79 protein-coding genes, 1 tRNA gene and 1 pseudogene are annotated in these 89282 nt (G+C 62.8%); 38 read left to right on the top strand and 43 right to left on the bottom strand.

Going from position 1 to position 89282, the window contains the following annotated elements; genetic code table 11:
- The first annotated feature begins 554 nt into the window (after positions 1–554).
- Both JKG68_RS14965 and JKG68_RS14960 read left to right on the top strand, forming a co-directional pair.
- On the top strand, positions 555–6113 hold the full coding sequence (locus JKG68_RS14965; RefSeq protein WP_202060884.1) for a hypothetical protein: 5559 nt from the start codon (positions 555–557) through the stop codon (positions 6111–6113).
- Between the two features lie 77 nt (positions 6114–6190).
- Positions 6191–9751 (top strand): hypothetical protein, encoded by a 3561-nt coding sequence (locus JKG68_RS14960; protein ID WP_202060882.1) that lies wholly within the window; start codon positions 6191–6193, stop codon positions 9749–9751.
- A 345-nt stretch (positions 9752–10096) separates the two neighbouring features.
- Here JKG68_RS14960 and JKG68_RS14955 read toward each other — a convergent pair whose 3' ends face one another.
- The 8 genes from JKG68_RS14955 to JKG68_RS14920 form a co-directional block, all read right to left on the bottom strand.
- Positions 10097–11746, bottom strand: a complete 1650-nt coding sequence (locus JKG68_RS14955; RefSeq protein ID WP_202060880.1) for a calcium-binding protein — start codon at positions 11744–11746, stop codon at positions 10097–10099.
- 207 nt (positions 11747–11953) lie between these two features.
- Entirely contained in the window at positions 11954–13210 is a 1257-nt protein-coding gene (locus JKG68_RS14950; RefSeq protein WP_202060878.1) for a molybdopterin molybdotransferase MoeA, read from the bottom strand.
- Positions 13207–13683: a cyclic pyranopterin monophosphate synthase MoaC gene (gene moaC, locus JKG68_RS14945; RefSeq protein ID WP_202060876.1), complete on the bottom strand. Its 477-nt coding sequence runs from the start codon at positions 13681–13683 to the stop codon at positions 13207–13209. Before moaC ends, JKG68_RS14950 begins: the two co-directional genes overlap by 4 nt.
- Entirely contained in the window at positions 13680–14480 is an 801-nt protein-coding gene (gene trpC / locus JKG68_RS14940) for an indole-3-glycerol phosphate synthase TrpC (RefSeq protein ID WP_202060874.1), read from the bottom strand. The genes moaC and trpC overlap by 4 nt, the downstream gene beginning before the upstream one ends.
- Positions 14481–14492: 12 nt before the next feature.
- Positions 14493–15506 (bottom strand): anthranilate phosphoribosyltransferase, encoded by a 1014-nt coding sequence (gene trpD / locus JKG68_RS14935; RefSeq protein ID WP_202060873.1) that lies wholly within the window; start codon positions 15504–15506, stop codon positions 14493–14495.
- Positions 15507–15512: 6 nt separating this feature from the next.
- A complete protein-coding gene (locus JKG68_RS14930) occupies positions 15513–16142 on the bottom strand; it encodes an anthranilate synthase component II (RefSeq protein ID WP_202060871.1) in 630 nt (209 codons plus the stop codon).
- Positions 16143–16206: 64 nt separating this feature from the next.
- Positions 16207–17727: an anthranilate synthase component I gene (gene trpE, locus JKG68_RS14925; RefSeq protein WP_202060869.1), complete on the bottom strand. Its 1521-nt coding sequence runs from the start codon at positions 17725–17727 to the stop codon at positions 16207–16209.
- A 3-nt stretch (positions 17728–17730) separates the two neighbouring features.
- Positions 17731–19626 (bottom strand): peptidylprolyl isomerase, encoded by a 1896-nt coding sequence (locus JKG68_RS14920; RefSeq protein WP_202060867.1) that lies wholly within the window; start codon positions 19624–19626, stop codon positions 17731–17733.
- A 135-nt stretch (positions 19627–19761) separates the two neighbouring features.
- Between JKG68_RS14920 and tpiA the strand changes: the two genes are divergently transcribed.
- The 7 genes and pseudogenes from tpiA to JKG68_RS14885 all read left to right on the top strand — a co-directional run bounded on the left by tpiA (position 19762) and on the right by JKG68_RS14885 (position 26398).
- Positions 19762–20529, top strand: coding sequence for a triose-phosphate isomerase (gene tpiA / locus JKG68_RS14915; RefSeq protein WP_202060865.1), 768 nt, complete (start codon positions 19762–19764; stop codon positions 20527–20529).
- Between the two features lie 125 nt (positions 20530–20654).
- Positions 20655–21071, top strand: coding sequence for a preprotein translocase subunit SecG (gene secG, locus JKG68_RS14910; RefSeq protein WP_202060863.1), 417 nt, complete (start codon positions 20655–20657; stop codon positions 21069–21071).
- 104 nt (positions 21072–21175) lie between these two features.
- Positions 21176–22807: a CTP synthase gene (gene pyrG / locus JKG68_RS14905; RefSeq protein ID WP_202060861.1), complete on the top strand. Its 1632-nt coding sequence runs from the start codon at positions 21176–21178 to the stop codon at positions 22805–22807.
- Positions 22808–22864: 57 nt separating this feature from the next.
- Positions 22865–23731: a VOC family protein gene (locus JKG68_RS14900; protein ID WP_246515444.1), complete on the top strand. Its 867-nt coding sequence runs from the start codon at positions 22865–22867 to the stop codon at positions 23729–23731.
- Positions 23732–23788: 57 nt separating this feature from the next.
- A pseudogene (locus tag JKG68_RS14895) lies at positions 23789–24190 on the top strand (DUF350 domain-containing protein).
- A gap of 89 nt (positions 24191–24279) precedes the next feature.
- Positions 24280–25122, top strand: a complete 843-nt coding sequence (gene kdsA, locus JKG68_RS14890; protein WP_202060859.1) for a 3-deoxy-8-phosphooctulonate synthase — start codon at positions 24280–24282, stop codon at positions 25120–25122.
- Positions 25123–25228: 106 nt separating this feature from the next.
- Positions 25229–26398: an MFS transporter gene (locus tag JKG68_RS14885; protein WP_202060857.1), complete on the top strand. Its 1170-nt coding sequence runs from the start codon at positions 25229–25231 to the stop codon at positions 26396–26398.
- Here JKG68_RS14885 and queF read toward each other — a convergent pair.
- Complete coding sequence (gene queF, locus JKG68_RS14880) at positions 26383–26832, bottom strand: preQ(1) synthase (protein ID WP_202060855.1); 450 nt, start codon at positions 26830–26832, stop codon at positions 26383–26385. The two genes, JKG68_RS14885 and queF, sit on opposite strands and share 16 nt — an antisense overlap.
- Positions 26833–26978: 146 nt before the next feature.
- On the opposite strand from queF, the gene eno reads away from it, so the two are divergent.
- The 14 genes from eno to JKG68_RS14810 all read left to right on the top strand — a co-directional run bounded on the left by eno (position 26979) and on the right by JKG68_RS14810 (position 40495).
- Entirely contained in the window at positions 26979–28262 is a 1284-nt protein-coding gene (gene eno / locus JKG68_RS14875) for a phosphopyruvate hydratase (RefSeq protein ID WP_202060853.1), read from the top strand.
- A gap of 194 nt (positions 28263–28456) precedes the next feature.
- Complete coding sequence (locus tag JKG68_RS14870) at positions 28457–28771, top strand: FtsB family cell division protein (protein ID WP_202060894.1); 315 nt, start codon at positions 28457–28459, stop codon at positions 28769–28771.
- Positions 28772–28944: 173 nt separating this feature from the next.
- Positions 28945–30006, top strand: a complete 1062-nt coding sequence (gene pdhA, locus JKG68_RS14865; protein WP_202060851.1) for a pyruvate dehydrogenase (acetyl-transferring) E1 component subunit alpha — start codon at positions 28945–28947, stop codon at positions 30004–30006.
- A gap of 60 nt (positions 30007–30066) precedes the next feature.
- Positions 30067–31536 carry a pyruvate dehydrogenase complex E1 component subunit beta gene (locus tag JKG68_RS14860; RefSeq protein WP_202060849.1) on the top strand — a complete coding sequence of 490 codons (1470 nt, stop codon included), beginning with the start codon at positions 30067–30069 and terminating at the stop codon, positions 31534–31536.
- Positions 31537–31540: 4 nt separating this feature from the next.
- On the top strand, positions 31541–31837 hold the full coding sequence (locus tag JKG68_RS14855; RefSeq protein ID WP_202060847.1) for a DUF5076 domain-containing protein: 297 nt from the start codon (positions 31541–31543) through the stop codon (positions 31835–31837).
- A gap of 29 nt (positions 31838–31866) precedes the next feature.
- The gene (locus JKG68_RS14850; RefSeq protein WP_202060845.1) at positions 31867–33309 is read left to right on the top strand and encodes a pyruvate dehydrogenase complex dihydrolipoamide acetyltransferase; all 1443 of its coding nucleotides are present in this window, start codon (positions 31867–31869) and stop codon (positions 33307–33309) included.
- Between the two features lie 61 nt (positions 33310–33370).
- Positions 33371–33823, top strand: a complete 453-nt coding sequence (locus tag JKG68_RS14845) for an endonuclease domain-containing protein (RefSeq protein ID WP_202060844.1) — start codon at positions 33371–33373, stop codon at positions 33821–33823.
- Positions 33824–35260, top strand: coding sequence for a dihydrolipoyl dehydrogenase (gene lpdA / locus JKG68_RS14840; RefSeq protein WP_202060842.1), 1437 nt, complete (start codon positions 33824–33826; stop codon positions 35258–35260).
- Positions 35261–35398: 138 nt separating this feature from the next.
- Complete coding sequence (locus JKG68_RS14835) at positions 35399–35866, top strand: GFA family protein (protein ID WP_202060840.1); 468 nt, start codon at positions 35399–35401, stop codon at positions 35864–35866.
- A gap of 162 nt (positions 35867–36028) precedes the next feature.
- On the top strand, positions 36029–36229 hold the full coding sequence (locus tag JKG68_RS14830) for a type II toxin-antitoxin system ParD family antitoxin (RefSeq protein ID WP_202060838.1): 201 nt from the start codon (positions 36029–36031) through the stop codon (positions 36227–36229).
- On the top strand, positions 36219–38375 hold the full coding sequence (locus tag JKG68_RS14825) for a PAS domain-containing sensor histidine kinase (RefSeq protein WP_202060835.1): 2157 nt from the start codon (positions 36219–36221) through the stop codon (positions 38373–38375). The genes JKG68_RS14830 and JKG68_RS14825 overlap by 11 nt, the downstream gene beginning before the upstream one ends.
- A 149-nt stretch (positions 38376–38524) precedes the next feature.
- Positions 38525–39484 (top strand): lipoyl synthase, encoded by a 960-nt coding sequence (lipA, locus tag JKG68_RS14820; protein ID WP_202060829.1) that lies wholly within the window; start codon positions 38525–38527, stop codon positions 39482–39484.
- A 15-nt stretch (positions 39485–39499) separates the two neighbouring features.
- Entirely contained in the window at positions 39500–40024 is a 525-nt protein-coding gene (locus JKG68_RS14815) for an AAA family ATPase (protein ID WP_202060827.1), read from the top strand.
- A gap of 3 nt (positions 40025–40027) precedes the next feature.
- Positions 40028–40495, top strand: a complete 468-nt coding sequence (locus tag JKG68_RS14810; protein WP_202060825.1) for a type II toxin-antitoxin system RatA family toxin — start codon at positions 40028–40030, stop codon at positions 40493–40495.
- Here JKG68_RS14810 and JKG68_RS14805 read toward each other — a convergent pair whose 3' ends face one another.
- Positions 40496–40984, bottom strand: a complete 489-nt coding sequence (locus tag JKG68_RS14805) for a CinA family protein (RefSeq protein ID WP_202060823.1) — start codon at positions 40982–40984, stop codon at positions 40496–40498.
- Positions 40981–42177, bottom strand: a complete 1197-nt coding sequence (locus JKG68_RS14800; protein WP_202060821.1) for a bifunctional 2-C-methyl-D-erythritol 4-phosphate cytidylyltransferase/2-C-methyl-D-erythritol 2,4-cyclodiphosphate synthase — start codon at positions 42175–42177, stop codon at positions 40981–40983. The genes JKG68_RS14805 and JKG68_RS14800 overlap by 4 nt, the downstream gene beginning before the upstream one ends.
- A 111-nt stretch (positions 42178–42288) precedes the next feature.
- Here JKG68_RS14800 and dusB point away from each other — a divergent pair, with 111 nt between their 5' ends.
- From dusB to hflX, 7 genes are all read left to right on the top strand, one after another.
- Positions 42289–43308, top strand: coding sequence for a tRNA dihydrouridine synthase DusB (gene dusB, locus JKG68_RS14795; RefSeq protein ID WP_202060819.1), 1020 nt, complete (start codon positions 42289–42291; stop codon positions 43306–43308).
- On the top strand, positions 43305–44408 hold the full coding sequence (locus JKG68_RS14790; protein WP_202060817.1) for a two-component system sensor histidine kinase NtrB: 1104 nt from the start codon (positions 43305–43307) through the stop codon (positions 44406–44408). The genes dusB and JKG68_RS14790 overlap by 4 nt, the downstream gene beginning before the upstream one ends.
- 9 nt (positions 44409–44417) lie before the next feature.
- A complete protein-coding gene (gene ntrC, locus JKG68_RS14785; protein ID WP_202060812.1) occupies positions 44418–45887 on the top strand; it encodes a nitrogen regulation protein NR(I) in 1470 nt (489 codons plus the stop codon).
- A 99-nt stretch (positions 45888–45986) separates the two neighbouring features.
- Entirely contained in the window at positions 45987–48236 is a 2250-nt protein-coding gene (locus tag JKG68_RS14780) for a sensor histidine kinase NtrY-like (protein WP_202060810.1), read from the top strand.
- On the top strand, positions 48233–49603 hold the full coding sequence (gene ntrX, locus JKG68_RS14775; RefSeq protein WP_202060808.1) for a nitrogen assimilation response regulator NtrX: 1371 nt from the start codon (positions 48233–48235) through the stop codon (positions 49601–49603). Before JKG68_RS14780 ends, ntrX begins: the two co-directional genes overlap by 4 nt.
- A gap of 234 nt (positions 49604–49837) precedes the next feature.
- Positions 49838–50092 carry an RNA chaperone Hfq gene (hfq, locus tag JKG68_RS14770; RefSeq protein ID WP_009491222.1) on the top strand — a complete coding sequence of 85 codons (255 nt, stop codon included), beginning with the start codon at positions 49838–49840 and terminating at the stop codon, positions 50090–50092.
- Between the two features lies 1 nt (position 50093).
- The gene (gene hflX, locus JKG68_RS14765) at positions 50094–51488 is read left to right on the top strand and encodes a GTPase HflX (RefSeq protein WP_202060806.1); all 1395 of its coding nucleotides are present in this window, start codon (positions 50094–50096) and stop codon (positions 51486–51488) included.
- On the opposite strand, the gene mazG is transcribed toward hflX, so the two are convergent.
- On the bottom strand, positions 51483–52328 hold the full coding sequence (mazG, locus tag JKG68_RS14760) for a nucleoside triphosphate pyrophosphohydrolase (protein WP_202060799.1): 846 nt from the start codon (positions 52326–52328) through the stop codon (positions 51483–51485). The two genes, hflX and mazG, sit on opposite strands and share 6 nt — an antisense overlap.
- Before the next feature lie 92 nt (positions 52329–52420).
- On the opposite strand from mazG, the gene JKG68_RS14755 reads away from it, so the two are divergent.
- On the top strand, positions 52421–52864 hold the full coding sequence (locus tag JKG68_RS14755; RefSeq protein ID WP_202060797.1) for an OsmC family protein: 444 nt from the start codon (positions 52421–52423) through the stop codon (positions 52862–52864).
- Between the two features lie 317 nt (positions 52865–53181).
- Here the strand turns inward: JKG68_RS14755 and JKG68_RS14750 are convergent, their stop codons facing one another.
- The 10 genes from JKG68_RS14750 to JKG68_RS14710 form a co-directional block, all read right to left on the bottom strand.
- Entirely contained in the window at positions 53182–54591 is a 1410-nt protein-coding gene (locus JKG68_RS14750; protein ID WP_202060795.1) for an ISNCY family transposase, read from the bottom strand.
- A gap of 151 nt (positions 54592–54742) precedes the next feature.
- Positions 54743–55108, bottom strand: a complete 366-nt coding sequence (locus JKG68_RS33440) for a hypothetical protein (RefSeq protein WP_246515442.1) — start codon at positions 55106–55108, stop codon at positions 54743–54745.
- Positions 55108–55908: an MBL fold metallo-hydrolase gene (locus JKG68_RS14745; RefSeq protein WP_202060793.1), complete on the bottom strand. Its 801-nt coding sequence runs from the start codon at positions 55906–55908 to the stop codon at positions 55108–55110. Before JKG68_RS14745 ends, JKG68_RS33440 begins: the two co-directional genes overlap by 1 nt.
- Positions 55905–56714: a TatD family hydrolase gene (locus JKG68_RS14740; RefSeq protein ID WP_202060791.1), complete on the bottom strand. Its 810-nt coding sequence runs from the start codon at positions 56712–56714 to the stop codon at positions 55905–55907. Before JKG68_RS14740 ends, JKG68_RS14745 begins: the two co-directional genes overlap by 4 nt.
- 67 nt (positions 56715–56781) lie before the next feature.
- The gene (locus JKG68_RS14735) at positions 56782–58113 is read right to left on the bottom strand and encodes a family 1 glycosylhydrolase (RefSeq protein ID WP_202060789.1); all 1332 of its coding nucleotides are present in this window, start codon (positions 58111–58113) and stop codon (positions 56782–56784) included.
- A gap of 47 nt (positions 58114–58160) precedes the next feature.
- Positions 58161–59711, bottom strand: coding sequence for a methionine--tRNA ligase (metG, locus tag JKG68_RS14730; RefSeq protein WP_202060788.1), 1551 nt, complete (start codon positions 59709–59711; stop codon positions 58161–58163).
- A 59-nt stretch (positions 59712–59770) separates the two neighbouring features.
- Positions 59771–60835: a DNA polymerase III subunit delta' gene (locus JKG68_RS14725; RefSeq protein WP_202060787.1), complete on the bottom strand. Its 1065-nt coding sequence runs from the start codon at positions 60833–60835 to the stop codon at positions 59771–59773.
- On the bottom strand, positions 60825–61499 hold the full coding sequence (tmk, locus tag JKG68_RS14720; RefSeq protein ID WP_202060786.1) for a dTMP kinase: 675 nt from the start codon (positions 61497–61499) through the stop codon (positions 60825–60827). The genes JKG68_RS14725 and tmk overlap by 11 nt, the downstream gene beginning before the upstream one ends.
- A complete protein-coding gene (locus tag JKG68_RS14715; RefSeq protein WP_202060785.1) occupies positions 61499–62707 on the bottom strand; it encodes a D-alanyl-D-alanine carboxypeptidase family protein in 1209 nt (402 codons plus the stop codon). The genes tmk and JKG68_RS14715 overlap by 1 nt, the downstream gene beginning before the upstream one ends.
- Before the next feature lie 124 nt (positions 62708–62831).
- Positions 62832–63797: a septal ring lytic transglycosylase RlpA family protein gene (locus JKG68_RS14710; RefSeq protein WP_246515440.1), complete on the bottom strand. Its 966-nt coding sequence runs from the start codon at positions 63795–63797 to the stop codon at positions 62832–62834.
- 587 nt (positions 63798–64384) lie between these two features.
- On the opposite strand from JKG68_RS14710, the gene JKG68_RS14705 reads away from it, so the two are divergent.
- A tRNA-Ser gene (locus tag JKG68_RS14705) sits at positions 64385–64474 on the top strand.
- A gap of 270 nt (positions 64475–64744) precedes the next feature.
- Here the strand turns inward: JKG68_RS14705 and JKG68_RS14700 are convergent.
- Complete coding sequence (locus JKG68_RS14700; protein WP_202060784.1) at positions 64745–65068, bottom strand: hypothetical protein; 324 nt, start codon at positions 65066–65068, stop codon at positions 64745–64747.
- A 421-nt stretch (positions 65069–65489) separates the two neighbouring features.
- Between JKG68_RS14700 and JKG68_RS14695 the strand changes: the two genes are divergently transcribed.
- Together JKG68_RS14695 and JKG68_RS14690 are read left to right on the top strand one after the other, a co-directional pair.
- Positions 65490–65705 (top strand): hypothetical protein, encoded by a 216-nt coding sequence (locus JKG68_RS14695; RefSeq protein WP_202060783.1) that lies wholly within the window; start codon positions 65490–65492, stop codon positions 65703–65705.
- A gap of 30 nt (positions 65706–65735) precedes the next feature.
- Positions 65736–66044 carry a hypothetical protein gene (locus JKG68_RS14690; RefSeq protein ID WP_202060781.1) on the top strand — a complete coding sequence of 103 codons (309 nt, stop codon included), beginning with the start codon at positions 65736–65738 and terminating at the stop codon, positions 66042–66044.
- A 1018-nt stretch (positions 66045–67062) separates the two neighbouring features.
- Here the strand turns inward: JKG68_RS14690 and pobA are convergent.
- Positions 67063–68232, bottom strand: a complete 1170-nt coding sequence (gene pobA / locus JKG68_RS14685) for a 4-hydroxybenzoate 3-monooxygenase (protein WP_202060779.1) — start codon at positions 68230–68232, stop codon at positions 67063–67065.
- Positions 68233–68372: 140 nt separating this feature from the next.
- Between pobA and JKG68_RS14680 the strand changes: the two genes are divergently transcribed.
- Entirely contained in the window at positions 68373–69263 is an 891-nt protein-coding gene (locus JKG68_RS14680; RefSeq protein WP_202060777.1) for a helix-turn-helix domain-containing protein, read from the top strand.
- A gap of 57 nt (positions 69264–69320) precedes the next feature.
- A complete protein-coding gene (locus tag JKG68_RS14675) occupies positions 69321–69488 on the top strand; it encodes a hypothetical protein (RefSeq protein ID WP_202060775.1) in 168 nt (55 codons plus the stop codon).
- Positions 69489–69494: 6 nt separating this feature from the next.
- Here JKG68_RS14675 and JKG68_RS14670 read toward each other — a convergent pair whose 3' ends face one another.
- From JKG68_RS14670 to JKG68_RS14610, 13 genes are all read right to left on the bottom strand, one after another.
- The gene (locus JKG68_RS14670) at positions 69495–70562 is read right to left on the bottom strand and encodes a 3-carboxy-cis,cis-muconate cycloisomerase (RefSeq protein WP_202060773.1); all 1068 of its coding nucleotides are present in this window, start codon (positions 70560–70562) and stop codon (positions 69495–69497) included.
- A 13-nt stretch (positions 70563–70575) separates the two neighbouring features.
- Entirely contained in the window at positions 70576–71784 is a 1209-nt protein-coding gene (gene pcaF / locus JKG68_RS14665) for a 3-oxoadipyl-CoA thiolase (protein WP_202060771.1), read from the bottom strand.
- A gap of 1 nt (position 71785) precedes the next feature.
- Positions 71786–72574: a CoA-transferase subunit beta gene (locus tag JKG68_RS14660; protein ID WP_202060769.1), complete on the bottom strand. Its 789-nt coding sequence runs from the start codon at positions 72572–72574 to the stop codon at positions 71786–71788.
- A 2-nt stretch (positions 72575–72576) separates the two neighbouring features.
- Complete coding sequence (locus tag JKG68_RS14655) at positions 72577–73422, bottom strand: CoA transferase subunit A (protein WP_202060767.1); 846 nt, start codon at positions 73420–73422, stop codon at positions 72577–72579.
- A gap of 20 nt (positions 73423–73442) precedes the next feature.
- On the bottom strand, positions 73443–74069 hold the full coding sequence (gene pcaG, locus JKG68_RS14650) for a protocatechuate 3,4-dioxygenase subunit alpha (RefSeq protein ID WP_202060765.1): 627 nt from the start codon (positions 74067–74069) through the stop codon (positions 73443–73445).
- On the bottom strand, positions 74069–74794 hold the full coding sequence (pcaH, locus tag JKG68_RS14645; protein WP_202060763.1) for a protocatechuate 3,4-dioxygenase subunit beta: 726 nt from the start codon (positions 74792–74794) through the stop codon (positions 74069–74071). Before pcaH ends, pcaG begins: the two co-directional genes overlap by 1 nt.
- Positions 74795–74847: 53 nt before the next feature.
- The gene (pcaC, locus tag JKG68_RS14640) at positions 74848–75216 is read right to left on the bottom strand and encodes a 4-carboxymuconolactone decarboxylase (protein WP_246515446.1); all 369 of its coding nucleotides are present in this window, start codon (positions 75214–75216) and stop codon (positions 74848–74850) included.
- Positions 75217–75247: 31 nt separating this feature from the next.
- Positions 75248–76042, bottom strand: coding sequence for a 3-oxoadipate enol-lactonase (gene pcaD, locus JKG68_RS14635; protein ID WP_202060761.1), 795 nt, complete (start codon positions 76040–76042; stop codon positions 75248–75250).
- 8 nt (positions 76043–76050) lie between these two features.
- A complete protein-coding gene (locus JKG68_RS14630; RefSeq protein WP_202060760.1) occupies positions 76051–76767 on the bottom strand; it encodes an ABC transporter ATP-binding protein in 717 nt (238 codons plus the stop codon).
- Positions 76748–77512, bottom strand: coding sequence for an ABC transporter ATP-binding protein (locus JKG68_RS14625; protein WP_202060759.1), 765 nt, complete (start codon positions 77510–77512; stop codon positions 76748–76750). The genes JKG68_RS14630 and JKG68_RS14625 overlap by 20 nt, the downstream gene beginning before the upstream one ends.
- Positions 77509–78420: a branched-chain amino acid ABC transporter permease gene (locus JKG68_RS14620; RefSeq protein ID WP_202060890.1), complete on the bottom strand. Its 912-nt coding sequence runs from the start codon at positions 78418–78420 to the stop codon at positions 77509–77511. The genes JKG68_RS14625 and JKG68_RS14620 overlap by 4 nt, the downstream gene beginning before the upstream one ends.
- 103 nt (positions 78421–78523) lie before the next feature.
- Positions 78524–79387, bottom strand: coding sequence for a branched-chain amino acid ABC transporter permease (locus JKG68_RS14615; RefSeq protein ID WP_202060758.1), 864 nt, complete (start codon positions 79385–79387; stop codon positions 78524–78526).
- Positions 79388–79471: 84 nt separating this feature from the next.
- Positions 79472–80653 (bottom strand): ABC transporter substrate-binding protein, encoded by a 1182-nt coding sequence (locus tag JKG68_RS14610; RefSeq protein WP_202060757.1) that lies wholly within the window; start codon positions 80651–80653, stop codon positions 79472–79474.
- 179 nt (positions 80654–80832) lie between these two features.
- Here JKG68_RS14610 and JKG68_RS14605 point away from each other — a divergent pair, with 179 nt between their 5' ends.
- Positions 80833–81615, top strand: coding sequence for an IclR family transcriptional regulator (locus JKG68_RS14605; protein ID WP_202060755.1), 783 nt, complete (start codon positions 80833–80835; stop codon positions 81613–81615).
- An 87-nt stretch (positions 81616–81702) separates the two neighbouring features.
- Here the strand turns inward: JKG68_RS14605 and JKG68_RS14600 are convergent, their stop codons facing one another.
- The 3 genes from JKG68_RS14600 to JKG68_RS14590 all read right to left on the bottom strand — a co-directional run bounded on the left by JKG68_RS14600 (position 81703) and on the right by JKG68_RS14590 (position 84848).
- Positions 81703–82536 carry a 3-oxoadipate:acetyl-CoA acetyltransferase gene (locus JKG68_RS14600; protein WP_312890806.1) on the bottom strand — a complete coding sequence of 278 codons (834 nt, stop codon included), beginning with the start codon at positions 82534–82536 and terminating at the stop codon, positions 81703–81705.
- 177 nt (positions 82537–82713) lie between these two features.
- Positions 82714–84162: an aldehyde dehydrogenase gene (locus tag JKG68_RS14595; protein WP_202060888.1), complete on the bottom strand. Its 1449-nt coding sequence runs from the start codon at positions 84160–84162 to the stop codon at positions 82714–82716.
- Positions 84163–84182: 20 nt separating this feature from the next.
- Complete coding sequence (locus tag JKG68_RS14590) at positions 84183–84848, bottom strand: ABC transporter substrate-binding protein (protein WP_202060752.1); 666 nt, start codon at positions 84846–84848, stop codon at positions 84183–84185.
- Positions 84849–84974: 126 nt separating this feature from the next.
- On the opposite strand from JKG68_RS14590, the gene JKG68_RS14585 reads away from it, so the two are divergent.
- Complete coding sequence (locus JKG68_RS14585; protein ID WP_202060751.1) at positions 84975–85922, top strand: helix-turn-helix domain-containing protein; 948 nt, start codon at positions 84975–84977, stop codon at positions 85920–85922.
- A 20-nt stretch (positions 85923–85942) separates the two neighbouring features.
- Here JKG68_RS14585 and JKG68_RS14580 read toward each other — a convergent pair whose 3' ends face one another.
- The 3 genes from JKG68_RS14580 to JKG68_RS14570 form a co-directional block, all read right to left on the bottom strand.
- A complete protein-coding gene (locus JKG68_RS14580) occupies positions 85943–86311 on the bottom strand; it encodes a response regulator (protein ID WP_202060749.1) in 369 nt (122 codons plus the stop codon).
- A 102-nt stretch (positions 86312–86413) separates the two neighbouring features.
- On the bottom strand, positions 86414–87037 hold the full coding sequence (gene fixJ / locus JKG68_RS14575; protein WP_202060747.1) for a response regulator FixJ: 624 nt from the start codon (positions 87035–87037) through the stop codon (positions 86414–86416).
- Positions 87027–88499, bottom strand: a complete 1473-nt coding sequence (locus JKG68_RS14570; RefSeq protein WP_202060886.1) for a PAS domain-containing sensor histidine kinase — start codon at positions 88497–88499, stop codon at positions 87027–87029. Before JKG68_RS14570 ends, fixJ begins: the two co-directional genes overlap by 11 nt.
- Positions 88500–89282 lie beyond the last annotated feature (783 nt).

Here is an 89282-nt window from a genome sequence, read left to right as displayed (position 1 = left end):
TGCGCGCAATCGGATAAGCCCAACGATCCCTGGAAGCCAATCGCCGCCTGATCAAACGGCATTGTTCAGGGCCGACTACTTACCGTACAGATAGCGGGGAAATTTACACTTGGATGAGTGTCGACCAACGCTCGACCGATGTTATCGCTTTAGCGGACGGTGGATTCGCCGTTGGTTTTCAGTCAAGTGTTGGCTAGTCTTCAGCATATACACAGAGAAGTAGTGTTTTTATTAACAAATTCAACTCATCAGGGGATAGGACGCATGAAGGATCTATTGGTTCCGTAGGTGGAAATCAATATAAAATATCCCTTTTTGATTCCATCGGTGAAGACATACTCCGTGTGTATGAGAATTATGACATTGGTAATTCCCAATCATCAATCATTTTTAAGAGTAGTAATTCTCGATATTCAGTTTCAACTCTTTCTGATGGAGATTCTTACGAATTTGAGCCTGTCGCAGTACGCCTTTCGAATGGGCACTTTGTAGCTGTTTGGACCGACACAAATCATCTGGGTGGGGATACCTCTGGTTATGCAATCAGAGGGAGGGTGATTACAAAGGATGGTGATGTAACTAACAGCCCTCCAAGTTTCGCCATCAACTCCACCGTAGCCGGAATGCAGCAGCAGCCGGTTGTTGCCGCTCTCCAGGAAGGGCGTTTTGTCGTTGCGTGGGCAGATATAAGCGCAGGTCATTGGGACATCCGCGCTCGCGTCTTCAATGCCAACGGTACGGCTGCGCCCGATGGAAGCGAGTTCGTCGTTAATACCGGCGTAGCTGCCGGAGTTGCCGGAGATCAGGTGGAGCCTGCGATCACGGTTCTGGCTGATGGTCGTTTTCTGGTCAGCTGGTCCGATGCCTCCGACGGTTTTTCAGTCAAGGGGAATATCTTTAGCTACCGCACTCAAGCAGTTACCGTGAACGGCACAGAAGGCAAAGACATCTACGCCGGCTCGGGTGTTGGCGGCGATAAGCTTATGGGGCACGGGGGCGATGACGTTCTCTTCGACGGTGCGGAGGGTGACGAAGGTGGCGCAGGGGACACCTTCGATGGCGGTGCAGGTGATAATGATAGTGTTAGCTACAAGCATGCCACTAGCGGTGTGACTGTGAGCATGGTCGATCCTAGCTTTGGTGCGGGAGCGGGGAAGAACGACGTCTTCATTGGTATCGAGAACCTGTACGGCTCGGCAAAGGATGACTATCTCCGTGGTGATAATAAAAGAAACTACATCTTTGGTGGCGATGGACAGGACATCCTCGATGGCGGAGATTACGGAACTGACGGAGATCCTGCAGACCATCTTGTCGGCGGTACCGGCTGGGACTTGGTCACCTATGAGCGCTCCAACACGGGCGTCGTCATCGATCTCGATACCCAAGACAACGGCGGAGGTGCCTATGGCGATATGTATGAGGAGATCGAGGCTTTTACGGGAAGCAATTTGGCGGATACGCTGACCGGCGCCAATGATGAAATCTACTTCTATGGGAGAGACGGCAACGATGTTCTCACGGGCAGCTGGAAGGCCGACCACCTTTACGGGCAAGGGGACAACGACCGGCTGGACGGCGGCGATGGGAATGACGAGCTCTGGGGCGGCTGGGGTGAGGACACCATCAGGGGCGGCAGAGGCAACGACACGCTGAGCGGCGAAGGCGGCGATGACGAGCTCGACGGCGGCACCGGCATAGACCGTTTTGACGGCGGCGAGCATAGCTTCATTGGCGACCAGGTTTCCTATCTCGGGGCATCATCGGGGGTCACGGCCAATCTCACGACCAACAGAGGAACGCGCGGCGAGGCAACGGACGACACCTATGTTGGCATCGAGAATCTCCTCGGCTCGAACTTCGATGACGAGCTGACTGGCAGTACAGCCAACAATGTCCTGCGCGGGGCGATCGGCAACGACAAGCTCTATGGGCTGGATGGAGACGATCTGCTGCGCGGCGGCGCCGGCGCCGATACGATCGATGGCGGAAGTGACATCGATTGGGCGGACTACACGTTTGCTGAGCCTGATAGCAGCGGCAACGGCGTAACCGTCAACCTGTCGGATTCGGATGGATCAGAGAATACGGGTGAGGCTTCTGGTGATGTTTTAATCTCCATTGAGAACATTCGCGGCTCCCGAGGCAACGACACCCTCACCGGCAATGATGCGAACAACCTCATCGAAGGTGGAGATGGCGGCGATGTCCTGTCCGGCGGCGGCGGAGCGGACACCCTCGATGGCGGCTCCGGCTTTAACGCCGGCTGGAACCTGGTGACGTACAAGTCCTCAAGCGCAGGCATCGTTCTGGACTTCACAGACCGCAATCAGGATCAGGGTGACGCCCGCGGGGACGTGTTCCTCGGAGTCATCAATGCCTATGAGGGGACGAACACAACCGACCGGATGGTGGGCAACAGCACACAGGCTGATGAGTGGGGCCACACCTTCTATGGCGTCGGCGGCAACGACACGCTCGTCGGCGGCGGCAGCAAGGATTACCTGCACGGCGGCGACGATGACGACCTGCTTGAGGGTGGTCTCGGCCCGGACACCTTAGTCGGTGGCGATGGTAACGATATGGCGACTTATGAGAGAGCTACATCAGGGATTACAGCCAATCTGGCTGCTAGCGGCGAGAACACAGGCGAAGCCGCAGGCGACGAATATAGTGACATTGAGAACCTGACCGGCTCCCGCTTCTCGGATAATCTCACGGGTAATGCCAGGAATAACAGGCTGGAGGGACGCGAAGGCGCGGACACGCTCGATGGCGGTGCCGGCATCGACACTCTGAGCGGCGGTAACGACGGAGACACATACCACATTCGGGACAGTGGTGATGTCATCGAGGAGAACGTCGCAAACCTCGGCACCGACGTTGCCAATGTCTACGCCAACTCCTTCAAGCTGGAAGACACGGTTGGAATCGAAAGGATCCAGGCTGGCGCAGGCGTCACCTTCGGCGTTCATCTGATCGGCAATGTTCATGGCAACGAGCTTGCAGGCACCGTCGGCTACGTTGATACCCTCGAAGGCGGCGAAGGTGATGACCGGTATTACGCCGATGCTCGCGATGTCATAATCGACGCCGGCGGCGCCAATGATGTGGTGATCGCAACCGTTGCAGGCACGTACACCGCGTCTGCTGGGATCGAAACCCTTCAAGCTGCGGAAGGCGTCGATGGCATCTGGCTCATCGCTGCTGCCGAAGGCACCGCGCTGATCGGCAATGGCCGGAACAACACACTCCAGGGAGGCGAAGGAGTCGACACGCTGAACGGCGGCGCAGGTGACGACACATATTATGCCGGTGTTACTGATGTGATCGTCGATGTGTCCGGCACCGACACCTTGGTTGTGACAACGGCTGGCAAGCACAGCTTGGAAGGCCGGGACAGTATCGAAATCCTGAAAGCGGATGCTGGGGCAGAAAATGTTTGGCTGGTAGGCCGGAGCGCCGCGGGAAGCCCGGCGAGCACGTTGGTGGGCAATGAGCTTGCCAACACCCTTGAGGGCGGCTCATCGGGTGACCGGATGACGGGCGGTGCTGGAGACGATGTCTATGTCCTCTCCGCGAAGAGCCTGGGTGCGACAACCACGGAAACTGGCGACGGAAATGACACTGTTCAGCTGAAAGGTGCTTTCTCCTCTGGGGCAACCTATACCCTTGCTGCTGGGGTCGAGATCCTCGACGCGCGTGATGCATCCGGTCTCGCTCAAGTGTCCGGCAACAACCTGGACAATACCATCTACGGCAATGGCTCCGGACTGGAGCTGGTCGGTGGGGAAGGCAACGACACCTATCATGTGAGCGGGTCTGACAAGGTTGTCGAGTCCGGCGCGGGCGGAACGGCCGATCGCATCATCGTAAAGACATCGACCTATAGGCTGGCCGATGATGTTCATGTCGAAATTCTGCAGGCGGATGAGAAGGGCAACACTTCGGCCCACCTAATCGGCAATGCGCGAAGCAACCTCCTGATCGGCAACGCGGGCCGCAACTATCTCGACGGTGGTGTGGGATCTGCTGACCGTTTCAATGGCGGTGACGGCAACGACACATACATCTTCCGCAACAAGGGTGATGCTCTGGACTCCGCAGATACCGGCGGCGATATGGATGTTGCCTATATCTTCGACGAGAACTTCAGCGGAGGCAAAGCAGAGGCAGACCTGTTCGAAGCTCACCTCAAGTCGATGGGCATCGAGTATGTCTATCGCAACACGGCGCCACCGCCACCACCGCCGGATGACGGCGGACTGGCGCCATGGAATCTGACCCTGTCATCGGATGTTGTGGACGAAAACTCTCCAGGTGGAACACCGATCGGCGTCCTCAGCGCGATGGACGATGTTCCGGGGCCACTCACCTACAGAATCGTCAATGATCCGGATGGAAAACTTGAGGTCGTTCGGCTCGCCAACGGACAATGGGTGCTTCGGGTTCGGGACAACGCCACGATCGACTTTGAGACGGATTCCGAACACGAGGTCTGGATTGAGGTCAAGGACATCGACGGCAAGACCCGCGAGGAAAAGTTTACGATCACTGTCAGAGACGGCGACGATACGCTGAACGGTGGCGAAGATAACGACACCTTGAATGGCGGCGGAGGTAACGATGTTATCAACGGCAATGGTGGTGACGATATCCTGAGCGGCGGCGTCGGTAATGATACGTTGAACGGCGGAGAGGATAACGACATCCTCAACGGCGGTGCCGGGAACGACATTCTCAAGGGTGGTGCCGGCAACGACATCCTCCATGGCGGGGACGGCAACGACATCTACTACATTTACCCAGGAGATGAAGGGGACGTCATCGTCGAGGACAAGGACCCGGATAAGGGTGGATCGAATGACAAGGCCTACATCTTCGTCTCCAGCTATGTGCTTGATGAGGATGTCGGCATCGAGATCCTGGAGGTCGGCGAGGGAGTCGAAAGCGGCGTCTCCATCACCGGCAACAACTTGGCCAACTCGATCATCGGCGGCTTAGGCGACGACATCCTCAAATCCGGCGGCGGGGCCGACACGCTAAACGGCGGTCTCGGTAACGACACCCTGACCGGCAGCACGAATGCCGCAAGCAGGCTCGAGGGCGGATCGGGCAACGACGTGTACTACATCCGCAACAAGGGCGATGTGGTTGTCGAAGTTGGCGACACCCTCGCTGGAGGAAACGATACGGCCTACATCTACTCGGCTGATTTCGATTCATTGGCAGAGCTCAACAATTACAAGGATTCACTCCTGGCCAATGGTATCGAGACCGTGATCGTGGATGATGGTGGTTCAGGCCCGGGCAATCAGCTGCCAACCAACATTACATTCTCGGATGCAATCACGCCCGAGAACCAGTTGTCTGGATCAACCATTGGATTCCTTTCAGCTTTGGATGCGGACGGTGATCCCTTAACCTTCACCTTGGAGGGTGATAGCACGGGTGGTGGTGTCACGCTCATAAACAACAATGAAATCGTCGTGGCCGACCACACGAGACTCGATTTCGAAAAATATGAGAATGGTGTGTTCACCATCATGGTTCGCGCCCATGACGGTAAAGGATCATCTGAGCTCGTCACGATTGAAATTACTCTTGAGAACCTCTTCAAGGAATCCGTGATCGGAAACGATGATCGTAACGACCTAATTCTTGGCGGCGCTACACAAGATGTACTCAGAGGAGGAGGGGGGAATGATACCTTGGCTGGCAGCTTCGAGGCAGATCGTCTCTATGGTGGCTCGGGTCAGGATACTTTCTTGTTCGATACGGTTCTCACTACCACGAACAAGGATTTGATCATGGACTTCAGCCTCGTCGAGCATGATAGGCTCTTCTTGAAGCAGTCGGTGTTCAACAAGCTTGCGCCTCCTAGTACATCAGGGGCGCCGTTGGAACTAAGCGCGGCACAATTTGGATTAGGCTCGGTGGCTACGACGTCGGAGCAACGTATCCTTTACGATCAGGCCACTGGCAACATCTATTACGATGCAGACGGCAATAGAGCTGGAGGTACTGCAGCACGGCTCCTGGCAACAATCAACAACAGGCCGGACGGAACGAACAAACCTCTGCTAGATCACTCTATGTTCTTCATCATCTGAGAAACGACTTTGGAGAAGCCTCTGTGGCTCTCCTAAGCGCACAACATCTGAAACATTATAAAATACAGGAGATCGACATGCCAGTTGCCCTAACAATTGATGTCTATACAGCACCAAATGGTACCGTACCGAACGGTGGCGCTAAGCCGGCTGGATCAAATACGGTTGTCCAGATAAACGAGAATATTCCTCAAGGTACTAGAATTGGTGAGATCAAAGGTTGGGAAAGCACGGTTTTCACTGGCAACCCTGTGATTACCTTTACCAATAATCCAGGTGGCCTCTTTGATGTTGAGATGACAACTATCAACGGTGTCAAAAGATGGTTTCTGATCGCTAAGGTTGATCCGACTGTAACAGAAACATTCGATTACGAGAATGAATACTGGTTCGGGATCTACCCGCAAGTCGCTTTTAAGATTACTAATCCTGGTAGTACAACAACGGTTCACCAAGGTTCCTTCCAGGTTGAGTTGAATGACCTTGTCGAAGGCCCCGCAAATACCGCTCCGGTAATCGGCGGCGTGGCTGCAGAGCAGAATGTGCAGGACATTGGCGCAGCAGCGGTGAGCCCGTTCGGGAGCCTGACGATCACGGATGGTACGACGACGCCAACGTTCCAGGCAACTGTGACCTTCACGGGCGGGGCCGGCACTCTGACCCATCTCCCAGGAGTCGGCAGCCTCAGCGGCAACACCTATACCGTGAGTGGCGCACGTGCTGACGTTGAGGCGGCTCTGAAGGCGCTCAGCTTCAATCCGAACGACAATCCCAACGGCGCTGTTGGTGCGGTAAGCAATACCACATTTTCGCTCTCGATTTCAGATGGCAGCTTGAGTGCCGAACCAGTCAGCACCGTTGTTCACTCCATAGTAGCAAATCGTGCTCCCACGAATGTGACTTTCCAGGGCGGCGCAACGAGCGCCAGCATCCAGGAAAACGGCCTGGCCCGGAAGGTGGCCGATCTCGCCGCAGCCGACACAAACCAGGGCGACAGCTTCGTCTACTCCTTCGATACCACCCGCACGGACGGTGGCAATGCCGGCGGCAAGTTCGCGATCAGCAGCGGTGAACTCAGACTTGTCGGGCCTCTCGACTTCGAGGCCAACGATCCCCTGCTCAAGAGCGAAGTGGTAGGCGGAGTAACTTTGAAGTACTACGAGGTGTTCGTGCGGGCACAGGACCAGGGCGGTAACGGCTTGTTCTCTCCTGTCCGGATGCTCAAGGTCTATGTCACCGATGACGCCAACGACAACAATAGGGCTCCTACGATTACCGTACAGACTGGAACAGAGCAAACCAGCGCCACGGATACGGGCCCGAGCGTTGCACCCTTCAGCGGTGTTACCTTTGGGGATTTAGACAACGATCAACTCACGGTCCGGATCTCTTTCGCTGCGTCCGAAGGTACTCTGGAGAACACAGGTGGAGTAAATCCCAATGACGAACTTGGGACACGGACCTACACCTTCACTGGGACCCATTCCCAGTTGACGGAGCTGATGGACAACTTGCGCTTCAACCCGACAGATCAGACCGCCAGCAGCGGCACCATCCGGACGAACTTCGTCATCAGGGTGGACGACCATAAAGCGCAGCCCGTCACTAATAACTCGATCAGCGTTCTCACCACCATCACCGATAAGACTCCCCCGAACATCGCGCCAACCATTACGGTGACTGGGCAGACTCAGACTACTGCCACCGATACTGGTCCGAGCGTTGCGCCGTTCACGGGTGTTACCTTCGGAGACAACGAGAATAACGACCTTGAGGTTACGATCTCTTTTGCCGCCAGCGATGGCGTTCTGGAGAACACCGGCGGTGTTGATGGTATCATCTCCGCCGGAACCATTACCTATACTTTTACTGGCAAGCACAGCCAGCTGACGGCCCTGATGGAAAATCTGCGCTTTAACCCGACAGATCGAGCCGGCAGCTCCGGCACCATCAAAACGGATTTCATCATCAAGGTAAAGGATAACTTCCATACCAGTTGGACAACCAACGAAACATTGAATGTCCTCACCTCGATTACAGATAAGACGCCGTCTAATATGGCTCCAACCATCGAAGTAAGCGGCAATACAACATTCAACGCTACTGATACAGGCTCGACCGTCAATCCTTTTGGCGGCATTGATCTGCACGATGCTGAGGATAATGAACTTACAGTAAGGATCTCTTTCGCGGCATCCGAGGGTGATCTTGAAAACGTAGGAACTGCAAGCTCCACCGTTATGGCGGGGACGAAGACTTACACGTTTAAAGGAAAGGCAGATGTTCTAGAGGTTATACTCGATAACGTTCGCTTCAATCCTTTGAATCGCCCAGATGCAACTTCACAGAGCACAGTCACTACTGACTTCATTGTTGAAGTCACCGACGCCTCGCATCCCGCAAATCCGGCGAGAAACGATGCTATCAATGTGGTGACCACCATTACGCCAAAGACCAACACGAACCAGTTTCCCGATAGCCTGACCTTTGCCAATAATAATGTTATGGCATCGATCAACGAAAACATTGCTGGTGCAACGTTCGGAGTCCTCAAAGGGCATGATCCCAACTCGGGTGACACTTTGACGTACGCGATCAGTCCGCTGAACAACGATACAAGCGGTAAGTTCGAGGTCGTCGAGACATCGCTGGGCTGGGTTCTCAGGCTTAAGGCTGGTCAGAGCCTTGATTATGAGAACTCCGGCGCCAACCACGCTCACGTCGTCAAAGTACGTGTATCGGACGGCAAGGGTGGTTTCCTGGATCAGGACTTTACGATCAACGTGGGGAACACTGACGAGCAGGCTTCGAACTCCGCACCAACGGGTATCAATCTATCGAACGACAGAGTCACCGAACTTCTCGCTGGCAACGACTTCACGGTTGCAACTCTGGCCGCAGTGGATCCTGACCAGAGCACTGGTTTCACTTACAGTCTCGTTGATAGTGCTGGTGGCCGCTTCAAAATCGAAGGCAACTCCCTCAAGGTTGTAAACGGCGTCATGCTCGATCACGAGCAGGCTACAACTCACAAAATCGTCATCCAAGTCGATGATGGAAGAGGAGGGGTGAAAGCTTTCGAGAAGATCATCAACGTTGCTGATCTGGCTCAGGAGCTCATGACAGCGGCTAATGCCAGCTTACTGAACGATGTGATAAAGGGCAGCAAGGACCTGAAGGCGAACGATGTCTTCTATGGCGGCCTGGGTGACGACAAGCTCTGGGGCGGCTATGGCAATGACACGCTCTGGGGCGGCGTTGGCAAAGACTTCTTTGTATTCCATGGGAAACTGGGTACGTCCAAGACGGATCGGAATGTGAACTTCGATACGATCATGAACTACAGCGTCAAGGAAGACTCGATCTGGCTTGAAGGCGATCTGTTCAAGTCCAACAAGAAGCTCTTTGCCGCCATCAAAAAGGGGACGGAGAACAAGCCGTTGAAGATGGCGAGCAAGTTCTTCACCGTGGGCGACAAGGCGAAGGATGCCGATGACTACTTCATCTATGATGCCAAGAAGCGCGTTCTCTACTACGACGCTGACGGCTCGGGCTCGAAGGCGGCCATTGAAATGGCGAGCTTCACCAACAACAAGGCCTTGAAGAACTTCAAGCACACAGAGTTCTTCTTTATCTGATCATAGCTACGATATATCGGACTACAGCGGGCCGCCCATAAGGGCGGCCCGTTTCTGTTTGGTTCAGGTCAACCAATGATAAACGTCGTGCTGGCCGAGAGCACGATCCAGCTCACGTCTGGGCAGCGGCAGTATGGATCGAGACGACATGGCTTTGTGGTCTCTACCTGCTTTATCAGTGACGGTCTGACCCAAGGTGGGGTGACCTCTATCGCCGGCATTTTAGAGCAGGGTGGGGCTGGGCGAAATGCCGTTGCGCCCGATGGCTCTTGCCAGGTGGCAGGCAACAAAAAACCCGCTTCAGCTCGGGCCGAAGCGGGTTGGGTAGGCGACCTTCTTGATCGCTTAGATCAGGATGAAGTCCGAGGCTGTCAGCTTCAGATTCTTGTCGAGCGTGGCGAACTTGACCGCCGCTATGCTGCCCGAGCCATCCGCATCGTAGGAAAGCGCACCGGAGGTCTTGTTGTAGATGATCCGGTCATCAGCGTCCTTGGCCTTGGTGCCGATGTAGAAGGCCGACGATGCCAGCTTGCTTCCGACCAGACCCGCGAAGAAGTCCACTTCGAGGGCGATCCTGTCGTCCTTCGTCGAGAACTTGGAGATCTTGTCCACGTTCGAGGAGCTCAACGCGGTGTCGAAGTAGAATGTATCCTTGCCTGCATCGCCGCTCAGCGTGTCCTTGCCCAGGCCGCCATAGATCTGGTCGTTTCCGGCATCGCCATTGATCTTATCGTTGCCGTCCTCACCCTTGAGGATGTCGTTTCCGCTGAGACCATTTAGGGTGTTCTTGCCCGCATGGCCGAGAAGGATATTGGCCTTGGCATTGCCGGTCAGGCTGACGCTCTTGCTGGGGCTGAGGCTCTCGTCGACCGCAAGGCCTTCGAATATTTCCTTCGACGACAGGGTGGCCGTTTTCGAGACGACGCGGCTGTCGAGGCCGCCTTTGTCGATGACGATGTCGACCTTGTCGTTGAACTTGTAAACATCGTTGCCCAGGCCACCCATGAGGATGTTCGGGCCTTCGCCGCCACCGCCGATCAGGGTGTCATTGCCGTCGCCGCCATCCAGCACGTCGATGCCGTCGCCGCCATCGAGGAAATCATCGCCGCCGTTTCCGTAGAGCAGGTCACGGCCGTTGCCTGTGGTCACCTTTTCGCTGACTGCACTGCCGACAAAGCGATCATCCCGAGCCTCGGACGTATCGGTGTTCATGGTAACGAGAACCGTCTGGTTCGCACGACCCCAATTGGTGAACTGAACTTTTGAGATATCAAGATCAGCTTTATCGGAACCACTCGTGAAGTGGATGGTGTCTGCGCTTGCAGCGGAGCCTTGAATGGCTTTTGCACCAAATGCCGTGCTCGCGCTGAAAGTGAGAGTCTTAGCAGTCGGAGTATCTGCAAAACGGATCAGGTCGATTGCGTCAAGTTCGCCAAGCCTGGCAGATCCGTGAATTTCTACCACATCAGTCTCTACAGCATCATGTGTACCTCTATCAGTGGTCAACGTGCCGAAGATTTTTGTTCCGGAAACTCCCTCATTAACAATGAAAGTGTCGTTTCCTCCTTTGCCAACGAAACTCTCCGCCGCACCATACAGGCTTATACGATCGGAGTTCTCCCCAGCCGTTATGACGTTAGCACTAGTTAGAGCAAAAAGGTTAGTGAAGGCGGCAGCGCTGCCCGCCCACTGATATCCAGACGCAGCAAAGGTGCTCCAGAAGGCTGCAAGAGATCCTGTGAGACCGGAAACACTGTAAACTTCGGTTCCACCTGCATTTCTTACGCTGATGTCAGTGATCTTCCCGCCAGCTGGAATATTGCCGCTGCTATACGAAAAATCGTTAGCATTGCTTGAAAAGGAAATGGTATAGCCATTTACCGCATTCAGCAGAGTGAAGTTGCTCCCATTGGGAGTGCCTTGAACCGATGCACCAACCAGTACCTCATCAAGAGACAGATTGGTGACTGCGTTATTGAAACTGTAGCTAGGCATGATGACCCCTTTGCGCCCGTTTTCCGGGCTATATAATGCAATAATATGTTATCTCATAACGTAAGCTCATTAGGCAATCGTCTTTGAGAATTAATTTCCCGGCGCTTTGTGGATCGGGTTTAAGGGAGAGCTGGCCGATATAGCTCCCCACGCGCCTGAACTTGAGCGTAAAGCTTAGCTTATAGAAGGTAGGCTAAAGTGCGGCCCTCAGCAGAACCGGCCGACTCGAATGATCCGGCAGGGCTCTCCGGCTGATGCGGCTGGAGCATGAGGCGGTCGGACCAGTAGGGCGTCAGAGCGCTCGAGAATGCTCAGCATCGACGAGTCTTGCACCAGATGCGGCGTGGCCACCGGGAACATCAGGCGCTCGGTTTTTCGAGCAAGGCTGAGTGGGATATTCTGGAGTGCCAGAGAGGCGCGCATGTAATCCTGCCGCTCCCTGTTGGGTGGAAGGTCCGCTCCCAGGATTGCATCCTCGCTGGGATCTTCGTCAGCCTTGAGGTCACCCAGCAGCGCCCGAATGGCTGGTACCAGAAACAGGATGGCGCAGACGAGGGATGAGACCGGGTTGCCGGGCAGGCCCAGCAGCAGCGTCGAGCCGAGGCGCCCGTGCATCAAGGGCTTGCCGGGCCGCAGGGCCACGCGCCAGAATCCGAGATCCATGCCCCGGCTGGCCAGGGCTTTCTGCACCAGATCGTGCTCGCCGACCGACGCGCCCCCCAATGTCACCAGGATATCCGCTCCAGCGTCCTGCGCGGCTCCAATGCGATCCTCCAGGGACTCGAGCGTATCCTGCGCGATTCCGAGATCGATGGCCTCGGCACCCGCTTTCTCGACCATGACCAATGTGGCAGGCAGGCTGGATGCCGTGATCTGATCGGGCCCGACGGGCTCCCCCGCCCGCACAAGCTCATCGCCCGTGGCCAGGATGGCGACGCGGGGCTTTCTGCGAACGGGGAGGGTGTCATGCCCCATGGCGGCCGCCAGGGCAACGTGCCGGGCATCGAGGCGAAGCCCGGTTTGCAGAAGCACGTCGCCGGCGCGGAAATCGAGACCGGCTTGGCGAATGTGGCGGCCGGAATAGGCCGGCTCCTTCACCACAACCTCATCGCCGGTCCGCTCCGTATCCTCCTGGAGCACCACGGTGTCCGCGCCCTCAGGCACCGGCGCTCCGGTGAAGATGCGCACGGCTTGCATCGGCCCCACTTGGCCGGAGAACTGGCGACCTGCCGCGCTCGTGCCGATCACCTGGAGGGTCGCCGGCGCTTCGGCCGCATCGGCGCTGCGCACCGCATAACCATCCATGGCGGAAGCCGGGAAGGGCGGCTGGTCCCGCAAAGCGCCGATGTCCTCCCCGAGCGTTCGGCCGGCGCAGGCTGCGAGGGGCACATGTTCGATCTCAACCGGCGTTTCGACGCTTGCCAGAACGCGGGACAGCGCATCCTCGACCGAGATCAAGCTCATGGGGCCTCGAAATCTCCAGAGCGGCCGCCGCTTTTCCGACGCAGGCGAATGTTCTCGATCCGCATGCCCTTATCGGCGGCCTTCACCATATCGTAGATCGTCAGGCATGCCACGGAAACGGCGGTCAGCGCCTCCATCTCCACGCCGGTCTGGCCCGACACCTTCACTTCGGCCGTCACTCGAACCCCCGGAAGAGTTTCGTCGAGCACGCAGTCCACCTTCACCTTGGAGATGAGGAGAGGGTGGCAGAGCGGGATCAACTCGTGGGTGCGCTTGGAGGCCATGATCCCGGCCAAGCGCGCGGTTCCCAGAACGTCGCCCTTCTTGGCGTCGCCCTGGCGGATCAGGTCCACTGTCTCCGGCCGCATGACCACGCATCCTTCCGCGATTGCGGTGCGGCTGGTGACGCTCTTTTCAGAGACGTCGACCATGTTGGCTTCGCCCGCCGCATCGAGGTGCGTGAGCGTCGTCATGCGGCTTCGCCGAACAGGAGTTTTCGGGTGGCCGCCGCTACATCCGCCTGCCGCATCAGGCTCTCGCCTACCAGGAAGGTGCGAATGTCGACCCTGGTCAGACGCTCGATATCGTCCAACGTAAAGATGCCGCTCTCGCCCACGATGATGCGGTCGGACGGGATCAGGGGAGCCAACTCCTCGCTCACGGCGAGCGAGACCTCGAAGGTGCGAAGGTTGCGGTTGTTGATGCCCACCAGCTTCGTGCCGAGGGGCAGAGCGCGTTCCAGTTCGGCACGGTCATGCACCTCGACCAGCACGTCCATGCCCAGGTCATGGGCGGTGTCGATCAGGCTGCGGGCCTCCTCATCGGTGACGCTCGCCATGATCACAAGGATGCAATCGGCTCCCCAGGCGCGCGCCTCGTACACTTGGTAAGGCTCGAACAGGAAATCCTTGCGCAGGGCGGGCAGGCCGGAGGCCTCGCGGGCTTGAGCCAAGTACTCGGGTTTCCCCTGGAAGGATGGCTCATCGGTCAAGACAGACAGGCAGGTTGCGCCTCCGTCCGCATAGGCCTTGGCGAGGCTCGGCGGATCGAAGTCGGCGCGGATCAGGCCTTTGGATGGGCTGGCCTTCTTGACCTCGGCGATGAGCGCAGGGCGCCCCTCGGAGAGATGACGCTCAATGGCTTTGGCGAAGCCGAGGGGCGATGAGGCGAGACTCGCGCGACGCTCGATTTCCGCTTGGGGAACAGCCGCTTTCGCCGCTGTGATCTCCTGGCGCTTATAGGCTTCGATCTTAGCGAGAACGTCACTCATTGGATCATCTGCTCAAGCGTTCGAGACTTGCACGAGGCGCTCGAGGGTGGCCTTGGAGGCGCCGCTGTCCAACGCGCGGGTCGCACGATCAAGCCCGTCGCGCAGGTTCGCTGCCTGGTCCGCGATCACCAGGGACGCGGCCGCATTGAGGAGAGCCACGTCCCGGTAGGGGATGCGGGCTCCCTCCAGAACGGCGCGCAGTTGGGCCGCGTTGTGCTCAGGGTCGCCGCCTTTGAGATCCTCGGGCTTTGCTGTAGGCAACCCAACCTCGTCAGGGGTCACGATAAAGCGGCGGATCACGCCGTTTTCAAGCGCCGCCACGAGGGTCGGACCAGTGGTGGTCATCTCATCGAGCCCATCGGACCCATGCACGGTCCAGACTTTTCTTGAGCCGAGTTCCTTCAGAACCTGGGTCAAGGGCTCCAGCCAAGCCTCTGAAAACACGCCGAGAAGCTGGTTGGTGGCCCCGGCAGGATTCGACAGGGGCCCGAGCAGGTTGAAGATCGTGCGGGTGCCGAGCTCGACGCGCACCGGCGCCACATGGCGCATGGCGGCGTGGTGCGTTTGGGCAAACATGAAGCAGAGGCCAGCCTCCTTGAGGCAGCGCTCCAGGCCCACCGCGTCGAGGCCGAGCTTCACGCCAAGGGCCGCCAGCACGTCCGCCGTGCCGGATTTCGAGGAGGCCGCCCGGTTGCCGTGCTTGGCGACGGGAACACCGCACGAGGCCACGATGATCGAAGCCAGCGTCGAGATGTTGTAGCTGCCCGAATGGTCGCCGCCCGTGCCTACGATGTCGATGGCCTCAGGCGGGGCGCTCACCCGCAGCATGCGCCCGCGCATGGCCGATACCGCGCCGATGATCTCGTCCAGGGCTTCGCCGCGCACCCGCAGGGCCATCAGGAAGGCGCCGCCTTGGGCGGGTGTCACCTCGCCGGAGAGAAGGTCATCGAAGGCATCCTGCGCCTCGTCCCGGGTCAGCGATGCGCCCGTGGCGACCTTCGCAAGGTAGGATTTGAAGGATTCCATCGGTTTTCAATGTCCTGCTTGAGCGGATTCGCTGTAGGTCCGGCGCTGCCTGGCGTTCCAATCGGTCGCGAGCTCGAAGAAGTTGCGCATGATCGTCACCCCGTGTTCCGACAGGATGCTCTCAGGATGAAACTGCACCCCATGGATCGGCAGAGCGCGGTGGGACAAGCCCATGACGAGACCGTCCGATGTCTCGGCCGTGACGACGAGATCCGCCGGGCACGTTTCCCGGTCTACGATCAGGGAGTGATAACGGGTGGCCTTGAAGGATCCGTTGATCCCGCGGAACACCGCCTGGCCGCCGTGCTCCACATCCGAGACCTTGCCGTGCATCGGCAGGGGCGCCCGTGAGACGGTGCCGCCGAACACTTGGCCGATGGTCTGCAGTCCCAGGCAGACGCCAAAGGTCGGGATTTCGGGCGAGGCGCGCGTCACGAGGTCGAGGCATATCCCGGCATCGTTCGGGGTGCCGGGGCCTGGGGAGAGCACGATCACGTCCGGCGGGGAGGCAAGCACCGCGTCGGTGGTCAGGGCGTCGTTGCGCACGACGTCCACCGAGGTGGCGAGGGGGCCGAGCAGGTGCACCAGATTCCAGGTGAAGCTGTCGTAATTATCGATCACGAGAACGCGGGTCATGGTGCGCCGACGTTCGCGTAACCGGCAGGCCCGGTCAAGGGAAGCATTGCCGCTGAGGCTGCGGTCATTGTCCAATTCTCGCCTGGCTTGCGAAGCGCACCGCCTCTTCGGCTGCCCGAAAAAGGGCCTTCGACTTGTTGATGCATTCCTGCTGCTCGGAGGCGGGGTCGGAATCGTAGACAATGCCGGCGCCCGCTTGTACGGCCATGCGGCCGTCCTTCACCACGGCGGTGCGCAGCACGATGCAGGTGTCCATCTCCCCATTGGCGCCGAAATAGCCAATGCATCCCGCATAAGGCCCGCGCTTGTCCTTCTCCAGCTCGTCGATGATCTGCATGGCGCGCACCTTCGGCGCGCCGGAGACGGTGCCGGCCGGGAAGCCTGCCACCAGGGCATCGAGGGCGTCGAAGGAGGGGTCGAGCCGACCTTCGACATTCGAGACGATGTGCATCACCTGGCTGTAATATTCGAGGAAGAAGGAGTCCGTGACCTCGACGGAGCCCATCTCGGCCACCCGGCCCACGTCGTTGCGGCCGAGATCGAGGAGCATCAGATGCTCGGCCCGCTCCTTCTGGTCGGCGAGCAGGCTTTCCGCATGGGCTCGGTCCTCGGCGGCCGTCGCGCCGCGCGGGCGCGTTCCGGCGATGGGCCTGATGGTGACCTTGCCGTCGCGCACCCGCACCAGGATCTCCGGCGAGGAGCAGACGATCTGGAAATCCTCGAAGTCCAGATAGCACAGGAAAGGCGCAGGATTGATCCGCCGCAAGGAACGGTAAAGGGCAAAGGCGGGCAGGGGAAAGGCGGATTCGAAGCGCTGGGACAGCACCACCTGGAAGATGTCGCCGGCCCGGATATAGTCCTTTGCCCTGGCCACCATCGCCTCGAACTCTTCCGGCGTCGTGTTGGATGCCGGGGGCTCGAAGATAATCTTGGTGGGATCGCTGCGGTCGTCGATGGGGATCGGCCGTTCAAGCGCTGCGGTGACCTCGTCCAGCCGCGACAGCGCCGTCTCGTAAGCCGCTTTGGCGGACACGCCGGGCTGCGGACGCACGGGAGTGATCAGGGAAATCTCGTCCTTCACCCCGTCGAAGACCACCATCACGGTGGGCCGGATGAGGATCGCGTCCGGAACCTTCAGCACGTCAGGATTGGGCTCGGGCAGCCTCTCCATGAGGCGCACCATGTCATAGCCCAGATAGCCGAAGAGGCCCGCCGCCATGGGGGGAAGATCGTCGGAGAGGGGCAGGGCGCTTTCCTTGATGAGCGCACGGAGGCTCTCCAGGGGCGGGCGATCATCGACCCTGAATTCCTGCCGTCGGCTCAACGCATGACGATCGATCGATGCAACGCCGTCCTGGCAGCGCCAGACCAGGTCCGGGTCGAGGCCGATCATGGAGAAGCGGCCCCGGGTGGCCCCGCCCTCCACCGATTCCAGCAGGAAGGCCGAGCCTTGCCGGTCGTGCCGCAGCTTCATGAAGGCGGCGACAGGGGTCAGAAGATCCCCCACGAGGGTGGCGCGCAGGACGCCGGCCTCGCCGGCCTCGTAGGCTTGCGCGAACGTGCTGTAATCGGGCGTGAGCGTCATGGCTTAGAGTTCGCCGCCCGTCGCCTGACGCAGCGCCTGCTGATTGACCGTGACGCCGAGATCCTGGCGGACCTGAGCGATGTACTGGTTGATCAGATCGTCGCCGAAGCCGGTCTTGAGCCGGTTGTCGATAGCCTGTGCCTCTTGGGTGGTGGTCATCAGGGGCGGCACCGTGGCAGACGTCACCTTGAACACCGCGCGGGCGTCCGCTCCGTTGGCCGCATGGCCCGCCTTGCCCACGGGAAGGGCGAAGATGCGGTTCACCGCCTCGGCCGTCAGGTCCTCCTTGGCCGCATTGCGGGCGAGATCGGCGGCAGTCCTGACCGGCGCTCCGACCTCCTGGGCCACGGCCTCAATGGCCTCTCCCTTTTCCAGGCGCTCTGTCAGCTGCCGGGCTTTCTCCGACAGGCGCTGGGCCACCTGATCCTCGCGCCATTGCGCGGCAACCTGATCGCGAACCTCGTCGAGGCTCTTCTCGCGGGAGGCCTCAATGCCGGTCACGTCGTACCAGACATAGCCGGTGGCGGTACGCAGGGCCTCGTTATCGACGCCGATATCGGACGCAAACGCCGCTTTCACGACCGCGTCCTTTTCAGGAAGATTGACCGCATTGCCGGCTTTGTCGAGGCCGCTCGCATCCACCGCCGGCACCTGAACCAGGGCGAGCCCCTTCTCCTTGGCGATGTCCGCAAGCGGCTTGGCGCCGGCGCGCAGATCCTCGATTTCGTCATGGATCTTCTCGATCTGCCCCTGAGCACGCTCCTGGGCAACGCTCTGACGAATCTCGGCGGCAACCTCCTCGAAGGGGCGAACCGCTTCCGGCTGGATCTGCGTGACCCGCACGAGAACCGGTCCGAAGCGGCCGGCAACCGGGGCGCTCACGGTTCCCTGCTGGAGCCCGAAGGCGGCATCGGCCACGGCCTGATCGAGCATTTCGGCCTTCGTGAAGGTGCCAAGCTCCAGATCCTGCGGCGAGACGTTGCGCTCGGTGGCAACGGCCTCGAAGGTCGCGCCGTCCCTGATCTTGGCGGCTGCGGCCTCGGCTTCCGCCGGTGACGGGAAGGTAATCTGCTGGATCGTGCGACGCTCCGGCGTGCCGAACCGGGCCTTCTGCTGCTCATAGGCCTGCCGGGCATCGGCCTCGGACACGGTATCGGGCTTCGCCAGGGCGGCGGCATCGAGCGCCATGGCCGTCACGGCCCGGTACTCGGGAGCCCGGAAGGTGCTCTTGCGCTCGTCGAAGAAGCTCTGCAGCTGTTCGTTCGTGGCGGCGGGGATGTCGCCGGCTGCGGCCGCGGGCAGGAGGATGTAGGCGGCGGCGCGTCGTTCGGAGGAATAGCGGTGGAGCGCATCGCGGGCCGCAGCCGGCACCGTGACGTCGCCGGCAAGGGCCTCGGCCAGGTGGAGGCGCGTCATGGCCGCGCGCTGCTCCTGCACGAAGCCGGCCTCGGACAGGGAAGCGTTGCGCAGGGCCTGATCGAAGAGGGCGCGGTTGAACTGCCCGTCGGCACCCTTGAAGGCCGGGTTGTCCGTGATTGAACGGGCCACGAGCTCATCGGACACGGAGAGCCCCATCTGCTTGGCCTGCTCGGTCATCACGGCTTCGGTTACGAGGTTGTTCACCACCTGCTGGTCGAGACCGAAGGCCCGGGCCTGCTCAGGGCTGATGACGGTGCGGAACTGGCGCCCGAGCCGCTGCAGCTCGTTGGTATAGGCGCTGCGGACCTGCTCGACCGTGATCGTCGTGCTGCCGACCTCGGCTACCGTGGAGGCGGGGGTCGCACGGAAGATGTCGCCGATGCCCCAGATGGCGAAGCTGACGATGATGGCGCCGAAGAAGATCGTGGCGATGACTTTGCCGACCAGGGTCTGCCCAGCCTTGCGCATGTTCCGAAGCATCGTGAACCCGTTTCCCAAAAACTCGTTAAACACGCCGATAAACGATCAGGGGCTCTACGAAAAGGGCAAGTCTGGTTGAAAGAGGGCTCAAGCCTCTGCTAGTGCCAGATAATCAAGCGTGACAGGAGTGCTGGAATGAGTGTCGATAGGCCGCGCCCGCTGGTGGCGGGAAACTGGAAGATGAACGGTTTGAAGACCTCGGCGAAGGTGCTGGAGGAGATCCATGCCGGCTATACGCCGGGCCTGAAGGCCAAGGTGGAGCTGGCCGTCTGCCCGCCGGCCACGCTGGTTGGCATGCTCGCTCAAATCTCCGTGGGCTCCCGGGTGGCCATTGGCGGGCAGGACTGCCACGCCAAGGAATCGGGCGCGTTCACCGGCGATCTTTCGGCCGAGATGCTTGCGGATGCCGGCGCGACCTACGTGATCGTCGGCCATTCCGAGCGCCGACAGTACCACAAGGAAAAGGACATGGATGTCTGCGCCAAGGCGGTGGCGGCCCACCGGGCCGGCCTGACGGCCATCGTCTGCGTCGGCGAAACGCGGGAGGAGCGTGAATCCGGCAAGACCCTCGGCGTGGTGCGCAAGCAGCTGCGCGGTTCCATCCCGGTCGATTCGAATAGCCAGAACCTCGTGGTGGCCTATGAGCCGGTCTGGGCCATCGGCACCGGCCTGACCCCCACGATCGCCGATGTGGCCGAAGTGCATGCCCTGATCCGCGATGAATTGAGGCGCCTGGTCGGCAAAGCCGATGCACCCAAGGTCCGCATCCTCTATGGCGGCTCCGTGAAGCCTTCCAATGCAGCCGACCTGATGGCAGTGGACAACGTCAACGGCGCTCTGGTAGGCGGGGCGAGCCTCGTTGCCGCCGACTTCCTGGGCATTGCCGGGGCGTATCTGGGTTAAGTCTCCAAAAGGCGGCTTGCGGGTCTTTGATCCTGCGCCCACCTATGCTACAGGCCGCCTCAACAGACGGATTGCGAGCGGCTGACGCCTTCAACAAGCGCAGCCGCTTGAGGTTTTTGAAAACGATGCAAACAGTTCTCATTATCGTCCACCTGATCATCGTTCTCGCTCTGATCGGCGTGGTTCTCCTGCAGCGCTCCGAGGGCGGCGGCATGGGTTTGGGCGGCGGCGGTGGCGGAGGCGGTGTCTCCGGCTTCATGACCGGACGCGGGCAGGCCAATGCGCTCACCCGGGCGACAGCGATTCTCGCCGGGCTGTTCTTCGTGACGAGCATCGCGCTGACGGTCATGGCGACCTCCACCAGGGCTCCACGCTCGATCCTCGATGGTGCCGCTCCAGCGGCTCCTGGTCAGCAAGCTCCGGCGGCTCCTCAGGGCGGCAACGTGCTCGAGCAGCTGCAGCGTCTCCAGGGAGACCAGCCGGCCAGCCCGGCACCGGCTCCCGGCGCTCCGGCGCCAGCGCCCGCAGCGCCTCAGCAATAACCGAAGTCAGGGCCGGACCTCCGGCCCTCTCTTTTTGTGGATGGCTTTCGAGTGGGTCGGTTCGCGATTGCGAATCGGCGCTCGATGTTTATGGATAGGGGTCCATGACGCGGTACGTATTCATCACCGGCGGCGTGGTGTCTTCGCTCGGCAAGGGTCTGGCTTCGGCAGCCCTCGGAGCGCTTCTCCAAGCACGCGGCTACAAGGTCCGGCTTCGCAAGCTCGACCCATATCTCAACGTCGATCCGGGGACGATGAGTCCCTACCAGCACGGCGAGGTCTTCGTGACCGACGACGGCGCTGAGACCGATCTGGATCTCGGACATTACGAGCGCTTCACGGGCGTGCCGGCCAGCAAGGCCGACAACATCACCACCGGGCGCATCTATCTCGACATCATCACTAAGGAGCGGCGCGGGGATTATCTCGGCGCGACCATCCAGGTGATCCCGCATGTCACGAACGCCATCAAGGATTTCGTGCTCACCGGCAACGAGGGCTTCGATTTCGTGCTGGTGGAGATCGGCGGCACGGTGGGCGACATCGAGGGGCTGCCGTTCTTCGAGGCCATCCGCCAGCTCGGCAACGACCTGCCCAGAGGGCAGGCGATCTACGTCCACCTGACCCTGCTGCCGTTCATCCCGTCCGCCGGCGAGCTGAAGACCAAGCCCACCCAGCACTCGGTGGCGGAGCTGCGCTCCATCGGCATCCAGCCCGACATCCTCCTCTGCCGGACGGATCGCGAAATCCCCAGGGACGAGCGGCGCAAGCTCGCCCTGTTCTGCAATGTCCGCGAGACGGCCGTGATCGAGGCGCGGGATGCGCGCTCCATCTACGACGTTCCGTTGGCCTACCATCAGGCGGGGCTCGACAGCGAGGTTCTGGCGGCCTTCGGCCTCGACAGCAGCGCCAAGGCTCCCGACCTCAGCCGCTGGACCAACATTTCCGGCCGCGTTCATAACCCGGAAGGCGAGGTCACCATCGCGGTGGTCGGCAAGTACACCGGCCTCAAGGACGCCTACAAGTCGCTCATCGAGGCGCTTCACCATGGCGGCATCGCCAATCAGGTGAAGGTGAACCTGGAGTGGATCGAAAGCGAGGTCTTCGAAAGCGAGGATCCGGCGCCGTTCCTGGAGGGCATTCACGGCATCATGGTTCCGGGCGGCTTCGGCCAGCGCGGCGCCGAGGGCAAGATCCGGGCGGCCCGCTTCGCTCGCGAGCGCAAGGTGCCGTATTTCGGCATCTGCTTCGGCATGCAGATGGCCGTTATCGAGGCGGCGCGATCTCTCGCCGGCATCCAGGACGCCAGCTCCACCGAGTTCGGCCCGACCGCCGAGCCCGTCGTCGGCCTGATGACCGAGTGGCTGCGCGGCAATGAGCTCGAGAAGCGGGCATCCGGGGGCGACCTTGGCGGCACCATGCGCTTGGGCGCCTATCAGGCTTCGCTCAAGCCCGGCAGCAAGGTGGCGGAGATCTATGGCGGCACGGAAATCTCCGAGCGCCATCGGCATCGCTACGAGGTCAACATGACCTACCGCGACCAGCTGGAGTCCAAGGGCCTGCGCTTCTCCGGGGTATCTCCTGACGGCGTTCTGCCCGAGATCGTGGAATACGAGGACCATCCCTGGTTCATCGGCGTCCAGTACCACCCGGAGCTGAAGTCCCGCCCCTTCGAGCCGCACCCGCTCTTCCGGAGCTTCATTCACGCGGCTGTGGAGCAAAGCCGGCTGGTTTGATGTTAACCTGAACCGTCGTGCCTGGGATGATCCCAGGCGCGACCGACAGGAAAGAGCATGATGAACCGCCGGATCGACCATCTCGTTGTTGCCGTTCACGACCTGGACAGGGCTGGAAGCTTCTACCAGCGCTTAGGCTTTCAGGTCGGAGCGCGGAATCGACACCCTTGGGGCACGGAAAACCGGATCGTTCAGCTTGCCCAGTCCTTTATCGAGCTGATCACGGTAGGCGAGGGGGCGGCGATTGCCCCGCATCAAGAGAGATCCTTCAGTTTCGGCGCCTTCGTTCAGAATTACCTGAGCCGCCGCGAAGGCTTGGCGATGCTGGTGCTCGACAGCCAGGACGCCGAGGCTGATGCAGCCCTGTTTGCCGATAAAGGAATCGGCTCCTTCGAGCCTTTCCGTTTCGAGCGTAGCGGTCGCCGCCCCGACGGATCCGAGACCAAGGTCGCCTTCACATTGGCATTTGCATCGAGTGAGGGCGCTCCCCATGCAGGCTTCTTCGTCTGCCAGCAGCATTACCCGGAGAACTTCTGGAATCCGGAGTTCCAGCGCCACGACAACAAAGCGACCGGGATCTCGGCCGTGGCCTTGGCGGCTCCGAACCCGGAAGGATACCGTGCTTTCCTGACAGCGTTTACGGGAACGGAGCCCACCAGCCCGGACCGGGACGACCTCTCGTTCCGTCTCGGCGAGAGCCACTTTGACGTCCTCACACAGGACGATGCCGCCGAGATCTACGCCTCCATCGAGGCCGAGCTCGACCAGCCGTCCTTCGTGGCGTTCGGTGTGCGGGTCGAGAACATCGGTCGCCAGGCGACGTGGCTGGACGCAGCTGAGATTCCCTATCAGCACATCGGCAGCAGGCTTATCGTGCCGGCAAGTGCTGCCTTCGGTGTCGCTATCGCCTTCGAGCCAACGTAATCTTAACCATGTACCTCTAAACGATTGGAAAACTTCAATCGTTTGGGGGCTAGAACCGTGACTTCATCACTTGCGGGCTTGACTGATTTCCTGATCTTTTTCGTTCTCGCGGTCGGGCTCGTGGGCCTTTATCTTGCGGTTTATACGCTTGCGACCATGCATAACTAGTTCGCCCTGATCCGCGAAAACGTGATTTCGGCAGCAACCGCTCTCGGCTTCAGCCTCGTCGGCTTCGCCCTTCCGCTCGCCAGCGCCATTGTGCATGCCCAGACCATTGTCGATTGCCTCGTCTGGGGCTTGGTGGCTCTTGCGGTGCAGATTGTTGTCTACTGGCTCGTTCGGATCGTGATGCCGAACCTCTCGGAGCGCATCGCCGCCGGCGAGATGGCCGCAGCGCTCTTCCTTGGCGCGGCCTCGCTCGCAGCCGGGATCATCAACGCGGCAGCTATGACGTTCTGAGCTGTCGTTCCGGCGCACGGCCATTGGGAAGGCGCCCAGGAGCCCTTCGCCCACTTTGCTTGCTGCGCCAAAAGCGCTAGTGACGGTGCATGACCGATACCAAACAGCATCCAGCCGTCGTCGAGGCCGGTTCCGTCCGCTTCGGCAATCATCTCCCGCTCAGCATCATTGCCGGGCCCTGCGCCATGGAAAGCCGAGAGCATGCGCTCGAAATGGCTTCTGCGCTCAAGGAGATTGCCGGGCGCCTGGGTATCGGCCTCGTCTATAAGTCGTCCTTCGACAAGGCCAACCGAACCTCGGTCTCCAGCGCCCGAGGCATCGGGCTGGACAAGGCTCTCTCGGTCTTTGCCGAGGTCAAGGAGAGATACGAGCTGCCGGTTCTCACCGATGTGCACGAGAACGACCAATGCGCGCCCGTCGGCGAGGTGGTGGACATTCTCCAGATCCCCGCCTTCCTATGCCGCCAGACCGATCTTCTGATTGCCGCAGCCAAGACCGGCCGGGTCGTGAACGTGAAGAAGGGGCAGTTCCTCGCACCATGGGACATGGCCAATGTCGCCGCGAAGGTGGCAGGCGCCGGCAACCCGAACGTCATGCTCACCGAGCGCGGTGCCTCCTTCGGCTACAACACCCTCGTGTCCGACATGCGGAGCCTTCCCATCATGGCCGAGACCGGGGCCCCGGTGATCTTCGACGCCACCCACTCGGTCCAGCAGCCCGGCGGCAAGGGCTCCACGTCCGGCGGCCAGCGCGAATATGTTCCGGTTCTGGCCCGCGCGGCGGTTGCCGTGGGCGTCGCCGGCGTCTTTATTGAAACGCATCAGGACCCCGACAAGGCCCCCTCCGACGGTCCGAACATGGTGCCTCTGAAGGAACTCGAGACGCTGCTTTCCCGGCTGATGGCGTTCGACGCGCTGGCTAAGGGCAGGTAAGCCTGAGGCTGCCTCCATGTGTCAGGATGCGGATCCGGCTGCTGATCGCTTTATGGCTGCGATACAGACTTGCAGCTCCGTTCCGTGTCTTGAACGATAGGGCGTCATGTCTCCCCGCAGTTTGATCCTGATCCTCGCCGCCAGCGGCTTTGCAAGCACCTTTTCCTCCCGCGCGGTAGAGCCTATGGTAGGGATCATCGCTCGGGATCTGCAATCCAGCCCACAAACCATCGCTCTCCTATCTGCAGCGTTTGCGCTGCCTTTCGCCTTCATCCAGCCAGTTCTGGGTCCGGTAGGCGATGCCTTAGGAAAGGAGCGGGTCATGAAGGTGGCCCTGGTATTTCTCTTCCTGACACTGGCAGGATCCATCTTCGCACCCAACGTAGAGACACTCTTTACACTTCGCATCATTGCAGGTGTTGCGGCTGGCGGCGCAGTTCCGCTCTCTATTGCTTTGATCGGCGATCGGGTGGAGGTGGACCAGCGCCAAGTGGCGCTGAGCCGCTTTCTCGTCGCGGTAATAGTCGGCCAGCTCGCCGGGTCGGCCATCGCTGGGCTCCTGGCCGAGATGGCCGGCTGGCGGGGCGTGTTCGGAATATCAACCCTGATGATGGCCGGTGCCCTAGCGGCCACGTTCCTGGGCTTTCGAGGAGCGTTGCCCGGTGGGAGGCTGGAAGCGCGCAAAGTGATGCAGCGCTATGGCGACATCCTCTCTAATCCGCGCGCCCTGACCCTCTTCGGCCTCGTCTTCGTGGAAGCCATCGCCATTTTCGGCATCTTCCCCTATGTGGCGCCCCTGCTCGAGGAGCGGGGCGGGGGCGGGCCGGCTCAGGCAGGGTTTGCCATCGGCGGCTTTGCGGTGGGTGGGCTCGTCTATTCAGCCCTCGTGACCTGGATGCTGAGGAGGCTCGGCATCGGCAGGATCCTCCTGGGAGGCGGCTTTTTCGCGGGCGCTGCCCTTGTGGTTCTGGGATTGGGTGGCGACTGGAAGCTCGATGCGGCTGCCCTGCTGCTCATGGGGCTTGGCTTCTACATGCTCCACAACACCTTTCAGGCCCAGGTGACGGAAGTGGCGCCTGGAGCGCGCGCCTCGGCGGTCGCGCTCCATGCCTTCTCGTTTTTCTGCGGTCAGGCGCTCGGCGTGGTGCTCATGGGCCTCGGCCTGCGCACCATCGGCCTGACCGGGGCGACCTTCGTGGCCGCCCTGATCATCGTCGGCGTCGGCCTGACCGCGTCCTTCTTCCTGACCAGGCCGGCCGCTCAGCGAGCCCGGTAGGGCGCCACGCCCTGGTCGGGCAGCCAGAGGTTCTTCGGCAGTTCGCCCGTCTGCCAGAACACGTCGATGGGGATGCCGCCGCGGGGGTACCAATAGCCGCCGATGCGCAGATACCGGGGCTCCAGCAGGTTGGCGAGGCGCTTGCCGATGGCAACCGTGCAATCCTCATGGAAGGCGCCGTGATTGCGGAAGCTGTGCATGTAGAGCTTCAGCGACTTGGATTCGACGAGCCAGGGGCCCGGCACGTAGTCGATGACCAGAATCGCAAAATCCGGCTGGCCCGTCACAGGGCACAGCGAGGTGAATTCCGGCACGGTGAAGCGGGCGAGGTAGTCGGTGTCGGGATGCGGATTCGGCACCCGGTCGAGCTGCGCCGTTTCGGGAGAGTCGGGGAGGGCGCTCGCTTGGCCGAGCTGAAGGCTGGTTTTTGTCACGCTATTTCGCCTTGGATCAATGGTTTGAGGGCTCTTGCCGTCCTTGCTCACCTGATCATTTCGGTCAATAAGCCATTCCATGACTTGAGGCCGCACCCGGCCCACGGGAAACGCGGGCCGCACTTCAGCCAGCAGGAGCCTGTTTGATGACAGCAATTATCGACGTTTTCGCCCGCCAGATTCTGGACAGCCGCGGCAATCCCACCGTCGAGGTGGACGTCACCCTGGAGGACGGGTCCATGGGCCGTGCGGCCGTGCCCTCGGGCGCTTCCACCGGCGCTCACGAAGCCGTCGAGCTGCGGGACGGGGATAAGTCCGTCTATCTCGGCAAGGGCGTGCTGAAGGCAGTCGATGCCGTCAACAACGAGATCCTGGACGCCATCGGCGGCATGGATGCTGAAGAGCAGGTCGCCATCGACGAGGCGATGATCGAGCTCGACGGCACCCCGAACAAGGCCCGCCTTGGCGCCAACGCGATTCTTGGCGTCTCGCTCGCCGTCTCCAAGGCGGCTGCCGAGGCAGCGGCGTTGCCGCTTTATCGCTATGTGGGCGGCACCCAGGCCCGTGTCCTGCCGGTTCCGATGATGAACATCATCAATGGCGGCGCCCATGCCGACAACCCGATCGACTTCCAGGAATTTATGATCATGCCCGTCGGCGCACCGACGCTGGCCGAGGCCGTGCGCATGGGCGCGGAGGTGTTCCACACCCTCAAGAAGGCCCTCAAGGACGCCGGCCACAACACCAATGTGGGCGACGAGGGCGGCTTTGCCCCCAACCTGCCAAGCGCCGAGGCAGCCCTCGACTTCATCATGAAGTCCATCGAGCAGGCCGGCTACAAGCCAGGCACCGATATGGTGATCGGCCTGGACTGCGCCGCCACCGAGTTCTTCAAGAACGGCGCTTATCACTATGAGGGCACCGGCCAGAAGCTCTCCCCGCAGCAGCAGGCCGAGTATCTGGCCCAGCTCGCCGCCGCCTATCCCATCGCCACCATCGAGGACGGCATGTCCGAGGACGATTGGGAGGGCTGGAAGGCCGTGACCGACCTCATAGGCTCCAGGTGCCAGCTCGTGGGCGACGACCTCTTCGTCACCAACGTGGAGCGCCTCTCGCAAGGCATCAAGCAGGGCGTCGCCAACTCACTTCTGGTGAAGGTGAACCAGATCGGCTCGCTCACCGAGACCCTGGCTGCCGTCGACATGGCCCACCGCGCCGGCTACACGGCCGTCATGTCCCACCGCTCGGGCGAGACGGAGGATTCCACCATCGCGGATCTCGCGGTTGCGACCAATTGCGGGCAGATCAAGACTGGGTCGCTTGCCCGCTCCGACCGGCTGGCGAAGTACAACCAGCTCATCCGGATCGAGGAAGAGCTCGGCACCCAGGCTCGCTATGCGGGCCGGGCCGCCCTGAAGGCGCTGGCATAATGTGATCGCCGAAGCGATCTTTCTGCTCTACGTCATGGCCGGGCTTGTCCCGGCCATTTCCATTCTGAACGGGTGCGGCGCTTCCCTGATCGAGATCACCGGCACAGGGCAGGTAATGGCGTACAGGGCACACGCGATGCCGAGCGCACCGATCCTCAACCCCTTCTTAACCATGCGGATGTATGACTCAGGCCATGGTAATCCGCAGGCGCGCACGACGATTCTTGATCCCGCTGGTGCTCTACAGCATCTCGGCGGCTGTGGCCGGCTACTTCGTACATCATGCCCATAGCGGCGCACGTGGCATCGAGGCCCAACAAAAGTATGAAGCTCAGGTGGCCGAACTTTCGGGCGAGCTGGAGGGTTTAAAGACCCAGCGCTCGCACTGGGAGCGCCGCATCGCGCTTCTTCGGAGCGATCAGATCGACCGTGATCTGCTCGAGGAAAGAGCTCGCGTGATGTTAGGACGTGTCCACAAGAACGACCTTGTGATCATCACGGGCCCATAATTCGGAAGAGTTCAAAAGTTCTGCTTAACTGAAATCAAGTTGATCGCAAATAAACAAGCAATAACAATCGCTTGCATGTTTCATTGTGCAGCGCAACACAATGCTTTGCCCCCTCGATTTCCCATCCCGTCTGCGCTACAACTTTCGTCGAGGAAACCCTTCGGAGGAACCCGATGGCTGTTGCTGCCCGCAAGGCGGGCCGTGTCGCAACCGGCACGGCTAACAAGTCCACTTCCACCAAAAGCTCCGCACGAGGAGCTGCGCTCAACACCCCACAATTCGACAAGAACCAGGATCTGTCAGCCTATAACGACATGCTTCTGATCCGCCGCTTCGAAGAGAAGTCCGGGCAGATGTACGGCATGGGCCTGATCGGCGGCTTTTGCCACCTCTATATCGGTCAGGAAGCCGTGGTCGTCGGCATGCAGATGGCGACCATAGAGGGCGACCAGCTGATCACGGGTTATCGCGATCACGGTCACATGCTCGCCTGCGGCATGGACGCCAAGGGCGTCATGGCCGAGTTGACGGGACGCCGCGGCGGCTTGTCGAAGGGCAAGGGCGGCTCCATGCACATGTTCTCCAAGGAGAAGCATTTCTATGGCGGCCATGGCATCGTCGGCGCCCAGGTGTCCCTCGGCACCGGCATCGCTTTCGCCAATCACTACCGTGAGAACGGCAATGTCTGCCTGACCTATTTCGGCGATGGCGCTGCCAACCAGGGTCAGGTCTACGAAAGCTTCAACATGGCGCAGCTGTGGAAGCTGCCCGTCGTCTACGTGATCGAGAACAACCGCTACGCCATGGGCACCTCGGTCAGCCGCGCCTCGGCGCAGACCGACTTCTCCAAGCGCGGCGTGTCCTTCGGCATTCCCGGCGAGCAGGTGGACGGCATGGACGTCCGCGCGGTCTATGCCGCCGGTCAGCGCGCCATCGAGCATGCCCGCTCAGGCAAGGGTCCCTACATTCTCGAGATGCAGACCTACCGCTATCGCGGCCATTCCATGTCCGATCCGGCCAAGTACCGCACGAAGGACGAAGTGGCCCGCATGCGCGAGGAGCACGACCCGATCGAGCAGGTGCGCCGCCGTCTGCTGGAGACCTGGAAGCTGTCGGAAGACGAGCTGAAGGCCATCGACAGCCGGGTGCGCGAGATCGTCAACGAGGCGGCCGAGTTCGCCACGCACGATCCGGAGCCCGATCCGTCCGAGCTCTACACGGACATCCTGTTGTAAGCGGCGCCCCCAGCGCCGCTCCCCACATCTCGCCGCAGCGACAATCAAAACAGGTCTTTCATGGCGATCGATATTCTTATGCCCGCCCTCTCCCCCACCATGGAGCAGGGCAAACTGGCCAAGTGGCTGAAAAAGGAAGGCGATCAGGTCAAGCCCGGCGACGTGCTGGCCGAGATCGAGACCGACAAGGCCACCATGGAGGTCGAGGCGATCGACGAGGGCGTCCTTGCAAAAATCCTGGTTTCCGACGGCACCGACAACGTGGCCGTGAACACCCCCATCGCCATCCTGGCAGGAGAGGGTGAGGATGTTTCCGCCGCAGCTTCCAAGGGCCCGGCTCAAGGCGGCGGCGAGCCTCCTCCGGCACCCGGCCCGAGCTCTCCGCAGCCGGCACCGGTTCCGGACATGCAGGCGGAAGGCATGACGGACCGCCCGGCCCCTTCATCCAGGACGGAGTCCGATCAGCCCGTGGCACAGCCGGCCGCTCCGTCGGTCATCACCAGCCGCACCAGCTACAACGCCATGGCGGAGATTCCGGAAGGAACCGAGCTGGTCAACATGACCGTCCGCGAGGCGCTTCGCGATGCCATGGCCGAAGAGATGCGCCGGGACGGATCCGTCCTCGTCATGGGTGAAGAGGTGGCCGAGTACCAGGGCGCCTATAAGGTAACCCAAGGGCTGCTGCAGGAATTCGGCGCCAAGCGCGTGATCGACACGCCGATCACCGAGCACGGCTTTGCCGGCGTGGGCGTCGGCGCGGCTTTCACGGGCCTTCGCCCCGTCGTCGAGTTCATGACCTTCAACTTCGCCATGCAGGCGATCGACCACATCATCAACTCGGCGGCCAAGACACTCTACATGTCCGGTGGCCAGCTCGGCGCTCCCATCGTGTTCCGTGGCCCCAACGGAGCCGCGGCCCGCGTGGGTGCTCAGCACAGCCACGACTACTCGGCTTGGTACTCGAACGTTCCAGGCCTCAAGGTGATCGCACCCTATTCGGCGTCGGACGCGAAGGGACTCCTCAAGAGCGCCATCCGCGATCCGAACCCGATCATCTTCCTGGAGAACGAGATTCTCTACGGCCAGTCCTTCCCGGTGCCGAAGCTCGACGACTTCACGGTGCCGATCGGCAAGGCGCGCATCCACCGCGAGGGCAAGGACGTCACCATCGTGTCCTTCTCCATCGGCATGACCTACGCGCTGAAGGCCGCGCAGGAGCTTGAGAAGGAAGGCATCGATGCGGAGGTGATCGACCTGCGCACGATCCGCCCGATGGATACCGAGACCATCGTCGCGTCCGTCATGAAGACGGGCCGCTGCGTCACGGTGGAAGAGGGCTTCCCGCAATCGGGGGTCGGCGCCGAAGTCGCCATGCGCATCATGGAGAATGCGTTCGACTATCTTGACGCGCCCGTGGTCCGCGTGACCGGAAAGGACGTGCCGATGCCATATGCGGCCAACCTCGAGAAGCTCGCGCTCCCGAACGTGGCCGAAGTGGTGCAGGCGGCGAAGGCCGTTTGCTACAGGTGAGATCATGAGCGAACGGAAATTCGAAGCCCTCAACGTTCCGCCTGACGTCCTCGAAAAGGGCGGCATCGAGATCCTGAGGGCTTCGGTGGTCGATGGCGAGGTGAGCATCGCGCTTCGCCGCGCCTTCGACGATCCGTTCACCTGGGGCGTGCTCCTGGTGGACCTCGCCCGTCACGCCGCGCGCGTCTACGCCATGGAAACGGAGTTCTCCGAAGAGGAGGCTCTGGCCGAGATCACTGCCGGCATTCAGGCCGAGCTGGATGATCCGAGCGATCCTGGTTCGACGCAGGCGATCAATTAAACCCTACAAGATCAGGATCCATAAACGCCATGCCCATCAATATCCTGATGCCCGCCCTGTCTCCCACCATGGAAAAGGGCAACCTTGCCAAGTGGCTGAAGAAGGAAGGCGACACGGTGAAATCCGGCGATATCATCGCCGAGATCGAGACCGACAAGGCCACCATGGAAGTGGAGGCGGTGGACGAAGGCATCCTCGCCAAGATCGTCGTGCCTGAAGGCACCGCAGACGTGCCCGTCAACCAGTTGATCGCTTTGATCGCCGGCGAGGGCGAGGATCCGAAGAGCGTCACGGCTCCATCTGGCGGCGGCAGCGCTCCGGCACCGAAGGCTGAAGCCGCACCGGCTCCTGCTGCGCCAGCAGCCGCGCCCCAGCCGCAGGCCAACGCCATTCAGGGCGATCCGGCAGCCCACATGTCCTATGCCCGTGTCGATCAGGCTCCCGAGGGGCCGGCGCAGCCCGCAGGCAAGCCCAATGGGGCAGGGGAGCAGCAGGCAGGCGGCAACCGGGTCTTTGCCTCGCCTCTTGCCAAGCGCATAGCACGTGAAGCAGGCATCGATATAGGCTCCGTCCAGGGCTCCGGCCCCCATGGCCGCATCGTCGAGAAGGACGTGCGCTCCGCGCTCCAGGGTGGCGGCACGAAGCCGGCGGCTGCTCCGGCGCCCGCTGCGGCGGCGGCACCTGCGCCTGCACCTGCGGCCAAACCCGCAGCCCCTCAGCTGGCCCAGAGCGCCTCGGCCGATCAGGTCAAGGCCATGTTCGAGGCCGGCACCTACGAGGAAGTGCCGCTCGACGGCATGCGCAAGACCATTGCCAAGCGCCTCGTCGAGTCGAAGCAGACGGTGCCTCATTTCTACCTGTCGCTGGATTGCGAGCTCGACGCGCTCATGGCCCTGCGCGAGCAGATCAATGCAGCCGCCGGCAAGGACAAGGACGGCAAGCCCGCCTACAAGCTTTCGGTCAACGACTTCGTCATCAAGGCTCTCGCCATCGCGCTCCAGCGGGTTCCCGCCGCCAACGCGGTCTGGGCCGAGGATCGCATCCTGAAGATGAAGCATTCCGATGTGGGCGTCGCCGTCGCAATCGAGGGCGGCCTGTTCACGCCGGTCGTGCGCAAGGCGGAACAGAAGACCCTCACCACCATCTCGGGCGAGGTGAAGGACATGGCGGGCCGCGCCCGCACCCGCCGCCTGAAGCCCGAGGAATATCAGGGCGGCTCCACCGCGGTCTCCAACCTCGGCATGTTCGGCATCAAGAACTTCCAGGCGGTCATCAACCCGCCACAGGGCACGATCCTGGCGGTCGGCGCCGGCGAGCAGCGCGTCGTGGTGAAGAACGGTGCTCCTGCCGTCATTCAGGCCATGACCGTGACCCTCTCCTGCGACCACCGCGTGGTCGATGGTGCTCTCGGCGCGGAACTGCTGGCAGCCTTCAAGCAGCTCATCGAGAGCCCGATGGGGATGCTGGTTTGAGCAAATGCTCCACCTTTTCCCTCCCCCTCGCGGGGAGGGGCAGGGGTGGGGGTCGTGACGCATGCTCGCGCTGACAGAACCTGCAATGTCGTGGAACCAGCCACCTGCCAGATCGACATCACCACGGGCGAAGTCGAATGCGGGGAAACTGCGGCGCACTCTCACAGAACCTGAGAAGCGTTTGTGGTGGCACCTGCGGAATCGCCTGCCCTTAAGCGACACCCATTTCAGGCGCCAAGTTCCCATCGGTTCCCACATCGCCGATTTCTGCTGTCTCGGCACCCGGCTCGTCATCGAAGTCGATGGCGGCCAACACACCAGCGATCAGGCCACTGCTTACGATAGCCGGCGGACGGCCTATCCCGCGAGCCAAGGCTTTCATGCTCTTCATTTCACCAATGCTGAAGTGATGCTGGACATCACTTCAGTGCTCGACATCCCTCATGCGGCACGTGTCCGCACCACCCCCACCCCTTACCCCTCCCCGCAAGGGGAAGGGGACCTGGAGGCGTAAATGGCAAACCAATACGACATCATCGTCATCGGCGGCGGGCCGGGGGGCTATGTGGCCGCGATCCGCTCGGCGCAGCTCGGGTTCAAGACCGCGGTCGTGGAGCGCGAGCATCTGGGCGGCATCTGCCTCAACTGGGGCTGCATACCCACCAAGGCGCTCCTGCGCTCGGCCGAGATCTACCACTACATGGAGCACGCCAAGGATTACGGCCTGTCGGCTCAAGGGATCGGCTTCGATGCGGCCGCCATCGTGCAGCGCTCGCGCGGCGTGTCGGGCCGTCTCAACGGCGGTGTCGGCATGCTGCTCAAGAAGAACAAGGTCGACGTGATCTGGGGCGAGGCCAACATCACCAAGCCCGGCGAGGTAGTGGTATCGGCTCCCAAGAAGCCCGCCATGCAGCCGCAAAACCCGGTGCCGAAGGGCGTGCTGGAGCCCGGCACTTACGCCGCCAAGCACATCATCGTGGCCACCGGCGCGCGGCCCCGTGCGCTACCGGGCATCGAGCCGGACGGCAAGCTGATCTGGACCTATTTCGAGGCCATGGTGCCTCCCACCATGCCGAAATCGCTCCTCGTCATGGGGTCGGGCGCCATCGGCATCGAGTTCGCCTCCTTCTACCGCACCATGGGCGTGGAGGTGACGGTGGTCGAGGTGATGCCGCAGATCCTGCCCGTCGAGGACGCGGAGATTGCGGCGCTCGCCCGCAAGCGCTTCGAGAAGCAGGGGATGAAGATCCTGTCCGGCGCAAAGGTCACGAAGGTGGAGAAGGGCGCAAACTCCATCACGGCCACCATCGATGACGGCAAGGGAACGCAGACCATCACTGCGGAGCGGATGATCTCGGCGGTCGGCGTCGTCGGCAACATCGAAAATCTCGGCCTCGAGAGGCTCGGGGTGAAGATCGAGCGCGGCGTCGTCATGACGGACGGGCTCGGGCGCACCAATGTGCCGGGCATCTACGCCATCGGCGACGTGGCGGGTCCGCCCATGCTGGCGCACAAGGCCGAGCACGAAGGCGTGATCTGCGTCGAGACCATCAAGGGCCTGCACGCCCATGCCATGGACAAGGCCAAGATCCCGGGCTGCACCTATTGCAATCCGCAGATCGCATCCGTGGGCCTGACTGAGGCCAAGGCGAAGGAGCAGGGCTTCGACGTCCGCGTCGGTCGCTTCCCCTTCATCGGCAACGGCAAGGCCATTGCCCTGGGCGAGCCGGAAGGCTTGGTCAAAACCATCTTCGACAAGAAGACGGGCCAGCTGCTTGGCGCCCACATGATCGGCGCCGAAGTGACCGAGCTGATCCAGGGCTACGTGATCGCCATGAACCTGGAGACCACGGAGGAGGAGCTGATCCACGCTGTCTTCCCGCACCCGACCCTCTCCGAGACCATGCATGAGAGCGTCATGGACGCCTATGGCCGCGTGATCCACATCTAAAGCGGCAGGCCGCAGGCCCAACTTTTGCTCCCAACATGGCCGGGCTCCGCCCGGCCATGTTTTTTGAACCTGGTGTCCGCATTGACAGGGCGGCTACCCTGCCGGCAGGCTTGGCCCTACGACACACAGGAGAAAGCCATGACGGACCAGAACGCCGTGCGGGATGGCGAATGCCGATGCGGGCAGGTGAGATTTCGTGTCAGCGGAGCGCCTCTCGTCACCATGGCCTGCCACTGCACCGGTTGCCAGCGCATGACCGCCAGCGCCTTCTCCTTGAGCGCGCTCTATCCCAGCCACAGATTCGAGGTGGTAGAGGGTGAGCCTGTTATCGGCGGCCTTCATGGCGCTACCCGCCACTTCTTCTGCCCCCATTGCATGAGCTGGCTCTTCACCTGCCCCGAGGGCTTGGACGATTTTGTGAACGTGCGCAGCACGATGCTGGAGAATGTGAACGACCTTGCGCCGTTCATGGAAACCTACACCCGCGAGGCGCTGCCCTGGGCCAAGACGTCGGCAGTCCACAGCTTCGAAGGTTTGCCCCCGATGGAGCTTTACCCGGAGCTGCTGGCTGAATTCGCTCGGGCGTCCAGCCCATCCCGGGAATGATCCGGCCAAGTGGGCATCCATGCTTCCAAGCCTTCGCCGTCGGGACCGGCCATAATGGTTGAACCGGGACGAAGCGCCGCTATAGCCGATCATCTAAGTTGATATTCAACCCGGAACTATGCTGCTAGATGGGTAAGAACCTTTCCTACCCTCCCGATTGTCATGCCCTCCAAATCGACCATCACGGCCTCCCTGACCCCGGAACTGACCACCTTCATTGCCGCGAAGGTGAAAACCGGCCATTACCGCAGCGCCAGCGAGGTCGTGCGAGCCGCCCTCCGCCTGCTGGTGGAGCAGGACCGTCGCCAGGAGCCCAGCCTTGAGCAGGGCAGGGCCGCCGCAGGGGACCGTAATGCACGGTAATCCAGTCCCGTCGGGGCTCCCCTTCGCCGCCGACAAGACGGACCGGCTTCGGTTCTTCTTTCAGCAGGCACCCGGCATGATCGCGATCCTGAGCGGGCCGGATCACGTCTTCGAGTTTACCAATCCGGCTTATCTCGAGCTGATCGGCAGGCACGACGTCATCGGCCAACGGGTGCGTGATGCGCTTCCCGAGCTGGAGGCGCAAGGGACCGTAGCCCTCCTCGACACGGTATACGCAACGGGCGAGCCTTTCGTAGGCCGTCAGATGCCGGTCGCGTTCCAGCGTCGGCCGGGGGCTCCCACCGAAACCCGCTATATGGATTTCGTGTACCAGCCCGTGATGGATGACCGGGGCAAGGCCACCGGCATCTTCGCTCAGGGATTCGACGTCACCGAACAGGTCGAGGCCCGGACGGCGCTTCGCGAGAGCGAGGCCCGCTACCGGCTGTTCTCCGAGGAAACCCGCGAAGGCGTGATCATTCACAACGGCACCGTCGCTCTCGACTGCAACCCGGCTTATGCCCGTATCTTCGGATACGACAATGTCGCCGATGTGATCGGGCGTCCCAGCACCGCGTTCGTAACGTCCAGGAGCGCCGAGCTGCTCCTGGAAAAAGGCCGCCTCAGGCAGGAGGAGCCTTACGAAATCGAAGCCTGCCGGAAAGACGGATCCGTTTTCCCGGCGGAGTTCGTGGGTCGCGAGAGCGTGTGGCAGGGCCAAAGCGTCCGCATCGGCTTGGCTCGGGACCTGACCAATCAGAAGCGCCGCGAGACCGAGTTGCGCGAGAGCGAGGCTCACCTTGCAGCGATCTTCGACCAGGCTGCGGCGGGGTTCGCCGAATGCGACCTGTCGGGACGCTTTGTCCGGGTGAACGACCGCTTCTGCGAGATCTCCGGATACACCCGGGATAAGCTTCTGAGCGGCCTGCGCATGCAGGACATCACCCATCCGGACGATCTTCCGGAAAATCTCCGGCTGTTTCAGCAGGCAATCAAGGCCGGGGAAGCCTTCGAGATCGAGAAGCGCTACGTTCGTCCCGACGGCACAGAGGTGTGGGTCGGCAATACGGTGACGTTGATCCGCCAGGAGGATGGGCGCCCGCATATCATGGCGTCGGTGACGATTGACCTGACCGCGCGGCGCGAGGCTGAGTCGGCCCTGCGACAAAGTGAATCCCGCCTTCGCCTGGCGCTCGATGCGGGCCGGATGGCCGTGTGGGAAAGCGACACCCGCACTAACTCCGTGACCACCTCTCCCGAGCTGAACCGACTCCTCGGTTTTTCCGAGGATGCCTCTCCGACGATCGAGGAGATCAGGTCCCGCTATGCCCCGGGAGCCCACGAGCGGCTCCGAATGGCCGCGGCAGCCGCGCTCACGCATGGTCAGCGCTATGCCGAGGAGGAGCTGGAGGTGATCTGGCCCGACGGCTCCCATCACTGGCTGCTGCTGCGTGCCGACCTGGAGGCCAGCCATGGACCTGAGGGGGCCGTTTTCATCAAGGCCACCGGGGTTGCCTTCGACATCACCGACCGCAAGCTCTGGGAGGGCCGCCAGCAGCTTCTGATCAATGAACTCAATCATCGCGTAAAGAACACCCTTGCGACGGTCCAGTCCATCGCGGTGCAAAGCTTCCGCGAGCTCGGACCGGAGAGCGACCTGCGCGTAGGGACGTTTCAGGACCGTCTCCTGGCCCTGGCGCGGGCTCACGACATTCTGACACGGGACAACTGGGAGGGAGCGGAGCTTCGTGAATTGATCGGGGAGGTCATCGAACCGTATTGCCGCCAATCCAGCGGGCGTTGCGACGTGGATGGGCCGCAAGTCCGCCTCAGCCCCAACATAGCGCTTGCGATCTCCATGGCTGTTCACGAGCTTGCGACCAACGCAGCAAAATATGGCGCCCTCTCGGTGCCCACGGGCCAAGTCTCCATCACATGGACCGTGACGCTCGACGACCCCCGCCATCTGACGCTGTGCTGGCAGGAGCGTGGGGGACCTCCAGTCGAGCCGCCGAAGCGCAAGGGATTCGGCACCAGGCTCATCGAACGGAGCTTGGCTCATGAGCTCTCGGGCGAGGCGATCCTGGCCTACGTGCCCACGGGGGTCGTTTGTACGATCAAGGCTCCCTTGAGCGAAGTCACCTAACGGAGCGCTTCAACCCCTATGGCAGGCGGGAGCTTTTAAAAATGAAACGCTGCTCCGCCATCTGAGCATTTGCGAATGTGCCTCGGAAGTCTTAAATCAGCGGCATGCAGGAAGGGGCGGGGTCCCTTCGTCCCAGAGGTTTTTGCTTCATGGCCGTCGTTCTCGACCTTCTAAACAAGGATAACCGCCCTCGCCATCCGGAAAAGGCGCACCGGCCGGATCAGCCTGTTCAGCAGCGCAAGCCCGAATGGATCCGCGTGAAAGCGCCCGGCTCGCCCAAATGGGCCGAGACCAACAAGATCGTGCGCGAGAACAAGCTCGTGACCGTCTGCGAGGAGGCCGGCTGCCCCAATATCGGCGAGTGCTGGGAGAAGAAGCACGCCACCTTCATGATCATGGGCGATACCTGCACCCGCGCCTGCGCCTTCTGCAACGTGAAGACGGGCATGCCGCAGGCGCTCGACCCCAACGAGCCGGAGAGCGTGGCGATCGCGGTCCAGAAGCTCGGCCTGGAGCACGTGGTCATCACCTCCGTGGACCGGGACGACCTAGCCGACGGGGGCGCGCAGCATTTTGCCGACGTGATCCACGCCATCCGGGCGCGCTCGCCCAAAACCACCATCGAAATTCTCACCCCCGACTTCCTCAGGAAGCCTGGCGCGCTCGAGGTCGTGGTCGCGGCCAAGCCTGACGTGTTCAACCATAATCTTGAGACCGTGCCGTCCAAGTACCTGAAGGTGCGCCCCGGTGCGCGCTATTTCCACTCCATCCGCCTGCTCCAGCAGGTGAAGGAGCTCGACCCGACCATCTTCACCAAGTCCGGCATCATGGTGGGGCTCGGCGAGGAGCGGAACGAGGTCCTGCAGCTCATGGACGACCTGCGCTCGGCGGATGTGGATTTCATGACCATCGGCCAATACCTCCAGCCGACGAAGAAGCACCATCAGGTGATCCGCTTCGTCACCCCGGACGAGTTCAAGGCCTATGAAACCACGGCTTATGCCAAAGGGTTCCTCCTGGTCTCCTCCACCCCGCTGACACGCTCCTCGCACCATGCCGGCGAGGACTTTGCCAAGCTCAAGGCGGCCCGTCTGACAAAACTCGGCTAGGAGCCGGGCGAGTTCATGCAGCGCATTCTGGTCATCGGCAGCCCGGGCGCGGGCAAGAGCACCCTGGCAAGCCGCATCGCCAGGGATCTCGGTCTGCCGTTGATCCATCTTGATCGGGAATACTTCGGACCCGGCTGGACGACGCCCCCGAAAGCCGAGTGGCGGGAGAAGGTAAGCACGCTCGCAGCCCGGCCAGCCTGGGTCATGGACGGGAACTACGCCAGCACCTTCGATATCCGCGTGCCCCGGGCCACAACCATCGTGTGGCTCGACCTCCCACGATGGCGCTGCCTCACCCGCGTTCTCTGGCGGGTGGCAAGGAACTACGGGCGGTCGCGGCCCGACCTCGGCGCCGCCGGCCCGGAGCGCTTCGACCTGTCGTTCATGCGCTGGATCTGGTCCTATCCCGTCGCCATGCGACCCAAAACCGCTCGCATGCTGGAGCGCCTGCGCCCTGACCAGCGCGTTTATGTGCTGCGCTCCCGATCCGGCATCCCGGCTCTGGAAGCTGAGCTCACATCGAACAGAGAGGCCGCCTGAGCCATGCCGACCTTTCGCACCGCGCGCCCCGTCAAGCATACGCCTGCCCAGATGTTTGCCCTGGTGGCCGATGTGGAGCGGTATCCCGAGTTCCTGCCCCTGTGCGAGAGCTTGCGCGTCATGCGCCGGGTCCAGAGCGGGGAGGGCGTCGAGACGCTCGTGGCCACCATGGCCGTGGGCTACAAGGCCATCAAGGAAAGCTTCACCACCCGCGTGACGCTCGACCATCCGCGCCTGAAGATCACGGTCGAGTATGTGGACGGACCGTTCAAGTATCTCGAAAACCGCTGGACCTTCCGCCAGACGGCCACCGGCTGCGATGTGGAGTTCTACATCAACTACGAATTCAAGAGCTTCGCGTTGGGCATCCTGATGGGCAGCGTGTTCGATAAAGCCTTCCGCAAGTTCACCGAAGCCTTCGAGGAGAGGGCGGATGAGATCTACGGGGTTGCATCCAGGGCTCGGGCCTGATCAGCCCAGCGCCTGCTCCAAGAGAGCGAGCGCGTCCTCCACGGCCCGGCGGCGCACGTTCTCTCGCCCCAGTTCGCCGTAGTGCCTTTCCAAATGTATCGTGGCCGAGCCCTTCCGGGCCAGACCGAAATGGACGAGGCCCACCGGCTTCGTCGCCGTTCCCCCGGTCGGTCCCGCGATTCCGGTAATTCCAACCGCCACATCGGCATAAGAGCGAGCCAGCGCCCCCTCGGCCATGGCGCGGGCAACCGGCTCGCTCACGGCTCCATGGGCTGCGATCAGGTCGGCTGGAACACCGATCAGCTCCGTCTTGGCCTCGTTGGAATAGGTGACGAAGCCGCGCTCGACGACCGCCGAGGAGCCAGCTATCTCGGTGAGCAGGGCAGCCACGAGCCCACCTGTGCAGGACTCGGCGGTGGAGATCTTGAGGCCCCGCTGGCGATAGGTATCGAGAAGAGCGGCGGCGCGGTCTTTCATCTCAGGGGTCATGCATCTATCTCCGGCAACCGGATCGTCGCGGCCGCCTGGGCGGCGATGCCCTCGCTCCGGCCGGTAAATCCAAGCTTCTCCGTCGTGGTCGCCTTGAGGGAGACCTGATGGACGCGAAGCCCGGCAATCTCGGCGATCCGCTGGCGCATCGCCTCACGATGAGGGCCCAGCCGCGGCCTCTCGCACAGGAGCGTGGTGTCGAGATGGTCGACGAGCCCGCCACGCTCCCTCACCAAGCCCACGGCATAAGCCAGGAACCGATCGGAGGAGGCACCGCGCCATTGCGAGTCGCTCGGCGGAAAGTGGGTGCCGATATCCCCCTCGGCTAGGGCGCCAAGAACGGCATCCGTCAGGGCATGCAGGATCACGTCGCCATCCGAGTGGGCGACGACGCCACGGTCATGCGGAACCTCGATCCCGCCGAGCCACACATGATCGCCCTCGCCGAAGGCGTGCACGTCGAAGCCGGTGCCGAGACGGGTCACGTAAGTCATGGATGAGCCTTTCAGACGCCGTTCAGCCTCCTGGAAGTCGGCCGGATGGGTCAGCTTGATATTGCCCGGCTCGCCCTCGAACACATGAACCGGCTGGCCAGCCCACTCAGCTAGTGCGCCATCGTCCGTGAAGGAGTGCAGGTTCGACGCGGCAGCCTGCCGGTGGGCGTCGAGGAGCAGTGGAAAGCGGAAGGACTGCGGGGTCTGCACGGCTCGCAAGCTTGCCCGGTCGGGAGTTGAGATCACCTCCGAGCGCTCCCCGATGACCTTGATCGTATCGGTGACCGAGATGCCCGGGACGGCGGCGCTCCAACGCTCTGCGGCTTCCATCGCCCGGTCGATGAGGCCGGCACTTGCAAAGGGACGGGCGCCATCGTGAACCAGGGCGATATCTGGCGCAGAGGCTGCCAGAGCCTCGAGCCCATGGTTTACGGAGGCCTGCCTGGTTTCACCCCCATAGGCACAGGGCAGAAGCTTCGACAGCAGGTCTGCGGGGAGGGCCTTCAGGGTAGCCTCGTACAGGTCGCGGTCGTCGCGGTGAATTACCGCAACCACCCGCTCGATTCTCGGGTGCGCCAGGAAGCTCCCGAGGGTATGGGCTAACACGGGCTTGCCCTTGAGCAGACGATATTGCTTTGGGATCCCTTCACCCGCTCTTGATCCACGTCCTGCAGCAACGATAAGGGCGGCGACTGACATTTTCAGGGGGCTCTCTGTAACGGATGCTCTCCTAAGCGTGACCCGCGAATAAGGCAAATCTCCCAGCAAGGGGCTTGCGCATGTCATCGAAATGGCTATTCATTGGGCAGAATGGAAGTTGATCAAAAATTAGGCGAATACGGTTTCAGCGTGGGGCCGGTTCGCGTCCAGGTGGCAACCGTTCTGGCGCCCTTGTCGGGGGTTACGGATGTTGTCTTCCGTCGCATCGCCAAGCGTCTCGGAGCAGGGCTCGTCGTTTCGGAGATGGTCGCGTCGGACGAACTCGTCCAGGGCTCCGAAGAGGCGCAGTTGCGAGCAGAAGGCGCTGGAATCGAGCCTCACGTCGTTCAGCTGGCCGGCTGCGAGCCGCGCTGGATGGCTGAAGCCGCGCGGGTTGCCGAGGGGGCAGGGGCGCGCATCATCGACATCAACATGGGCTGCCCGGCCAAGCGTGTCATCGGCGGCTATGCTGGGTCTGCATTGATGCGCGACCTCGACCATGCCTCCCGCCTGATCGAGGCGACGGTGCAGGCGGCGAGCGTTCCCGTCACCGTCAAGATGCGGCTCGGCTGGGATCATGCGAGCATCAACGCCCCGGAGCTGGCCCGCCGTGCCGAGGCGCTTGGGGTGCAGGCCGTGACGGTGCATGGCCGCACGAGGCAGCAGTTCTACAAGGGGCAGGCCGACTGGAGCGCCATCGCGCCGGTCGTCGAGGTGGTCGGCATTCCCGTCATCGCCAATGGCGACATTCACTCCCTGGAGGATGCGAAACGCTGCCTCTCCGCCTCTGGCGCCGCCGCCGTGATGATCGGCCGCTCCGCGGTGGGCCGCCCTTGGCTCGTAGGCCAGGTGGGAGCGGCCCTGCAGGGACGGGTGATCCCCGATCCATCAGCGGAAGAGATGACCCACATTGCCGTGGAGCACTACGAGGGGCTTTTGTGCCTCTATGGCGAGAAGGTCGGCATTCGCCACGCCCGAAAGCATCTCGCCGCATACGCGGACGTGGCGCTCGCCTCCGGCTTCCAGGTCGAATCGAATGTTCGAACAGCCCTAGTCACATCCGAGGAGCCTCGGACGGTGATTGCTCTCCTGCGTTCGCTCTACGGCCGGCGGGAGCGGGAGGCGGCATGACGACGATGGCCATCAACGACCAGATCATGAACGCCCTGCCGATGCCGGTTCTCACCGTCGGCCCGGAGCACAGGATCGTTCACGCCAATGCGGCCGCCGAATTCTTCTTCGACATGAGCCTGCGCATGATGCTGCGCCAGAAGCTCACCGATCTGCTTCCTTTCGGCTCGCCTGTCATGGCCCTTGTGGAGGATGTGCGCGAGCGGGGGTCCAGCGTCAGCGAGCACCGGGTGGACATCGGCAGCCCGCGCCTTGGCGCGGAGCGAATCGTGGACGTTTCCGCAAGTCCCCTGGGTGACGACACCGACAGCGTGATCCTCATGCTCCAGGAGCGGACGATCGCCGACAAGATGAACCGCCAGCTGACCCATCGCGGCGCGGCCCGGTCCATTACGGCGCTGGGCGCGCTTCTGGCGCACGAGATCAAGAATCCGCTCTCCGGCATCCGCGGCGCGGCCCAACTTCTGGAGCAGTCGGCCAACGAGGACGACAGGTTGCTGACGCGCCTGATCTGCGACGAGACCGACCGGATCGTGAAGCTCGTCGAGCGCATGGAGCTGTTCGGCGAGGAGCGTCCGGTGGAGCGGGGACCCGTCAATATCCACGGCGTTCTCGACCACGTGAAGCGGCTTGCGCAGTCGGGCTTTGCCCGCCACATCCGCTTCGTCGAGAACTACGATCCGTCGCTTCCGCCGGTGCTCGGCAACCGGGACCAGCTCATTCAGGTGATCCTGAACCTCGTCAAGAACGCCGCCGAAGCGGTGGGGCTGGACGCGTCCGATGGCGAGATCATCCTTTCGACGGCTTTCCGCACAGGCGTTCGGCTTCAGGTGCCCGGCTCCCAGGAGCGGGTAAGCCTGCCCATCGAGCTCAGCGTGACCGACAACGGCCCCGGGATCCCGCCCGAGCTGATGAGCGATCTCTTCGATCCTTTCGTGACGACGAAGGTGCAGGGCAGCGGCCTGGGGCTTGCCCTCGTGGCGAAGATCGTCGGCGATCACGGCGGCATCGTCGAATGCGAGCCTGCGCCGAGACGGACCAGTTTCCGAATTCTCCTGCCCATGCACCGCGCCAATGACGGGCGCGGCGCCGATATGTGAGGCTAAGAAATGCCTAGCGGACAGATTCTTCTTGCCGATGACGATGCCGCCATCCGAACCGTTCTGAATCAGGCTCTTTCGCGGGCCGGATACGAGGTTCGCTCCACGAGCAATGCCGCCACGCTCTGGCGGTGGGTGGCGCAAGGGGAGGGCGATCTGATCATCACCGACGTGATGATGCCCGACGAGAATGCCTTCGATCTCCTGCCCCGCATCAAGAAGATCCGGCCGGAGCTTCCGATCATCGTCATGAGCGCGCAGAACACCTTTATGACGGCCATCAAGGCATCCGAGCGCGGCGCCTACGAGTATCTGCCCAAGCCATTCGACCTCAAGGAGCTCGTCGCCGTCGTCGGGCGGGCGCTCTCCCGCCCTCGCTCCGTTCCCGCCGGTGCGGGCCAGCCGCCGGACAACGAGGACATCCCGCTCGTCGGACGCTCCCATGCGATGCAGGAGATCTACCGGGCGCTCGCGCGGCTGATGCCGACGGACCTGACCGTGATGATCACGGGCGAATCCGGGACTGGCAAGGAGCTTGTCGCCAAGGCGCTTCATGATTACGGCAAGCGTCGTCAGGGCCCGTTCGTGGCCGTGAACATGGCGGCCATTCCTCGCGAGCTGATCGAATCCGAGCTCTTCGGCCATGAGAAGGGAGCTTTCACCGGCGCGACGGCGCGCAGCACCGGCCGCTTCGAGCAGGCCGAAGGCGGCACCCTCTTCCTCGACGAAATCGGCGACATGCCCATGGAGGCGCAGACCCGCCTCCTGCGCGTTCTCCAGCAGGGGGAATACACGACCGTGGGCGGCCGCGTGCCGATCAAGACGAATGTTCGCATCGTTGCCGCCACCAACAAGGACCTTCGGGTGCTGATCCAGCAGGGCCTCTTCCGCGAGGACCTCTACTTCCGGCTCAATGTGGTCCCCTTGCGCCTTCCGCCCCTGCGCGAGCGCGTGGAGGACATCCCGGACCTCGTGCGTCACTTCTTCGTCATCGTCGAGAAGGAAGGGCTCTCGCGCAAGCAGCTCGATGTCGAGGCCATGGATCGCCTCAAGCGCTACCGCTGGCCCGGGAACGTCCGTGAGCTGGAGAACCTGGTACGGCGGCTGGCCGCCCTGTATCCGCAGGATACGATCACCGGCGCGATCGTCGATGCGGAGCTCGATTCCCAGCCCCTGCTGCCGACACAAGTCGTTGGAAAGAGCGCCCAGCAGCCCTCCCAGCAGAACTCCGAAGGATTGTCCGACGCGGTCGAGAGGCACCTGAACGAGTATTTCTCGGGCTTCCGGGACACCCTGCCTCCGCCTGGTCTTTATCACCGGATCCTGCGGGAGATCGAAGGCCCCCTAATCGGGGCAGCCCTCGCGGCGACCCGAGGCAATCAGATCAGGGCAGCCGAACTCCTGGGGGTCAACCGCAACACACTGCGCAAGAAGGTGAGGGACCTCGAGCTGATGGTGGTGCGATCAAATCGCGCCTAGAGCTTGGGTGCTGTAATAATTTGACCACACTGTTGTGTTGGTGCATCACCCCATGACAGGGTGCTGAACCGAAAGCACCCGATTTGCGGGGCCTCAGTCTTGATCGACCAGGACAACAATGCACAACGGCAGACGGCAGAACCGTCCCAGAGCAGCCTCGGCTGGCTGGGTTACGGGGCCGTGCTGTCGGCCTTGGCATCGGCTCTTGCAACGTTCCTGATTCTCGCGGGCGCCACCCCGCTCCTGCCGACCCACAACGTCGTGGTGTGGGTTTTCATCCTGAACGGTGTGCTCATCGCCGTGCTGCTCGGCATTGTCGCCTGGCAGGCGCGGAAGCTGGTGCGGGAGCGAAGGGAAGGGGCGGCGGCGGCAGGCCTCCATGTCAGGATCGTCGGCCTGTTCAGCCTCGTGGCGGTTCTGCCGGCCATCCTGGTCGCAGCCGTCGCAACGGTGACCCTCGAACGGGGCTTGGATCCCTGGTTCACGGGATCGATCAAGGAGCTGATGACCAACACGGTCTCCATTGCCCGCTCCTACAGGGAATTGCAGTGCCGGACCCTTGCCCGCGAAACGCAGCTGATGGCGGCCGACCTCAACCGCGCGAAGGTTCTCTACGACGCCGATCGCAACCTATTCCGGGAGTTCATGAATTCCCGTTCGGTCTTCCTGGGCTTTCCTCTCACCATGCTTCTGGAGGCCGACGGTTCGGTGGTCGAGAGAATCGAGATCAAGAAGCTCGAAGGCGTTCCCCAACCCACCCAGGCCGACCTTCAGGAAGCGAGCAACCGGGAGGCTCTGTGCCTTTTCCCCCGCACCGGCAACATCTTCCGCTCGGCCCTGAAGCTCGATGCCCATGGCGGGCGTATCCTCTACGTGGCCAGAGAGGTCGATCCGCGCGCCGTCGAGTTTCCTCAGGTCGCTGAGGCCGGAATCGCTTTCTATGAGGCCCTCGATCAGAAGAAGGCCGGCATTCAGGTGGCCTTCGCGTCCATGTTCACCCTGATTGCCTTGATCGTGCTGCTCTCGGCGGTGTGGTTCGGCCTGAACTTCGCCAACCGCCTCGTTGCGCCGATCCGGCGTCTCATCCACGCCACCGACCAGGTGGCGACCGGCAATTTCTATGTTCAGGTGCCCGTGAGGCGAGGCGAGGGGGATCTCGGTCACCTGGGCGAGACCTTCAACAAGATGACCTCGGAGCTGCGCCGCCAACACGATGGCCTGACGGCGGCAAGCAATCTCATGGACAGGCGGCGGCGCTTCACGGAAGCGGTTCTGGCCGGTGTCTCCGCCGGCGTCATCGGCGTCAATGCGCGCGGGCAGATCACCATCGTCAATCCGTCGACCGAGGCGCTGCTGGGCACCTCCCGCGAGAAGCTGCTCGGCCAGCCGATCACCGTGATCCTGCCGGAAGTGGCCGCTCTTGTGGATGAGATGAGCCACGGACGTCAGCGTCTGATGCAGCAGCAGATCCACATCTCCCGAAAGGGCAAGGAGCGCACCATCAACGTTCGCGTCACCAGCGAGCAGACCCGCAGCGACAAGCGAGATCTGGTGATCACCCTCGACGACATCACCGATCTTGTCCTGGCCCAGCGCACGTCGGCCTGGGCCGACGTGGCGCGCCGCATCGCTCACGAGATCAAGAATCCGCTGACCCCGATCCAGCTGTCCGCCGAGCGCATTCGCCGGAAATACGGCAAGGTCATCACCACGGACCGGGAGGTGTTCGAGCAGTGCACGGACACAATCGTGAGGCAGGTCGACGACATCAAGCGCATGGTCGATGAGTTCTCGTCCTTCGCCCGGATGCCCAAGCCTACCATCGGCAACGAGGACTTGGCCGAGACCATCCGGCAGGTGGTTTTCATGATGAAGATCGCCCATCCGGAGATCGAGTTCGTGGATCAGCTCCCGCCCGGGCCTGTCGTCGTGCCCTTCGACCGGCGGCTCGTGTCCCAGGCTGTCACGAACATCGTCAAGAACGCGACCGAGGCCATCGCGGCAGTTCCCGACGCGGACCGGGGTCAGGCCCAGATCGCCGTGCTTCTCGACGACACCCACCCGGATTACGTGATCTTGGCAGTGACCGACAACGGCAAGGGCTTTCCCGTCGAGGGCAGGCAACGCCTTCTAGAGCCCTATATGACGACGCGCGAGGGCGGAACCGGACTGGGACTGCCGATCGTTGCAAAGATTCTGGAAGATCATGGAGGCGGCATGGAACTTGTCGACAATCCTGCCGGCAGAGGCGGACAGGTTCGCATGTGGATACCGAAGACGAAGCAAATCGCGTCGGAAGAGACGTCGGCAGCCTCCAGCCGCAAAGAATCCCGCAGGGCAAGCCTATGAGCGCTGATATTCTGGTCGTCGACGACGAGGTCGACATTCGTGAGCTTGTGGCCGGCATCCTTGAGGATGAAGGGCACCGCACGCGCACGGCAGGCACCTCCGACGATGCGTTGGCCGCCATCGAAACGCGGCGTCCGCATCTCGTTTTTCTCGACATCTGGCTGCAGGGAAGCCGCCTCGACGGCCTCCAGGTGCTGGAGATCATCAAGGCTCAGCACCCGGACCTGCCGGTGGTGATGATCTCGGGCCACGGCAATATCGAGACGGCCGTCTCCGCCATCAAGGCGGGCGCCTATGACTTCATCGAGAAGCCGTTCAAGGCCGATCGGCTGGTGCTTGTGGCGGAGCGTGCTCTGGAGGCATCCCGGCTCAAGCGTGAGGTCCGTGACCTGCGCTCCCGCTCCGTTCAGGCGAGCCGCATCGCCGGAAAATCCATCGTCATCAACCAGCTGCGGCAGGCCGTCGAGCGGGCCGCGCCGACCAATGCCCGCATTCTGATCACGGGCGCCCCCGGCTGCGGCAAGGAACTCACCGCAAGGACCATTCACGGCCTGTCGGCGCGAGCCAACGGGCCCTTCGTCGTGCTGTCGGCCGCGACGATCACGCCCGATACTATGGAAGCCGAACTGTTCGGCACCGAAGGCGGCGAGGGTGGAGGACGTCGCGTGGGCGCTCTGGAGGAGGCCCATGGCGGAACGCTCTACATCGACGAGATCGCCGATATGCCCCGTGAGACGCAGAGCCGGATCCTGCGCGTTCTCGTGGACCAGAACTTCCAGCGGATCGGGGGGACGACCCGCGTCCATGTGGATGTGCGCATCGTCTCCTCCTCGAGCAGGGACCTGCCGGCTGAAATCGCGGCCGGTCATTTCCGGGAAGACCTGTTCCACAGGCTCGGCGTGATCCCGATTCGCGTGCCGTCCCTGGCGGAGCGTCGCGAGGACGTGCCTGAGCTGATCGAGTTCTTCATGGAGCAGATCTCGTCCACCACGGGCCTGCCCAGGCGCCGCATCGCCGAAGACGCCATGGCGGTGCTGCAGTCGCACGATTGGCCCGGCAATGTGCGCCAGCTGCGCAACAACGTCGAACGGCTGATGATTCTCACCTCCGGGGATCCGGAGGCCGAAATCACCGCCGATATGCTGCCTTCCGAGATCGGCGCTCTCGTTCCGAGCACGCCGGGCGGGGCAGGAGGCGAAAAGCTCATGAGTCTGCCCCTGCGCGAGGCTCGCGAGATCTTCGAGCGCGAGTATCTTTTGGCTCAAATCGCCCGATTCAGCGGAAACATCTCCAGGACCGCGGAGTTCATCGGCATGGAGCGCTCGGCGCTCCACCGGAAGCTGAAATCCCTCGGGATCGGGGGATAGCTTCGTTTTAGGGTAACGCCGAAGCGGCATTTCTCCACGTTCGGAGGCGCAATGCAGCCTGCCATCCACGGGAAAATATGCTCCGAGGGGGTAGAACTGTTGCGCCCCCCTTGCCGAACGCGGCTGTTCGCCCTGTAATAAGAACGCCGGTCGACGACCGCACGAAAGCGGACAACCATATCCAGGCGGCCCCATAGCCAAGACCGGCGGCGATGGGCTGGCGAGGCAACTTCAATGGCGGGCGATCGCGCGCAGAATCTTCAGGACACTTTTCTGAATTATGTCCGGAAGCAAAAAATACCCCTGACGATATTCCTCGTGAATGGCGTGAAACTGCAGGGCGTCGTCACTTGGTTTGACAATTTCTGCGTCCTTCTGCGCAGGGATGGTCACTCCCAGCTGGTTTACAAACACGCTATTTCCACCATCATGCCAGGACAGCCCGTTCAATTGTTCGATCAGATCGACGAGGCTGGCGAGAAGGCTTGAGGTGACAGAACCACGCACTCCGGGGGAAGAGCGTCTCATTCAGCTGGCCGAACCTGAGAAAGAGGTTGCGGCGGGGACAAAGACGCTCGTTATCGGACCATACCTGACGCGCAAGCGGCGGGTTTCCGCAGATGCGGACGGCGAGGGGACCAATCCGCGCCCCTCGGAAGCCCGTCTCGACGAGATCACGGGCCTTGCCCTTGCGATCGATCTCACCATCGTCCGCTCGCTGATCACCCCTTTGGCTTCGCCCCGGCCTGCCACCTATATCGGCAGCGGCAAGGTCGATGAACTGGCGGCCATGGTGCGCGCCGAAGAGATCGGGCTCGTCGTGATGGACTGCGCCCTCAGCCCCGTCCAGCAGCGCAACCTGGAGAAGGCCTGGGGCGCCAAGGTCATCGACCGGACCGGCCTCATCCTCGAAATCTTCGGGCGGCGCGCCCGCACGAAGGAGGGGACGCTCCAGGTCGAGCTGGCGCATCTGTCCTATCAGAAGGGGCGGCTGGTCCGTTCCTGGACACATCTGGAGCGCCAGCGCGGCGGCTTCGGCTTTCTTGGCGGTCCAGGCGAGACCCAGATCGAGGCCGACAGGCGGATGATCCAGGAGCGGATGAACCGGATCGAGCGGGATCTCGAGAGCGTGGTCAAGACGCGCTCCCTTCACCGGACGAGCCGCAGAAGGGTGCCCTATCCGATCATCGCCCTGGTCGGGTACACCAATGCGGGCAAGTCGACCCTGTTCAACCGCATGACCCAGGCCGATGTGCTGGCCGAGAACATGCTGTTCGCGACCCTGGACCCCACCTCCCGCGCCATTGATCTGCCCCATGGTGAAAAGGCGATCCTGTCCGATACGGTGGGCTTCATCTCCGATCTGCCGACCATGCTGGTCGCCGCTTTCCGGGCGACCCTCGAGGATGTGGTCGAGGCCGATGTCCTGCTCCACGTCCGCGACGTCTCGCATGGGGAGACGGAGGCTCAGGCGGGGGACGTTGCCATCGTCCTGCGGGAACTCGGCATCGACCCGGACGACACGAGGCGCATCGTCGAGGTTTGGAACAAGTCGGATCTTCTGTCAGCCGAGGACCGCGAGAGGCTTGCCACCACCTCCCACCGAGCAGGCGAGGAGAGGCGGCCCATTCTGATCTCGGCCCTGACCGGAGACGGCATCCCTGAGCTTCTGGAGACCATCGAGCAGCATCTTGCCATGGGGCGTCTGACCTATGAGGTCGACGTCGCGCCAGAGGACGGGCAGGGGCTTGCCTGGCTGCACGAAAATACGGAGATCCTGGAGCGCGACACGAAGGAGAACGGGCACACGGTCCTGCATGTGCGCCTGGTCTCCGGCAAGGAGCCACGCTTCCTGAACAGGTTCCCCGAAGCCCGCGTCCTATGAGGACCGGCCGGGCTCGCGCTCGGCTGTTTTGGCCGCCACCCAAAGGGTCTCCATCTCGTCCAGCGACGCCTCGTCGAGGCTTCTGTCCTGTTGCCCGAGTGCCGTCTCGACGGCCTTGAAGCGACGTTCGAACTTGGCATTCGTCCGCCGCAGGGCCCGCTCCGGATCGATGCCGAAATGACGGGCGAGGTTGGTGACGGAGAACAAAAGATCCCCGATCTCGTCCTCGATCCTGTCTCGGTCTCCGGATGAGGAAGCTTCCTTAACCTCCTCAAATTCCTCATGAATCTTGTCGATCACCTGCACGGATTCGGGCCAGTCGAATCCGACCTTTGCGGCCTTGGCCGTCAGCTTCTGGGCTCGGGTCAGGGCGGGCAGGGCCGTCGGAATCCCTCCGAGGAAGCCGGCCTCATGCGCCTCCGGGTCCAAGCCCATCGTCTCACGGGCTGCGCGGCGCTCCGCCTTTTCCTCACCTTTGATCGTGTCCCAGAGGCTCTTCACCTCCTCAGGCGACAATTCCTTGATGTTGCCGAACACGTGCGGATGCCGCCGGATGAGCTTCTTCGTGATCGCCTCGATCACGTCGGGAAAGGCGAACGCGCCCTGCTCTTCTGCCATACGCGCGTGGAACACCACCTGAAGCAGCAGGTCGCCGAGTTCGTCGCGCAGATCGGCGAGATCACCGCGTTCGATGGCGTCCACGACCTCATAGGCCTCCTCGAGCGTGTAAGGCGCAATCGAGGTGAAGTCCTGATCCAGATCCCACGGGCATCCTGTTTCAGGGGTTCGCAGGGCTGCCATGATCTCCAGGAGTCGCGAGATGTCGGAAGAAGGCTTCATGAGAAGGATCCTTGATGGTGCTTGCACCAATTCGCTTGGAAAGCGGTATAGAGGATGATGGGGTAACCTAAAAGGCATCGAGGGGAAGAAGCATGAAGGCTCGAGTGAAGCTCGTCGACGGGATGATGTTTGTAGGCGAATCCGGGAGCGGGCACGCGGTCGTGATGGATGGCGCGCCTGAATACGGCGGGCGCAACCTTGGAATCCGGCCCATGGAGATGCTGCTGATCGGTTTGGGCGGCTGCACGGCCTTCGACGTGGTGCAGATCCTTCGTAAAGGCCGGGAGCAGGTTACGGATTGCGATGTCGAGGTCACGGCCGAGCGCGCGGATACCGACCCCAAGGTTTTCACCGCGATCCACATCGAATATCACGTGAAGGGCAGGGATCTCGCTCCGGCCAAGGTCGAGCGGGCCATAGAGCTTTCCAAGGAGAAATACTGCTCCGCCTCGATCATGCTGGGAGCCGTGGCCAAGATCACCCACGGCTGGACGGCAGTCGACGAGACGGCTGAGCTTGAGGCAAGCCCATCCTGAGATATCGGCATGCCGTTCCGGCCCTATCGGCTTCATGAACCTTGCTGGGCGCCCGCATGACGATCATGCGGGCGCGAGCAGCAGAGGCGTGCTCGGACATGTTTGCTCCTGGAGCAGCAAGACAATGCGCCTTGTCATCCCGGTGAGCCGGAGCGGCCACATCTTGGCTCAAGTCGACGCTTCGATCCCGTGGGCTCAGACATACGAAACTCGACACAGTGAGATGCCAAAGCGCAGCAGGGAAGGTCGCCGTTAAGCGCTACATCGTGTGGCAACCAATATGAAATGTCGCTTGCGGCGCAAAGTCAAAGTGTCAGTCAGGCCGGGTGAGACGGAGCCTGGGACGGCGGCGCGCAGACTGCCCGATCGGAGCGCCGACGGCCCAGGCGTTTGGGTTTGGGCTGGGACTGAGCGACCTGCGCGAGACGATCCGCGCGATCTTTCATCAGGCCCGCCTTCTGGCTCGAGCGGCGGGGGCCTGCGCCAACCCCCGACGGAACGGGCCGGGCGTCCTGGCGCTCCTTGATCCAGGCCAGCACCTCGCCCAAGCGCTTGTTCTCAACAATCGCCGCATGATCGACCCGCTGCAGCTTGTCGAACACTCCATAGGCCAGCGGCAGACCCTTCCAGCAGATCTCCAGCCGCCCGTCCGGAAAGTCATAGATCTCCACCGTCTGACCCACCAGACGCGCCGTGATCTCAGTCGGATGCAGTGTGAACTTCATCCGGTTGTAGTGCACCACCAACTGCCGGGAGACCCGCCGCGTCTCGCGCCAGCACAGGATATCGCCCAGATCGTTCATCCCGTCTAAGGGCCGGTGCAGATCCCGATCCCGCGCCGGCGGCCGGGCGAACTTGCTGTTGTAGCTCGCGATGAAGCCGGGCAGGAACGCATTGGCCGCCTTCAGATCGCTGATGCCGGCCAGCCGCAGCTCCTTGACCAGTCGGTCCTGCAAGGTCGCATGCGCCCGCTCGACCCGGCCCTTGGCCTGACTGGAGTTGGCGCAGATAATCTCAATGTTGAGCTCCGCCAAGGCGCGGCCGAACTGGGTCATGCCGTCGCCACTGGCCGCTTCCGCCTTGCTGACCCGGAAGATGGAATGCTTGTCGGAGTAGAACGCCACCGGCTTGCCGTGCGTCTCGAGATAGCGCTGCAGCACCTCAAAGTACGCAAACGCGCTTTCCGACGGCACGAAGCCCAGCGCCATCAGGCGGCTGGTGGCATCGTCCACGAACACCAGAGGCGTGCAGGGCGGGCCGCGATCCTCAAACCAGCGGTGTTCGCAGCCGTCAATCTGGATCAGCTCACCCAGATGCTCGCGCCGGTGGCGCGGCTGGTGAAAGCGCTTGCGCTCGGCGCGCGGCAGCCACAGCCCGGCCTGGATCATCCAGGTGCGCAGCGTCTCGCGGGAGATCCGCAGGGCGTGGCGCTCCTCGAGCTTCTCGGCCGCCAGGGTTGGGCCGAAATCTGCATAATGCTGCCGCACCAGAGCCACCGCATGCTCGCGCAGGACTTCCGGCAGACGATTGTTGGAGGGGCGGCCGCGCCGGCGGTCGGCAATCCCGGCTGGCCCGTCCTCGCGAAAGCGGCGCTGCAGGCGGTAAACCTGCCGTTCGCTGACCCGCAGCAGTTCGGCGGCCGCGGCGGGGGTGAGGCGGCCGCTCTCCAGCCGCGCCAGGATGTCGATCCGGTTGAGTTCTCGTTTGCTCATCAGCACCACGCTCATCTGATCTGCCGCCTCCGTGCCTCGATCCCAGAGGGCAGGAGACTGACATTTTGACTTTGCTCAGTGCTGACAATTTAACTTTGCGCCTACACATCGAATTCGCATAAGATATATTATGGAACTTATAACTGTGAATCGTCGGCTGTCGCCGCTACCGATCAGGATCTGGGCTCGTGCCGAGGGACAAAAACCAATCGGCATACGGGGTATCTCTGACCAACTGCCGATTATAATCCGGCGCGCCGTCACTCCACCATACTGGGCCGCGTTCACCGAGAGCCCACTTTGCGGCATCTACCCGGGCGCGAACCTCAGCCAGAGCCTCCGGATCCTCCCTGACGCTTCGGACCGCCCGGCGCGCTGCCATCAATTCACGGATAAGCCGTTCGCGCTCCTGGGGCTCCAGATCTGGATTGCTCAGGCGCCATAGTCGACCGCGAACCACGAAATAGCGACCGTCGGGTGTGTGCGGGTACTGATTGGTAGACGGCGCGCCATCCTTTTCCCGCCGTCCCATCAATGCGCTTCGATCTGAAGCCCGTCATAGGCCGGCTCGATATGCGGCGGCAACTCCCGGCGCAGCACCTCGTAGTCGAGGTCCGTGTGCAGGTTCGTCAGGATGGCGCGCTTCGGCTTGACGGTCTCGATCAGCTCGAGAGCCTCGGACACCGAGAAATGGGTTGGATGCGGCGTGTAGCGCAAAGCGTCGATGATGAGCACATCCAGGTCCTGGAGATACTCCAGGCTTTCCACGGGCATTCGGCTCACGTCCGGTGCATAGGCGATGCGATCGAACCTGAAGCCAAGGGCATCGATGTCCCCGTGGACCATGCGGAACGGCAGCGCCTCCACCACCCCGCCCGGCCCTGCCGTCACGGCCGCCACGCCCGCCTGCAGGTGCCCCATCTTCAGGATGGGCGGATAGCCGCTACCCGCCGGCGTCTCGAAGCAGTATCCGAAACGCATCTGGATCAGCTCGCTTGTCATCCGGTCGGCATAAACCGGGATCCGCTGGTGTTGGACGATGGCCAAAGGGCGCAGATCGTCGATCCCGTGGATATGGTCGGCATGCTCGTGCGTGTAGAGGACGGCATCCAAGCGGCGGACATCGGCCCCCAGGAGCTGATCGCGCAAATCGGGCGTCGTATCGACCAGAACGGTTGTGGCCGCGCCGTCTGACCCGATCCTCTCCACGAGAACGGAGCAGCGCCGACGCCTGTTCTTGGGGTTGGCCGGATCGCATGCGCCCCAGCCCACACCCACGCGAGGAACGCCGGCCGAGGAGCCGCAGCCGAGGATCGTCAATCGCAACGTCATGACGCGACTGCCTGGGACTGGGCCGCATCGGCGGAGGCTGCCTTGGAGAACAGCCGGTAGAAGTTCGATGTTGTGATCTGCGCGATCTCCGTATCCGTGACTCCGATGGTTTCAGCGAGCACATGGGCCGTGTGGGCCACGAAGGCCGGCTCGTTGGTCTTTCCGCGATGCGGCACGGGGGCCAGATAGGGCGCGTCGGTTTCCACCAGCAGACGCTCGCGGGGGACGGCCGCTGCGATCCGGCGGATGTCCTCGGAGTTGCGGAAGGTCAGGATGCCGGAAAAGGAAACATAAAGGCCAAGCTCCACGCCCACCTGCGCCAGCGTTTCGCCTGACGAGAAGCAGTGGAGAACAGCGTCGAACCGCCCTCGCCTCATCTCCTCGGAAAGAATCCGGATCATGTCCTCGTCCGCATTCCGCGCGTGTATCACCAGGGGCAGGCGGGTTTCCCGTGCCGCGGCGATATGGGTTCTAAAGACCTGCTGCTGCACGTCGCGCGGGCTCTTGTCGTAATGATAATCGAGGCCCGCCTCGCCGATCGCGATGCATCTGGCATGCTTGGAAAGCTCAATCAGCCGTTCGGCCGGGACATCCGGCTCCACGGCCGCGTTGTGCGGATGGGTGCCAACCGTGCAGAAGACTGTTTCATGCGCCTCGGCCAATGCGCGATAGGTCTCGAAACGCGCCACATGGGTGGAAATGGTGACCATCCGTCCAACGCCTGCCGCCGCGGCCGCATTCAGGACCTCGGGGAGGCGGCTCTGAAAATCAGGAAAATCCAGGTGGCAATGGCTGTCGACCAACATGGTTGAAGGCGCCCTCCTCCGCGGCGTCAAACGGCACGGATTGCATAAAGCGGATCAGCCTCCTCGTCTACAGACGCACTTCCTGGGAGGTTGCAGCCGGCTCGTCATCCTCCTTCGCCTCCTTGCGGCGCATCTTGCGAAGCCTGTCCTGGTGCCGCCGGACCGGCGCCTCGTCTATCTCATGCGGGGGAACGACGGGAACTGCCAGGCAGACGCTCTGGGCCGGAAGCACATTGCACCAATCCTGGATCAGCTGCTTGTAGCAGCGCCCCACGGGACGGATGTTGCGGTCGAGATCGTAGAGGCCGACGGGCGTGACGCGGTTGTTTTCCTCGCGCAGGGCCGTATCCCAGTCCACTTGGTCGGTCAGGGAGTACCAGGTGAAGCCGACGATGGGGACACCGGTGTTGCGAACCCGCAGGATGTTCGCCCATTGCTTCCAGAGCCAGTTGACCGCCTCGTCCCCGTTGGGCCCCTCCATGAGGTTGGTCTCGGTATGCATGACGGGGAGCCTGTAGCGATCGTAGTACTGCCGGGTGATCTCGTCGTACCCGAACACGTCGCCCGCCGATGTGGTGAGGCCGTCGGCACGGACCCGGTGCTCGTTGGTCACGTAGTAGTCGTTGCCCATGATGCAGTGGTGGCGCAGGGACGAGCGGCTGAGGAAGAAATGGTATTCCTCCCGGCTCATGCCGTTGTCCATCAGGAACTCGTACATTTCCGAGTCGACCCGGCGTCCGTAGTTGAGATCCAGGGACAGGAAGCGCCGGGCGTTCATGATCTCGGCCGGCTTGATGGCGGCGGGATTCTCCGCGTGGAAGTACTCCGACGACTCGCTTTGGATGAACAAGGCGTCCGGCCGAACCTTGAGTATCCGCTCCATGGCGAGAACGTTGGCCTTCACGATGTGTTTGAGGGCCGTGACAAAGGCCTGGTCGCTGCGCAGTTGCTCGTTCCACCAGCCATAGGCCGCCGAGAACTGGGCGCAGATGAACATCTCGTTGATCGGCGTATAGAGCTGAACCCAGGGAAAGCGCCGGGCGAACGCCTCGGCGTAAGCTGCGAACAGCTCGGGGAAATCGGGATTCTGGAAGTTGCCGATCCAGTCGGGAACGCCAAAGTGGCAGAGATCGACGATGGGTATGATGTTGCGCCGCTTGATCTCACCGAATGTCATGTCGGAGAAGGACCAGTCATACCGCTCCGGCCCGAGGAAGCTCGTATGGAGCGGCGGCCCGTAGCGTAGGACCTGGATGTCGAGCTCGTCCAGAAGGTCGAAGTCCGTCTGCCAGTGCTTGTAATGGCCGCACTTTTCCATCTGATCGATGCGGGTGCGGCCATTGTTGATGGTCGGGATGCTGTTCTCGATCCCGGTGGCAAACATGAAGGTGGTGAACATCTTACGCTTCCGCTCAGGGCCCCGAGGGGCCGACCAAAGCGGACGCGTCAGGACGCCTCCGCCTCCACATAACGCGGGAAAATTGGCGCAGGTTGCGGCAGAGCCGTACTCGGGGCCAGGCGGTGCTCCTGTCCGACCGCGGCAAGAACCCGGCCCTCCGGCGCAACCGCCAGCAGGTCGAGCAGCTTGGCCGCAGCCGTCGGCACGAAGGGCTGGGCCAGAATGCCCACCGCCCGCAGAACCTCGGCGGTCACATACAGAACGGTGTTCATGCGGGCAGGGTCGCTCTTGCGCAGCACCCAGGGCTCCTGGGACGCGAAATAGCGGTTGGCCTCCGCGACTACGGCCCAGATCTCCGAGAGGGCCGAATGCACGGCAAAGTCCTTCATGGACGCCCTCGCCTTCTCCGGGAGTCCGTAGGCCAGCCCGAGCATGTCTCGGTCGGCCTGGGTGAACTCACCGGCTTGGGGCACCGAGGCGTCGCAGTTCTTGGCGATCATCGACAGGGAGCGCTGCGCCAGGTTGCCGAGGTCGTTGGCCAGATCCGCGTTGATCCGGTTGACGATGGCCTCATGAGAGTAGTTGCCGTCCTGACCGAAAGGCACCTCGCGCATGAAGAAGTAGCGGATCTGGTCGACCCCGTAGGTGTCGGCAAGATCGAACGGGTCGACCACGTTACCCACCGACTTCGACATCTTCTCGCCCTTGTTGAGCAGGAAGCCGTGGCCGAAGACCCGCTTCGGCAGCGGCAGCTCCGCCGACATGAGGAAGGCCGGCCAGTAGACCGTGTGGAAGCGCACGATGTCCTTGCCGATGATGTGCACATCCGCCGGCCAATAGTGCCAGCGCGGATCGTTCTCATCCGGGAAGCCGCAGCCGGTCACGTAGTTGTTGAGCGCGTCGATCCACACATACATCACGTGCTTCGGATCGCCCGGCACGGGCAGGCCCCAGTCGAAGGTGGTGCGGCTGATCGAGAGATCCTGCAGGCCGGAACGGACGAAGCTGGTGATCTCGTTGCGGCGGGTTTCGGGGCTGATGAAGTCCGGCTGCGCCGCATAATGCGCGAGCAGGCGATCCTGGTAGGCCGAAAGGCGGAAGAAGTAGCTCTCCTCCTCGATCCACTCGACCGGCGTTCCCGTAGGCGCGCGCCAGCTCCCGTCGGGCTGCTTGGTCAGCTCGGCCTCGTCGTAATAGGCCTCGTCCCGGACCGAGTACCAGCCGGAATACTTGGAGAGATAGATGTCCCCCTTCTCCTGCATCCGGCGCCAGAGTTCCTGGGTGGAGGGCAGGTGATCGGCGTCCGTGGTGCGGATGAACCGGTCATAGGAGCAATCCAGCCGGTCGGCCATGGCCCGGAACTTCTGCGCCATCTCGTCGACGAAGGCCTTGGGCGTGGTGCTGTTCTTGTCGGCGGTCTGCTGAATCTTGAGGCCGTGCTCGTCGGTGCCCGTCATGAAGAACACGTCATAGCCGTCGATCCGCTTGAAGCGGGCGATGGCGTCGGAGGCTACGACCTCATAGGCATGACCGATATGGGGGGCCCCATTCGGGTACGAGATAGCCGTGGTGATGTAGAACTTCTGCTTGTCGGCCATATCGAATCCCTAAGCTCTCGAACCTGTAAACCCCTCAGATCCGGCAGACGGCGGCTGTCTCAAGCGGCTCGCCGAACGGCGTCGGCGAGATCGTCGAACAGCGTCAGGATGAAGGGCCGGCGGTCGAGATTGAACACGTCGATCTCGCGCGCCGTGCGGGCGATCTTCTCACATACCTCCACCAAAGGTGCAAGGCGGGACGCGCCGAGCCCTGCCCGCTCGTGAAGCCGCTCCGACACCCAGCGCTGGACCGTCTCCAAGGTCAGCTCGTAGCTGTCGTCGGCATCGCGCTTGGACAAAGCTTCCGCGAGGGCAAAGACCTGTTTCGTGTCGGTTTTCGGCAGGCCATCCAGAAGCCTCGTCACCTGGCCGATAAAGGAAACCTTGTCCGCGTCGAGCAGTTCGAGGGTACGCCGGACGGAGCCCTCGCCATAGCGCAGGGCCTGCTCCACCGTATCGGCCGGGATCCCGCTCCAGGGCGAGCCGAGGGAGGCGATGGCCGCTCGGATGTCCCGGTCTTCCAAGGGACGGAGCAGCAGGCGTCGGCAACGGGACCGGATGGTGGGCAGAACCCGCTGCGGCGCGTGGCTCACGATGAGAAACAGCGAGCGCGGCGGCGGCTCCTCGATCACCTTGAGCAGCGCGTTGGCGCTCGAGATCGTCAAATCCTCGGCGCTGTCGACGATGCAGACCCGGTAGCCGCCATCCGCGGCCGTGGAGCCGAACATGCCCAGGGCCCGGCGGACGGCATCCACGGGAATCGTCGAGGACGCGGACTTCTTGTCGGTCGCCGGGGCTCTCCTGAGCACCGAAAGATTGGGATGGGACAGGGCCGCCACCTGGCGCGACGCGCCCGCGTCGGGCGCGACATCCAGGCTGGCGATGTGAGGATCCCTGCTTTTGCGAGGATCGAGCACCGTGCGGGCAACGCGATAGGCGAGAGTCGCCTTGCCGATGCCCTGGGCGCCGCCGATCAGCCAAGCATGATGGAGGCGACCGCTGCGGAGCCCTTCCAGGAAAGCCCCCTCGCCTTCCTCGTGGCCGAAGAAGGCGAACTGCTCCCTGGGGTGGGGAGCGCCGTCGAACCCATCCGGCTCGGCCGCCTCCTGACTGTCACGCGACATCGAGAGGCCTCACCGCGTCCCGGGTGATCTGGGGAAGCCGCTCCCGCAGGGCTGCCCAGATGGCGGCCTCGACCTCGTCGGGTGCCTGATCCCCGTTGATCACGACGCATCTTTGCGGAGCGGAGCGGGCAATGGCCAGGAAGGCCTGACGCAAGGACTGATGAAACGAGACACCCTCGCCCTCGAACCGGTCAGCGCCTTCGCCTTTTCCGGCGCGCCGTTCCCTGGCTCGGGCGAGCCCGACTTCCGCAGGAAGATCGAGAATGAAGGTCAGATCCGGCTTCACGCCCCGGAGGGTGACCCTCTCGAGGTGATCGATCAAGCCCTTGTCGATGTTTCCGACCGAGCCCTGATAGGCCCGGGTCGAATCCGCGAACCTGTCGCAGAGAACATGGGTTCCGCTCCTCAGAGCAGGGACGATGGTCTTGTCGAGGTGATCGATCCGGGCCGCGGCGAAGAGCAAGGCCTCCGCAAAGGGGCCGAGATGCTTGGCATGGCCGCCCAGGATGAAGGCGCGGATCTCCTCCGCATGAGGGGATCCGCCGGGCTCACGGGTCACGAGAACCGGCTGCGCGTGCTGGACCAGCCGGCTCCGGAGCCTATCGATCTGAGTCGACTTGCCTGCGCCCTCCCCGCCTTCGAACGTAATGAAGCAGCCTGCCATCAAATTCCTTCGACAACGCTCGTGAAGGCGCGGCGAACCCAGCCGGTGCTGAATTCCAGCAGGCCATCCAGAGCCCGCTGGCTCAGGGTGCCCTCCTGGATGTCCTCATTGGCATAAAGAGGCATGTCGAGCGCCTGCATATCCCCGCGACTGACCTGGAGCCGGGCAACCTCGGCCCCCTTCTGGATCGGAGCCTTGAGCGGACCGGTATAGACGATGCGAGCGGTCACCCGTTCGCCTTCGCCACGAGGCACAAGTACACGAACAGGCTTCTTGGACACAAGCGGAAGCGAGCGGCGGCTGCCACCGAAGACCTGTGCCTCGCCCACCACCTGCCCTTCCGCGAAGAGCTGCTGCGCCTCGAAGGCCCGGAAGCCCCAATCCAGGAGTTTCCGGGACTCGGCGGCGCGGTCCTTGGCGGTCTTGAGCCCGTTGACGACCACGATCAGGCGCTGATCGTTCTGAACGGCGGAGCCGATCAGGCCATAACCCGACTCGTCGATATTGCCGGTTTTCAAGCCGTCCGCGCCGATATCCATAAACAGCAGGGGATTCCGGTTCTGCTGGCGAATCTTGTTCCAGGTAAACTCGCGCTCTCCGAACATCTTGTAGAGATCGGGATAGGTTTCGATGATGTGCAGGGCGAGCGTCGAGAGGTCGCGGACGGTCACCTTCTGCTCAGGATGACCGTAACCTGTCGCATTGCGGAAGGTCGATTTGGTCAAACCGATCTGCTTGGCACGCTCGTTCATCATGCGAGCGAAGTTCTCCTCCGTGCCGGCTATGCCCTCCGCGATGGCAATCGCGGCATCGTTGCCGGATTGCACGATCAATCCCCGGAGAAGATCCTCCAACCGAATGGAGGTGTTGACCTTGGCGAACATCGAGGAGCCGCCTGAGCTGGTCCCGCCCTTGCGCCAGGCATTTTCTGAAATCGTGAACTCCCTGTCGAAGCTCAGGCGCCCATTCTTGATTTCATTGAAAACCACCTCTGCCGTCATGGTCTTAGCCATGCTGGCCGGTGCCGTCAGCTCATCCGCGCTCTTCTCGAAAAGAACAGCGTGGCTTCCCGCATCGATCAGGATGGCGGTGGGCGCAATGGTCTGAAATCCTTGTGCGCGCGCCTCCTGCAGCCCAGGGGCGAGCGTAATTGTAGCGAATATAAAACCAATTGCCGCCAGGGTTCGGGCGGCCAAAAACTGACGCATCGTAAGCATCTCCGGCTCTCCCTTAGGAGCCTCCGAATCTGTGTCGCGTCAACTATAAATCAACGTTCGGCCAAGCTGGTCTGTGCGCGATGTTCCCTGGACCGGCCCCAAGGGCCTGCTGAGGCTAGCGAAGAACGAACTTCGAGGGGTTGGCGCTACCGTAGGACCCGTTCCTCTGGAAGCCTGCCTCCGTGACGCCCGCAGGAGCCTGGTTCAGGCTGGCCACGACCGGCCGGGATGCCGGGGCCGTTCCTGGAGCAACCGAGCTGATCTTGGCTACCGGCCCCGTCGCACCGGGGATCGTGCCCAGGTCGAAGGGGCGCTCGGGCGGGAGCGGCACGTTGCCGGCCACGGCTCCCGAGGCTGCGCTCGGCTGGTTGGCTGGAGCCGGGTAGGCTTCGTCGTCAGGCTCATAGGTGCGAAGCGCAATGGCCTGGCGGGGCGCATTCGGCTGCGGCCTTGCCCGGGCGATCATCGTCGGTGCGCCCGTGGTCAGGCTGGCCGGCTGACCGTCCGTTCTGAGGCTTGCCAGAAGAATGCGGTCATCGCTGCCGTTGGTGGACGCGCGCCCGACATACTCGACCCGAACCCGTGCCGTGCCCTGCTGCCGGAACCCGAGGGCCGATGCGGCACGCTCGGACACGTCGATCACCCGGTTGCCGTGAAACGGCCCACGGTCGTTGACACGCACGATCATCGAATGCCCGTTCTGAATATTCGTGACGCGGGCATAGCTCGGCAGCGGCATGGTGGTATGAGCCGCCGCGATGGAATCCCGGTCGAACACTTCACCATTTGCGGTCATCCGGCCGTGGAAATTGGAGCCGTACCAGGACGCCAGCCCCTCGCTGGCACGGGGCGTTTCATCGGGAACATAGGTGCGCCCGGCAACCGTATAAGGCTTCCCGACCATCTGGCGGCCGCCTCCCTTAGGGACGGGTTGCCCGTCTGCCACCACCTTGGGGCTCGGAGCGACGCCGTATTTCGGGTCGATCCCTCCCCTCACGTTGGAGGAGCAGTTGGCTGCCGTCAGCGCGATTGCCGTCACGCCTGCAATGCGGAGCAGAGCCCGGTGATTGATGGAAGGCATCGCCTCCTTCAGCCCGGTCTTCCCTTCAGCGCGATCACAATGCATATCGTCACGCATCCCCTTGTTGGCACGGTGCATGGCAGGTTCCGATTGTGCTCCGGACATCAAGCCAAAGTGCTTTTCCAGCCCTTAAGGGAAGGTTAAACGGCCGCGCTTGTCAATGGCAAGGCTTGATTTTTTGCAACATTGTTTAATAGGTTTGATTTTGCAATAGCATCAAACAGATAAGAGGCAATCCTTGCACCTCTTCTGAACGACGGCTTCCGCGCGTTCCGGTGGAAAGGTGGTGTCAGCCCCGGCATCCTGGGAAGAGCTCGAAGACGGAGCCGAAGGGTTTTTCGATGCTGGAACAGCAGCTTGCGAGGCATCGGTGCGCGAAAGCACCATCGGACCCGATGCAGGCCGCAACACGAAGGCTCAAGGCCGAGGCATCGGTTACGTTTTGGCTCGATACAGCCCAACTTGGTTAACGGGAGGCTAGCGGCCGCCTGTTCTTGCTCAGCAGGAGAAGTTCATCCGTTCGAGTTGACGACGGCGGGTTCAGGGCCTTAGAGAAAGACACCAGTCGGACAAGACTTGGCATCTCCGGAGGGGTGGCCGAGTGGTTTAAGGCAGCGGTCTTGAAAACCGCCGTGGGTGCAAGCCCACCGTGGGTTCGAATCCCACCCCCTCCGCCATCACGACAACCGTACATCGAAATTTCCCGCCCGAGCAGTTTGCCTGCTGTCGAGACACCATGCCGTGCATCGGTCCAGTCTCGATCTACTGAAGCGCTCTCCGTGATGACGGCAAAAGAAGAGCGCCCAATCGGCTGGCGCTCTAGGTGGGCCGCGCTGCGGCCTCTCAGAGGGAACGACCGTGCCATAGGGCACTGGAAGATGCTGCGCCCGAAAGGTTAAGGAGCCCTACCATGACCGACCATGGCAGCCCCGCTTTGTGACTTTATGCTACGCGTTGTCCGCTTGCTTATGCTTCAGCTCCCGGATAGCCGCAGCAAGCTCCCGCGATAACATGTTTCTCGTGACCAGATAATCCGGACCGAGAAGGATGCTGTACCGGGTGCGGCTTCCCAGATGCACTGCCTCGCAGAGCTCGGCAGCTCTCTCCAGCGCATCGTTTTCGGCGTCGCGAATGACTGAAGCTATCCTGGCGAAGCCCTTGTCAGTGAGCACCCAGGAGACCCCGGCTCCATCGCCTTCTACCAGGTCGATATACATCCCGATCGCCTCACGCAGGCTTTCGGCGCGGTCTTGCGGTGTCATGAACGCCATCTCCGCCTCCAGGGACCACTCTCGGCACACGCACTCCTGGGCAGTCGCTGCATCAGTCGCATTACCGTCATTGTCCGTACGTTTACATGACCACAGCAGGCATTCTCGAAACACTCATATAAATTTTGTGAAGGAATAGACCAGCCGTCGCCGCCGTTTAACGACTATTCATCATCGATTCAGATGAAGGATAGCTTTATGGGCACCTTGGAAGATTCAGCAGCCGTACAGCGCATCGCTGCTGGTCCTGCTCACCATAACAGCCCTGGCCGGTCAATTCATTGTGCGTTGCTTCTCTTTGTTGCCTCTGTCAGTTCCGTTATCGGAGCAGCCCTTTCTGCCGGCCAGCATCTGAGAAGGCAGCGTACCTGAGCATTCCCGTGAGCCAGGACAGCTCCTGCTCCTAACGTCGGAGGTCAAGATGCATCACAAAGTCGAGCTGGTGGCTCGGGCAATTCACAGGGCCGAACACCAAGAACTCCCGTGGGATGGCGAGCCCTCGGACCGTAAGGAGCGCTTTCGGGAATATGCTCGCAACGCCATCAATCTGCTGAACGAGGACATCGGAGTTCTTCTGCTCGCCTTGGAGGAGTCCGCGGCAGGAAAGCGGATGAAGCCTCCAAGAGCGGCAGCCTAACTCTATGAAAGGCGCGAGCTCTCAGGCACCGTGACCCAGGTCTCTCCGGTAGTGTGGCGCCTCGACCCGACCGAACTGGTGACTTGGATGGTCGGCTTCATTATGCGCCGCGGGTTTGCGCCTCCGGCGGTGCGATCTGCGCTTCAGGTCCGCCGGCATTTGAGCCATCAGTTGAGCTTGGAGCCAGCGCAGATCTTCCTGGAGCTGCTCAAGGCGCCGCAACAACTCGGCATCCGACAAGTGGGGTGCCCCGATGTGGCTGCCTTCCTGCTGGGATCCGGCATTGGTGATGCTGCGGATCGCCTGCAGAGCCGTGGGTCCGATACCGGGAGCCCTTAGCCAATGTTTATCCGGGATCTGGTCAACCTCTCGGACGCTCGGGCAGCGCCCCTTGAACTCACCCAAAAGCGCATGCCTGACGCGCGACGGAATAGCTTCGAGAGGAAAAGGCTCATCTAAGTGCATGTACCACCTCGCAATTCCAACCAAACAATTTGCTATTGCGAGCTGTAAATCCAGGCTAATCCAAGGCAACTCGTGAGCGGATCCTTGTTTCTACGCCTATAAGCTCCTGATGTACCCATAATCTTCACAAATCAGGCTGTACCCCCTTTGTGATATCGCAGAGGAGACCAATGCCTTTCGGGACGATTTGGGCAGGGCCCAGGGGAGAAACCTTCAGGGATTTCAGGTCGCAAGGGACGAGCCGCTGCGTTCCTTTCCGTCAGCTGAGTGTGTTCGAACACATATCGTTTCTTCATAATAGGCACATAGTCTTTGCCGCAGCGCTGAGGAGGCGCTTGTGACTACCAGTCTACGCAAGCTGACATCCTGAGCATCGCGCTGGGAAACTGTACCCACTTAGAGCGTCGGAGTTACCCCTTCGGGCAAGAGCTTGAAGCAACCAAGAAGCATACTCTCACTCATAGACCTCGTACGGAGGCAGGCGAATGAGAATCGTGATTTCAGCCTGTACAAACAGGGCATTCTCCCAGGGGCTCATGCCTATGGCTCAACTGAGGTTCGGGCAGATGGATGCGGAAAACGACAACGGCGCTCACTTCCAGGCGGCAAGGTTGAGCCGCAGTCCTTCGAAGCGAGTGGAGAGCGCTCGCCCTTCCTATTCTGGACAGCGGGCTTATGGCGGGGCTGGCCACGTCATAGCGGTGCTTGCCCTCGTTGCTGGAATTGTCGCCATGCCTCTGCTGCAAAAGCTTGCAGAGCCGATTATGACTGCCCGCGAGGAGGGGCCAAAGGTCTTCCGAGGCAGTCCGATCGCACCCGCTCTTCTGCAAGTGCAAGAAAACGGGTGAGAGGGCGGCGCGTAACCGTTCCCCTGCCCTTGCGTCTCCGGCGATCAGAATGGAAGACCGGTGTAGTTTTCGGCCAGGGAGCGCGATGCGGCTTGCGATCCCCTGAGGTAGTCGAACTCGGCGCGCTGCATGCGGCGACCGAAGGCGTCGGTGTCCGGGAAGGTGTGCAGGATGGACGTCATCCACCAGGAGAACCGCTCGGCCTTCCAAACCCTGGAGAGCACGCGGGCGGAGTAGCCGTCGATGCCGGCGGATGAGCGCTCGATGTAGAATTCGATCAGGGCCTCCGCCAGAACACCGACATCGCTCGCGGCGAGATTTAGGCCCTTGGCCCCGGTCGGCGGGACGATGTGGGCGGCATCGCCTGCCAGGAAGAGGCGGCCGAACCGGAGAGGCTCCGCCACGAAGCTCCTCAGGGGCGCAATGGATTTCTCGATGGACTGGCCGGTGACCAGCCTGTCGGCGGTTTCCTCATCGACCCTCCGGCGCAACTCGTCCCAGAAACGGTCATCGGACCATTCCTCCACCTTCTCGTCGAGCGGCACCTGCACATAGTACCGGCTGCGGGTCGGCGAGCGCATGGAGCAGAGAGCGAAGCCTCGGGCGTGATGGGCGTAGATCAGCTCGTCGGCCACCGGCGGCTTGTCGACCAGGATGCCGAGCCAGCCGAAGGGATAAACGCGCTCGAACGTCTTCAGTGCACCATCGGGCAGGCTGGCGCGGGCAACCCCGTGATAGCCGTCGCAGCCGGCGATGAAATCACAGGCAAGCTCGTGCTCGACACCGTCCTTGGTGTAGCGAACACTTGGCTTGTCGCCGCCGAAATCATGGATCGAGACATTCTCGGCCTCGTAGATCGTCGCCGCGCCCGAGGCGTCGCGAGCCTGCATGAGATCGCGGGTGACCTCCGTCTGCCCGTAGACCATGACGGTCCGGCCGATCAGCTCACGGAAATCGAAGCGGTGTTTTTCGCCGTCGAAGCAGAGCTCCACGCCGTCATGAACGAGACCCTCGGCATGCATCTTCTCGCCGACGCCTGCCTTGTCCAGGAGTTCGACCGTGCCCTGCTCCAGAACGCCGGCCCGAATGCGCCCGAGAACGTAGTCCTGGCTGCGCCGCTCCAGAATAACGGTCTCGACGCCGGCATTCTCCAGAAGGCGGCCCAGCAGAAGCCCGCCCGGCCCGGCACCGATAATGGCGACCTTGGTGCGCATACCTGAATTCCTCCCGAACGGCGGCAAGGCTGCCTTTTCATGAGAGAGAATGAACTTGGACCGCCCTTCAGCCAATAGACAAAGTAAGCATTGGATTGGATAATCCGAACATTCCTTACTTCGTTCAGGATTATAGAATCGTGGCTGTCCGAGCCATTCCGTCCTACGCTCTCTATGGCGAAAACAGCCAAAACCCCGATGCGGACTGGATCCATTGCGAGACCATCCAGGCCCGCAGCCGCTTGCACAATTACAGGATCCAGCCTCATCGCCACGAGACCCTGTTTCAGATCCTTCACCTCACGGGGGGCGCCGCGGAGATCGAGCTGGACGGGCAGGTGAGCACCCTAACGGGCCCTGCCGTCATCACCCTGCCCTCGCTGACGGTGCATGGCTACAGGTTCTCGCCGGCCATCGAAGGAACGGTAGTGACCCTGTTCGAAAGCCGCCTGGCGCAGATCCTGGGGTCGATGCACGGGATCAAGGATGCCTTCCGTTCGCCGCAACGGATATCACTCCGCGATCACGAGGAGGCCGCCCGAGCGGTCGCGGCGGATATCGGCGCGCTGGCGGCCGAGTTCAGCGGGCGGGCGCAGGGCCGCCTCGAAGCCATTGAGGCGCGCCTCGGGCTCATCTTCATCGCCCTTCACCGCCTGCAGGCGCCCGAGGCCGGGGCCAGTCATCCGCAGGCATCTCGCGCACTTCAGCATGCCATGCGCTTTCGGGAACTCGTGGATCAGGATTTTCGCGCCCACAAGCCAATCGATGCCTATGCGCGCAGGCTCGGCATAACCTCCCCGCATCTCAACCGCATCTGCCGGGAGCATCTCGGCGATACGGCACTGGGGGTGATTCACGGACGGATCATCCTCGAGGCCAAGCGCTATCTCACCTTCACGAGCATGAGCGCCAAGGAGGTGGCGCTGGCGCTCTCGTTCGACGATCCGGCATATTTCGCCCGCTTCTTCAAGCAGAAGACGGGGCTCTCGCCTCTGCGATTCCGAGCCACGCAAAAGAACCCGGCGGCCTGAGGGGCAGTCTGCACGAACCGGACCTGCGGCATCACGTTAGCAGGGATGGAGGCGACCATGACAGACACCGATCGAAAGAATCCCGGCGACGAGGACGTGCCGGGCACGAAGCAGACTGGAGAGAACATCTGCCCCACCTGCGCGGGCTCCGGCACCATCGGCCAAAAGCCCTGCCCCGATTGCGGCGGGTCCGGTCAGGTGACCGTCATTGTCGGAGACGCCTGACGGCTTTCACTTCTCCAAAAACTTCGAGGGTGAAAAGCTCATCCCTTCGATGAGCGCCATCGCCCTGTTCAATCCTGCGGCGGCCGAGATCACCATCTGGGGCAGGATCATCCATTCCAGGGTCCAGGCGGCCCCTGATCGCTCGTTCTCGTGCACGAGAGCCTGATGCAGGGTGCCGAGCAGCCCCGCATTGAAGCGGGCGAGCGTGACGAGCACCTCCGCCGGAACCGGATTGGACTTGTGCGGCATGGCGGACGAGCCGCCGCCCGAGGCAAGGCGGACCTCACCCACTTCGTTTTGCGCCATGATCGCAATGTCCTGCCCGATCTTGCCGAGGGTGCCCGAGAGAAGGGACAGGAAGGCCGCAAATTCGCCGATCCGGTCCCGCTGCGAATGCCAAGACGGAGCGGTCCCAAGCCCGAGGACGGCGGCCATGGCCTCGGCAACCGCATTGCCGTGGCCTTTGAGCTCGCCGCGCGTGCCGATGGGGCCGCCGAGCTGGACGACCAGCAGGCGCGCGGCAAGGGACCTCAGGGCTTCCCTGTGCCGTGCCAGCGGCTGAACCCAGGTCTCGATCTTGTCGGAGGCGGTGAACGGCAGCGCCTGCTGCATCCGGGTATGGGCCATCAGCGGCACCGACCCGTCCCGGTCCTTCAGGGCCCCAAGAACGGCCATCAGGGCGTCGAGGCGGCGGTCGATCACCGCGACAGCATCCTTCAGGCGCAGCACGAGCGCCGTGTCGATGATGTCCTGACTGGTAGCTCCCAGGTGAACGGCCTTGGCATGGGTTTCGCCGACGGCGGCGCGCAGCTGCCTGACGAATTCCGGGACGATCACGCCGTCCTTGCCCAAGCCTTCGGCAAGCTTGTTCCAGTCGGCCTGGAAGGATCCGCAGGCCTCGGCAATCTGCCGGGCTGCATCGTCGCCGATCAGCCCTGCCTTTGCTTCCGCCTCGGCCAGCGCGGCCTCCGCTTGCAGCATGGCTGCAAGTTCGGCCTCGTTGGAAAAGAGCGCCCCCACCTCCTCGTCACCGACGAGAGCCTGCAACAGGGGAAACGGGAGCGTTCGTGTCATGATCGGTCTCTTGTCATACGGCTTCGAGCGCGATGGAGATACCCTGCCCCACGCCGACGCACATGGTGGCCAGCGCGCGCTTCTTAGCCCTGAGCTTCAGCTCCAGCGCCGCCGTGCCCGTGATGCGGGCGCCCGACATCCCTAGGGGATGGCCGAGGGCGATGGCCCCGCCGTTCGGGTTGATGTGCTCCGCATCCTTGGGCAGCCCCAGTTCACGCAGAACGGCGATGCCCTGGCTGGCAAAAGCCTCGTTCAGCTCGATCACGTCGAAATCCGACGGCTTCAAGCCGAGGCGGGCGCACAGCCTCTTCGTGGATGGAGCGGGTCCGATCCCCATGATCCGCGGCGGAACGCCGGCGGTGGCGCCGCCGAGAACGCGGGCGATGGGCTCGAGCCCGTACTTCCGAACGGCCTCCTCCGAGGCAACGATCAGGGCCGCAGCGCCGTCGTTGACGCCCGACGCGTTGCCGGCCGTTACCGTGCCGCCCTCCTTGCGGAACGGCGTCGGGAGCTTTGCCAGCATCTCGATGGTGGTGTCGCCACGCGGATGCTCGTCCTTGTCCACGACAACCGGATCGCCCTTCCGCTTCGGGATCGTGACCGGCACGATCTCGCGCGCCAAGCGCCCGTTCTCTTGGGCCGCAGCCGCCTTCTTCTGAGACCTCAGGGCGAAGGCGTCCTGGTCCTCGCGGGAGACGCCGAAATCCGCCGCCACGTTCTCGCCGGTCTCCGGCATGGAATCGACGCCGTATTGGCTCTTCATCAGCGGGTTGATGAAGCGCCAGCCGATGGTCGTGTCGAAGATCTCGGCGTTGCGGGAGAAGGCCGTGTCGGCCTTGGGCATGACGAAGGGCGCGCGCGACATGGATTCGACGCCCCCGGCGATCATCATGTCCGCCTCGCCCGCCTTGATGGCGCGGGCTGCGGCGATGACGGCATCCATGCCGGAGCCGCAGAGGCGGTTGATGGTGGTGCCCGGAATGGAGCCGGGCAGACCCGCCAGCAGCACCGCCATGCGGGCCACGTTGCGGTTGTCCTCGCCCGCCTGATTGGCGCAGCCATAGAACACGTCCTCGACCGCCTCGAAGTCGATGTTGGGATGGCGCTCCATCAGGGCTCTTAAGGGAACCGCGGCGAGATCGTCTGCGCGAACGCCGGAGAGGGCGCCGCCGTAGCGGCCGATGGGGGTGCGCACATAGGCGCAGATATAGGCGTCACGCATGCTAGCTTCCCTTCTTTCCGCCATGGGCCTTCTCGGTTCTCGCCTGAAGATCCCGCAGGGTGGTGAGTTCGAGTTCGGACGGGGGCGGCGTTTCCTCGAGCCGATCCGAGAAGCGCACCTTCCAGCCGCAGGTGTCCTGGATCCTGTCTCTTGTCACGCCGCGATGCATGGACACAACCGTGAATTCCTTCGTCTCGGGATCGGGCTTCCAGATGGCCAGGTCGGTGATCAGGAGCGTCGGTCCCTTGGTGGCGATGCCGAGCCGCTCGCGGTGGTTGCCGCCTTCGCCATGGCCGAACGAGGTGTAGAAGTCGATCTTGTCCACCATGCCGCGGGTCGTCTGCTTCATGGTGATGAAAACCTCCTGGCAGGAGGTGGCGATCTCGGGCGCGCCGCCGCCGCCGGGCAGCCGCACCTGGGGCTTGTGGTAGTCGCCGATCACGGTGGTGTTGATGTTGCCGAAGCGGTCGAGCTGGGCGGCGCCGAGGAACCCGATGGAGATGCGTCCGCCCTGGAGCCAGTAGCGGAACATCTCCGGCACCGACACGGTGGTCACCGCCGTCTCGCACAGCACGCCGTCGCCGATGGAAAGCGGCAGCACGTCTGGCGCGGTGCCGATGGTGCCGCTCTCGTAGATCAGGGTGATGTCTGGCGCATGCGTCAGCCGGGCCACGTTGCAGGCGGCCGAGGGCGCGCCGATCCCGACGAAGCAGACATCGTCGTTGGAGAGCGCGCGGGCCGCCGCGATGGTCATCATCTCGTTGGGCGTGAAGTCGGAAAGATACGTCATGGTTACAGTCCCTTCACGCGAGCGGCGAAGACGTCGGGCCCAGCCTCGAGCACGTTCTCCCTCATCCAGGCGGTGAAGAGATCGCGGTCGGCGGAGATCTTGTCCCATTCCAGATAGGCGGCGTTGTCCCGGTCGTAGTAGCCGTGGGTGTAGGACGGATGCGCCCCGCCCGGCACCTGCACGACGGACGTGACGGTCCAATGCGGCAGCACGCACAGGTTCGGGTGCAGATCGTCGAAGTCCTCCACGATCTCCTCGACGGTGACCACGGAGCGCTTGGAGGCCAGCACAGCCTCCTTCTGCACGCCGACGATGCCTTCGACCAGCACGTCGCCGCGCCTGTTCGCCTTCTGGGCATGAATGAAGGTGACGTCGGGCCGGTGCGCCGGAACGGCGGCGAGCTCCTCGCCCGTGAACGGGCAGGTGATGCTCCGGATCATCGGGTTGACGTCCTTCAGGCCGGCGCCGCGATACCCGCGGAAGACCGCGCAGGGCAGGCCCGCGGCTCCGGCCTCGTAGGCGTTGGCCATGGCGGCGTGGCTGTGCTCCTCCGTCTCGATGGCGCGGGGCCAGTTGTTCTCGATGGCATCCCGCATCCGGCGCAGCAGGCCCACGCCCGGATTGCCCGCATAGGAGAAGATGACCTTCCTGGCCAATCCCATGCCGATGAGCTGGTCGTAGATGATGTCGGGGGTCATGCGGATCAGCGTCAGATCCTTGCGGCCCTGGCGGATCACCTCATGGGCGGCCGCATGGGGAATGAGATGGGTAAACCCCTCGAAGGCGACGGTGTCGCCGTCGCGAAGGTTCTCGGCAACAGCCTCCTGGAGGCTTTGAAACTTGGCCATGATCTGCTTTCAGTCGACTGTCAGATATCGAAGAACACGGTTTCCTTCTCACCCTGGATATGGATGTTGAAGGTATAGGTGGGCAGCCCGTTCTCCTCGGTGCGCGTGGCGACCAGGGTCGGAACGCGCGCCTTGTGGGCGATCCTGGCGAGCACGGGGCATTCGGCGTTGGCCGCTTCCTCGTCGCTGAAATACAGGCGGGTGTGGAGGCCGGTATTGATGCCGCGGGCGACGATCCAGACCGTGATGTGAGGGGCCATCAGGCGGCCGTCCTTGTAGGGAACGCGGCCGGGCTTGATGGTCTCGAAGCGGTATTCCCCGGTCGCGCCGTCCGCCGGCTGCCGGCCCCAGCCGACGAAGCTGGGATCAGCCTTGCCGCGCTTCTCCTGCGGGCTGTTGTAGAGTCCGGCGGCGTCCGCCTGCCAGATCTCGATGAGCGCATCCTTCAGCGGGTCGCCGGCGCCGTCGAAGACGCGGCCCTTGATGACGATGCGCTCGCCCTTGGTCTCGGGGCCGACGAGCACGAGGCCGAGATCCTCGTTCCAGACGCCGGTGATCTCGACCCAGTTCGGATTCGTGCCGATATGAACGTAGGGACCGGCCGTTTGCGACGGGGATTCCTTCAGGAACGGCAATTTCTGGACCATCAGTTCCCCTCCATGCGGTTCTCGAACATCGTCGAGCGCCGGCCGCGCAGGACGATGTCGAACTTGTAGGCCAGCGCATCCATCGGCAGCGTGTTCTGGCGGTCGAGGGCTGCAACCAGCTGCTCGATGGCGGCCTTGTCCGGGATCGTCGCCACGATGGGGTCCTGCCAGATCATCGGATCGCCCTCGAAATACATCTGGGTGATCAGCCGCTGCGCGAAGGCATGGCCGAAGACCGAGAAGTGGATATGGGCCGGGCGCCAGTCGTTGACGCCGTTCGGCCAGGGATACGCGCCGGGCTTTATGGTCCGGAACCAGTAGCGCCCTTCCTCGTCCGTGATCACGCGCCCGCAGCCGCCGAAGTTCGGGTCGATGGCCGCCAGATAGGTTTCCTTCTTGTGTCGGTAGCGGCCGCCCGCATTGGCCTGCCAGAACTCGAGCAGGGCGCCGGGCACGGGACGGGCGTTCTCGTCCAGCACGCGACCGTAGACGACGATTCGCTGGCCGATGGGGTCGCCGGTCTTGGCGAAGTTGCGCAGCAGGTCGTTGTCCAGCGGCCCGAGTTTGTCGTGACCGAAGACGGGACCGGTCAGCTCCGAGATCGTGTTCTCCAGCGACAGGAGCGGCTGCTGCGGCGAGCGTAGGATCGAAGTCTTGTAGGTGGGCGTGAAGGCCGGCGGATGCCAGTTCCGGTCGCGTTGGTAGAAAGTCCCGTTATCCGTCATGTTTCCTCCTGTCGAACCGCGCCTCGGGTCGGCGCGCGTTCTATCCGTCCAGGCTATTGGCCCGGCTCCGGAGCGGGTTCCATTTCCGCGAATGTCTTCTTGACGATCTTGATGGCGTGATTGGCCGCAGGCACCCCGGCATAGACGGCCACGTGCATCAGCGCCTCCTTGATGTCTTCCTTCGTGGCGCCCGTGTTGCGCGTGGCGCGAACGTGCATGGCGACCTCGTCATCCTGGCCGAGCGCCGCCAGAAGCGCGATGGTCACGATGGAGCGCTCCCGCTTGGTGAAGCCGGGCCGCGACCAAACGGAGCCCCAGGCGCCTTCCGTGATGAAGGTCTGGAAGTCCGCATCGAACTCGGTCATCTGGGCGGTCGCCCGATCCACATGCGCGTCGCCCAGCACCTCACGGCGCACCGCCATGCCTGCCTTGTAACGCTCGCTCTGATCCTTCTCAGACAATGCCCGCCTCCTGAAGATGCCGGTTGATGAGCCCCGACAGCACCGCCGGCTTCTCGACGCAGGGAATGTGCCCTGCCCCGTCGATAAGCTCGAACCGGGCGCCCGGGATGATGTCTGCCGTTCCACGCACCACGTCCGCAGGCGTGGAGCCGTCCTGGTCGCCCGCCACGCAAAGGGTCGGGGCCTTGATCCGGCCCGCATCGGGCCTCAGATCCGCATCGCGGATCGCCGCGCAGGTTCCGGCATAGCCGTGAGCCGGTGTGCGGACCAGCATGTTGCGCCAGCCGGCGACCTCGTCGGGGCGGGTTTCGCGGAAGTGGGGCGTGAACCAGCGCTGCAGGACATTGTCGGTGATCGGCTCGATGCCGCCGCTCTCGACGGCGGCGATCCGCTCCGCCCAGGTCTCGGCGGTGCCGATCTTTGCCGCCGTGCAGCAGAGGGCGATGGCCGAAACGCGCTCGGGAGCCCGAACCGCCATCCGTTGCGCGATCATGCCACCCACCGACAGGCCGACGAGAGCCGCGCTGCCGATGCTCAGATCGTCGAGCAGCGCGATAAGATCGCTTGTGTGATCGTCGATGGTGTAGGGCGCGGGCGGCGCGTCCGAGAGGCCATGCCCGCGCTTGTCGTAGAGAACCACGCGAAAACAGTCGGCAAAGGCCGGCGCGACCTCCTGCCAGATGCGGAAATCGCTTCCGAGCGAGTTGATGAAGACGAGTGTGGGGCCGTCGGGGCGCCCGAGCACCTGATGGTGAAGGACAATGCCGTTTGTGCGGATGAATGCCATGGTCAACCTCAATGCAGGGCGCCGACGCCGATATAGCGCTCGACGAGTCCGTGATCAGAGCGCAGCGTCTCGCTCGTTCCCTGCCAGGCGATGCGCCCCCGCTCCAGGATCAGCACGGAGTCGGCGAAGTCGAGGGCGCTTTCCAGACGCTGCTCCACGAGCAGGACCGTCATCTCGCCGCTGGAGGCGAGCCGGGTGAACGCCGCCATCAGCTCCTCGCAGATCACGGGCGCCAAGCCTTCCAGGGGTTCGTCGAGCAGGAGCAACGACGGGCGCCCGAGAATGGTGCGGGCAGTGGAAAGCATCTGCTGTTCGCCGCCCGACAATTGCCAGCCTAGGTTGCTCCGCCGCTCGTGGAGACGGGGGAACATGTCGTAGGCTTCCTGGATCACGCTGCGTGGCCGGTCCTTCACGCCGACGATCAGGTTCTCCTCCACCGTCAGGGAGCGGAAGATGTCCCGCGTCTGCGGAACGAGGCCGATCCCCTGACGGGCGCGCTCTGAGCTCTTGAGGGACGAGACGTTCTTGCCGCCGACCAGGATGTCGCCGCCGTAGCGCCGGTTCAGGCCCATGAGCGTGGAGAGCAGCGTGGTCTTGCCCATGCCGTTGCTGCCGAGGATGGACAGGCGCGCACCGGAGGGCACGGAGAACGACACGTCCTCCAGAACCACCGTGGGCCCGTAGCCCGCGCTCAGGTTGCGAACATCAAGCGACGCTGCGGGCATTGGCATAGTTCCCAAGATAGGCTTCACGAACGCGGCTGTTGGCGGCAACCTCGGAGGGCACTCCCTTGAAGATGATCTCGCCTGCCGCGAGCACCACCACCCGCTTGGCGAACCTGAACACGAGGTCCATGTCATGCTCGATCATCAGGACGGCGAGCTCCGGCGGCAGGCGCTCCAGGGCCTGCTCGATCCGGGGCGTATCGCTCGATGGCACACCTGCCGCCGGCTCGTCGAGAAGCAGCACCTTCGGGCGCAGGGCAAGAGCGATGGCGATCTCCAGCAGGCGCTGCTGGCCATAGGCGATTTCGCCGACCTTGCGGCGCGCCACCTCCAGCAGGCCCAAGGTGCCGAGAAGGCCCTCCACTTCACCCGCGACCTCAGCGTTGCCGCGGAAGCGGCTCAAAATTCGCGTAGCCTTTCGCTCCCGCTGCAGCACGGTGAGCGTGACATGTTCCTCAGGCGTCATATCGGAGAACAGCCGGGTCACCTGGAAGGTGCGCACGAGGCCTTTGCGGACCCGCTCAACGGCCCCCAATCCGGTCACGTCCTCGCCGTTGAGAACGACGCGCCCGGCGCTGGGCTGGAGCTGCCCGGTCACGAGGTTCACGAAGGTGGTCTTGCCCGCGCCGTTGGGGCCGATCAACGCAAGCCTCTCGCCGGCCGGCATCGCAAGCGAGATCTCGCGGCTGACCGCGAGGCCGCCGAAGTTCTTGGTCAGACCCTCGACGCGAAAGAGATCGCTCATGCCCGCCCTCCCCTGGTGCGCTTGCCCGATGCCGTGATCTTCTCCAGGAGGCCGCTCAGGCCGCCGGGAGCGGCCAATACGACGGCGATCAGCAAGGCTCCGACCATGGTCATCCAGTGGAACGGGTTGATGGCCGAGACAGCATGCTCGAAGCCCATGAAGATCACGGTTCCGACCAGCGCTCCATACAGGGTGCCGAGGCCGCCGAGCACCAGCATTACAAGGGAATTGGCGGAAAGCTCGAAGCTGACGCTGTCGAGGCCCACCACTTGGGTGGAAATCGCCGCCAGCGCGCCGCCGATGCCGGCGACCGCGCCCGAGATCACGAACATCTTCAGGAGCACCGGGAACACGAACGACCCCATGGCCTTGATGCGGACCGGATCCTCCTTGATGCCCCGGCACAGCATGCCGAAGGGCGAGGACACGACGAACTTGAGGGCGATGAACACGAGCACCAGCAGAGCAAGCCCGAAGAGATAGGCGGTCTGCCCCCACAGGTCGAACTCGAAGACCCCGAAGAGCGGACCGACCGTCAGCCCGGCTAGGCCGTCGCTGCCGCCCGTGTAGGCGGAGGCCTTGTTGGCCGCTTCATGGAAAAGCTGCACGATGGCGATGGAGAGAACCAGCTGCGCGAGACCATGGGCGCGGAGCATGATCGTGCCCATGAGGAGGCCCGCAACGGCTCCAGCCAGGGCCCCGATGGCGATGAGGGTCAGCGGCTCCGTCACCCCGTTCACGCAGGCGATGCCGGCCGCATAGGCGCCTGCCCCGAAGAGCGCCGCCTGCCCCAGCGTGGCCACCCCGCAATAGCCCACGATGAGATCGATCGACAGGACCAGCAGAGCGACCGCGATGACCCGTGTCAGCAGGGCGAGGTTGTCCGGAAACAGCCAATATCCGGCCATGCCGGCCGCGACGATCAGCACAATGCCCGCCACGTCCCGCAACCAGCGGCCTCCCGCGGAGGATGCTGCCGCAACTCTCTCTGTTTCAGCGATAGCCTGCACGTTACTGAGCCCTTCCGAAGAAGCCGCGTGGGAACACGCACACGATGGCGATCACCGCCGCATAGAAGAAGAAGTTGCCGAACTCGGGCATCAGGTAGCGCCCTGTGGTATCGACCGCGCCGAGCAGAAGGCAGGCGACCACGGCGCCCGGGATCGACCCCGCGCCGCCAACCGAGACGACCACCAGGAAGGTCACCATGTAGCGAAGCGCATAGTAGGGCTCGATGGGCAGGAACTCGGCACCGACCACCCCGCCCAAGGCCGCCAGCCCAATGGCGATGGCGAAGCTGACCGCATAGACCACCTGCGTGCGCACGCCCAGCGCATCGGCCATGGCCGCGTTGTCCACGGTCGCCCGCAGCTTGATGCCGAACGCCGTCTTCTCGATCAGAAACCAGAGCCCCAGGGCGACCACCACCCCGCAGGCCATGACGAAGAGCCTGTGCGCCGCAATGGTCTTGAACCCCACATTCACGGACTGGCTCAGGCTTCCGGGCAGCGGGATCGTCTTCAGGGTCGGGCCGAAGAAGTAGTTCGTGATGCCGATCACGCAGAAGGTGATGCCGATGGTCATCAGCACCTGGGTGAGCTGCGGACTGCCGTAGATGCGGCGGTAGAGGAGCCTCTCCAGGGGAATGGAGATCACGATGGTGCCGATGATCGCCAGGAAGATGGCAATCGCATAGCCGAGGCCCAGATCGCGCGCCGCATAGGAGGCGATATAGCCGGCGATCATCGCAAACGCCCCATGAGCCAGGTTCACCACCCGCATCAGGCCCATGGTCAGCGACAGGCCGATGCAGATGATGAAGAGAGCCATGCCATAGGCAAAAGCATCGATCGCGATGCTGAGGATGGTCTGCATGTGAGGATCCGGCCCGCCTGTTTATTCGGTGGTCGAAGGCGCGGCTCTGGGAGGCGCGCCCTCGAAGTGTTCCGTGGCGCTCGCTTACTGAGTGGCGAGACCAGGGTCCTTCTGGTTCGGGAAGGTCTGGATTTCCTTGTTGTAGGTCTTGCCGTCGGGACCTTTCACCACCTCGCGAAGATAAATGTTCTCCGTGATGTGACGGGTCTCGGCATCGATGCTGACGGGACCGCGCGGGCTGGTCCAGGAAAGGCCCTTCACGGCATCGACCGCCTTCTGGGCATCCTGCTTGCCGTCCGTGGCCTCGATCATCTTGTAGATCACGTGCATGCCGTCATAGGCGCCGACCGACGGGAAGGAGAGCTGCTCGGCTCCGCCGACGGCTTTGGTGGCGGCTTCGACGAAGCGCTTGTTCTCGGGGCTGTCATGCGACACCGCGTAGTGGAACGTGGTCAGGAGCCCCACGGCCCCGTCGCCAAGAGCCGGCAGGTCGGATTCCTGCGTCAGGTCGCCCGGCGCGAAGAACTTGATGCCGGCCTGCTTCAGGCCCGTATCGTTGTAGGCTTTCACGAAACCGAGCGTCGTCGGCCCCGAGGGCAGGAAGGCGAAGACCGCCTCTGCGCCCGAGTCGCGAACGCGCTGCATGATGGGGCTGAAATCGTTGGTGTTCAGCGGCATCCTGATGGCTTCCACCACCTGTCCGCCGGCTGCCTCGAAGGCCTTCTTGAAGGCTGCTTCCGCATCGACGCCCGGTCCGTAATCGCTCACGGCCGAGATCACCTTCTTGACCCCGCGCTCGATGGCGATCTTGCCCAAGGGCGAGGTCGTCTGCGCCGTCGTGAAGGAGCTGCGCACCACGAGGGGTGACTGCGTCATGATCGCGGAGGTCGCCGCATTGAAGATGACCAGGGGCGTATTCGCCTGCTTGAGCAGGGGCGTGATGGCCATGGCGTCGGGCGTGAAGTAGACGCCGCCCAGGTACTGCACCTTCTCCTTCACCACGAGTTCCTGGGCCAGCGCCCGGGACTGCGCCGGGTTGGCCGCCGGGAGGTCGCGATAGATGACCTCGATGTCGTGGCCTTTCACGGATTTGCCGTTGAGCGCCATGTAGGCTTCGACACCGGCCTGGAAATTCTTGCCCTGCAGCGCGAAGGGGCCCGAGAACGGTCCGATGATGCCGACCTTGATGGTATCGGCCGCGGCGGAGACCGTGCCCAGCAGCAGAGCACCGAGAGCGGCGCCGAGAATTCTCTTTCCAGCTGTCATTCCGTTTCCTTCCTCTGAGCCGCCCCGATCTCATTGCAGCGGACCGCGGTTTTCTCATCCTATGGTCTAGTCATTGTGCGCATCGCGAACATTGAAAGCCATATCGCACATGTAGTACCTTTAGGACCGGTGGTGTCAAGGCTACCAAAGTTCAGGCACCACCTCTTTGGAGTAAACTCATGCATGATCAGGACAAAGAAGATCAGGCAGGGAATGATCGCGATTTCGTGGCGAGCCTCGAGAAAGGCTTGTTGGTCATCGAGGCCTTCGATGCCAATCGATCCAAGCTGACCTTGTCCGACGTGGCAAAGATCACGGGCATCACGCGGGCCGCGGCCCGCCGCTACCTGCTCACGCTTACGCGGCTGAACTACGCCGAGTTCGACGGCCGGTATTTTTCCTTGAGCCCCCGGATCCTGAGGCTCGGCTACGCCTATCTCTCGTCCACGTCCCTTTCGGCGCGGGTGCAGCCGTTTCTCGAGCGGATCTCCGAGGAAACGGGGGAGTCCAGCTCGGCTGCGATCCTGGATGGCGACGACATCGTCTACATCGCCCGCTCGGCCACACGGCGCATCATGTCGATCGGCTTAGGCGTCGGAAGCCGCCTCCCCGCTTATTGCACCTCGCTCGGGCGTGCGATCCTGGCCTATCAACCCCAGGAATCGATCGAAGCCTACCTTCAACGGGTGCGCCTCGAGGCCAGGACACCAAAGACCGTAACTGACAAAGATCAGTTCCGCACGGTGCTGCAGGATACCCGCGCTCAAGGCTACGCCCTCGTCAACGAGGAGCTTGAATTCGGCCTGCGCTCCATCGCGGTCCCGGTGATCCAGAAAACCGGCCAGGTGACCATCGCCCTGAACCTCAGCGCCCAAGCCGGCCGCGTCTCCACCGACGAGATGAAGGAGCGGTTCCTGCCATCCTTGAACGGCGCGAGCGAGGCGCTTCGGTATATGCTCTAGAGAATTTTCAGGTGAAGTGGATCCGGTTCGCCGTTGAAAATGCGGCACAGCCAAGAAGGGAGCGATTCCATGAAAATGGAAACAGCTCTAGCCGGCTGGTCGGCACCCCAGGAGGGCGCGCGCCTCGGCAGGGCTGGCGGCGCGGCATCCATGCCGCTCCACGGCGAGCACCGCATGTTCCACCAGTTCGGCATTGCTCCCGGCCAGCCGCTCCTTCGTGACCCGGATGTTGTCCTCGAGTCCGGTGCGAACCGCATCGGCGCCCCGTGACAGTGCCCAGTCCATGACGCCCGCCTGGTGCCGCCCGATGCCGGCTGCAGTCCATGTCGCCTGCGGGAACAGGTGCTTGGCCTCCTTCAGGAGAATGTCGAGCAGGCGCTGCTCCGCCGGCAGCGCGTTCTGCACGCCCATGACGAACTGGATATGCGGCCGCTCATCGAGCAATCCCTTGTCGGCAAGCCGTCGTGCCCCATGCAGGTGGGACAGGTCGAACACCTCGATCTCCGGCCTGATGCCGAACTCCTTCATCTTGCCGGCCATGTCCTCGACGAGCGTCGTATGGTTTTCATACACGATGGTCGGGAAGTTGACGGAACCCGTGGAGAGCGAGGCCATGTCGGGCCGCAGGTAAAGGGCGCTGCTGCGCTGGCTCGGATCCCGCCCTCGGCCGCCGGTCGAGAACTGGACGATCATGCCGGGGCAATGCTCGACGATCCCGGCTTGGACGGCCTTGAAGCGATCAGGATCCGACGAAGGCGTCTCGTCGTCGTTGCGCACATGGATATGCACCAGGGTTGCCCCCGCCTCATAGGCTTCCCTGGTCGATTCGATCTGCTCGGGCGGCGTGATCGGCACCGCCGGGTTGTCCTTCTTGCGTGGCACCGATCCGGTGATGGCAACCGCAATGACGACAGGCTTCACGAGCTTTCTCCTGGCTGATCCTGGAGCATCCACCTGACCAAGGGGCCAAGCGGACGAAGGTTCCGGCCGCATCTTCCTGCAGCATCGACGACAGGGCAACGCAAACATGACGCCGATCCGCCGCTCGCCTGTTGGACGAGCAGCGGATGGAGCCCTGCCATACGGGCCTGAACGGCGTCAGATCGGGAAGTGCTGAGGGCCGGTCTCGATGGTGATCCAGCGAAGCTCCGTGAACTCGTTGATGCCGGCTTTTCCGCCGAACCGGCCATAGCCGCTTGCCTTGACGCCGCCGAACGGCATCTGGGCCTCGTCGTGCACCGTCGCTCCATTGATATGGCAGATGCCGGAATCGATGCGGTTCGCGATGTCGAGGGCACGGGTAATGTCCCGCCCGAAGACCGCTGCCGACAACCCATATTCGGTGTCGTTCGCGATCCGCACGGCCTCCTCCACCCCGGATGCGCGAATGACGCAGACCACGGGCCCGAAGGATTCCTCGCCGTAAAGGCGCATGGCCGGAGTGACATGGTCGAGGACCGTGGCCGACATCACGGTGCCCTCGACGCGACCGCCCGCGAGGAGCTTGGCTCCCTTGGAGACCGCGTCGTTGACCAGCCCGCTGATCCGTTCGGCCGCTTCGACGCCGACCAGAGAACCCAGCGCGAAGTTGCCGTGGCGCGGGTTGCCGGCCTGAAGCGACTCCGCCTTCGCGGCGAGCTTTGCGACGAAATCGTCGGCCACCGCATTGTCGACCACGATGCGCTCGGTGGACATGCAGATCTGGCCCTGGTTCATGAAGGCGCCGAAGGCCGAGGCCGCAACAGCCGCGTCGAGGTCCGCATCGTCCAGAACCACCAGGGACGCCTTCCCTCCCAGCTCCAGGAGCACCGGCTTCAGGAAGCGGGCCGCGGTTTCGGCGATGATGCGGCCGACACGGGTCGAGCCCGTGAAGTTGATCCGGCGAACCGCCGGATGGGCGATCAGGGCCTCGATCACCTCCGGGGCGTTCTCCGGCGCATTGGTGATCACGTTGACGGCTCCGGCCGGCAGGCCTGCCTCGCGCAGGACGGCGCCGATCAGGTGATGCGTCCCGGGGCAGATCTCGGAGGCCTTGAGCACCACCGTGTTGCCGCAGGCGAGCGGCGTCGCGATGGCGCGGACGCCGAGAATGACCGGCGCATTCCACGGCGCGATGCCGAGGACGACGCCAGCGGGCTGGCGGACCGCCATGGAGACGCATCCGGGCTTGTCCGACGGAATGATCTCGCCGGTGATCTGGGTCGTCAGCGAGGCGGCCTCCCGGAGCATGCCGGCGGCAAGCTTCACGTTGAACTGCGCCCAGCCCGCCGTGGCGCCGATCTCGGACGCCATGAGAGCAACGAACTCCGCGGCCCGCCCTTCGAGAAGGTCCGCCGCCTTGAGAAGAACCGTGCGCCGGGCGTTCGGCCCGAGCTTGGACCAGGCCGGGAAGGCGGCCGCAGCCGCATCGGCCGCTGCCTGCGCGTCGGCAACGCTCGCGGCCGCTGCGCGGCTTGCCACCTCGCCCGTAATCGGGTCCCTGCGCTCGAAGGTGGCTCCGTTGGAGGCGGCAACATCGCGATCGTCGATGAGAAGGTTGATGTCCATCATAGCTGGTTGCTCCGCTTTCAGCTGGCTTGGAAGGATGAAGATATGGGGGCCTTGGACGCTCCGCCGAGATTAGCCCGTCGCACGGCAGGATCGTCCCGGAGATCGGCGGCAGCGCCTTCGCCGACGATCCGTCCCGTTTCGATCAGGTAGCCCCGATCGGCGATGGCAAGGCTCTGCCGGGCGTTCTGCTCGACCAGAAGCACGCCCACACCGCTCTCCCGGACGCGCACAAGGGCGCTGAACAGTTCCTTGCACATAAGTGGGGACAGGCCGAGAGAGGTGACGGCGAGGTGCGGATACCCCAAGCGGTTCATGATCGGCGCAACCGCAAGGTTGAGCCCGGTGCTCCAGGGCGGCAGGATGAAGTCGACCTTGTCCTGGGTTGCCAGGCGCTCGACGGCCTTCACGGCCTCTTCGGAATTGCTGCGGTCGTCATACTCGACGATCTGGATCGGAACCCGCTTCCCGGACAGCATGATGCCGCCGGCGGCGTTCACTTCCTTCACCCAGAGCTGGTAGTTCGGCAGCGTGGTGATGCTGGCGCCGCCCGTATTCGGGCCGGTCTTCGAGATGGCGTAGCCGATCTTGATGGAATCTTGCGCCTGAGCTGAGGCGGCAGCGGCAAGGCAGCTCGCGGCCGCGAGCAGGGCAACGGCATGACGCCGCGTCAAATATCCGGTCATGGGTTTCCTCCGGGACAATTTTCATTGAGGGCTCTTGTTGGACTGAGGCCCTTTCTCCCAGAGCTTACGTTTCTTCCTGAACGTGCAAATTAGACAGATCTGGGGAAGTATTGTACAATTCTTGAAATGGACCCTACGGAATATTCCTCAAAGGCCAACATTCTGCCGGCGCACGCCGACAGTCTTCGGCTGCCCTGGTCCGCGCCAACCTCGGTCATGCATGCGGAGCCGATCCTGCCCACCCTGTCTGGGAGGGAGTGGGTGCTGACGGGAGCCGCGACGGAGCCTCGGGCGCACGCGTTCCTCATCATGTCGAGGGGAGGCCTGGTCCTTGGCGAGGAGGCGACGGAGTTTCCCGCGCCCTCTCTTCTGTGGGTTCCCAGCCATGCCGTGAAAACGATCCGGATCGATGCGGGTGCTCGGGGCTATATGCTGTCGGCCACGGACGAGTTCCTGACCCGCACCATCAGCAACGCCCCGGAAGGTGCGCTGCTGCGGCACACGGTGAACCGCACCATTCTCCTGCGGGCCCCGCTCGTGGAGGGTCGTGCCGACGAGATCGCTCATTCCTTCCAGGCCCTGGCCCGAGAGGTGCGCACGCCCGACCGGGTGTCCATGGCGATCCTTGCCGCCCATCTCACCCTGGTGTGTCTCCACGTCTGGCGCCTTGCCCAGGGAGAGGTGCCGGACGAGGCCGGCATACGAGGCACGGGCCATCACGTGCTTCAGCAGTTCAGGCAGCTTGTGGAACTCCACTATCGTGAGCACTTGAGTATCAAGCGCTATGCCGACACCCTTGGGGTCACGGAGGATCGACTGCATGCGGTCTGCGTCCGCAGCGCCGGGCATCCCCCCAGCGCCATCCTCTTCAACAGAATGGTTCAGGACGCCTGCATGCGCCTCCAGCAGATGGACGTGCCCATCGAGCAGATCGCCTTCAGCCTAGGCTTCAAGGATCCGGGCTACTTCAACAGGTTCTTCAAGAAGCATGTGGGCATTCCCCCGGGAGCGTATCGCCGCCGCATGAAGACCCAACGCGGCGGCGGCACGAGCTCATACGCCGCCTGGCCCTAGGGCACCGGGCGCAACCGACTTCACCCGAGGGCAGCATGAATGCTGTCGAGCAATTCGCTGTCGTGGAGAGGCTTTTCGAGAACTCTCCTGAACCCCGAATGGGCCGCCCGGCCGTTCAGTTCGTCCGTGACCTGGGAAGCGATCATGATGGCGGGCGAGTGGATCTGACGCTGCCGAAGCCGGCCCATCAGTTCGATGCCGCTCATTCCGGGCATATTGTAGTCGATCACGAAGCACCCGTTCCGGGGCAGATCCGGCTCAGCCAGAAGCGCGGGGCCATCCTTGAAGAGACGCACCGACAAGCCCTCAAGCTCCAGGGCGAACTTCAACGAGTTTCGAACCGCGTCATCGTCGTCCACGACGATGACGGGTCCTGTGAGATGAGACATCCTGAAAGCCTGCTTGATTCCCGATCCTGGCGGGGGCCCATACACCCAGCCAGGATCGGGATTATGCATGATCCCGGCCCTCTTCCTACTCCGGGATGTTCCTTAAGGAGCGGTTGACCGGGCCTCGATCTGCAGCGCCAGGCGGACGAGTTCCGAGAGGCTCTTCGCCTGCATCTTCGCCATCACGTTCGCCCGGTAGATCTCGACAGTGCGGGGGCTGATCCCGAGGTTGTAGGCGATCACCTTGTTGGCCTTGCCGGCGACGAGGCCGTCGAGAACCTGACGTTCGCGCTCGGACAAGCCCTCGAACCGGGCCTGGACCTGAACCGCCTGCGCGCCCTGATGGCTGCTCCTCTCCTGGCGCAGAAGAGCCTGGCGGACCGTGGCGAGAAAAGCCTCGTCCCCGAAGGGCTTCTCGAGGAAGTCGACCGCCCCCTCCTTCATGGCCTCCACGGCCATGGGCACGTCGGCGTGGCCCGTCATGACGATCACCGGAAGCGCAATGCCGCGCTCCTTCAGGCGGCGGATGAACGCGATGCCGTCGATGCCCGGCATGCGCACATCCGTGACGATGCAGCCCGCCTCGATGCCCGAAACGTCCTGGAGGAACGCCGAGGCGGATTCGTGCAAGCGAACGGGAAGCCCCTCCGAGGCCAGCAGAAAGGCCAGGGACTTGCGGACCGCCACGTCGTCATCAACCACATGCACGGCAACATCACTCGGCATGCGCCATCTCCTCTCGTCTGACAGCCCTGAGGGTAAAGTGGAATGCGGTGCCCCTGCCCTGCTCCGAATCTGCCCAGATCTTCCCGCCGTGAGCTTCCACGATGGTCCGGCAGATGGACAGGCCCACGCCCATTCCATGCTTCTTGGTCGTTACAAAAGGCTGAAAGAGCTGCGCTGCGACCTCGGGAGCAAGCCCGGAACCCGTATCCTTCACGCTCAGCTCCACATGACCGTCCTCCGCCAGCTCGGTGGCGACCGTGAGCTCACGGCGGGGCGCCTCCTGCATGGCCTCGATGGCGTTGCGGATCAGGTTCAGCAGAACCTGCTGGATTTGAATGCGATCCGCCAGCACGAAGGGGGCGTCGGGGTCGAAATGGAACCTGACCCGCACCCCCTGCTCCTTGGCGCCTACGAGAGCAAGCGCGCTTGCCTCCTCGATGAGCTTGGGCAGGCTCTCGATATGACGCTCGCTCTCGCCCCGGGTCACGAACTCGCGCAGATGCCGGATCACCTGCCCTGCCCTCAGGGCCTGCTCCCCCGCTTCATTGACGGCGTCCCGGAGCATGGGGACCGTGTCCCCTTCCATGCGCTCCAGGATCCGGCGGCATCCTTTGAGATAGTTGGTGATGGCGGTCAGGGGCTGGTTGATCTCATGAGCAAGGGTCGAGGCCATTTCCCCCAGGGCCGTGAACCGCGACATGTGGACGAGCTCGGACTGAAGCTCCTGCAGCCGGGTCTCCGTCTGCTGTCGCTCCGTCAGGTCCCGGATGAAGCCGGTGAAGTAGCGAATGCCGCCTGAGCGCATCTCGCCCACGGCCAGCTCCATGGGAAATGTCGACCCGTCCTTGCGCTGTCCCACGACCACCCGGCCGATCCCGATGATCCGGCGCTCTCCCGTATCCAGGTAGCGCTGCATGTAGCCGTCATGCTGCTCGCGGTAAGGGCCCGGCATCAGCACGCTGACATTCTCCCCGATCACCTCATCGGGCGCATATCCGAAGAGCCGCACCGCGGTCGCGCTGAAGGACTGGATCCGCGCCTGCTCGTCGATGACGACCATGGCGTCCGGAACGGTCTCCAGGATCGAACGAAGATGCGCCTCCCGCGCCTTCAGGTTCTCCTCCGCCGTGAGCCACTCGGAAATGTCTCTGCCGATCATGATGAAGCTGCCGGGCTCTCCGGCCGATCCTGCAATGGCCGTGATCGCCACCTGGGCCCGAAACGTCGAGCCATCCTTGCGAAGACGCGGGCCTCGAACCGTATGATGTCCCCTTTCACGAGCAAGGTCGAGCTCGCGCCGAAACTCGGCCGCTGCCCCGCTGCCAGCGTCAGGGGGATAAAGGATGGAAGCCGGCTGCCCCAAAACGTCGTTGCCGCTCCAGCCATGGATCTGCTCGGCGCCCTTGCTCCAACTCACAATGGTACCGTGCGGATCGAGCACCAGGAGTGCCGTGTCGGTCATCGCGTCGAGCAGGAGTTCGGCATCGATGTCCGGCAGGGTTGCGGGCTGTGCCGGGAAGGGCGTCTGAGTCACTCAATTCTCCTCCAGGGATGAGCAAGATAGCCCAGTATGGCAGCACTCCAACAGCGGCCGCTTGTCATCCCGAGTTCTGTCTCTTGCACCTCCGACATCACTCACCACATATCTGATAAGGCGATCAGGTCCAGCAAGGACCGCAGGCCTTCCTCCCACTAAGACGGCGGATAAAGCACAGGGCTTCTCGCCTGTTAGCGGAATTTTGCTACAAGGTAGCGAAATATAGGCCTTGCAGTCTTTGCTTGATTGTTTATATGAGCGCCTCCCTGGCTGTTTTGCGCGGTGTGTGCGGCGGCTTTGGGTTTTTTCCGAGCGGGACGGCGGGGCTTTGGCCTGGGCAGAAATGTCTGGGCGGGTTTTGGGTCCGGTTTGGTGTTGTGCCGGGTTTGTCCGGCTCTGCCATGAGCGTGTGAAGGTTCGATGCGATCGAAGCTTTTCTCCGGCTCCTCTGGCGACCATCCCAGCAACGGCTGCGGGGTTTTGGCCCTGTGGCGAAGGTGAACGCAGTAATGGCATCATTTCTGCGGTCGGGATTTCTTTGCCTGTACTTGTTTGGCGCTGAAATCATCTTCGGGTGTTTGCGAAAAAGTTTTCGATTGTTGTTGACATCGGAACGGGGGTTGGCTAAATAAGCTTCATCGACGGCGGATCACTTGGTGGTTTGCCTGGTGGGCCTTCTGATCCTGACTGCGGCAAGCGGGCGGGGTG

The organism is Microvirga aerilata (assembly GCF_016743775.1).
Taxonomy (GTDB): Bacteria; Pseudomonadota; Alphaproteobacteria; order Rhizobiales; family Beijerinckiaceae; genus Microvirga; species Microvirga aerilata.
The sequence above is the reverse complement of the archived record's forward strand: the minus strand, read 5'-3'. Positions and strand labels throughout refer to the sequence as shown.

Excerpts from the sequence above, each read along its gene's own strand:
- JKG68_RS14845 (WP_202060844.1), top strand. The coding sequence starts at position 33,371 with ATGCTCGCGCTGACAGAACCTGCAATGTCGTGGAACCAGCCACCTGCC.
- JKG68_RS14870 (WP_202060894.1), top strand. The coding sequence starts at position 28,457 with ATGGTAATCCGCAGGCGCGCACGACGATTCTTGATCCCGCTGGTGCTC.
- JKG68_RS14835 (WP_202060840.1), top strand. The coding sequence starts at position 35,399 with ATGACGGACCAGAACGCCGTGCGGGATGGCGAATGCCGATGCGGGCAG.
- JKG68_RS14790 (WP_202060817.1), top strand. The coding sequence starts at position 43,305 with ATGACGACGATGGCCATCAACGACCAGATCATGAACGCCCTGCCGATG.
- JKG68_RS14620 (WP_202060890.1), bottom strand. The coding sequence starts at position 78,420 with ATGGCCGGATATTGGCTGTTTCCGGACAACCTCGCCCTGCTGACACGG.
- trpE (WP_202060869.1), bottom strand. The coding sequence starts at position 17,727 with ATGACGCTCACGCCCGATTACAGCACGTTCGCGCAAGCCTACGAGGCC.
- JKG68_RS14595 (WP_202060888.1), bottom strand. The coding sequence starts at position 84,162 with ATGGACATCAACCTTCTCATCGACGATCGCGATGTTGCCGCCTCCAAC.
- mazG (WP_202060799.1), bottom strand. The coding sequence starts at position 52,328 with ATGAAGCCTTCTTCCGACATCTCGCGACTCCTGGAGATCATGGCAGCC.
- eno (WP_202060853.1), top strand. The coding sequence starts at position 26,979 with ATGACAGCAATTATCGACGTTTTCGCCCGCCAGATTCTGGACAGCCGC.
- tpiA (WP_202060865.1), top strand. The coding sequence starts at position 19,762 with ATGAGTGTCGATAGGCCGCGCCCGCTGGTGGCGGGAAACTGGAAGATG.
- JKG68_RS14850 (WP_202060845.1), top strand. The coding sequence starts at position 31,867 with ATGCCCATCAATATCCTGATGCCCGCCCTGTCTCCCACCATGGAAAAG.
- metG (WP_202060788.1), bottom strand. The coding sequence starts at position 59,711 with ATGGCCGACAAGCAGAAGTTCTACATCACCACGGCTATCTCGTACCCG.
- JKG68_RS14675 (WP_202060775.1), top strand. The coding sequence starts at position 69,321 with ATGACAGACACCGATCGAAAGAATCCCGGCGACGAGGACGTGCCGGGC.
- trpC (WP_202060874.1), bottom strand. The coding sequence starts at position 14,480 with ATGAGTGACGTTCTCGCTAAGATCGAAGCCTATAAGCGCCAGGAGATC.
- JKG68_RS14805 (WP_202060823.1), bottom strand. The coding sequence starts at position 40,984 with ATGACCCCTGAGATGAAAGACCGCGCCGCCGCTCTTCTCGATACCTAT.
- JKG68_RS14815 (WP_202060827.1), top strand. The coding sequence starts at position 39,500 with ATGCAGCGCATTCTGGTCATCGGCAGCCCGGGCGCGGGCAAGAGCACC.
- JKG68_RS14930 (WP_202060871.1), bottom strand. The coding sequence starts at position 16,142 with ATGACCCGCGTTCTCGTGATCGATAATTACGACAGCTTCACCTGGAAT.
- JKG68_RS14825 (WP_202060835.1), top strand. The coding sequence starts at position 36,219 with ATGCACGGTAATCCAGTCCCGTCGGGGCTCCCCTTCGCCGCCGACAAG.
- ntrX (WP_202060808.1), top strand. The coding sequence starts at position 48,233 with ATGAGCGCTGATATTCTGGTCGTCGACGACGAGGTCGACATTCGTGAG.
- tmk (WP_202060786.1), bottom strand. The coding sequence starts at position 61,499 with ATGGCAGGCTGCTTCATTACGTTCGAAGGCGGGGAGGGCGCAGGCAAG.
- JKG68_RS14750 (WP_202060795.1), bottom strand. The coding sequence starts at position 54,591 with ATGAGCGTGGTGCTGATGAGCAAACGAGAACTCAACCGGATCGACATC.
- JKG68_RS14960 (WP_202060882.1), top strand. The coding sequence starts at position 6,191 with ATGCCAGTTGCCCTAACAATTGATGTCTATACAGCACCAAATGGTACC.
- JKG68_RS33440 (WP_246515442.1), bottom strand. The coding sequence starts at position 55,108 with ATGGGACGGCGGGAAAAGGATGGCGCGCCGTCTACCAATCAGTACCCG.
- moaC (WP_202060876.1), bottom strand. The coding sequence starts at position 13,683 with ATGACGACGCTCACGCACCTCGATGCGGCGGGCGAAGCCAACATGGTC.
- JKG68_RS14855 (WP_202060847.1), top strand. The coding sequence starts at position 31,541 with ATGAGCGAACGGAAATTCGAAGCCCTCAACGTTCCGCCTGACGTCCTC.
- JKG68_RS14740 (WP_202060791.1), bottom strand. The coding sequence starts at position 56,714 with ATGTTGGTCGACAGCCATTGCCACCTGGATTTTCCTGATTTTCAGAGC.
- trpD (WP_202060873.1), bottom strand. The coding sequence starts at position 15,506 with ATGGAATCCTTCAAATCCTACCTTGCGAAGGTCGCCACGGGCGCATCG.
- pcaF (WP_202060771.1), bottom strand. The coding sequence starts at position 71,784 with ATGCGTGACGCCTATATCTGCGCCTATGTGCGCACCCCCATCGGCCGC.
- JKG68_RS14610 (WP_202060757.1), bottom strand. The coding sequence starts at position 80,653 with ATGACAGCTGGAAAGAGAATTCTCGGCGCCGCTCTCGGTGCTCTGCTG.
- pcaD (WP_202060761.1), bottom strand. The coding sequence starts at position 76,042 with ATGGCATTCATCCGCACAAACGGCATTGTCCTTCACCATCAGGTGCTC.
- pcaH (WP_202060763.1), bottom strand. The coding sequence starts at position 74,794 with ATGACGGATAACGGGACTTTCTACCAACGCGACCGGAACTGGCATCCG.
- pcaG (WP_202060765.1), bottom strand. The coding sequence starts at position 74,069 with ATGGTCCAGAAATTGCCGTTCCTGAAGGAATCCCCGTCGCAAACGGCC.
- dusB (WP_202060819.1), top strand. The coding sequence starts at position 42,289 with ATGGAAGTTGATCAAAAATTAGGCGAATACGGTTTCAGCGTGGGGCCG.
- JKG68_RS14660 (WP_202060769.1), bottom strand. The coding sequence starts at position 72,574 with ATGACGTATCTTTCCGACTTCACGCCCAACGAGATGATGACCATCGCG.
- JKG68_RS14585 (WP_202060751.1), top strand. The coding sequence starts at position 84,975 with ATGGACCCTACGGAATATTCCTCAAAGGCCAACATTCTGCCGGCGCAC.
- JKG68_RS14745 (WP_202060793.1), bottom strand. The coding sequence starts at position 55,908 with ATGACGTTGCGATTGACGATCCTCGGCTGCGGCTCCTCGGCCGGCGTT.
- fixJ (WP_202060747.1), bottom strand. The coding sequence starts at position 87,037 with ATGCCGAGTGATGTTGCCGTGCATGTGGTTGATGACGACGTGGCGGTC.
- JKG68_RS14670 (WP_202060773.1), bottom strand. The coding sequence starts at position 70,562 with ATGACACGAACGCTCCCGTTTCCCCTGTTGCAGGCTCTCGTCGGTGAC.
- JKG68_RS14735 (WP_202060789.1), bottom strand. The coding sequence starts at position 58,113 with ATGTTCACCACCTTCATGTTTGCCACCGGGATCGAGAACAGCATCCCG.
- JKG68_RS14950 (WP_202060878.1), bottom strand. The coding sequence starts at position 13,210 with ATGAGCTTGATCTCGGTCGAGGATGCGCTGTCCCGCGTTCTGGCAAGC.
- JKG68_RS14715 (WP_202060785.1), bottom strand. The coding sequence starts at position 62,707 with ATGCGTCAGTTTTTGGCCGCCCGAACCCTGGCGGCAATTGGTTTTATA.
- lipA (WP_202060829.1), top strand. The coding sequence starts at position 38,525 with ATGGCCGTCGTTCTCGACCTTCTAAACAAGGATAACCGCCCTCGCCAT.
- pcaC (WP_246515446.1), bottom strand. The coding sequence starts at position 75,216 with ATGGCGGTGCGCCGTGAGGTGCTGGGCGACGCGCATGTGGATCGGGCG.
- JKG68_RS14625 (WP_202060759.1), bottom strand. The coding sequence starts at position 77,512 with ATGAGCGATCTCTTTCGCGTCGAGGGTCTGACCAAGAACTTCGGCGGC.
- JKG68_RS14700 (WP_202060784.1), bottom strand. The coding sequence starts at position 65,068 with ATGGCGTTCATGACACCGCAAGACCGCGCCGAAAGCCTGCGTGAGGCG.
- JKG68_RS14695 (WP_202060783.1), top strand. The coding sequence starts at position 65,490 with ATGCATCACAAAGTCGAGCTGGTGGCTCGGGCAATTCACAGGGCCGAA.
- JKG68_RS14580 (WP_202060749.1), bottom strand. The coding sequence starts at position 86,311 with ATGTCTCATCTCACAGGACCCGTCATCGTCGTGGACGACGATGACGCG.
- JKG68_RS14800 (WP_202060821.1), bottom strand. The coding sequence starts at position 42,177 with ATGTCAGTCGCCGCCCTTATCGTTGCTGCAGGACGTGGATCAAGAGCG.
- JKG68_RS14955 (WP_202060880.1), bottom strand. The coding sequence starts at position 11,746 with ATGCCTAGCTACAGTTTCAATAACGCAGTCACCAATCTGTCTCTTGAT.
- pobA (WP_202060779.1), bottom strand. The coding sequence starts at position 68,232 with ATGCGCACCAAGGTCGCCATTATCGGTGCCGGGCCGGGCGGGCTTCTG.
- JKG68_RS14900 (WP_246515444.1), top strand. The coding sequence starts at position 22,865 with ATGATGAACCGCCGGATCGACCATCTCGTTGTTGCCGTTCACGACCTG.
- lpdA (WP_202060842.1), top strand. The coding sequence starts at position 33,824 with ATGGCAAACCAATACGACATCATCGTCATCGGCGGCGGGCCGGGGGGC.
- secG (WP_202060863.1), top strand. The coding sequence starts at position 20,655 with ATGCAAACAGTTCTCATTATCGTCCACCTGATCATCGTTCTCGCTCTG.
- JKG68_RS14655 (WP_202060767.1), bottom strand. The coding sequence starts at position 73,422 with ATGGCCAAGTTTCAAAGCCTCCAGGAGGCTGTTGCCGAGAACCTTCGC.
- ntrC (WP_202060812.1), top strand. The coding sequence starts at position 44,418 with ATGCCTAGCGGACAGATTCTTCTTGCCGATGACGATGCCGCCATCCGA.
- JKG68_RS14630 (WP_202060760.1), bottom strand. The coding sequence starts at position 76,767 with ATGCCCGCAGCGTCGCTTGATGTTCGCAACCTGAGCGCGGGCTACGGG.
- JKG68_RS14710 (WP_246515440.1), bottom strand. The coding sequence starts at position 63,797 with ATGCCTTCCATCAATCACCGGGCTCTGCTCCGCATTGCAGGCGTGACG.
- hfq (WP_009491222.1), top strand. The coding sequence starts at position 49,838 with ATGGCGGGCGATCGCGCGCAGAATCTTCAGGACACTTTTCTGAATTAT.
- JKG68_RS14605 (WP_202060755.1), top strand. The coding sequence starts at position 80,833 with ATGCATGATCAGGACAAAGAAGATCAGGCAGGGAATGATCGCGATTTC.
- pyrG (WP_202060861.1), top strand. The coding sequence starts at position 21,176 with ATGACGCGGTACGTATTCATCACCGGCGGCGTGGTGTCTTCGCTCGGC.
- JKG68_RS14755 (WP_202060797.1), top strand. The coding sequence starts at position 52,421 with ATGAAGGCTCGAGTGAAGCTCGTCGACGGGATGATGTTTGTAGGCGAA.
- JKG68_RS14885 (WP_202060857.1), top strand. The coding sequence starts at position 25,229 with ATGTCTCCCCGCAGTTTGATCCTGATCCTCGCCGCCAGCGGCTTTGCA.
- JKG68_RS14830 (WP_202060838.1), top strand. The coding sequence starts at position 36,029 with ATGCCCTCCAAATCGACCATCACGGCCTCCCTGACCCCGGAACTGACC.
- JKG68_RS14615 (WP_202060758.1), bottom strand. The coding sequence starts at position 79,387 with ATGCAGACCATCCTCAGCATCGCGATCGATGCTTTTGCCTATGGCATG.
- JKG68_RS14920 (WP_202060867.1), bottom strand. The coding sequence starts at position 19,626 with ATGCTTCGGAACATGCGCAAGGCTGGGCAGACCCTGGTCGGCAAAGTC.
- pdhA (WP_202060851.1), top strand. The coding sequence starts at position 28,945 with ATGGCTGTTGCTGCCCGCAAGGCGGGCCGTGTCGCAACCGGCACGGCT.
- JKG68_RS14810 (WP_202060825.1), top strand. The coding sequence starts at position 40,028 with ATGCCGACCTTTCGCACCGCGCGCCCCGTCAAGCATACGCCTGCCCAG.
- kdsA (WP_202060859.1), top strand. The coding sequence starts at position 24,280 with ATGACCGATACCAAACAGCATCCAGCCGTCGTCGAGGCCGGTTCCGTC.
- JKG68_RS14570 (WP_202060886.1), bottom strand. The coding sequence starts at position 88,499 with ATGACCGACACGGCACTCCTGGTGCTCGATCCGCACGGTACCATTGTG.
- JKG68_RS14725 (WP_202060787.1), bottom strand. The coding sequence starts at position 60,835 with ATGTCGCGTGACAGTCAGGAGGCGGCCGAGCCGGATGGGTTCGACGGC.
- JKG68_RS14590 (WP_202060752.1), bottom strand. The coding sequence starts at position 84,848 with ATGACCGGATATTTGACGCGGCGTCATGCCGTTGCCCTGCTCGCGGCC.
- JKG68_RS14860 (WP_202060849.1), top strand. The coding sequence starts at position 30,067 with ATGGCGATCGATATTCTTATGCCCGCCCTCTCCCCCACCATGGAGCAG.